Source organism: Sunxiuqinia elliptica, assembly GCF_900113005.1.
In the GTDB taxonomy this organism is placed as follows: domain Bacteria; phylum Bacteroidota; class Bacteroidia; order Bacteroidales; family Prolixibacteraceae; genus Sunxiuqinia; species Sunxiuqinia elliptica.
Genome location: NZ_FONW01000013.1, coordinates 1 through 115,343, shown reverse-complemented (window position 1 = coordinate 115,343; position 115,343 = coordinate 1). Strand labels below are relative to the sequence as shown.

Genomic DNA, 115,343 nt, shown 5'->3' with positions numbered 1-115,343 from the left:
CCTCCTTAAACGGACAAACCTTTAACCGAACCTGGATTAGCCACGAAGAAATCACCAAGGGTGGAGAGTTGATTTTTGAGATGGGACCAAGGCCAAACAAAAAATGGGGAAACGGTCCTCAGTCCGCTCCCCCATCTCTTTCAGATCGCCAATAAAAATTAGCACCTATGATCATCAAGGTCGGGCACAATTTGTCACCCGACCTTGGTGTTTATTTAATGCTTTTTGGATGGCAAAACATGCCCTTTAATATCCACTTCCCAATAATGAAACGGATCGCAAAAGTGATCGAGCAAGGCTGCAAACTGCCTTCTGCTCACCATCGCATCCTCGTTGAAAGCACCGTAAGCCAACTCCGCCCAATACGCCTCAACAGCTTTCTTGTTCAATCGTTTTTTCCCTTGCGTTTTCTGAATCTCCTTCAGCAACGAAATGGTCTCCTTCAAACTAAAACTTTCTCCCGCTGATCTTACCACTGAGTGAATCCCCAAGTCTTCCAAACCATTCGCTATCGCTTCCACTATGAGCACTGAATCCGGGTGAAAAAGGGTCAGGTTTTGCCAGCCAACATTCTTCCCTTCTCCCTTCAAGATTCCGGTAGCTCCAATGCGCTGAATCGCTGCAAACTCCTTTTCATTAGGTTGAACATCGCAATAAGGCATCAGGTAAGCCCCAGCCTTTAGCAGCTCACTCTGAACCTGCCGTACCGAAACCTCTCCCGGCTTGCAAGCTTCACGCACAGCAATAGCCGCAATGGCTCCAGCCGCCTGTCCATTCAAGATACACACCGGTTGCAAGCGTGTTGTTCCGTTTACAATGTTAGTCACCGAAATTGACTTTTCGGCAACAATCAGGTCCTCAACTTCAGCCGGAAGCAACGTCCCCATAGGCAAGGAATAACTTGGTACGGGATAAAAATGAATGTCGGGCAATTCTTCGTTGCCATGATAAGCGGCATGATGATGGTCAATCGGATAATCTCCAACTGCAACTCCTGTGCGATACAGAGGATCATTTTGCTCAAAAGGACGTGCTAAATCATTTACGGTGAACAGGACTTCTCCTTTTATTCTTCGGGATTCACGATGGTATGGAATTAAAGGCAGCCCATCTTCCGTTGGAAATTCATTCTCTGCAATTCCAATGTTTTTGTAGCCCAACTCGGTTTGCAGGTAATAAACGTAACAGCGGGTAAACCACTTGGCTTTTTCCAGCTCTTTCTGACGTTCTTTGGCCGACAATTCAATCAGGTTCAAATAATAGTCGTTACCATAGATTGGCCAGTTAATCATATATTTCTGATTGGGTAACTCCCCATAGTTCATCATGAAATCACATTCCCATAAAGTAGCTTCCACCGTATCGGCATCGCACCGTCCGGCACAAGTGCAAATGAACGGACTTGGATCATAGTTCTCAGGGCGGGCAATTGTTTTGTCAGTTCCAGTTCCAAAATCCTGCAACACCGCAACGTAAGTCAAATCCTGGATAATGTCGTTTCCACTTTCCGAGGCAATTTCCTCTCCCGTTTCTGCACGACGATCCATCCCTATGCGATAAGGTACTCCGGCTTCTTTAGCCACATCGCCAAGTTCAGTACCATCAATTAAGACCTTGGTGTAAAGCTCGACCTCCTGTGTTCCATCCGTGATGAAAACCGACCAGCCTTGCTCTTCTTTTTTGATCCAACTTAACCGACAATTGTGCCATACCTGTAATTCTTTCTCAGCAGAAACCATTCGTCTGAGGATCTGCTGTCCCACCGATGGCTCGAAAAGGACATTACTCACCCAGCCTGTTTTTACCGCTTTCGGGCCTCCATAATGATCGTAGAGATGTTGACGAAACTCATTCCACAAGCCTGAATGCAACTGGTGATTTCCATCGATGGCACTTACCCCAGCCGAGGTCAACATGCCTCCCAACCAAGGGCCTTCATCAATAAGCAATGTTTTTGCCCCCAACCGGGCCGACTGGATTCCGGCCATCGTTCCACTTGCGCCAGCGCCAACAATCAAAACATCAACCTTTTGAACCGAGCTATTTAGCTGTCCGTAACTTGCCCATGTATTTAGTAATATCAAAAGGGCAACTAATCTTTTTATTTGCATATTCAGTTCGTTTATTTCATTTTGGAAAGTAAAACCGGACCAGCAACTATAAGTAGCACCGGCCCGGAATGGTATTGAGCATTAAAATGGGATCTAACGAATCCGCTGTTGTGTCGCTACCAACTAATTCCGGAGGTACTCCATGTAGCGATTGTATAAATGTCCGGCCTGCAAATAAGCACTTTGCGGACTCATAAAATGGGAAAACTCAAACGTGATGGCGTCTTCAATTCCTGCTTTTGCTGCCGCTTCCAGTTTCATCCAAAGCTTTTCCCACTTAATCGGCAAAAACTTTATCGGCATATCACGGTCAAAGGTTTCGGTATTGGTCCAACAAGCCAGTCCATAACGATCAGCCAGCTGCTTATTCAATTTCAGAAAGTCCGTTAGTTCATCAAAACTCACATGTCCGTCCTGGAACGCGACGATGTCAATTGCGTGCTTAATCCCATCGAAAATCTCACTCCACTCCTGCTCGTGTTTGCTGAGCGAAACGCCTCCTTCCTTTTCGGTGGTGGTTACGTACTGACTAATGTTTTTAACCCCATCAATGTAGGGTGAAATTATGGTTGGCAGGTCATTTGAAACAGCCTTGCAATGTTCTCCCAAGCTGGCGTAGAGATCAATAATCTGCCCGGTTTTCCGGCTACATTCCTGCGAAATATACCATCCTTTAAAGGCTTTTTGCTCGCCATATTTTGACCAGACTTCGTCAATCAATCGTTTATTCAATTCGACTTCTTTCCGGTAATCTCCATTCACCCAATACTTCCCCGAGTCATAGGTTCCGAAATAGAAATCCATCTCATATTGTTCGCTCAGTTCCAGGTACATTTGAACCAAATCAACCGGAGGGCGGTGCGCCCCCATTTCACTGCCCAAAACGTTGGAGTCAAAAGTTTGCCACTTTTGGTACCCACTCCGAATAAGAATAACCGTGTCAATGCCGGCATTTCTCATATTCACAAAATCCTTTTCCCATTCCTTGCGCCCCCAGTTTTGGTGCGGTATATCGTGGCTAATTTCGTCAAGAAACGTTCCTTTAATCTTCATGTAAGCTATCGTTGTATTAATAAATCCGTGTTATTTTGTCTTCCTTGTTTTATCTTGATTTCAGTTTTCTAGTTTTTACTTGTTTATCCTGCTTTTTGTTCTGCTTTCTCAATGCCCAATTCAATCTCATCCCACAAATCATACTGAATCACCTGAACGATATCAAAAACCATGAGGCCATCGCCCAGCGTTAAGCACAACTCAACAGCTTCAGTCATATTCCAAGGTTCTTCTTTGTATATATCGGCATACAAACTGCCAATCACCGGAACTTCTTTCTTGGTCAGCACTTTGGCTTTCCAAAGCCCTCCTTCAATGGTGTACCATCCTGCGCCATATACTTGCTTATAATACACACCTGTCATGTAGGTGTCCAGCAGATCGGCGTAACCAAAATTCTTGTAGTTGGGCGTAAACATCCAGTTGGTGTAGTTATCCGTCAGGGGATCGTATTCTTTGCTGGCCCAATTCACCCCAAACTCATAGTAGGAAGGGTACCAAGCCCCCGTGTAGGTTCCGAAGTCTATATTTGGTTTAAGTTGTTTTACCCGTTCGCGGGCAGTTGCAAAAAAGTCGTGGATTAGTTTGGCCCGCCACTCAAGCCATTGGGGATAAAAGGTACCTGCTTCGCGCCCCCAATCACCATTGGCCAGCTTTTTCCAATGAAAAATATCAGCCGGGAAACGCTGTAGTTTTTGTCCAATATAAGCTTCAAAAAGTTCGCGGGAAAGCTCTGAGAAATCACTGTCCAGTCCGTCAAAGCGACACCGGTCCAAGATAATGCCATCCAAGTCGTATCCGTCAACCAATTCTTCAATAATGCTCAGACAATACGCCTGCACTTTAGGATGGGCCGGATTAAAGAAAGCTGCATACTTCGATTTCTGTGTTTTAATATCCACCATTCCCTCCGGCTTGTTCAATAGCGTTGTTAGGGCCGCAAACTCTGGATCGCGATAGACAACACCGGCATCGAAATAATTGTGTCCACCGGAAAATACGTTAACCGAAGCATGAACCCGCAACTTGCGCTGATGACCTTCCTGAATAAACACATCCAGGTAATCCCAATCAATGTCGCGATGAAAACCTTTCCAGTCAATCAAAGGATCAACCAGTTCGCTTTTGTAGAGGACATCGCCACTCACTGGACGTACGTCGACAACCAAATCTGTTATACCAATCTCCACACACTTATCAAGGTAATATTGAATGGAATCCTGATAGCTGAACCGCTCAAAATTAGCAGAAGCATCAAACCACAAATATTTTGGTTTGATGGTGGTTTCCGGCTCTGGATCCGGATCCGGCAACTCCTTGTTTTGCTCATTACATGAAGCAAGCAAACAAACTCCTCCAAACAACAAAACCCACAAAAAACTTCTGATCCCCTCTTTCACTCGTTTCATCTGTTCTAAAATCTCAATTTACAATTGTCGCAGCTTACTTCTTAATGAGTAACTGAACATATCGCTCCAATTAGGTTTGATGAACAGAAGGATAGGAAACGAATCCCTATCCTTTCGTATTCATCATTCTCTTTCAAAAAATCTAAGCATAAGTTATAATGCTATCTACAAACTTCTAAATGGACCATATTTTAATGCTTCAATCTGCTCGTCACTCAAGGCATTGAATGAGAACAGGCACACGCCATCGGCTCCTTTTTCTCTCGAAATTTCAATTTGTTCCAGCAAGGTTTCCGGCTTAAAGCCCATATATGGTCCTAAGCCCACGATCTGACTGACATCGGTTCCGGCAACAATCTCTTTAAGGCTTTCAGCATCATTGCTTACCGTCATATTATCAAAAGCATAAGACATGATATAAACAGCATCCACCTGATCTTTTTTCACCCAAGTTCCCCAATCCTGAAACTTAAGTTCGAGGCTTTTAACCGGGTGTGGAACCACATCAACCGACAGCCCCACATGCTGATGTTTTCCTTGAAGCAGCTCGTTAACCTGCTCCACAAAACGAGTCACATTATTGGCACGATAATTATTCCATTGCTCCCACTCAGCTTTATCATCTGGAGAAATAGCCATAATGTCAAAGTTCAATTTCTTTTTTACATTTTTGCGGCAATAGTCGCAATAGCAGAAGCCTTTATCCCAAGGCTCACTTAGGGAATAGCGAATGTAGTCAAGCTGCACTTCCGGGATCGGATAACGTTGCAGCATGGTATCGATGGTGGTTAACAAGAAGTCGGCCACCTCAGGACGTGATGGACAGAAATAATGAAAGCCTGGTTCCAGTACGGCAAAAATCTCTCCGTGTCGGAATTTACCAACCCATTCTGGTTTTTGCTTAACCAAAGGTGATTGCGCTCCCCCAATGAAAAACATTTCGCACCAAGGGATTACCTGCATCCCATATTTGGCACACTCTTCCACCATAATTTGCATTGGATCCCAACCTTTAAACTGAGGTAATTGAGGCAATAAAGGATGGGCACTTGGATAAATGGCATAACCATTGTAAATGGTTTCAGGCAAAATAGCATTGATTCCGGCATCAGCCATTCGCTTAATTGTTGCTTTAAGCTCCTCTGGCGTTTTATCAGCAAGACGCACCCAGACTCCCCGGAATTCATTCTCACGGGGCTCGAAAGAACTATAATATAGTTTTCGTGAGCGATCCAACAACTGCTTGCCATACATCAAAGCCATGTCGATATGTTGTTGTTCCCGAGCATTTTCCAACGCATCGAAATCAGCTTGCACCAACTCTTCAAAATCTTTGATCGCCTGACCATCAGTCATTTTACCCGTTTCAAAGCGTTGCAACACCTTTTCATAAGTTTGGCGAGCCTGAACTATGAAGGTATTTTCGGTTGTGGCGTACTGCAATGTATTTCCCTCAAGCCTGATTTCCATACCTACATTTAAATTTTGGCTAATCCAAAGACTCGCGCTTTCATTTCCAGAGATAACAAATCCATCGGCAGGGATTGCCGAGTTGTTTCCTCCTACGCTGACGACTATGCCATTTCGAATAATCGCTTCACTTCCCCATTCATTCGTTCCGGTTTGCTCACCAAAAGCGGGTGTATAGGCAACCAAATGGTCAGGTCCACGGCCTCCGGGAAAGCCCACTTTTTCCGGGTCAACAGCAGTCAACTCCTTTGAACCTGCTTCACGGTATATTGCCGTTGACAACTCTTTATTCACCCAGCTTACTTTGGGTTGACATCCCATCGCTATGAAAAGTAAAGCAATTCCTGTTAACAGATTATACTTCATGATTATTTTTTGCTAAGTCAGTAATTCAAAATCACCTGTAAAAAAAATACAAGTGACCATTTTCTTGAAAAAGTAAGTGCCCAAGGATTGGGTATCCTCAAGCACTTCTCTCTCTATGTAAACTTAATCCCAGCCGGGATTTTGAACCAAGTTCGGGTTAAGGGTAATTTCCTGTGACGGAATTGGTAACAAGTAGTCACGTTCCGGATTAAATCCGAAGCCTTGTGGCAGAGACTCTTGATATGGCTCCAGGAATCCATCTTCATCAACAAGAGGATAAAAACCGGTAAATGAATTTTCCAGATCTGAACCGTAGTACTTCATTCCTTTCGGACGTTTTCCGGCAAAACCTTTATGAGCACGCCAGCGCATCAGGTCATCAAACCTCAGGTTTTCCAAAGCCAACTCAACACGACGCTCTCTTCTCACCTCGTAAATCAAGTCAGACACACCATAAATATTGTTTGGATCAGATGGAACATTACCTACATTCAGGTTGCCCACATCAACACGATTGCGAAGCTGGTTGATTGAACGGTCGGCAGCTGCCTGATCCAATTCTCCAAGCTCAGCACAAGCTTCCGCATAGTTCAGCAATACTTCTGCATATCTGAAAATAATAGAAGCTGTTATACCAATACCTTCCTGATTCTTTTGCTGTGCAGGATCCGGATCGATTCCTTTATAAAGCATGAATCCGGTTGTATTGCGGTAAGTACCTGTTTGGTCGATATAAGGAACGGTGAATACACGCTGAACCGTTGCTTCATAGCCCACATTTGTCAAAACATCTCCGGGCAATAAAACAGTCTGCGCTAAACGAGGGTCACGATCAGCAGCCATGGTTGTTAAGCTGGAATAGTCAACGTCAGTTGCCAAGGTTCCATCCTTTTTAAGATAAGATTCCACCAATCCTAAAGAAATTCCAGAACCTTCACCTCTCCATGGAAGCATCCGCTGAATATTATGCGTAATTCCTTGACCAATATTAAACTTCTTCCACAACATTACCTCAGGGTTACTGCTTAAGTCTGTTTGATTAAATAAACGCCAGTAAGAATTACTTGGGTCACCTGAAGTATACAAGCTATACTTGTTGCTGTTTATCACTTCCTCTGCAGCCTCTTTGGCCAAACGAAGAAATTTAGAACCATCTTGTCCTGAAATCCCAAAAGGAGTTCCGGCATGGTATTTTTCCCAAGTACCTTCGTACAAACAAATACGAGATTTAATCAAAAGAGCGATTTCGCGGTTAATGCGGAAATCTTTTGCTTCGCCTTTCGTTTTCAACAAAGCAATTGCTTTATCAATGGTTGAAACGATTGAATCAGCCACCACATTACGAGGCAAACGAGCTTGAAACAAAGCTTCGTCACGAGGACCATGAACCTCATTCAACCAAGGTAAATCGCCGAAATTTTTCAACAAAGTATAGTAGAAGTAAGCTTTAAAGAAATAAGCTTCTCCAACATAATGGTCCACATCAGCCTGAACACCTTCAACAGTATGATAATTGGTTAAAAAGTAGTTCACGTCACGAATTCTCCCCCAATACCAGCTTCCGCCAGTAGTAGGTACGATGCCTGTCCCATTTAAACGCGTATCAGGAATCTCTGGAATTAAGTTGTCGCTATTGTTCTCGCTATAAAATGAAGCCCACCATCCTCCATGAACACTAAAGGATGATGACGAATAATAGTGGTTACAATACAGTTCAAGGTCGGTAACGCTCTTCCAGTACTGATTTTTAGTAAATCTGTCAGTCGGATACAAATCCAGGTAATCACTATCGCAGGAAACAAAGCCAGTGATTACGGCTGCCAATATGATTAATATTTTTAGATTTTTCATCTCTTTTAAAATTGTTTATTTCTATTGTAGAAGATCGATTCCGATAAAACCATCAGGAGATTCGCATGAAAAGCAATCTTTCTTTTTCCTTAAGTTGGAATTCGGTCGATGCTTTCTTTCTCATGCTACTCACGATCTTCTTTTTTATTTCATCTATAAAACTTATGTTACCGATCAACAATTTCGACTCCAAGTCAACTGTTGATCGTATTTGTCATCTTCAATAAAATTAGAAGGTTACATTAACCCCTACAGACAAAGTTCTCTGCATTGGATAAGTTTTACCGGCAGTCTGGTTATTCATACCAGTCAAAGCTTCTGGATCAAAAATGTCATTCAGCTTAGTAATGGTCAGCAAGTTCTCAGCTGATACATAGACATTCACTTTCTTCAACCAGAAGTCTTCCATTAGTTTTTCAGGAAGCGTATAGCCCAACTGTACGTTTTTCAAACGCAAGTATGAAGCGTCTTGCAAGTAACGTGTAGATACCTGTTGGTTTTTATCGACACCAGCTTTCGTCAAATAAGGACGTGGATAATAAGCATCTGGATTGTCTTTTGTCCAGTAGTCCAGGTGTTGTTCCAACACCGTTGTTTGCCAGCGAGAACTTGCCGATCCAAAGAAGAAGTTACCATTTAACCAAACATCTTTTTTACCAACTCCTTGCCAGAACATAGAGAAGTCAAGATTTCTCCAGTTAAAACCAGCATTAAAACCGTACTGGAATTGTGGCACCCAGTTTCCGATAATCGACAAATCACCATGATCATCGACAGTAGAAGCACCTCTGGATATTTTTCCATCCCCATCAATATCCTCGTATTTTACGTCGCCAGGGTACCAACGGTCGTTACTGATTTCAGACAAATCAGGTGCGTTATTAACTTCGTCTTCGGATTGAAACAAGCCGTTTGAAGTAAATCCCCAAATTGTACCAACTTCTTTTCCAACATATTCAGTCCAAAGAGAACCTGTTGGGTTATTGAATTTTTTATAAACACTCTTGTAGTTAGAAAGTGTTCCTTTCACATAGTATGAAAAATCACCAATTGTATTTTTCCATCCTAAAGACAACTCAAATCCTTTTGTTTCAATATCCACATTGTTCAACCGAGGAACATTTCCACCATAAGTTGCAGGAGGAGTTTCTGCAGGTCCTAACAAGTCTTTACGATCACGTTTGTACCAGTCAAAAGTCATTGTTAAGCGGTTGTTCAAGAAAGCACCATCAAGACCAAAGGTTAACATCGATACGGTTTCCCAAGTCAAGTCAGGGCTTGGAACAGCTGGCATATAGACCACATTCGGTTTTGAGTTTCCCCCCATCAACCAAGGGTAATTACTGCCAATCATATAGGTTTCCAGGTATGCATAAGGATATCCTGTTTGGTTACCCAATGATCCGTAAGAAGTTCTGAATTTCAACTGTCCAACATAGTAACGGTGAGCTTCCATAAAATCTTCTTTGGCCAAATTATAACCCAAGGAGAATGAAGGGAATGATCCCCAACGTTTGCCCTCCTGAAAGTAAGAGCTACCATCAGCACGCCAGTTCACCTCTAGCAGGTATTTTTCCTTATAGTTATAGTTGAAACGCCCAAAGAAACTACGCGTAGCATAATGTCCTTTAGATTCTCCTCCAGTGATCTCTCCAATAGCAGTATTAATAGACGGAATTAATGGCGATTGCAAGTGCTTCCGACTTACATTATGCCGGCTGTATTCTTGTTTAGCCTGTTGAAAACCACCCATGATCTTGAAGTTATGATCATTGATCACTTTCGTGTAGGTTGAAAACACTTTCGGGGATTTGTATTCAGTTGTTCCAGTATAGGTATAGTAGCGGCTATTTTCGATGCTACCATATTGGAATTCGCGTTCGCCAACACCGTAGTAAGTAAAAGTTGGGTTGTGTGTAAATTGTTGCTCCCAAGTAGAATTGTTCCAGTCGTAGCCAATCTCTGTCACCCAGTCTTTAATTGGTTCAATTTTGGCGCCCAGCGTCATCATGTAGCCAGTGTTTTTATCCATTGTTCGGCCCCCCTCTTCAATCTCTGTCACGTCAGACACACGCATGTAATGTCCGTTAGGGTCTTTAATCGGGTTAGACGGCCAACGAGCCTGTGCAATGCGGTGAAGCATGTTTCCATTCATCAACAAGAAAGTAGGCATATCCACAACTCTTGAAGAGTAACGCATGTTACTATTCACAGTTAACCAATCGTACAATTTCGATTTTACTTTTGTACTGATTGTTTGTTTTTCGAAACTATCATCACCAAAAGTGATAATCCCTTCCTGATTCAAATTACTTCCAGAAATGTAGTAATCTGTCTTTTCTGAAGCTCCACTTACACTTAGGTTGTGTGTTTCTTGCAAAGCCCAATCTTTAAAGTGAAAATCAAACCAATCGGTATTCGCATTGGCATACTCGGTATTGGCCCATTTTGTTGGATCCTTTGGGTTTGGAATTGTTCCAGGAATGTCGCCTTCGTTGATGTAGCGTTTGATACGCTCAAGTGTTTCCACTGAAACTAAAGGAAGTCCGCCACCATTTACCGACGCAGCATTGAAATATTGTGCATAAGCATAAGAGTTGGCTTGCTCTGGCAATTTGATTGGAGCAGAGAATGAGAAGTTGTTTGAGTAATTAACACGAACACCTTTTTTACCTTCTCTAGTTGTAATCAAAACTACACCATAGGCAGCTTTTGCACCATAAATAGAAGCTGATGCAGCATCTTTTAGAACCGTCATTGACTCCACATCCGCAGGGTTCAAATCAGAAATAGACCCTTCAACTCCGTCAATCAGGATGTAAGGACTACCAGCACCACGGATATTCATTAACAGATCAACTCCAGGTTTACCACCATTGGCACTACGAGTAACAACCAACCCGGGGATTACCCCCTGTAAAGCTTGTGCAACACTCGTTACCGGACGATTTTCGATAACTTCAGCCGAAACGGTTGTAATCGCACCTGTCAGGTTTTCCTTTTTCGTGGTACCATAACCAACGGCAACAATTTCTTCCAATTCAACCATACTGTTTTCTAACACAACATCGATCGTGGTTTGGTTACCAACTTCAATTTCCTGCGTTGTGGTTCCAATAAAAGAGAAAACCAAAACGTCTGATTTTGAAAGCTTGCTGATTGTGTAAACACCATCCTGGTCAGTTACTGTACCTTCGTAGGTTCCTTTAACCGAAACACTAACGCCTGGCAGAGCTTCTTGGCGTGAGTCAGTTACTTTTCCTGTTACTTTAATGTCACCTTCCTGGGCATAGGCACTCAGTACAGTGAGGCACATCAATAAAAATGATGCCGATAATAATCGTATGGGAATTATTTTTTCAACATGCGTTAACCAATAACGCACGGTTTGTATTTTTTTCATAACAATCGTATTTACTGGATATGCTGCAGAGGTGCAGCCTCATAATTAGAATTAGTTATTTGCTTACAACAATAATCGAGTTCGCAGTAGCTCGCTGAGCTCCATCACTTAAAGCATTGATCGTTTCCGAACCGTGCATGAGCGTAGATGAACCTCCTCCATCAAGATTCAAAGCATCCCAAACGTCGAATTTTTTATTCAGGAAATAAGCCATTTCATCCAGACTCATTCCTTTGCTTAACTCTGAACGTCCTTCAATGACGACCATGTAAAATTTGGTTTTGTCTTTGTTGTAAGCGATACAAGATCTTGGATGGCGTTGATTCTCGTGAGCCATAGTACCCTCAATCTGAATCGCCTGGATTGAATTATTCATGCCTTCTTTTACGATGTGCCCCCATCCTCCGGCAACTTCACGGATTTTGATGCTTTCATCCATTCCTGCATAGCTGTTCTCAATTTTAACCACTTCGCCAGCTGTCAAATTCATGATGTACTCCCGAGCAGTTCCATGACCAGAAAGAATTAGCTGTTTTTCAGGATCTGTCATGGTAATACGCACATCATCCATGGTGTTATCAACTTCAAGCACCTTATACTCTGTTGTTGAATTTACATAGTCAGCCTTGCTTCCAACCTGTTCAACCAACACCTCTGCTCCCCATTTGTTGGCCCCTGACTGGTTGTTTCCGTCTTTCATTTTTCCATCATAGACGACTAGGTAGTCAGCCAAACGCGTACCATTGTACGAATTAATCAAACGCTCTTTGTTTCCAATCAGCAGCTTGCTTTGAAGGTTTGCCAAATTAATGTAAGGAACACCTTGGTCATCGACGAATAATGCAGCATGTGGCTGAGTTGTAATTCCAGAGCTATAGATGTCTCCATTGTGCACTGTTGTTACAAACTGTAACCCCAGCTCCATGTGGAAGAAATCGCCATTAATACCGGCAATAACTTTTTCACCATTGGCTTCTTTGCGCTCAACAATGCTTGCTAAAGTTTCTTTGTTTACAATTTCTCCCCACGCTGCCATATCGTTAGCCGGAGCTAATTCAATCTGGTTTTTGGGATTTGTCAAATCAATTTCTATTGCATAGATGTTCCAGGGGGTTTTATCCTCCTGAATATGCAACAATTTCGATCCGTTCTCCAACTCTGTTGTCTCAACGGTCTCAAATGTATATCCGGGTTCATCCGTGATATACAACTTATCCTCTTTACAATTTGTAAAAAGCGATAATACGATCAATACCGATAGGTATACAATGTATCTTCTCATGTTGAATAAAAATTTGGTTAGTTATGTACTCTATTATAGGAGCTTTGTTTACTCTTGTTTAGGTCTGTTTTATCCTACATTTATCTCTGGGTAGCCCTCGTTCTTTTTCTTAATCTGGACTATTCACAAGATTTAGTCTGAAGAAATTTGAAATACCAAACGGATGAATCATGGGTGTGTTGATCATTGCCTATAGTCTCTCTTCCACTCTATCGCTCCTTAATCAACTCAACAAAAAACGAAACTTCGATTAAAGCCTTTAAGCGCACAAAATAAAGGCTATTAAAAGTAAGCAGCGCTATTCTTTCATCAAGCAAACTGGTCATATCCAAAGACCTCAGATAGAAAAATGAGCAGGAAAAATTTACTTTTCAGAGAATTGAAGTAACTTTGCAGTACGATTTAATACAATTATTACTTCAAAAGCCCAATATTGTCAGTGCCGCCAAGCCTGGCAACGGGCTTCTGAAAAAGAATCCCTCTTCATAAAATTTCGTTACATATTTTGTTGTATTTAGGTTTGTTGTCAAATCAAGTCGTAATGGTATAAAACCTGCGCTGCCGCTCCTTTCCCTCCAGACTCGTCTCCTGCTTCAGAAAACAACAAATCACAGGTTCTCAGAGGCTGTGATAAAGCAGTATGAGTCATTCCCGACTTTACTGAATCTGCTAAAATATCGCTCGCCACCACAAATTTTCCACCAAGAATTATCGATCCTGGGTTTAGTAAATTAATGACATTCCCCAAAGCTTTACCTAACTTAAATCCGATATCATGCAACAAAGCAATAGACAAAGCATCTCCCTTTCTAGCAGCCTGTAGAATATTGTCATACCTCACCTTTCTCAACTCACCTTCAGGAAGCAGCAAGGTTTTCTCACCATTTTTGACATATTCCTTAAAATTCTCCTCTAAAGCATAACCAGACACTTCCATTCCCAGACACCCGCGTTTACCACAAATACATAGTTTGCTTGATTCGCCAAACTGCATATGCCCAAATTCGCCAGCAAAGCCCTGATTGCCTAGAACAACCTTTCCGTTGGAAATAACAGTCATCCCCAAGCCACGACTTAAATTCACGATTAAGGCATTTTTCTCTTTCCTGGCTTTTCCGAAAAACCGTTCAGCCATTCCCATTACATGGGTGTCATTATCTAAAAATATTGGAAGTTCAAATTTCGAAGACAAGTGTTCGGTCAAGGTTTCTTCCAAGAAATTGAAGTAGTTATAAGATTCTCCTGTTTTTGAGTTGACCCTTCCAGTAATACCAAGTCCCATTCCCAAAACACGGGTTTTCTTTTCATCCAGCTCTTCAAGACACTGACCGATAAAATCGACAACAAAGCTGAGGCATTCCGGCGTATTTTCCAACACAAACTCATTATCCTTTTTCTGAAAAACCTCAACCATTTCCATATTGAAGACAGAAACTGAAATTCGCTTTAACAAAATCTCGACACCAATCGTATAGGCATATTCCGGATTAATTTTGTACACAACAGGCCGACGCCCGTTATCGGTTTCCATTTTACCAACTTCAACCACAATACCATCCGCAATTAATTCATTCACCAACTTCGTTCCGGTAGGTACACTCAACCGAAGCCGACGACAAATTGCAGGTATCGCCAACGGATCTTCTGACTTATTCAAAAAAGCAACCATTTTGCGCTTTTGTGCAAATTGCTTACTTTCCATATCAGTTCCGTTGTGTTGTGTTCGAAATAGCTCCATCCTCTTTATTGTTCAAATTAAATTGATAATGCAAGTTTATTAAATTTTTTATAAACCACGCACATGTTAATCAACATTTTTAAAATTTATTTTCAAAACTAGTGCTTACCAAAAAGAATAAACTTCGAGTAGCCTATGTGAGTTACGGGTAATAAGCAAAATCTATTGACAAACTATTTAGTAAAAAAAAGCAGTTCCTCTTTTCGAGAGGAACTGCTTTTTAACTAATCACCATGTCTGGAACTACTACGAATAATAAACAGTCATAATCTACAATCCTATATTATTAATTTTTCTGGAAAAAAGTCTTTCGGTGCTCAATAATCAATTTGGCCATTCTGTCGATCAACTGCTTGTCCTCGGAGTTAGTCGATTTATAAAAGTTGTAAATGCCATTGCCCCCCTCATAATAAGCTATTGATGCATTTTTGTAAACGCCATTATTCTCAAAAGCATTAATGTAGTCAACCAGTTTATCCCTCCGGTTATCATCACTACTACTAAGAGCCCTGGCATCAAATTCCATTTCCAGCCCCATTCCTTTGCTATAACCATGATTACAAACGTTGTTAAGATGCTGTTCCTTTAAATCGTGAAAGAAGTAATTGGGCTGTATCCAGGCAAAATCAAATTGGTATTTCTCCCAGTCATTATATCCTTTTGCTCCCCAATAAGGAATCCAGTAAAACTTAAGTCCTTTCGAACGAATATAGTCTCCAAGTGGTACCAAAATATCAGCACAACGCCGAACATCCTCATCAACCCAATAGAAGCCTTTAAGCTCAAGATTGTCATAACCTTCACTTTCATAGCGCTCCAAAAACTGGTCAATATACCAACGTCCGGCTTCCAAGCGATCATCAGCTACAGAGAAATCAAGTGTTTTCCCATTCAATTTGCCCCAGTCTTTTTGCTCTAAAATAGGCGATGGAATACCTGAGATTAATTTATGTTTAAATTCTGGTTCTCCAATAACTTCTTTCTGTTCTTCAATGCATGCATTAAGGGCCGAAATAGCTTTCCCTTTTTCGAACCTTCTGTCCAGCAGCCATTCCCACTCCTGGCGCCGTGCCTTGTTTGGCGAATAACCTGGAGCAAAATCATATCCCTTTCCATCTTTAAATTCCAGGAAAAGAAACCCATCAAAAAGCCACTCTTTATTTCCTTGTTGATCTTCATGGACAACATAAGGAAGAAACTGATCTTTGTCCCATTCCATCGGACGATGAACGCCTCCCTGATAAATAAGAACCAAGTCTGCAACATCCGTTTTACCATAGCTCGACTCAACGACTCGCTCCTCAGCTATTTGGTCCTGATTTTCTTCCAAATCCACTTTCTGCCTTTTAGCAATTATCTTTGCCAAAAGCATATAAAGCTCGTTATCTTCTGCTTTGTCCGAATGATACAATTTGTAGAATGCATCTCCGCCCTGATAATAAGCCACCTCCATTTTGTCCCAAACGCCATGCTGATCGAATATGCGAATGTAATCTCTCATTCGATAGCCCCATCCGTTTTTAGCCAAGGCACGATCGTCAAATTCCATTTCCATGCTCATGCCATACTTCATGGCATTTTCGCAGGCCTTTACAATTTGCGATATCGGTCTCTCTTCATTGAAGAAGTAATTAGGCTGATAAAAAGCCTGATCGAAACCCAGTTCTTCCCACTCGTTGTAACCGTCTGAATTGAAATACGGTATCCAATATAATCTACGTCCGTGCATTTTCGTGTAATCAGCCACATGTTTCACCAGATCCCGGCTATTGGTGGCCTCCTCAGCCACCCAATAAAAACCAGCTAATTCCAGATTTTCAGGGTTTGCTTTCTCAAAACTCTCCAGGGCATAATCAATAAACCATTTACAGGCTTCCAGCCGGTCTTCTTTTTTCGAGAAATCCATGGACTTACCGTCTATTTCGCCCCAATCGGTTTGGTTGGGTATTGGTTCTGGAACTGTGATTACCACTTTGCGTTTCGTGGGCATTTTTGTCCCTGAACTCTCCAACACATCCGAAATCTGACTGTTCAAAGCCATAATGGCATTCCCTTCGCAAAAATAGTTGTCGATCAATTTTTTCCACTCCACTTTGCGTGCAGCTAAGTCTTTGTAATAGGAAGCAAAGCCCCTTGTACCGTCATGAATTTCCAGGAACAGAAATCCATCAAATAGCCAGTCTTTAGTTCCATCTTCATTTTCAAGAGAAACATATGGTGCAAAATGTTCTTTGTCCCATTTAATACTTCGGTGTGCCCCACCATCATAAATCAACACCATATCGCGTATGGTCAGATCTTGTTTCGAGGCGCATGAATTAAACGAAATTCCTGCCGCAACCAATAGTAATGAAAATAAAAGCTTGTAAGCAATTCTAATTTTAAGCATAGTTTATTTAGTCTTTAATATGATTTAATTGTAATCAGGGTGAGTAGCTCTCTATAAGTCCAAAGATTATTCAACAGTATCCTTTGGCAACAGTAAACTTTCAAAAACGGCAATAGTATTCTGAAATCGAATTAAACGATCATAGTGTATTCAAGATATAGGTGAGTGAGCTCACTTCTCATTTACTACATTCCAATTTAATTTGAACGCAGAAAAGTCTGAAAATCCCCACCGTCTCGTTATTTTTCGTTTTGAAAAAAGGCAAAGGCAAAGAATAAACACAAATTTGATAAAACAGAACCACCACTCCACCACTCCTAATTTCAAGATCTTAAATAGTATATTAAAATATTAGTTCGACCGTTCTGACACAAACTTGCAGAATTTATAGTAAAGTTGCCTGTCTTCTTCTGCACTTGATTTTGAAAGCTCATACAGGGTTCTGTTTCCTTGGTAATAGGCCAGTCTTTTTGATTCCCATATTCCATATTCTTTAAAAGCTTTCATATAGTTTTCAAGTCGGTACCCCCAGTTACCACGGTCAATCATCGCTCTGTCGTCAAACTCTATTTCCATATCCATGCCATAGTTTTTAGCATCTTCACACGCTTTGTTTAGAGATGAAAGAGGCGTATTTGCATTGAAAAAGTAATTGGGTTGGTAATAGGCATAATTAAAGGTGAGTCGTTTCCACTCAAACGCCCCATCGGAACCATTATAAGGAATCCAGACAAAACTGTATTTCAAATCGTTCAGATAGGCTGAAAGATCCGCCAGTATCCCCCTTGAATTGGTAGCCTCTTCTGCAATCCAGTAAAAACCAGCCAATTCAATATTTTTATAGTTCATCTCTTTAAATTTCTTTCTCACATAATCGATATACCATTTACAAGCATCAACCCTGTCAGTTACCTTTGAGAAGTCTAACATGACTCCGTTTTTTAGGCTTCCCCAATCTTTTTGCGTTTTTATTGGCTCCGGAATTCCGATCACCACTTTTCGTTTTTCGGCAGGTTCTCCCAAGCGTTCCTTGGCGCTCTCAATAGACCTGTTCAATGCCCCTATGCAATAACGCGACCGAAAATAGTATTCAACCAGCTGTTTCCATTCGTATTGATTGGCCGGAACCGAAGTATATCCTGAAGCAAATGTTTTCCCCTCTCCATTGTGGATTTCTAAAAACAGGAATGAATCAAACATCCAATGTTCTTTGCCCGATTCATCAGTATAGGTCACGTATGGCTCTACATATTCCTCGCTCCATTCATGCCCCCGGTGCGAGCCTCCGGCGTACAGAAGAACCATGTCGTTATTTTCTAAAAGTTCAGTTCTGTTTTTCTCCCATTCATATACTGACTCTTCTTCCTCTTCTTCTGGAGGAAGAGGCGAAATTTCATTGGGTTCATTCTCCGAACAAGCGAAAAGCAAAAAGCATATCGTGAATACGACTAAAGAACGAGTTATTATTTTTTTCATTGAATATTACTTATAGAATAATAAGATATCTATGGAAATAGTATTGTATATATCCATTTGACAAACTCCTATAGTCTCCATATAAAAATACAAAGACTCACTCGCATCCCATTATTCTAACCTAGATCTTAATTAAGATATTTTTATAATTCCCGAATGTTTAATAAACATTCAAATACAAACAATATTAAATTTCCACATACTCCTGTAAAATTTCAAGTAACATGAAATAATATTATTTCATGTTACTTGAAAAATCCAAATGCTATTTATTCCATGCCCATAAAGACAACTCACAAATTGAGATGTTAGTGAGTGGAGGAGAAGTTCTCCAGTTTTTTCTATTAATTATCCGTAAATACCTCACACTCGGACTATCATCCTTTTCAAAGTGAACATTATCTCCTTCAGCAAAATCAGCTAAAGTCGATGAAGAATTATCAATATCAGCTAGCTTGGTCCAATCTGCCCAATCACCACTAGCAGGAGGCTCTCCTGGCAACATATAGCCCCATAGTTCATATTCTTTAGGACACGTATGAGTATAAGCCCAATACAAATGAACTTTGACTTGTTTTAAATCATAATAACTTCCGTCAAAGCGTGTACCAATATCAAAAGTAAAAGAACTTGTAGTCCAATAATTTCGATAACCTATTGAAACGTAGTCTTCTGGTTTAGACATGTAACCTCCATCCCATAACACACTCATCGGGTCTCCTCCCCGAGGCGAATCGTTATCCAGATTATTAGCTTTAAATTGAGATTTATCAACTGTTATGAACTCCGGAATTGTTGCAGTTACAGTATATATAAGATCATCATAAATATTATTAACCGCTATTTCATATGGTTCAGTTAAGTCCAGTGTTAAAATGGTATCCACAGGAGCAAGAAGTTTTGCTCTTTTGGAAACACTTAGATTTACTTTTACTTCCTTTAAGCTTTTTAAGTTGAATAATTCCAGAGTAATTGTTCTATTCTTATCGGAAATCTCAGCGCTCACAATTTGAGGTCCATCTTCTGCAGTTACAGCTTTAAAAGGTGTTAATACTGGGTTGACAGGAATTGATTCATCCAACTTATCATCGTTGCAAGCTGATAAGAGAACAATTCCACTACAAAATATAATACTCCAATAGAGAAATACTTTTTTCATGTTAATTCCTTTATTATTTTGTTACCACCAAGGATTTTGAGCCAAATTATAACTCTTATTAATTTCATTTTCAGGTATTGGGAACAAATAAAATTCTCTTTTAAACACACGAGTTTCAAAAGGAATTCTTTCATAAAAACCTGTAAAAGAAAAATCATTTGAAGCAGCATCACCTGCACTTATAGCCATACCCCACATACGTCCTCCATCACCCCATCGACGATTATCAACTGTACCATCTTCATCTACAGTATGAGCCAACCATCTTCTGCGCGAAGTAAAATAGCGGTCACCTTCCATGCACAGCTCGATTTGCCTTTCTCTTAAAATAAACTCGCGCTGAAGTTCTTTATCTCCCGAAATTTCGGGATTTGATACGAACGCACTTGGCACACCTGCTCTCTCCCGAATCATATCCCAATATTTGCGAATATCAGCATTACTTGGATCATATTCATTCAGAGCTTCAATGTAGTCTAACAAGATTTGAGCATAGCGTATAAAAACATCCATATAGTCCTGTGGATAAGCACGATCATACATATTCGCCATAGGATCAACTCTCTTTTGCGCTAAATACCCTGTTCTTGAAAAGAATGTATAAGAACCTGATTGACGAGAAACTCCCCCATAATACAGCTCAGCACGCGCATAACCATCCTTCTGTCCTTCAGAATTATAAAAATTTCTTTTATTAATGTCATCCGGAATTTGAGGGATTACCCGCCTATTATAAAGTATTGATGCATAAAAACGTGGTTCACGATTGGCATACATATTCCAATCCCCTTCCCAATGTCCCCACGCTTCACATTCGCGAATATCTGCGATCATTTGTTTGCGACCTTCTTCGGTACCAACTGCTCTCTCATTAGGATTCCAGTGAGGATTAGGAGATGTAGCAAAACCACTTTCCACATATCCCGATGTTGGATCATCAATGGTCTTTCCGTTTTCCATTAAGAAAGCATCCACCAAACGTTGTGTTGGGCCAACTCCACCAAGCGTTTTCGGTCCTGGAGTAGTGTGTATCATCCAGGCATTCGTGTTGCCCACACTATATTTTCCCCAAATAACTTCACTATTCCACTTTTTTAAGTGAACATCTACACATGATTTATATGGATTAAACTCCCCATCACCGCTCTCATTATTCTTATATAAACGAAGATTAGCTTCTGGATTGTTTTCCGATATCTTGATTACTTCCCGACTAGCCTCCGCAGCTCTTTCCCATTTTGATTCATCATACGCTATATTTACTAACGGAGTCCCATCTGGATTTTTAAAATTGGCATACTCTAAATTACCATTCCATTGCGGACTAGCAGCAAAGGTAAGCACAGTTGATTTTACCGATTTACAAACAATCTTATTCGGCTTTCCCATCCATGTGGTATTATTTTGCCAATGGAGCGGTAAATCTTTTTCTGCCTCATCCATCATTTCTACTATGTAGTTTACACAGTCATCAAAATGAGCACGCCCCATATTAGCAAAGTCTGCATCATTTGGTTGAAGCTCTTTGATCAATACAAATGGTCCCCACTGACGTAGAAGTAACCAATAATAGTACCCGCGTAAGAATTTTGATTCAGCTTTATATTGAACCTTTAAGTCTTCACTTAATTCTGCGCATTTATCAACGTTATTTTCAAATACGAAAGAAGCCCTAATCGCCCGATAAAGCTTTTCGTAAAAACCATGATAATAATTTAAAGAAGGAGTCCAATTTCCAAAATTAAGCCCATAAGTAGGATAAACGGTCCAACTCAAATCGATTTCATCAGACATCCCCAACCACGGATCGTCCTGATGCAGTCTGTGCCCAGGGATTGTTGCATATACATTAGCAAGATATTTCTCAACTTCTACTCTAGAACTCCACACCATCTCATCTGTTTTCATATCATCTGGCAGTTTATCCAAAAAGTCTGAACAGCCTGAAAAGAAAACCAACTGAATTAAAAATATACCTATTATAATTTTTTTCATCTTTCCTTTTGCTTAAAATGTTGTTCTAATACCGAAATTAATTTTTCTAGGAATTGGGTATCTATTCCCATTTGGAGTTGCCGTTTCTGGGTCCCACATATCCCAATGAGAGAACACTGCAAGGTTAGTAGCTAACACATGTATCCTAACGGATTCAAGTCCAATACGTGAAACAAGCTTCTTATCGAATGTATAACCTAACTCCATGTCTGCCAACCGAAGTAAACTTCCATCATAAATATTCCGAGTAGAAGCCTGCCAGTTATTACTTGATCGTCCATTGGAGTGTCGGGGGTAAAATGCATTGGGATCTGGATTCTCTTCAGTCCACCTATCCAAAGCTTTCTCAAAGACATTTCCTTTACCTACACCTTCACTAAATGGAATAAATGTGTTTCCTCCCAAAGCATAAGTAACTCTTGCCTGACCTCGAAAAAACACACCAAAATCAATACCTCTCCACATAAGCTGCGCACCAAAGCCATAAATAATTTCAGGTACATTCGTATAGCCAATGGCAGTTTCATCGTTAATGTCAATCACACCATCGTTATTGATGTCTTTGTACTTCACATCTCCCGGACGTACAACTCCAAACTTCTGCTCTGGACTGTTATCTATCTCAGCTTGATCTCTAAATAATCCTTCAGCAATTAAACCAAATCGTTGACCCAACGGATGTCCTGTCCTCATTCGGTATTCATATTCCATCAGAGGTTCATCCATTTCTATTACTTTATTCCGCGTGAAAGTAAAGTTTCCGTACAAACGGTAGGAAAACTTATCAATAGAATTATTTAGCTCCAATGTTGTTTCAAATCCTTGATTCTCCATAACTCCCATATTTGCATATGGAGTTTGGTTAAGCCCTGCAACTGCAGGCATAGACCCCCGCTGTATTAAAATATCAGATCTTCTTTCATGGAAAAAGTCGACATCCATCGAAAATGCATTTTCAAACAACCCAAGTTCAAAACCTACGTTCTTCTTTAATCCCTTTTCCCATGTCAAACTCGACACTCCAATTTGATCTTCTCCAATACCACCTATTATAGTTGGATTAAACCCAAAACCATAACTACCTAGACCATTTCCCCAAGTAGACAAGTACCCATAACGATAATTATTAGGGAGAGCATCTGACCCCACTAATCCAACAGAAGCCCTAATTTTAAATAAGTTAACAACCTCTGAATTCCAAAATGATTCGTTTGAAATAAGATAACCAATTGCCCCCGCAGGGAAAAGACCAAAACGATTGTCTTTAGGGAAGTTCTCAGATCCGTTATATCCAAGGTTAAACTCACCAAAGTAGATATCTCGATATGAATAAGTTCCCCTAAAGGCAATACCTTGTTTTCGATAAGGCAATGCCATTATTGAACTACCTGCAGTCCCATCAATATAGTCTCGCTGGTAATACATAAACATTCCTCCTACTCGATGATTTGTATTGAACGACTTATCGTAATTTAACTGAGCTTTTGCTTCAATAGCTCTATTAGCGCCTGAACTACTTGAATACCTCAGAAATTCTTGTCCTGTATTTACCTCTTTTACAATTAAATCACCTGTATCATCATCTACCCCATCAACTGAATAAGTTGATGAAAGCTTATTTCGACGCTGTATCGTATTATTATTTGAATCAAAAGAGAAAAATCCTTTAAAATTCAGTCCATCCACCAACATCGACAGATCTTGATTCAACACCACCTGACTCGTTATTTGTGTATTAAATCGCGTATTATAACCAGAGCCATGTAAACGTTCTGCAGGATTTAACTCGCCCACCTGACTGGGAGCTCCCCATCCCCACTCGATGGAACCATCTGGTTCTCTTCCTATAGGCAGGCGCACGGGACTTGACAAAGGGGTTGATTGATATGCCCAATAAAATAGCTCATCAGAAGGACTTCCAAACCATCTGCCATAGTGAGATCTGTTACCTACTCCTGGCTCATGAATATCTATCAAGTTAGCACCAATTTCCAGGTTTACGATTGTAGATTTTGTAACCGTAATATCAATATTTGAACGAAAATTATATCGTTTTAAATTAATATTTGTGTTGTAATCATTTAATCCATAATCTTTAAAGTTCCCATTATCTTGAATAAAACCTCCACTTATAAAATAACGGGCTCTTTCTCCGCCACCTCGAATTGTTAAGTTCGCGTTAGTATTATTTGACCATTTTTTGAAGATCTGATCAAACCAATTCACATTTGGGTAAAGAAAACGGTTCACATCTCGTTCTAGATAATTGATATATTCTTCCGAATAATTTTCCTGACCAAATGCTTCATTATAAAGTCTAGCATAATCAGCTCCTCCAACAAATTTCGGCATATTCGGTAAGTCAGATATTCCTGATTCCAATTTGAACTCAACAACTGGCTTTTGTGCTACCCCCTTGCGAGTTGTTACCAATACGACTCCATTAGCTGCTCGAACTCCATAAACAGCTGTTGCTGACGCATCTTTCAATATCGATATCGATTCAATCTCTTCAACCGCAATGTTAGTCATATCTCTTTCCACGCCGTCTACCAAGACCAAGGGACTTTTATTTGATCCCAGCGTTGCAATACCACGCACCCAAAAAGAAGCATTATCATAACCTGGTTCTCCCGATCTCTGAACAATAGTTGCGCCTGCAATTCTTCCCGAAAGTGTTGACACAAGAGAACGTTGAGGAACTGCAAGTTCTTGCGTTTTGATAGAAGAGATAGACCCAATAACACTAGCTTTTCGTTGAGAGCCCATCCCAACAACAACAGCTTCTTCTAATAATGTAACCGCTTCTTTTAATGTTACATCTATCGCTAGTTTATCTGATACCTCAACCGTCTGAGCCTCAAATCCAATAAAAGAGAATACAAGAATATCTCCCTTTTTTGCTTGAATAACATAATAGCCTTCATTATCCGTAATTGTCCCTTTTAAGGTTCCTTGAATAGTCACATTTGCACCAGGTATGGGCTGCCCATCTCCATCTGTCACCTTACCTCTTATCTGTAGTGGAACTTCTCCTTGTTGCTTTTTATCGTACAGCCTTTCTTGAGTAGTTCCAACGTCCTGTTTTCGAATCACGACATAGTTATCTACAACTTCATATTTCATACCGGAATTTTGAAGGATACGTTCCAGCACAAGACTAACAGAAGCGTCTTTTATACTTACAGACACTTCCCTTTCTACATCAAATTCTTCTTCATTGTAAAAAAAGTAGTAATCCGTTTGCTCTTCAATTTCATTCAAGGCTGAACGAATAGAAACCTTTTTCAGATCCAGGTTAAGCTTTGAATTTTGTGAGAAGGAGGAAGCATGTACTACCATTAAGCTCCCAAACAAAAAAAATAAAACCAGTTTCATGGTTAGTAAAATTTTTCTCCATCGTCCTGGTCGACAATAGAACGTCAATAATTTTTTCATAAATTTGGAATGTTTTGATTAATACTCATCAAGTTTTTCAAAACACCTTATAAGCGATGGTAATGTTGCCGCATTCCATCGCTTTTTTGTGTTTTGTCATTAGTTAGTTTATTCTTTCTTTAAGTTTGCTACATGGGCAATTATTTTTTTAAGGTTTTAACATCTAATATTATCTCTCTTTTTTTATCGGTGTTAACAGTAAATTTATAGCTATAGCCATAGAGTTTCTCAAACACTTTCAGAATTTGCTCCAATGGTCGATCCCTAAGAATAGTCCCAGTAATCTTATTATCAGCAATTTCCGGAGTCCCAAAATGAATATCAACGTTATACCATCTCTCCAGCTTTCTGACCACATCTGCCAACCTGGCTTTATCCATTTCTAACTTCCCATCTTTCCAACTGGTTAACAAATCAGTCTGAACTTCTTTTACTTCTATTTGGTGTGTTGATACATCTAGCGTCATCTGTTCAGATGGTTTCAGGGTTTGTAAAAGTTTCCCTTGTGTATTTTTAAACTGTACACTCCCTTCTTCTAGTGTAACCGAAATTATAGAATCATCATCATACGATTCGACATTAAATGAAGTTCCTAGTACCTCAATAATCCCCTTCGCGTTCTTTACTCTAAATGGTTTTTCTTGCTGATGAGCCACTACAAAAAAAGCTTCGCCACTAATCCATACCTCCCGTTTTCTGTCATTAAACGACTTACTATATTGAAGTTCTGCCCCTGAATTCAACCATACTTTTGAGCTATCTGGTAAGTTAACTACACTCGTTTGCCCATAAGGAACAGTTACACTACACATTTCTTTTGAAGAATTTAAATACCCCTTCCTCCCCAGCAAAGAACCAATGAAAAGAGCAAGCAGAAAAATCGCGGCATACCCTAGCCAAGGCATGAGTTTTCTAGAAATCTGCGTTGTAACCCAACTCTTTTGAGCGACGTTTTTCCAGGCCTTTTCAGCATCAATCTGGTCAAAAAACTTTGTTTGTTGAATTTGCTGATGAAGCTTTTCTGAGTGCTCATAAACCTGGCGATTTTCTGTTTTGCTCAACCAACTTTCAAAAATATTTTCCTCAATTGCATTCAACTCGCCATTCAACTTGGCGGCAATTAAATCCCACTCTTTTTCCTCTCTCTTATTTTGCATGATCATTGTCGTTTCAATTAAAGGATGCAAAAACAGAGTGAAAGGGTGACAGTATACTATCTTTTTTTTTCGATTACTCAAAATTGCTACCGAACAACAAAAACAAAGTTAACTGATCGTCTTTAAGTTCCTCTTTTAAAAAACGATAAGCTCGCCCCATCTGTGTTTTAACAGTATTTACAGAAATACCTAAAAAAGTAGCAATTTCTTTATAAGACAAATTATTATAGACGGCTAGTTGAAGAATTTTTCTTCGCTGTTCTGGTAGTTTATTGATTGCTTGATGTACACGAACAATTTGCTTTTCTTCTTCTAATTCATTTACATAATCCTCAACATACTCCAACTCCTGAATCACAAATTGACTATTCCCAAGTTTCTCTCCTGATTTACGTAGATGCATTAAAGAAATATTGCGAACCGATAGTAGTAAATAATTTTTAAAAGAGGTTCTTATTTCAATAGAAGTACGTTTTTCCCAGAAATTAATAAAACACTCACTTACTAAATCTTGAGCAAGGTCTATATCATTTAGAATTTTATTCGCATAAAGACAGAGTGGTTGATAATAACTATCAAATACTTTTTTAAAAACCTCTTCATCGCCAGCTTGTATTTCTTTCCAATCGTGGGGCATTCGGTCATCTATTCTCAGGAAATATAACTAACAATATTACGAACTTTTGCCTAAGCCCCAAAACAAACTCAATAAAATAATATTCTATAAAACAAGCCACATGAACTTAAAGAAACTCATAAACGACAACACTCATACCCTTAGGAGTTATTGATAATTAAATCATGGGTAAGAAAAAAGGTCGACATCCCATCCTCATAATCAAGAACTACGCGATACCCCTTGACGGCTAAATAAATCTATTTTCTCAACTTCCCCGGGCTATAGCCCACTTTCTTTTTAAAGAACCGACTGAAATAATGAATGGATTCGAAGCCCAGCTCATAGCTAATTTCCTTGATGCTTTTATTGGTGGTCAGCAGCAGTTCTTTGGCTCGCATTATTTTTAAATCAAGGTAATACTGATGTGGAGATACGCCGGTATATTTCTTAAACATTTTCCGAAAATAAGAATAGCCAATATTGTTCTCCTCGGCAAGTATTCGGACATCAATCATCTCCCCAACATTTTCACGAAGCGTAAACCGAATCTTTTGAATAACCGCTTCAATTTCTTTGCCCTCAAAATTGCGATTCTTCTGCCAAGCCACAATATAGCCCAACAGTTTAACCACCAATCCTGAGGCAATCTGCTGATACCCTGGCTTCTCTGCCAAAACCAAGTCAAAAATCTTATAATAGGTGTCGATAAAGGCTTCGTGAGCACCACAATAAAGCAAGGATTGCTCCATCGAAAAAACCGGTTGAGCCAACAGCTGTCTGGCAATCGTCCCATCAAACCCAATGTAATTTTCGGTCCAGCCGGTTTTGCGATTCGGACGATACCGGTGCCATACTCCGGGACGCGTAATAAGCAAAGTCCCCGGTTTGATCATCGCTTTACCAAACTCATTTTCCAGCTCTCCAAATCCTTCGGTGATGTAATTAATTTGAAACTCATCCAGCATGCGCCCTTGCTCCCACGAAAAATGATAACCGGTCGGATGATCAGCTGAAGGATAATCCACCTCCGCGGCAACCTGCGATTTACCGGCCACATTCAAATACAGGCCCCAATTGCGATCTTCATCTCCGGTTGTTAGGTATTTAAAAAAATCATTCATAAAAGAAGGACAAAAAGTGCAAAAACAAAATCAAATTATGCATTGATAAGCTCTTTTTCAATGAATAACTTTAAAATTCAATTAAGATCAAAATAACTAAACAATCTAAATAAAACCAAAACCTATGAATGCATTGAGCGCAATTGGCATGATCGCACTGGGCAGTATGGGTGCTGCCAGCTTTTATGTTCCGTTTAAAAAAGTTAAAGTTTGGTCGTGGGAATCGTACTGGCTTACACAGGGGATTGCAGCATGGATCCTGGCTCCGTGGATCTCAGCCTTGCTCACGGTTCCCGAGGGAACTTTACTGACCATTCTATCCGAAGCCCCTACTTCATCCAAATGGCTGGCCATCTTATTTGGTGCTTTATGGGGAGTTGGCGGGCTAACTTTTGGGCTTAGCATCCGGCACCTTGGCATTGCCATGGGACAGAGCATCGCCTTGGGTTTTTGCGCGGCATTCGGCACTTTAATTCCCCCCATTGTGGCAGGCGAAAACCTTTTACAGTCCACCTCAGGTTTGCTCATGATTCTTGGCGTTGGAGTTTGTATTGCAGGAATTGCCATTATTGGCTATGCCGGAGCATTAAAAAGCAAAGGGTTAAGCGAAGAAGAGCGCAAAGCAGCCATCAAAGAATTTGCACTAAAAAAGGGATTGATTATCGCATTCTTTGCCGGTGTGATGAGCGCGGCCTTTAGCTATGGCTTTGAAGTTGGAAAACCCATTGATGCCATTGCGATTAAACATGGCACCAATCCGCTTTTTCAGAGTAACCCAACCCTAATTTTTATTCTGACCGGAGGTTTTGCCACCAACTTCATCTACTGCCTTTACCTAAACATCAAAAATAAGAGCTACAAAGAATACTTTTCGGTACCTGCTCAGACACTCCTGAACAACCTATTTTTTACGTTTTTGGCAGGAGTCCTCTGGTTTCTTCAGTTCCATTTTTATGGCATGGGGAAAAGCCAGTTGCCGGCCAGTATTGCCCCCTTTGCCTGGAGCATCCTCATGGCACTCAACATTGCATTTGGAAACATCTGGGGAATTGCCTTAAACGAGTGGAAAGGAGCTGGTCAAAAAACGATGGCTATCCTCATCACCGGAATCATTGTCCTTATTTTATCAACCTTCGTTGTAAACCTTAGCTAACCAACTAAATAACACAACATATGAAACGATTCATCCTAAAGCGAGTTTATTTCTTATTTGTTTTTATTGTAGCCCATTTAGTTACATTGGCAAAAACCGAAATTAAAGATTTGGTTTGCGAATACCAGACCAATCCCATTGGCATTGACGTAACGCATCCTCGGTTAAGCTGGAAGTTAATCTCCACGGACAACAATGTCATGCAAACGGCCTACGAAATCAAAGTAACCGACGCAAAGCCATCGGGAAAGACCATCTGGAGATCGGGCAAAATTAAGTCCGATCAATCGGTAAATGTCGCCTATGAAGGGCCTGAACTAGCATCGATACAACGCGTGTACTGGCAAGTAAAAGTTTGGGATAATGACGGTAAATCATCTTCATGGAGTGATCCCGCCACCTGGGAAATGGGAATCTTAAATCTCGAACAATGGACAGCTTCATGGATTACCGATACCGAATCGCATAAGCAAAATAAATCGATGCCCAGCCCCTATTTCCGAAAGGAATTTGATGCTTCCAAGAAAATTGAGTCTGCCCGAATTTATGTCACTTCCCTTGGCTTGTACCAACTTTTTTTGAATGGAGAAAAAGTCAGCACCGACCTGTTTACACCAGGCTGGACCAGCTACAACAAAAGGCTTCAATACCAAACTTATGACGTAACGTCTTTAATCCAGTCGGAAAATGCTCTTGGAGCCATTCTCGGTGACGGATGGTACCGAGGCTACATTGGATGGAATGATCAACGAAACTATTATGGTGACCGGCTTGCCTTACTTCTTCAACTCCAAATTAATTATACGGATGGGACCAGCGAACAAATCATTTCCGACAACAGTTGGAAAACCTCCAACGGGCCAATTCTTTTCTCCGACATTTACAATGGCGAAACCTACGACGCCCGGAAAGCAATGCAAGGCTGGAACTCGGTGGCGTTTGACGACAGCAATTGGGTACAAGCACAGCTTTACAGTCATACTAAAAAGAACCTGGTTGCCCAGGAAGGAGAACCCGTAAAAGCCATCGAAGAAATAAGGCCCATCAAGCTAATTACAACCCTAAAAGGCGAAACTGTTTTTGATTTGGGACAAAACATGGTTGGCTGGGTCCGACTAAAAGTTAAGGGCGAACGAGGAAGTAAAATCACGCTTCAATTTGCTGAGGTGCTTGATAAAGCCGGTAATTTTTACACCGACAACCTTCGAAAGGCCAAATGCACCGATGTATACATCCTGAATGGTGACGGCGAAGAAGTTTATGAACCACACTTTACATTTCATGGTTTTCGCTATGTTAAGATCGAAGGCTTAAAAACACCACCAACGCTTGACCAAATAACCGGAATCGTCATTCATTCTGATATGCCTCAAACCGGTTCCTTTGCATGCTCCGAACCTTTAATCAATCAATTACAACACAACATTCAATGGGGCCAAAAAGGGAACTTTCTGGATGTCCCTACCGACTGTCCACAACGTGACGAGCGATTAGGCTGGACGGGAGATGCTCAAGTGTTCAGCATGACGGCTGCCTTTAATTTCAATGTTGCTCCCTTTTACACCAAGTGGATGAAAGATTTGGCTGCAGACCAACTCGAAAACGGACGCGTTCCGCATGTCATTCCGGATGTTCTAAAAGGCGACGGAGGCTCAACAGCCTGGGCGGATGCTGCCTTAATTGTTCCCTGGACAACCTACCTCGCTTATGGTGATAAGAAGATATTGGAAGAACAGTACCCAAGCATGAAAGCCTGGATTGGCTACATGCAGGAACGTGCGGGCAAAGACCTGCTTTGGACCAAAGATCCGCATTTTGGCGACTGGCTGGCTTTTGCAACCAACCGATCAGACTATCCGGGAGCTACAACAGACAAGGATTTGATTGCAACCGCCTACTTTGCACACTCGACCGAACTTTTGGGCAAAATAGCAAGCATTCTAGGGAAAGCTGATGAGGCTCAATCCTACGCCAAACTTGCCGAAGATATCAAACAAGCATTCCAAGGTGAGTTTATGACTCCTTCCGGCCGTTTGGTCTCACACACCCAAACTGCCTACTCGCTGGCTTTGATGTTTAAGCTTCTTCCAGAGGACCTTGTTCCTGAAGCCGCAGCCTACCTGGCAGAAGATGTCAAGAAAATGGGACACCTGACAACCGGATTTGTTGGCACTCCCCTACTTTGCATGGCCCTTTCAAACTATGGTTACGAAGATTTGGCCTTTATGCTGTTAAACCGGAAAAAATATCCATCCTGGCTCTATCCGGTAACCCAAGGAGCAACCACCATTTGGGAGCGTTGGGACGGACAAAAGCCTGATGGCAGTTTTCAGGATATTGGGATGAACAGTTTTAACCACTACGCTTATGGGGCAATAGGCGAATGGCTGTATCGCTACGTTGCCGGAATCGATATTGATCCTGCCAACCCTGGCTACAAACACATTCTTTTAGCTCCTCATCCCGGAGGTGGGTTAACGCATGCTGAAGCCGAGTTAGAATCCATGTACGGAAAAATTAAATCAGCTTGGCAAATCAACAAACAGGAAATGCAATATGAAATTATCATTCCGGCCAACACAACAGCCACGGTCAGTTTTCCCCAGCTAACCAATGATTCGCTTCAACTTAATAGTGAGCAACTCCCAGAGAACCTGTCCAAGCAACTAACAACAGGCCATAACCGCTTAACGCTTGGCTCCGGACACTACACGTTCAACTATCAAATGCAAACAAACGAATAACCCCAAAAACAAGAAAAATGAATAAAAATCAGATTGAAAAAGCATACCAACTCGCCAAAACGGCTTATGCTGAGTTAGGTGTTGATACCGATGCAGTGTTGGAACAAATAAACCAGGTTGTTATTTCATTGCACTGCTGGCAAACCGACGATGTGGGGGGCTTTGAAACTCCTGATGCGACACTTTCAGGCGGCGGTATTCAGGCCACGGGCAATTATCCGGGTAAGGCGAGCTCGATTTCTGAAATGCGCCAAGACCTGGAAAAAGTCTTGTCCTTGCTTCCCGGCAGCCAACGCCTAAACCTACACGCCATTTACGGCGATTTCGGTGGAGAGCTTGTTGATCGCGATCAGATAGACCCCAAACACTTTCAGAGTTGGATTGATTGGTGCAAACAACAAGGCATTGGCATGGATTTCAACGCAACCTGCTTTTCTCATCCCAAGGCTGCCGATGGCTTCACCTTATCGAGCAAAAACGAGGTAAATCGCCGCTTTTGGGTGGAACATGTCAAACGATGCCGGGCAATAGCTGCTGAGGTTGGGAAACAACTTGGCACGCCATGCATTCACAATACCTGGATTCCGGACGGATCAAAAGACACGCCCATTGACCGGAATGGACACCGGACGCTGCTAAAACAATCGCTCGATGAAGCGATGAGCATCGACTACCCCAAAGAATACATGAAAGATGCCGTTGAAAGCAAGCTCTTTGGGATTGGTGCTGAATCAATGACGGTTGGCTCGCATGACTTTTACCTGGGCTATGCCATTCAAAACAACAAGCTGATTTGCCTGGACAACGGACACTTCCACCCAACAGAGCAAGTTGGAGACAAACTATCCGCCTGCCTGCAGTTTGTTGATGAAGTCCTCCTCCACCTGACCCGTCCTGTTCGCTGGGATTCGGATCATGTGGTGACCCTAAATGAAGAAGTGCAGTTAATCGCTTCTGAAGTGATTCGCAACAACTTCCTCGACCGGGTTAACATTGGGCTCGATTTCTTCGATGCATCCATCAACCGGATTGGTGCTTATGTGGTTGGAACGCGCGCTGCCCAAAAAGCATTTCTAATTGCCTTGCTTGAACCAACCGACCAACTAAAGTCGCTGGAAGAAAAAGGACAACTCTTTGAGCGCTTAGCCTTGTTGGAGGAACTTAAAACCAAGCCTTTTGGAGCCATTTGGGACTACTATTGCCTCAAAGAAGGCGTTCCCGTAGGCGAAGACTTTATCAAAACCATTCAGCACTATGAAACTGAACAATTGAGTAAGCGCCAGGCTTAATGCTCATAAAAAAGGTCGTATTTGAAATTTCGATCTACCCCAAAATACTAAAACAAAGGCTGCCAATCGGTGGCCTTTGTTGCTGTAAATGATCTCCCCACAGACGCTTCTCCTTTCAGAAAAAACCTTCTTACGGGTAACCTTTCAAAATTTAACTACGTCTAATTAAAATAATAGATCGTTAGATTTTTAGATTTCAGACTGTCAGACATTTGCGATGTGTTGATTTCAAGCAAATTACAAAACGCCCTACAAGACCATAAAGCATTAAATATGAGGCTACTATAAAAACTCAACGAACTATTGCTTAACCAATGAAGACGAAAACTTCCAGGCCCCATTTCCTTCAACCAAAAATCAAGGCTTCCACTAAGCCCAAATCACTCCCCTGGTTTCGATTAAATCAACTCAGGTATAACCACTAAAACGAACACGTATGAAAATCAGCAAAAACGAAGTTATTCAAGCAAACGAAACAATTATCCGAAACTTTGTACCGGCCTTGATGGAAGGCGATGACATCAATACCTATTTGAAACGAATTGGAGATAGACTAAGCGTGTCTCCCGACAACTCGGAGAATGACACCGTTCAGGTCAACATCAAACCCAACATGGTTATTGTTGTAAGCAAAGAAGGAACCCTCGATAGTATCAACGACCTACTGGACAACGTACTGGAGGAAGCTTCGTCCATTGGAGCGATTGGCCTTGATCCAACAGGCTTAATGCAACCCGTAAAAGGCTTGGGCGGCGCCACAATTGATTTAATCAGAGAGATTGCCAAAACGCCGGCCAAGCAAGGAAACCTCAACTTTTCGATCCCCATTCATTTTGAAAAATCCCCCAACGATGAATTGGTGATGACCTGCGAAGTTCATGGCTGGACTGTTACCACCGATGTTGACGCGCCCGAGGAAGCCAACTTCTTTTTCAATGCCGACATTGAAGGCGCTGATGGAAACCGCATTGAAACTAAAAATGAAAATTTAAACGACCAGGTGGAAATCACCAAGCAAAACTCAGAAGTAAAATACGCCAATCCGGAAGGCCTGGTCAATTCAAGCTTTGAAAGTTCCTGGAATATCATTACCGATGGCGATGTTAACAGCGTTGCCGTAAGCCTTATTCAAATTGCCGAAATCAAACTAAACTACAGACACAACAGAAGAGGATAAGTTCGGAAAGTAAGCCAGTAACAGCAAACAAAGAAGCGCTTAAATCATCAACTCAAGCGCTTTTTTGTTTCACAAAACTCAATCAAAACCAGCTATCAACTCAAACAACAGCATATAATTACATCCCAAATCAATATAAGCAGTTTTCTTTAACCCATATTGGGAAAGTCTTACTTCCAACTCCTCAGGAGAAATGCGCATACTTAGAGGAGGTCCAAAAGGCATTTCCTCTTTTTTGCACTCAATGACTGCTAACTGAGCTCCAGGTTTTAGTATTCTGCTTATTTCAGGAAAAAGACGCTTGCATTTAGCTGTCAACTTTTGGGCATGCATTACTGTCGCTAGAAGGCAATGATCGGCACAGTTATCATCGAGGGGGATTGTCTGGCAAATATCGTTTTCAATTGTTATTACATTGTCAAGTTCCAAGCGACTGGCTTCGTTTTCGATTTCAGTAAGCATCCCGCTCCAAATATCCATCGCATACACTTTACCCAAAGGGCTCACTAGCTGGGCAGCCAATAACGAATAATCCCCGGAGCCACAGCCCAAGTCTACAAAAACATCTGCTTTTTTAATGTTTAATTTTTCAAAGACTAAGGCTGAATCATGCATATTAAAACTACTAGGGCCTCGTTTTCGGTGTGTCCGGTGTTTGTGTATAACAGCCTGATTTTCTTGTTTATATTTTTTCATATTTCTATTGATTATTTTCCGAGATATAGCATTCTGAAGGAATATTTACATTTACCATATTGGTCTGTATGGCTTTTTCTTTAAGTTTCCGTTTCAATATTTCCATAAATGTCCCCTGCTTATAGTTTGAGTTCTCTTCTATACCCTTTATTTCACATGCAGGAGAATTTTTTACTCCCACTATTCCGCATATCTCAAAACCTTGTTTCTTATATTCTTCAACTTCCTTTACAAAAGGAGACAAGGCTCTTGAATATAAATTGTCTAAACTCTGGCTTGAAAGCTTCCCCAATAAGGAATTGAAACCGGTTTTTCGTTCCTTACCCTCACATAACATGATCAAATGGGGGCATGGAATCTGAATGATTCCTGCCCCACAATCAAGCAATTCGTACAAAACCTCTTTCATGTCATTTCGATATTGAGGCGAAAATCCCTTTGTCAACAGGCAATGAGTAACCAAAACTATTTTATTACAATTTTCCATGGTATTCGAAGTTTAATTTTAGTCTTCTCCATGTCCCGAAAGTTCCGATATCTCTCGAATCGTCTTCCTTAGTTCATCATCCATTCCTTCGATGTCGACATCCAAAAATCCACGGACAATTAAAGCAATGGCCTGCATTTCGTCCAGTCCTTTCGACTGCAGGTAGTTTACTTCCCCCATATCAATTCTTCCAATAGCGGCTTCATGCGACATTCTGGCTTCAGGATGAGCTGCTCTTAAGCCCGGAATTGCTTCTATAATCCCCTTATCGCTCAACATTAGTCCAGAACAGTCGACATGCGCCCTCGCGTTTTTTGCGGCTCCGATCAACAAGCCAGTCTGAATGACTGTTCCGCCATGATTCACAGCTCTCGCGACCAGTTCAGCTCCGGTATTTTCACCTTCCATCAAAACCGTTCCCCCAATATCGCAGTATGTACCAGGAAATGATGCCAAAACGGTCAAATATTTGGCATTAGCACCTTTTCCTCTCAAATAAGTAGATGGATTATTTTCAATGTATTTCGGAGGTTTTACTGAATAGTAATTACTAACAAATCGACCATTTTCGTCAACGATAGTAGCTGTTCGAGGATGCACAACAAAGTCAGCCCCCCAGTTGTGAATCATCGTGTTGGTTAATTTTGCCCCTTTGCCAATAAAGTGTTCGCTTACGGCAATATGCAATCCACCTTTAAGCGAGCATCCCGAAGTACAGCCTGTAATTAAATTCAGTTGCGCCCCATCTTCCAATACCACAATATTATGGATACACATGGTACTCATTTCCCGATGCATAAACATGGCCGTTTGCATCGGTTCATCCACAATCACATTTTCTTTTACGCGAATAAAATAGCCGTTTGCCGCCTCGTTAAAAGCGGTTTGAGTAAATTCATCCTGCTCTTTATCAACTGCCCTGAAATAATACTTCTCTTTTATTTCAGGGTAAATTTTGAATGCTTCTTTTAAAGGAATTATCTCAACTCCGGGGATTTGAGGAATTGACCTGTAAACATCAGCACCATACATTAAAAACTTTCCAGGAGAAGCATTATCAAACAAATGAATACCTACTGCTTTTAACGAGCCTAGATCTTCATTATTTAATGATAAATTCTCAAAAGAACTAAAAGAATTCCCAGCTTCTTCAATATTGTCAAACCGGGAATAGTCCACGCCTGCCTCATTCTTTTGCATTTTTGCATCTTGCATTATTCCTGCGAATTGTTCCATTAGTGTTCCTCCTGATTAGCATGTTGACATTCGATACAATAACTGTAGCCCAGTGCCCTTATTTGCTCCATCATAACAGCCGGATTTCCACTGCAACAAATTTTCCCATCAAGCATAATATGAGCCTTATCGGTATGGATATAGTTTAGAATTTCAGCCGAATGGGTAGCAATTAGGCCTGAGCTCCGAGCTTGCGGATTGCACCTTTCTCCCTCCTGTTTTTTCTTTTGCAATATTTCAGTTATCATTGCCCCAATCATTTTTAGATGCTCAGGATCAACCCCTGAGTCTGGTTCATCCAATACTAAAAAATCCGGTCTGGTCAATAACAACAGAAACAACTCTGATTTTTTTATTTCTCCGCCCGAAAAGCCATCATTTATATTGCGATTAAGAAATTTATCCATTCCGAAATGCTCCAGCATTTTTATCCTGAATGTCTCATCGTTCATCTTTTCGGGAGCAAGCAAATTTACGAGGTACTCTAATTTTACCCCTTTTATTGTCGGAGGACGTTGCTCTGAAATACCCAGCCCCAACTTTACTCTTTCATCGATGTTTAGCTCCGTAATATTTTGTCCGCGAAACAGAATTTCACCACGAGTAACTTTGTATTCGGGATACCCCATAATTGTAGAGATTAAAACACTCTTCCCAGAGCCATTTGCTCCAAAAAGCGCGTGGACTTCATTTTCCGGAATACTCAGATTAACTCCTCCTAGCACTTCCTTTTGTTTCACACTTACATGTAAATTATTGATTGTTAGCATCACATTTTATTATTTAGGAATCCTGACTGATTTCAGCAACTTGTCAGAATTAGTATGTAACCACATTGTTAGTTTGTAATCTTCCAGCCGACGGTGCTTTCCTGGGTTTGCCACATTTTATGGTACAAGCCTTGCTTCTTCAATAAGCTACGGTGGGTACCTTCTTCGCAAATCTCCCCGTTGCTGAGTACAATAATTTTATCGGCATTTTTAATGGTTTTCAGCCGGTGAGCAATGACGACCACTGTCCGATTTCCTAATAGATTGGAAATTGCTTCCTGAATAAAGAATTCGTTTTCCGGGTCCAATGAAGATGTTGCCTCATCAAGCAGAACAATGGGAGCATCCTTCAGCATGGCCCGGGCAATGGAAAGCCGCAGCTGTTCTCCACCCGACAAGTTACCTCCGTTTTCATCAACCATTGTGTCGTAGCCATCAGGCAATTTGGTAATAAACTCGTGACAATTTGCCCTTTTAGCAGCATCAATCACTTCTTCTCTGCTGGCATGCTGTTTTCCAATCCTAAGATTGTTGTAAATGGTATCTTTAAACAAGACAACCTTTTGAAACACCATACTTATTTCCTGTAAAATTTTCTCAGGGTCAACATCTTCCAATTTATTATTTCCAATACAAATACTTCCGTTGTTTACATCGTAAAATCGGGCAATAAGGTTTGCCATAGTCGATTTTCCGGAACCGGAAGGCCCCACCAATGCCGTCATTGAACCATGAGGAATGGTAACATTAATGCTCTTCAGTACTCTTGTTTTATTGTATCCAAACGAAACATCATCAAATACAATGTCTTGTTTGCTTAAATCGACATTGGTTTTATTGCCGGTAAGCTGTTTTTCGTTGAACAAACTTTGAATGGTTTGACCGGCAATTAGCAGGTAACGTATTTTCACATAATTGATTGAAAGAGATTTCAGATTCTCAAAAAAACGGGAGCTGATAATAACAAAAACGATAAACGTTTTTCCACTCAGGCTTCCACCAGCCATAAAGCTCGCCCCCATTAATATCAACATAACGAGTCCAAAATCGATGGATATACCAGACAAGGTCATCACGGGGCTTAAGATCCCCTCAACTTTCAGGCTTCTTTTTTTAAAATCGTCCATTTTACCGACCAGATCGTCCATTTTTTGGTGGGAATTGTTGAACGATTTAATAAACTTGATGCCATTAACAAATTCAATAATACTGTTGGCCAAAGCCGATGAAGATTCATACAAAGCTTTGCCCCTTACATGCATTATTTTTTTAGCCCAAACCAACAAGCCTAAAGCCAAAGGCATGGTAATTACTGTTGCCAACGCCATGCGATAATCGATGAAAAACAGCCCCGTAGCGACCAGTATGCTCAGTACCAATGTGGAGATGAATTCGGGCAAAAGCATGGTTATAATTTGCTCTACCTTATTTACATGATCGAGTGTTTTATTGGACAATTCGCCCGTATCATGACTGCTAAAGAAGCCCAATGGAAGTTTTCGGATATGTTCCCCCAGTCTTAATCTTAAATCTTTAACCATTAAAGTCCCATCTGCACGGGAAACAGTTACACTTAAATAAGAAAACAACATTCTAAAGACAGCGCTTCCAGCAATAAAACCAATGTACACTTGAAGCTTTTGCAAGGTAAATGTATGGTCAATAATATTGCATAAAAGGAAATACAAAACGACAAACGGAACAGCCCCTAAAATGGCCTCAAAAATTGATATCAAGGTTACCCGAACCATGCGGTTATGGTATTTCCCTGCAATTAAGTTCATCACTTCTAACATGCGATTCCCTCCTTTCTTCTATTTTTTGATTCTGTGGCTTGTTTTATTCCCCAATGAACAGCATCCATATGTAAATCCCACATTCGTTTGTACCTGCCACCTTCGTTTATTAACTGCTGATGACTGCCTTGTTCCATAATCTTTCCTTTTTCGATATAAAGGATTTGATTGACATTCTGAATGGTAGATAACCTGTGGGCAATCACAATTACGGTTTTGTCCTTTAACAGCTCATTCAGTGCCTTTTGAATTTTGTCTTCATTCTCGGTATCGGCATAGCTGGTTGCTTCATCAAGTACAATTACCGGTGAGTTTTTTGCCAATGCCCGAGCAATAGCGATGCGCTGTTGTTCGCCACCACTTAGATGAACTCCTGTTGTTCCAATAACCGTGTGGTACCCGTTTCCCAGCTTCTGAATAAATTCATCAGCTTGCGCCTGTTGGGCAATCTCTATTACTTTTTCTTCAGAAATGGAAGTATCCCCCATTCGGATATTCTCAATCACCGTATCGTTGAACATGAAAATATCCTGAAAAACAAAACTGACATGCTTCATTAATACATCTCCCTGAATGTCTTTCAGCTTGTGGCCCCCCAGGATAATTTCACCTCGAGTAACATCCCAGAAACGAGGGATTAACCTGGCAACAGTGGTTTTTCCGGCCCCCGATGGCCCCACCAATGCTGTAATGGTTCCTTGTTTCAATCGGAACGACACATCATCAAGAACCAAGTTTCGGCCATAGCCAAACGAAACATGCTTGAAATCAAGATCGTAATTCTTCAGTATAGTAATTGACCCGTTGTTGTCGATTTCGGCTGCCTCCAACACCGTCCTTAGTTCATCAACACCTTTAAAAATTTGAGTCAAATTTGAGCCGAAACTTGTTAACTGCTTCATAAAGCGAGTAAGCCCGATGCCAATAAACAGGAACATAAGAAAAGTAGACAATGCAATTCTTCCCGTAGCATACATATATCCGCCAGCAGGAAGAAGCACTAACACACCGCAATCCATCAGTAAAGCATAAGTAGCAAAAAAAGCAGCAGCTTTTTTATTCATATCAATCCAGTACTGGCTGTACCTGTCGGCTTCTTCGCGGTATTTTTTAAACGAAAAAACCGAAAGATTAAAAGCTTTTATCACCGGCATCCCCCGAATAAAATCAATGATGGTCGTATTCATGTCCGATTTTATTTTGAAGAACTTTTGAATATTCCCCGCTTCCAGCTTCATTCGGAACCGCTGTAAGCCAACTCCTACAAGAACCGGAAGGATGCTTAATATTGCCAAGGAAAGGCTAAAAGAAGCTAACCACAAAAAAATGATTATCGGGAGGAAAACGACCGAAATTAGATCGACCAGATTGTGTGCTACAAACTCTTCAATATCCTCAATATTTCCCATCATAATTTTCTTGATGGTCCCAGAGCTGGTACTGGAATAATACCCCAGTGGAAGCCGGCTTAATTTTTGAGTAAGAGCAACACGCAAATCGAATAAAATATCGTATGCCGCAATATGAGACTGGGTCATTGCGATGCCGGAAAAAATCATTTGCCCGATAATGAACAAAGCTGCAATTCCGCCGAGCGATAGCAATTCCGCCATTATAAAAGGCGGGTTGATAATGTTATCGATGATGAGATAAGTAATATAATATGGTCCCAGCGAACAGATCGAACTAAAAAAGATAAGCAAAGCCGCAGTCCCCAGGCGGTATTTCCCTCTTTGGGAAATTGTAATCAGGAATTTTAATGATTTATTCTTGAACATGATTTTAGTTTTTTTTTAAAAATTGACCCATGAAAACAACAACTTTGCAATCAGCCCACCGATGAACGGCAGTATCAAAATGCAGCACCATTTTACCAGCACATATTTCCATCCCATAAAACCGATTTCGAATGGAGTACGGGTTAAATCCCATGTCGAAAAAGCAACCATATAGGCCACAACAGGACTTATTCCTGCCCCTGATTTTATGAGTGTTCCGCCAACCGATAGTGCTACGAAAGTTCCACCAGGAGTTAACATGCCCGCCAAAGAGGCAATTGCAATTCCTGAAATCCCTGAGTCATTTCCTAAAGTTTTCTGAATGCCGCTACTTAAATCAATACTGCTGACCATCCCGATAATAATGAAAGTGAAAAACATGATTGGGAAAATACGCAACCCCATTTTCAAGGCACTCTTAAAACCGGCAATGTGAACGCCTTTGGTATATGCCCAAATCGAAAGGGACAAAGCCAGCACACCTATTATCATTATTGTTATTACCATTGTTTTCTTCGCTTGCATACTCGTTACAAATAATAAATAAATGACTCGACCTTAGTCCTGTCATTTTCATTGCTGTTTCCGTCAAAAGTTAAATTCAGTATTGGTTTTGAATCTCCGTTTGAAAATCCTTTGTGTAGAATATTGAGGGAAATACCGGTATTCTCATACATCGATGTTGCGGTAATAATACCGTCAATTTTAATGGAATTGCACAGTACTTTGGCTTGTCTGTAACGGGCAAAAGCTCCGGCATAAAGGCCAATTGTTTCATCTGCCTTAGTTACAAGAGTTTCAATTTCAGGCGTAAAAGGGCTCTCATCGTTTAGTTGTCGGGCGATGTTTTGCATATCATTTTTCAATGCCTTTAACTTACTGGCGAAGACAGCATCTCCCGATCTGTTTTGCTTAACAAAATCATCCCAAAACATCCAGACAGCTTCAGAAAGCGGGCTATAAACAACTTTATGCTTTTGCTCTTCCAGAGCGTTAAAAGTGTAGCTATTCAGGAAGTCGTTAAAAATAATTTGTGGTTCGCCAATAGCCAGTACCCTTTTGGAATATGTTCGTTTTTTCAATACGGCATAAACTTCTTCAGCTGCTGTTTTCAGGCTTGAAATGTTTAGCTGTTTATCGCGTATCAGCTTTTTAAACTTCTGAAGAGAAGTTTCTTTGTAATCTGGTGCAGCAACATTTACAATATCTCCGGCCAGGATGCAATAAAAGACAGCCTTCAGCTCATCGTATTCCAATGAAACAGCATCTTCCAGAAAGGGCGATGCAATTTCGATCTCATGATAGTTTTGTTCATCGAGTTTAGTCCTCAACATCCGATTGAACTGGCCTTCTACTTCGGCCCCCTCGGTTTGCGGAATTAGAAAAGTAATTCCCTGTTTGTCGGGTGTATTTTCGACAACACTAAAGCAGTCGCCCAACAACGAGCTTAATGAATAATACTCGTTGGTTAAGGTATGTTTTCGTCCTTCCCCAATCGTTTGAGCATTGGTTTTCAGAATATCGACGTTATAGCCTTTCTGTATGAGCAGCTCTTTAAAAAGTTCAGAATAAGGATAAATATTGGGAAGGTATATTTTTGCAACAGGACTTAGCTCGGCCAAATGATGCTTAATATTCAAGTTTTTATAATTTACTTTTCCCAAATAATGAGCTGTGGATTTTGATTCCTTTGTTTGACTGACTTTCAAGCTGTTCACAAAGGCTTCAATTCGTGTAGTTACCCCAATGGTTGATGCATGTTCGTCGATTTCAATATTCAGGAAAGGTTTATCACCCATAATTTCTTTGAAATAATGAATCAACACCGAATCGGGGCCGCAGCCATGATGACTCAACAAAATGGGAAACATGTTGGGATGCTCCCTCACCATGTAAGCCGGTTCAAGGATGTGTTGCCCAAACGGCCAGTACATATTGGGGTGTTCTTTAGAAACATCAGCACCTTCGGGTAGGTCGAAAAAGGGAACAACCTGGTAGCCCATATCCATCAATTTGTCTGGAATTCCCAAGTTTAAAACCGGATCAGACACGCCATACATTTTGGACACAATAACAAAGGTGATTTTGCCTGGATCCAGCTTTTCCATGGCCTTTTTTCCATTTGCGGCAATCCTTTCTTCAAAACGATGAAATGCCTCCATCCCTTTTTGAAGGGCAGCATTGGTTTCCGCCTCGTTTTTCCCAAGGAGTTCGCCCAAATTAGAAAACGATTTCCGCATAAAGTCTTTTCCCAGATTAAAGGCAATGGTTGGTGCTAACAGTTTTATCCCTTTCTTTTCGAGTTCCATCGTATGACTGACAATCTTAAAAGCCAGCTGCATATAGGCACAGCCATAGTTTTGGCGCGACTGCGAACCGGGATGATCAATCGTGTACAAATCAGGAAAAAATAGATAATCAACACCTTTGGAAACCAGTTCAGCGACATGTCCGGTAATTAATTTTACAGGAAAGCAAGTCTCTTCCATGGCAAATTCCTGTCCCAGCCTGATGGTATCTTCATTGCTCCAATCAGACAGCAGCACGTTAAATCCCAGTTTTTTGAAAATGGCATTGAACATGGGAAACATTCCATAGGTAAACAAAGCCCTTGGTATGCCTACCGTTTTTTTCGCTGGGTCTATTGTATTGTCGTAATCATCAAATATGGTTTCTCCTATTTTCTTGTTGAAATTGCCGGAATTCGTCTCTTCAATTGCTGTTTTTTGTATTTCATTTTCCTGAGATAAAAGCCCCAATTTTTCAATCCCAATGAAACTTGTTTCCCTTCCCCTCATTTCATCGCGGGCAATAAGGGCAGCGCCATAAGCGCCGGTCACACTAAAAAAAGGAGTGGTGCTTATTGGCTTTTGAGTTAGAATCCGAAATGCATTTGCTACGCCCTGGTTAAAAGCAATTCCGCCCTGTAGCATAATTTTGTTGCCAATCTTTTTTTGCCCAACAACCCTGTACAGGTAGTTTTTTGCAATGGAATAGCACAAGCCAGCAACAATATCTTCTGTTTTTTCTCCTTTCGACAGGCTGGAGGCAATGCTTGTTTTAATAAAAACGGTGCAACGCTCTCCCAAAGCAACCGGATGCGCTCCTTTGAAGGCCAAGGTTCCAAGTTCATCAACAGGGATATTGAACTCCTGCGCCTGCTCATCCAGAAAGGAGCCTGTTCCTGCAGCACAAACCTTATTCATTTGGAAATCGGTAACCCTCCCGTTAGTAATGCTTATGTACTTTGAATCCTGGCCTCCGATTTCGAAAATGGTATCTACTTCCGGATCTATTTTTACCGCTGCTTTTGCTTGCGCCGTAATTTCGTCCTTAATAACATCGGCCCCGATCTGTTGACCAATGAAATTACGCCCTGATCCCGTTATCCCGACTCCGGAAATTTTGAACTCCCCTGTTAACGTACTTCTAATTTTTTTTAAACCCTCCTGAACCGCTTTCAGTGGATTTCCCTTGGTTCTGATGTATTCGAAAGTTACCACTTCTCTATCAGGATTGATTAAAACCAAGTTGGTACTTGTGGAGCCTATATCTACTCCCAAAAAGAAAGCTTGTTCCGAAGAGTTTATTTTTCGAGGGGAAATGACATGCTTTGTTGTAATATCTTCCTGAGCAAGCCGGGATAGTGGAACCAAATCTTCGCCATTGGGCTTTTTAGCTGCCTCTTCAAAAGTTAAGCAATCCCAAAAAACCTTTCGAAAATTCAACCTGAAGTTTTCCTTTTTTGCAATCAATGCAGCCCCAATCGAATTGGCAATATCGAAATGTTTGGGAACGATTAGTTCCGACTCCGTTTTATGCAACACATCTCTCAGCGCATCAACAATTGCCTGATTTTTTGCAACTCCACCGATAAATAACATGGGCGATTCAACAGGTAGACGGCGAATTACTGCTCCTTTGTAGTTTTTAACAATGGCATAGGCAACCCCTTTTAAAATATCTTCTGAAGGAAGCCCTTCCTGCTGATGGTGAATAATGTCAGTCTTGGCAAAAACACTGCATCGACCCGCTATTCGAGGAACCGTTTTTGCCCTTTGAACAAACTCGGAATAATGATTGATGTCGATGTTTAGTCGCGACGCCTGCTCTTCCAAAAACGAACCTGTACCTGCAGCACAGTCCGAGTTCGATGCCATCTGCAACCTATTTCTTTTCGAAATTCTTAAGATATTTCCTTGCTGCCCACTAAGGCCGGTATAGTATCTGGCACTTTGCCCTCCAATTTCAATAATAGACTTTACTTCCGGATTCAAGAAAACGCTTCCTTCGATAGCCGCAGCAACCTCGTTTACACGATGGATTAGTCTTCCTTGTATCCTATTCCGCCCCAAACTACCGGTCATTGCTCCATGCTTTATTTCCGAGATACTGATTTTCTCATCAATCCGGAGAAAAAGCAATTCGAGCGTATCTTTCACTTGTCCTTTATGCGTCTGGTATTCAGTAAAGACAACATTATTTTGACTATCTATGATTGCTATCTTTATAGCAGAATATCCGATATCAATTCCGATACTATAGGTACTCATTTTTATATTTTTTGTGATGTTTTTTTAGCTTTCAAAATACGGCTACAAGAAGCCGATACTTACCTGATGATAGGGGAAGTACAGTCTTGCAGTCCTTCTCGCTTATGTCAAAATCCCTACTATTGGTGATTTGAGATCTCTTAAGTCTTTCCTATTTTTATATTCTTATTTAGACTTAGTTAAAATTGACAAGGCAAATGTAGCACCCGCCAAAGTGGGTGTTATTACGCCAACAGACACCTTTCTTTAATCAAAGGCCGTTTTTTATACTCAAGAATAAGCACATGAAGTATTGTATTGACTCAGCAGACATTCAGAACGTTTTTCAAACGAACGATCTGAATTCAATAAAAGAGGTTCCTTTTTGTAGCATTCAAGATACCATTGAGACTCCTCCTATCAAAATGGCTATAACGGGATGGACAACGCAAAAATTTAAAGCGCAGTTTGTTCAACTAAAATCAGAAAACGAATTGCAAATAGATCGGAAAACAGAAAGTGACATGCTTTTGCTTCATTTTGTTTCTAATGGAAATACCTCTTTAACGTACGGGGCAAACAAGTCGTACACCATGGAGAAAAACACGAATACTATTTTTGTTTTACAAAATGCAGAAGTTAACCATTTCTTTAACAGCAATAAGCACTACGAATATTTCAAGGTTTTTATTCCATTTGAGTATGTTTTTAATCTAAAAGAGCAATACCCGGAGCTATTAAAGCCGATCATGAAATTATTAAAAGGAGAATGTCCGCTGCTGTTACACGAACAGCATTATGTTACAACACCCGAAATGCAACAAGTAATTGAGCAAATAAAAAACTGTCAGCTCATGGGGAAAACTGCTCCTTTATATTTTGACACAAAAGTTCAAGAGCTTTTCTTACTCCAGCTACAGCAGAAGGACAATCAACAATGCTGTAACTGTGTTCGATACCAACACTATAATGATCAGATTAACCAAGCAAAAGATATTATTGAAAAACAGTTCAAAAATCCCCCGTCAATTCATGAGCTCGCATTAGCCGTTGGCATGAGTGCAACCCTGTTAAAAGCAAGTTTCAAACTTCTTTTTGGGATGACAATATATGGTTACATCTATGAATATCGCATGAATATTGCCCGAAACTTATTAAAACAAACACCATACACAATAGCCGAAATAGCCGAACAATCAGGCTATGAGCATGCCTCTCATTTTACCACCGCTTTCAAACGCAAGTTCCAGATCAGCCCTGCTGCTTACCGAAAAAGAAGCGCTTAAATCATCAATATAAGTGCTTCGTTGTTGGCTATAGATAGTGAAGGCTTCACTTCAAGTGAAACCCTCACTTGAACTCACTCGATTCGAATAAAACCCTAACGGTCATGGATCCTAGTGATCAGGTGACTTGGAGTCACCTGATCACTAAGAAGTGAGACGCAAATTTGAAACCCATATGATGCGACTGAGGGCCTCACTCGAAGTGAGACCCTCAGTAGTCAGTCATGAAGCTTAGTTACCAGGTGACTTGGAGTCACCTGGTAACTAGAATACGTAAACTTACTGTTCGGTTTCGCTCAGGACTTCCTGGTTGTCTTTATCTTTGGGTTTGCCGGTTGGGGTGTCGTAAATAATGTAGTCGTTGTATTTGGCTTGGTTGGTATCTTCCCAAATTTGCTTGCCGGTATTGCAGTATTTCACCAGCAGGGCATAAATTTCGTTGGCTTTTTCCACGCGGTTTTCGGTGGCAATGTCGCGATCGGCAATCGCATCTTCCTGCTTGCTTAGTGCTTGTTCATAGGTGGTCAGCCGGGAGTTCAGTTCGGTCAGTAGTTCTGGTGTCAGCCCTTCGCTTTCCAGCTGGGGCGCCATGGTTTCGGCTACCCGGTGCACCCGCCGGGCCACATAGCTCAGCTTGCCACCGTCCAGATCGCTGACGCCCGAAACGCCAAACTTCCGGTAGTTGCCCGATTGTGCACCAAACTTGTTTTCTACGCGCTGCATAATTTCGGCAATGGCATCGCGCAGCAGGATGGCTGCCTCGTCTTTTTCCTGGGTGGCACTTACCTGCACCCCTACCAGCTCATCATCGGTCGGAATGTTGGCAAAGTCAGTCAGCATGGCTTTCAGGGCATTGAGTTTTTCTTCGGTAACCCCATACTTAATAAACTCGACCAAATCGCGTAACATAAAACCGATCTTGGCCATGGCCATCGTGTAAAGCACACTTAGTGCAATTGAAAACTTGAGTCTAGGAGAATTTTTCTTCATCTTTTTGAATTTTTAGATTAATATATTGCTAGCATATTTGCTCTAAGTCAGGAGAGTAGCCATTTGTTGGCAGGTCAGGCAAGGCCGTATAGGCTGCGGTCAGTTTGTATAAGAATCGGAGTAGTCTGCATACAATTCCGAGTAGTCTGCATAAGAATCGGGGCAGTCTGTATACAATTCCGAGCGGTCTGCATAATTTCTGAGTAGTTTGTCTAGAAAACCGAGCAGTCTGCATACAATCCGGAGTGGTCTGCATACATTTCCGAGCACTTAAAACACTCCTTTTTTGCTCGGCTGAGCGTCCGGAGCACTTTTTTTAGTATCCGGACCGCTTTTTTCAGTGTACCAAGCACTAGGCCGGGCAGTTTAAGCCCCCGGGAAACCAATTGAAGCAGTCGGTTGGCTTGTCAAAGAACTTTTTTGGGTGAATCCAATGCTTTGGAGAGTCATTTCAAGCCCGAAGCGAGTCTCCAAGCTTCAGGGGGATGTCTTTTCAGGCGTGTTTTCTGGTTTTACGGCTAACTGAATAAATAAGCAGCTGATTTGAAACGACTTATTAAAAATAATCATTATGAACAAGAAAGGGAAGCGGTAAAGCCTACTGTCTCTCAATAATTTTATGTTTTTCAACATAATGCCAACAATTGCCTGCTTTAGAAAAGTCTGAAAAAGAAGATAATAGCAAAGGTTTAAATCTGGTCCCGAGTCCTGCCCTGCCCGACAAACAGCCCCAGTGCCCTAAAACTGAGCATTCCCGTACTGTTTAGTTTATGAAAAGGCGTATCTTGGGGAGTTGGTGAGAATAAGCCTTAGCAGCGAGGAAGCTTGGTGAGTGGCGAAGGGGCTTGGATCATGATCTTGTTATAAACGGCTACCAGGCGATGCAATCGCGCGGTAGCTTGGGGACTTTGAACTGTAAAACCATAAAATATGAACATATCCAGCAATATATGGTGGGTAGAGTTGAAAAATATGAACAGATAAGTAAGTTAGGCTTCATTATGAAAAAAACAGAACAGTGAGAATTCCTTCATTCAAATTATCGTTTCTAATCATTTTTATTCTCTTGCTCTCATGCATGACTGAGAATAAAGAATCTGAATTAAAAATGGGGAACATTGTTGACTTGAATGGAAAATTTCAGGTGAAACTCCCCGATAATTGGAAAAAGGAATTTAATACAACCGAATTTTCTTCAGGGATTATCTCGTCTGACACAACGGGAGAATTGAAAAACACAATCATTGTTAATATTAATTGGAACCAAGATACTGTTTATATTAATCCTAACCTGGAGCAAACACTTGACTCTCTTAATGCAACAGTTGGACTAAAAACACAAATGCAAAAAAGTGGGAAAATAGGTGATTATCGAACAAGTTTTAATTTTAGCTCTGGTTACGACTCGACAGAAGAAATGCAACGGAATCAGTATTTGTATATCCTAAAAGGAGATTCAATTAAAGGACATATATTAATGACTGCAACAATTTTTGGAGATTCAATTTCAACCGAGCAATCGGAATTAGTTGCGGAGATTGTAAAGACAATAAAAATGAATAAATAACGAAAGCCTAACAAATTGTATATGCCAGGCGGGGGTTTTAGCGGTCTGACAAGTCAGACCTTACGCCCACTTTCCTGCTGGTCTGACACTCCCGATTGCATCGGGACCGCCCGACCACATACAAGTGACCGTTGGCAACAATGCAAAATGATAGTCTGCTAAATTGAGAAATTAATTTAAATAATATGAAAGTAATATCATTCATTAACATGAAAGGTGGAGTTGGTAAAACAACTTCAACAGTAGAAATAGGAGCATTACTGGCGAAAGAACATGATAAGAAAGTGCTTATTATTGATATTGACCCTCAAACTAATTCAACTCTATCTTTAATTTCACTGGAAAAGTGGGAAGAATTGAAGGATAGCTCAACAATTGCAGATGTCTTAGGTATGAATAAAGGTATGTCCTCTAGAGAGGAAGAATACGATATAAATAATGCAATAGTTAGAAATGTTGGAGGGGTTAATAATTTAGACTTAATACCATCACACTTAGAGTTAACATTTTTAGATTTGGATTTAGTTTCAGTACCCGCTAGAGAAAGTGTTTTGAAAAACAAGCTTGAAGGTTTAGCTACTGAATACGATTATATATTAATAGACTGTCCTCCGAATTTGACCTTAGCTCCTCAAAATGCCTTAATAATTAGCGATTACATAATTGTGCCTGTTGTTCCGGAAATATTTCCTTCAATTGGATTACCTTTACTGGTTAATCGTGTACATAAATGGAAAAGAAGCTTTAGAGAGTGTAATGTTGAGTTTCTCGGAGTTGTATTTACGAAAGTTGATGGTCGTTATTCAATGCATTCGCAACAAATGGATGCATTACGTAGAAAGGATGTTATTGATTGTTTCTCTACAGTTATTCCACAAAATGCGGATTTAGGAAAAGCTGCAGCAAGTAACCAACCAGCTACAATGACTCATCCATACTGTAATGGTGTTGAATCGTACAGAACATTAGTTAAAGAAATTCTACGAAAAATAAACTCATAATGGAAAATCGAATATTAAACGAATTAGAGAAAATACAGAAAGAAATTTCTATTTATGAGCGTAAAGGGCTAGATTCTTCATCGCTAAAAATATTTATTAAGAATTTCAAAGAGTTTATAAAGCTCAATGAAGATATTTTTAATGAACTAAAACCTATTCCATTTGAGGAAAAACTTTTGATAATTGAGAAATTTCTTGAAGATAAAAAGGCATTTCCAACTATTGGTTCTGTAATTGAATTTGCAAATAATAAATTAGATTTAGGTTTTAAGGACCAAAAAGAATCACGTAAAGTAACAATATCAAGAATAATAGGGCGAATAAAATCAAAACCGGAATTAAAAGACAAGCTAAAAAAGGCAGTTCTAGAAATTCGTAATGAAAAGGTGCATACTATTAAATCCTCAAAAACTAAGAAAGAAGTAATTAGTGCGGAGACTTTTAGTAAATGGGCAGATATCATTAAAAATATTTAATTATGGATTCGCAGATTCTTTTAAATGCTAAACGTGATATCCCAGAATATTTTAATGATTTTAAAAAGTTTTGGGACTCAACAACTGAATTTTATACAGATGAAGATTTAATAGATTGTTATTTGTCTACTCTATTATTTAAAAACTTGAAAATTTCATTAAACCATATTGGGTTAAATGGAAATGATGAAATTTTAAATGAATTGCATGAGGATATTAACGCCTCATTTTTTCATTCATATTTTGGCAACTATCGTTCTGCATACATGCACTTAAGAAGTGTAATTGAACTATCATTGCAATTCATATATTTTCTTCAGCATGAAGTTGAATATAATCAATGGAAGGATGCTGATTTTGTTATTAAACATGATGTTTTGACAAAATATCTAAAGAAACATCCAGTTCTAAAAAATCAAAAATGTGAAAATGTAATTAGTGAAATTACGAGTTATTGGATAACTTTTTCCAAGCACATCCACGCTGAAGCACCGGTGTTTTTTCAAACCCAAAGAGAATCATCAGCTTCAAAGGAAATAACGAGAGAAGATTTTGGGAAATGGAAATCGAATCATCTAAAAACGACTTATCTGTTAAATAAATTGTTCATATACTTTTTCAGAGAAAAGGTAAATAGTTTTCCTACTCAAAATAGAGATTTACTAATGAAAAGGATGAGAGAATCAGATATTGAAGCAATGGATGAAATGTAATAAAGCACATGTTGCACACACAAGCCATCATAAAGTAGCCCTGGCCTTGGTGGGATATGGAAGTTTGACTCCCGCGCCAGCTTAGGCACAAACAAGAAAGCGAATATACCACACGCAACCCGGGCCACTTCATATGGCCGAACCCTTGGTTATGCACAAGTTTGAAAAAAGATGAGAGATACTATAAAAGCTGATAGACTTAGTTTTAAGTTTGGTTCTTTAGAATGGATGAATTTCTATGGACTGCCTGTATTTTTATTAATTCTCGGTTTTATCGGACTGTTCTTTTTTATTAAAGATTTTAATCAAACAAATAAAATATCCGACTTGGCATTCTATATAATAATCTGCCTACTAAGTGGACTCTTTTTAATTCTCCGACAGAGAAAGCGATTAAAATTTAAAAGGTTTGATTTAGGAGGAGAACTTGAAGATTTTAAAATAAAAGTCAGAGAGTTATTGAAAGAGAACAAATGGGAAATTGACTACGACAACAAAACCTTTTTACAAGCAACTTATAGAGGAAGTGTTTTTAGTTTGGACATGTTGACTCTAAGATTCAAAGACAAAGAAATTCTGTGGAATATTATTCACCACCCAAGTAGTCATAATTCGATTGCTTCGACATTTTCAATAAACAGACAAGGAAAACAAATAATGAAAAAAATAAAAACCAGGGCATAACACAGTACATATTGCAGAGCGGGGTTCGGTGGTACGCCAACTGCGGATTCTCGTTTCGCAGTTCCATGTCCTCCGGACAGGAACGCTCTCCGAAATCCGCCCCGACAACTTACAAGTGACCGGTAAAGCATTCTCTACATCCCTAAGTCAACTACATTTAATAGTTTGACTTTTAATAAAATAAAACCGTTGCCAAGGTTTGTAATATTCAAAATAAGACAAAAGAAATGAATATAGAAGTTTGGAATACTTGGATAAGTAAAATCGAATGGATACTTAAAATAGCTAAGAAAAGAAATTGGGATTATACAGAATTGACAATTAAGAAACCAGTTTCAGAAAAAGCATTTGAAATACTGGAAAAGGAATTGAATATAGAGTATCCTTCTGATTTCAAAGAAGTATTGACCAAATATTCATCTGCTGTTTTAATGGATTGGCAAATAGAGGGAGAAGAACCAGAGGGTGAATTTCAAGAAATTTTTTGTGGTGCAGGTCGTGGATATTTATGGGATTTTGACAGTTTAAGAGATGATTACAAAAACATTCAAGGGTGGATTAATGAATGTTTTTCAAATCCAGAAGATGAATATGATAAAGTTTGGTATAATAAAATTCCATTCTTAGATGTACCAAATGGAGATGTGATTGCTTTCGGAGAAAAGACAGACAAGGGTAATCAAGTAGTATATTTAAGTCATGAAGGAGATGATTTTCATGGTCAAATTCTCGGAGAAAGCTTTATTGACTTCATTGACAAATGGACTCGGCTTGGATGTGTTGGAACGGAAGATTGGCAATTTGAACCATTTTATAATTATGAAACAAAGACATTATTGTCCGACAAAAGTATACTTGACAAATGGGTTAAATGGCTAGAAAAATAACGCTTTACAATCGAGTAGCCTGCCCCACTAGCAAACGCTAGCAGGGAGAGGCTCTCACACCACCGTACGTACGTGAGCTATGCTTCCCCGTTCGATCTGAATGTTCACCGGACATTCAAATCACAGGCACGTATACGGGCGGTTCGTTAAGCTCAACTCCCCTTCGTTTTAGCGAAGCGGCAACAAGAGACACAACATAACCAACTACAGAAGAGAAACTTAACACATGGAAGAGCTTAATGGAATACCAGAACAGGATTTTCAAGAACTCTCAAGATATTTGGGAAAAGAAAAAGCTATGGAATACATAAAAAAAGAGAAATACAATTATGGAGCAGTAGTCAATAAGTTAATCTTTTTAAGACTAAAAGACTATTCGAAAAGAAAGCCAATTGTATTTTGGACATTATTAATCTTTTTGATGCTTTTACTGGGCTATTACATTTTTGACACAATACATTATTAGTTGCTTACAAAATTTCAATACCATTGGGAATAATCAGAGACAACTGAGTAATGGGAATCGGAGCTGAAATATTTAATTTTATTGGAGCGGTTGTAAGGTGGATTTATGGCACAATTTGGAGAACAATTGCGAGGAAAAAGAAATTTACGTTTAAAGAATATTTAAGAGGGCCAAATGATTCAGATGACTGGTTTGATTTTGCCGGACATGAATTTGTAAATAGAATTATTGGAGCAGGATTTTTAATGATAATAATTTACTTAACAATGAAATATTAAAAAAGCCCTACAAAAATCGTCATATGCCAGGCAGGTTTTTAGCGGTCTGACAGGATTTCTGTTGGAAATCCCGCCCGACAACATACAAGTGACCGTTGGTAACCATAAAAAAATCCAGACTTATAATGAATAACCTAAAAATTCTTTTAGCACTTTTGGTACTTGGTATTTATTCATGTTCGCCCAAACAGACTATTACAATAGAATTTGAAGAATTAAACGGACTCTTAGTTGACGCTGATGTTTTGTATAAAGGAGTTGAAATTGGTAATGTTGACAAAGTAGAAATTGCACCAAATGGTAAATTACTGGTTGACATTGGTATCTCAAAAGAAATAACTCTACCGGAGAAGATAGAATTCGTTTTGTTTTCGCAGAATATTTTTGGACTTAAAGCAATTGGAATTAATGAAAACCCAGACATCGAACCAATTGTACTGACAGAAATCCAACAAGGAATAATTCAAGATTCAAGCATTGTAAATACATTTATGACAATCGGTAAAGACTTGCTCGAAATAACAGAAGGTGACCTTATTAAGAAGGACTCTTTATTAAAGGAATTGAAGAAGATTGAAGAACGAATTGAGAAACTTGAAAAAAACAAATAACGGTTACCAACAATAACCAATAAGGCATAAGTAAACCGACTCGTTTTGGTTTGAATTGCAGCTTCAACAACAAATCGCAAACTTGGCTTTAAAATTGAAAAGTCAAAAACAAAAACACCGCTTTCACTCTTATCTATTTAGGAAGTTAGTAAGGAAAAATCGCCCTACGCTTCATACAGACCTTTTTTAACAGAAAAATAGTCATAACCCAATTCGAACTTATATAGATGAAAACAAAGAAAGAACTTAAGGACCAATACAAACAAATGGAATTTCCGATGGGCGTTTTTCAAGTAAAATGCACCGTTAATGAGAAAGTTTTGGTCGACAACAGTGTTGACATAGAGTCGAAGTGGAACCGCCATCGCATGGAACTTAAATTTGGAAACCACAAAAACAAAGACTTGCAAAGCGATTGGAACAACTATGGAGAGGACAAATTCGTCGTTGAAACTTTATCCGTACTTAAAAAAAGTGAAGAAGAAAATGTGAATTACAATAAGGAATTAAAGGCGCTTCAAAATTTGATCATCGAAGAAAGGAAAATTGAAAATACGTATTAGAAAGCTGGCACGAACCAGGCGTATACAAGCGAACAGCAAGTCATGAATAAACTAATCGCACATTTAGAGAAGTATTATCAAATCAGGATAGCCAAAGACTTTGTTGTTGAAGATTATTTCTTTATTGAGCAGTATAAAAAGAAAGACTTTTTGGTAAAAGAAAATACCAACTCCAAGTTCTTTTACCTGGTTTTGGATGGCTACATCCGTAGCTATCATTTATCGGAACATGGAGAAGAAATAACGACCGAACTATACCGGGAAGGAGATTTAGCGGCATCAATGTATAGCCTTCTCAAAAGTGAGAAAGCCTATGAAAACATCCAATGCATTACGGATACAATAGTTTGTAAAATATCAGAGGAATCTTTTGAGCGGCTGTGTTTGCAAAACATACAATGGTTTCAATTGGGGATGAAATTCTTAAAAAAGGACATCTTAAGCAAAGAAGAACGTTTGCTGGGCTTTGCAAAGCTAAGTGCTAAAGAAAGGTACCAGAAGTTGCTTAACGAGAAACCCGATATTGTTCAAAATGTGCCCGTTATCTATCTCGCATCGTATTTAGGCATAAAGCCTGAATCATTGAGTCGATTAAGAAATCAGCTAGGCATTTCCTAACAATTGTTATTCAAATTTCTTTCGTTTCACCTCACTTTTACGTCTCAAACTAATTTAAGTGAGTATGAAAGAAACAGTATTAATTACCGGAGTAAATGGGCATTTAGGAAATAACCTATTACGAAATCTGCTTAAAAAAGGAGCAAACGTTAAGGGAACTGTCCGAAATACAAAAGACAAAGAACCATTTAACGACTTAGATTTCCAACCAACTTATGCTGATTTGCTTGATAAAAACTCGTTGTTATCAGCCTTAGATGGTGTAGATATCTTATTTCAAGTTGCTGCTGTGTTTAAACTATGGACTCCAAATTCGCAAAAAGATATTTATGAAGCAAATATGACAGCTACACGCAATATAATGGAGGCTGCGGCTGAAAAGGGTATAAAGAAAATTGTATATGTAAGTTCTATTGCTGCAATTGCACGCAAAAAACTTCCCATGAATCCTGACATTTTCAACGATGAAAAAGAGAACATCTATTATCGGTCAAAAATAGACAGTGAAAAACTAGCTTGGGAAATCGCTAAGAAAAATAAGCTGAATATGGTAAGTGTTTGCCCATCTGCAATGATTGGCTCCCACGCGGTACGCCTAACTCCTTCTCACAAAATGCTTCGGATGGCCTTAAATAAAGAGCTGTTTGCTGACAGTCAGTTTTACATCAATTGGGTCGATGTTAAGGACGTTGCAGAAGGCTGTTACTTAGCAGCGATACATGGAAAAAAAGGGGAACGATATGGACTAGGGACCTCTAAAGCGGTGGGGCTTACAGAGGTTATACACATCGCACAAGAACTTTTTCCAGAACTACAATTAAAAACACCCTTTAAAATGTCAAAAAGGATGCTTCATCTAAGTGCCTCCGTTTTTGAGTTAATGTCAAAGTTTAACAAAAAAGAACCGATGATGCTCAAATCTCAAGTTAGAATGTACTACAAACTAAAACAAGACATGGATATTCGTAAATCGGAAAGAGAATTGGGATACAATCCGAAAAAGGGTCCCGAAGCAATTCGAGAAGCGCTTATTTACTTAAATGAAAACAAGAATATAATATAATCACGCTAGTAACTATCATTTTATACAAGTCATGAAGTGCGGTAAATAGGGAGGATTCCTTTCACCCAATCCACGATTCAAACAACTGACTGCTAGCAATCATCAAAAAAAAAAATGAATATTGAATTTAAACGACTAAGCGAGGTTGAAAAATCTGAGATTATTGAATTGATGAATAATCAGTTGGTGAGACGACAAATGCCTTTATTGAAAGATGACTTCACGGAAAGCGTTTGTGATAAGTTTATTGAAGCCAAGGAATTACTATGGCTTGAACATGGCTACGGTCCGTGGGCATTTATCGTTAACGGCCTGTTTGCTGGCTGGGGTGGATTGCAACCTGAGAATGGAGAAGCTGACCTGGCATTGGTATTGCATCCAACTTACTGGGGCTTAGGAAAAATCTTATACAAAAAGATAATAGGCAAAGCCTTTGGCGAGATGGGACTAATGTCAGTAACCGTGTTATTTCCACCTACGAGAACACGTATCAAGGGCTTATTCCGGCTGGGATTCAAGGAGGATGGCGAATTAGAAGTTGAAGGGGAACAATTCATCCGGTATCGATTGGAGAAACCCGAATAAAATGTACTTCAACCGCCGTGTTTCGATTTTCAATTAAGAAATTAGACTAAAGAATAGGTGCTTCTCCCCTTTATTGGCAGCACGCATAATTTGACAAATTCCCTAAAAATAAAAAAGCGCTCAAATCATCGATTTAAGCGCTTTTACTTGGTGACTCAGCTGGGGTTCGAACCCAGGACCCCATCCTTAAAAGGGATGTGCTCTACCAGCTGAGCTACTGAGTCATCCTGTATGACTGCCCTTATTGTTTAAAGGCGTTGCAAAAGTATGCTTTTCAACCTAAATCGCAAAACAAATTTTATTAAAATCGACATAAATTTTTCTTGAGTAAAAACAAAAACAAGAAAATGAGTAATTTACAACTGAAAAAAAAATTCAAATATTTTTCTGTTGGGCAAATACGTATTTCACTCCATAGGAGATTTAGTAAATACACTTACATTTGTTTGAAAAATCACCGTCAATGACTCTTGAAGGCTATTTTGTGCTTGGTGTTATCGTCTTAATGATAATAGCCCTGATTTATGACTGGATGCGTCCAGGCCTCTTACTCTTCTCCGCGCTCACCGTATTAATGGCAGCTGGAGTTGTTACCACTGAAGAAAGTTTAGCAGGATTCTCCAATAAAGGCATGCTCACCGTAGCTGTTCTTTTTCTGGTTAGTGAAGGCGTCAGGCAAACCGGAGCGTTGAATATTGTTGCCCGCACTTTTCTTCCGAAGCGCAGAGGCAAAATGCCCATCATTCTAACTAAAATACTCCTTCCTGTTTCATTCATTTCAGCTTTTTTGAACAATACCCCTGTGGTGATCATTTTTGCTCCAATGGTAAAAAACTGGGCAGAGAAAATGAACCTCTCACCTCAAAAGTTTCTGATCCCTCTTTCTTACGCAACAATTTTAGGCGGCATTTGTACGCTGATTGGAACGTCAACCAACTTGGTTGTTCATGGTTTGATGCTGGAAAATGGGTTTTCAGGGCTCCACATGTTTGAGCTCGGGAAAGTTGGCATTTGGATTGCCTTAGCCGGATTTATATACCTTGCTTTTATTGGGCACCGCTTACTTCCGGGAGAAAAGGACAACAACAAACGCGACCGGCTAGACTATAAAGAATATTTTCTGGATGCCACGCTTCCTGCCAATAGCTCATTAGCTGGCGAAGAAATTAGCAATGGACGCTCGCACCAATTAAAGAATATTATCATTCATTCGATTGAGCGAGATCATGAAATTATTGATACCCGTAGAGGAAAGTTCATTCTTGAACAGGATGACAAATTGGTTATCGCGGTAAAATCGGAACACCTGGTTAATCTTCTCCCCTTGCGAAAGCTTGAATTTAAAGCATTGAAAGGTTTTGGCAAATTCTATAAAAGCACGGATATCAAACAAATTGAGGCTGTTATTGCCCCTCGATTTCCCGGGATTAATAAGACTGTCGATGAATTTGACTTTTTAAACCACTACCAAGCAGAGGTGTTGGCGGTTTATCGCAATGGTGAAGCCATTACAACCAACGTTGGCGCTTTTCGGATGAAAGCGGGAGACAGCTTGGTGCTGCTGACCAATGAAAACTTCATTAAGAACTGGGGGGAATCTACTGGTTTTTACCTCACCTCCTTCATTGGAGAAATTCCTCCCCCGCGATACAAAGGACAGCGATTGTTTGCCATTCTGTTGGTTTTACTGATGATTCTGGGAGCAACCGTTGGCCGATACCTTCCTGAGGTTGGAGGCAACCAAATGGATATGTTCTACTTTGCCTCTATTGTTGCCGTGCTCATGGCCTGGATCAATGTTCTACCCAACCGAAAATACACCAAAGCCATTTCATGGGATGTCCTGATCACCATTGCCTGTGCTTTTGGCGTAAGTAAAGCCCTTCAAAACTCAGGAGCTGCAGACAGCATTGCGACAACAGCAATTAATTTTTCAAAATCATTTGGCCCCTTGGGCGTGCTAATCACCATTTACCTGATTACAACCATTTTTACGGAGATTATTACCAACAACGCAGCAGCAGCGCTGGTCTTTCCTATTGCCTACTCTGCTGCCACTCAAATGGGTGTCGATCCGAAACCCTTTTTCATTGCCATTTGTATCGCTGCTTCAGCCAGTTTTTCATCTCCAATTGGCTACCAAACCAATTTGCTCGTCCAGGGCTTGGGAAACTATCGATTTGGCGACTACACCAAGGTCGGATTACCCATGAACATCGTTGCTTTTATCATCTCAATTATTCTAATTCCAATGATTTGGCCGTTCTAAATTGGTAGAATAAGAGTTAATACGCATTAAACTTCGAATAGAATGGTTATTTTTGCAGGCTGATTAGTTATCGCAACTCACCTGTTGCAAATGTATTTTGAAAAATCCTTATCATGAATAAATACAATCTGACTCACCTGCGTGAATTAGAAGCCGAAGCCATTCATATTATCCGTGAGGTGGCCGCTGAATTTGAAAACCCCGTGATGCTTTACTCCATCGGGAAAGACTCCTCTGTAATGGTGCGACTGGCAGAAAAAGCATTCTACCCGGGAAAAGTTCCATTTCCGTTAATGCACATTGACTCCAAGTGGAAATTTCGTGAGATGGTTGAGTTCCGTGACAATTATGCCAAAGAAAAAGGCTGGGACCTAATTACCCACTACAACAAAGAAGGGTTTGAAAGTGGTGTTGGTCCATTCACCCACGGAAGTAAAGTACACACCGATGTGATGAAAACACAGGCGCTGCTTGAAGGTCTTTCAAAATATAAGTTTGATGCAGCCTTTGGAGGCGCCCGAAGAGATGAGGAAAAATCTCGTGCCAAAGAACGGATTTTCTCATTCCGAGATAAATTTCACCAATGGGATCCCAAAAATCAGCGTCCTGAGCTTTGGGATATCTACAATGCCAAAGTTCATAAAGGAGAATCAATTCGTGTTTTCCCAATTTCGAACTGGACAGAACTTGATGTTTGGCAGTACATTCGTCTGGAAAACATCCCAATTGTTCCGTTATATTATGCCAAAGAAAGACCTGTGGTTGAAGTTGATGGCAACTTAATTATGGTTGACGATGACCGGATGCCCAAAGAGTTGGCCGAAAAGGCAGAAATGAAAAAAGTACGTTTCCGAACACTCGGATGTTATCCGCTTACCGGAGCCATTGAGTCAGAGGCTGACACCATCGAAAAGATTGTGGAAGAAATGATGACCGTAACGGTTTCTGAGCGTACCACCCGGGTTATTGACTTTGACCAGGAAGGCAGTATGGAGCAGAAAAAACGGGAAGGATATTTCTAAAATTGAAATCACCACTCCTGAAAAATCACATTTATTAATTGAAGATTAGATTACCCATGGATATAAAGGCATTTCTTGACCAGGACGAAAAAAAAGACCTGTTGCGATTACTAACAGCTGGTTCGGTTGACGATGGAAAATCGACATTAATCGGACGCTTATTGTTTGATAGTAAACGACTTTACGAAGACCAACTGGCTGCTTTAGAGCGAGACAGCAAGCGGGTGGGACACGCTGGAGAAGATATTGACTACGCCCTGTTGCTCGATGGCCTAAAAGCCGAAAGAGAACAAGGAATCACCATCGACGTAGCTTACCGCTACTTCTCAACCAACAAACGGAAGTTTATTATTGCTGACACCCCCGGACACGAACAATATACCCGGAACATGGTTACCGGAGCATCGACAGCCAACCTGGCGATTATTCTGATTGATGCAACCAAAGGTGTAATTACGCAAACGCGTCGCCATACCTTCTTGGTTTCTTTGTTGGGAATTAAGCATGTCGTATTGGCCGTAAACAAAATGGACTTGGTCGATTTTGACCAACAAGTTTTTGATGACATTTGCGAAGATTACAAGAACTTTGTGACCCAACTGGACATTCCAGATGTTAACTTCATTCCACTATCTGCTTTGAAAGGCGATAATGTTGTTGAACGCTCTGACCGCATGAGCTGGTACAAAGGCAAGTCCATGCTGGAATTCCTGGAATCTGTACACATCAGTTCTGACCGTAATTTCGACGACTTCCGTTATCCGGTTCAATACGTATTGCGTCCTGATCGTGATTTCCGAGGATTCTCATCGAGAATTGCTTCCGGGGTCGTTCGCAAGGGAGAGGAAATCATGGTATTGCCCTCTAAGAAAAAATCAACCATTAAAAGCATTACAACCTATGATGGGGAACTTGATGAAGCATTCCCCCCACAGGCAGTAACAATTACCTTGGATGACGAGATTGACATTTCACGTGGCGACATGATCGTTTACCCGGATAACTTACCACGAGTTGAACGACACTTTGAAGCCATGTTGGTTTGGATGGATGAAAAACCGATGGATCCAAGCACACAATTTTTCATTAAACATGCCAACAACACCACAAAAACCCGAATTGACAAAATCAAATACAAGGTTGATGTCAATACCTTGCAAAAATCGGAGATTGACTTTTTTGAATTGAATGAAATTGGCCGTGTGGTATTTACCACCAACAAACCAATTTATTTCGATCCTTATAAGAAAAATAAAAACACCGGAGCATTTGTGCTGATTCACCCAGTAACCAACAATACTGTTGCCGTAGGAATGATTATTGACAAGCTAAGCGCCGATGATCTTCCTTCAAAGATTAGCGATAAGCACCGTGAACAAATCAAGCGAGGTGAAGGGCTAATTTCAACGGACGAATACCAAAAACGCTACAACCAAAAAGGGGCAACAATTTGGGTGACTGGCCTGCATGGTTCAGGAAAAAATGAATTTGCTTTCAGTTTAGAAAAACAATTGTTTGACATGGGAGCCACTGTTGTGCTGCTTGATGGTAGCTCGATCCGCTCTGGTTTGTCTAAAGAGCTGGACTATTCTCCAACCGATCGTGCAGAGCACCTTCGTCGTGTTGCCGAAGTGTCTCGCTTGCTAAACGATCAGGGAATTATCACGATCTGCTCGTTCATTTCTCCGGATGCAGCTATTCGCCAACAAGTAACAGAAATCATTGGTGAAGAACGCTTCCACCTGTGCTTTATGGATGCCTCGTTGGATTATTGCAAAAACAATAAACCAGATCTTTACAAGGATGAAAAGGTGAAGTACGTGCCTGGAGTTGATCTGCCTTTTGAAACACCAGCGAATGCAGCACTGACTTTAGACCCGGCTCTAAACGGGAAAAATCCCGAAACGGTTATTCAATACCTTCGGGAACAGAAGATTTTCCCACTACTCTAAAAGATTATCTCAACGAAATATACAAACAGGAATTCTCGAAAAGGGTTCCTGTTTTTTTTGCTCCTCTTTTATTTCCGATAGGCTACAATACTTTCTTCTTTATTTCGTTAATAATTCAAAATGTTAAACAATTACCTTGTAACACCTGTTTCATCAGAAGTAGAAAACCAAATCTTCGAGCCAAAACAGCAATCATCATGGCCTATGAAATAATGGGAAGCCTAGTTTTCCGTTATTGGTTCTTTCTATTTTGGTCAGTGTATCCTATGCATTGATAACCAAAAGTATGCTTTCAATAAGTCCTAGCTATAACCCATTGACAATTAATTAGAAATGTCTGAAATTAGTTCTACAATTAAGAGTGATATGACCCCAGCAGAACGGTTTTACAAGTATTTTGGGCAGGCATATGGGCAGCAACCAAAAGATGATTCTTCAAAAACTCAGAACGAATTTGTGGAAGAATTTATCGCGACTGTCCCTGATATTATTGATGAACTGGAAACCAACCTGATCAAGCACGAAATCCGCGAATTCTACATCAAAATAAAGAACTTAAAATACTTATGTGAATTCAGTGAAGAATTCAATCGTTTTTGGCTTCTGATGAGAGCCATATCCGGAGGGCTTCAGCGCTTGTTGGAAGAACCGACCAAAGATCATGCAGTCGATGTCTATGTCTATTACTACAAGCAATATGGAGGCCGTAGAAAACTGCGCTACGAAAGCTGGTTTGAAAATCACCGCTGGGAGTTCCTCGATCGCTTGACGAAACTGACCAGTGACGAAGATTTAAATGACTTTATTCTTGAAAAAATTGATGCACTAACCAGCTATTTTCAGTTATTCAAGAAAGAATTAGACTACTTTATCAAAGAATTGAAAAAAATACGGGACACTCAATCTGAAAAATAAACGGGGCTTGAAGCATCACTTCAAACCCCATTCTCTATAAAAACCGAACTCTTTTTAACTTGGTTTAGTTTCCTCCCCGGTATCTTTTTTGTTGTCCACCAACTCCATTTTGAGGATCGCCTTCGCAATCACCTGAATTGTATTGAGCCCGGTTGTTATTGCCATTTCGATTGGCGTAACCATAGCCCAAAGCACAATTTCTATTTTGCGAACCTCTTTCCATCTCTCCTTCTACAATCTCATTGAAATAATCATCAGACAAAATCAAGGGTTGATAATAAACATTGTTTTGAGCCAACACACGAGTAAAAGCACGCAAGTGATTGCGAGACCCCCGCAATAAATTTTCATAAACCAGTTGAATATCGGCATTGTTTGTTTCTTCCAAGCGTTCTTCCAAGTCCAGAATATCCAACTCTTCGACATAAGCCCCTACTTTCAAAGCTTCAACCAACGACACTTCTCCTGAAGCCTTCAGTTCATCAAACAACTTTTGAATGTCGGCATTGGCAAAAACACCAACCTCCTCAGGCGAATTGTCTTCAATTCCAAACAAGTCAAACAGTGTCAGCACGGCGGTAACATGCGTGGATTCACTACGAGAAATATTTCCAAAAATTCGCCAATCGTACAAATCATTGAACGTTTGATACAAATCTCCTGCTAGTTTTTCTTCCTCCCGCATCCAAAGCAATCCAGCCATTTCCTCATCCGACAATTCCGTTTCCTCTCCGACCAAAGCTGCTTTCAATTCATTTAGCTCAACCGACGTGCTTCCATCAGTATCGACTGCTAACAGTGATGCACTCTTCAACTCCGCTCCTGTCATTTCATTGTCGCTACATGCTCCTAGAGCAACAACCATCAATGCGACGATATAAACGATTCTTTTCATTGTACTTATTTTAATGTTGATTACCAATTTCTATTTCGGCCACTTCGTCCCTGACCACCTCCAATGCCTTGGCAATTGCCTCCACGCTTGCCCTTGAAATTTCCTTGGCCTCTGCCCTGTCCATTTCCTCGAACTCCGTAACAAGCTCTATTTCCGGCATTGCGTTTGCCTTGAAACTGGCGTTTTCCATTTCCCTGCAAAGCCAGGTATTCTTGTTTCTGACCTTCATCTAATAAGTTCAATACCTGAGTACGATGCGTTCCTTTGGCCGCTTGCATTTGATCATACACTTGCTGCTTTTCATCTAAGTTTGAAGTATTTCTCCGTTCTTTTCTGAAAGCGTCCATCTTAGCCTGATGGCTCTGTTCCAATTCCTCAATCTGCTTTTGCTGATCCTCTGTCAGATTGCTAATTCCGTTGATACAAGGAAGGTTTTTACGAGATTGAGTTTGTCCGATCACACTGGTTGAAATGGCCATAGCCAAAACCAATCCTAATAAATAATGCACTCTTTTCATCTTTTTAAATTTTAATTGTTCTGGTCAAAAAAATGGCTGAACGGGACTCTGTCTTGCTACATGTCTAAAGTCTTCTGTCCAACTGTTCTGCTCATTTTTTATCCGACTTTGAATTTTGTTGTTTTTAATTGCTAAAACCGAGATTTATCTGGCGCCTAAGAATCCCTCCCCATTATTAGCAAGTGTTCATTTACTGTTTTTACTAATAAGACACAGCCGACTTGAAAAACTTGCGCTTGGAAGATGATTTTTTCAAGAAAATTTAGAAAGCCTTGTTTTACTGGGTTTTCCGACAACAATGATTTACACACTTCAGCTTACAACAACCAATCAATGGTCTGCAATCAGATTGAAGAAATTTGTTGAGAAGCAAAAAAAGAATTCAAGAAGTTAGGTCAGATGCCACCGCCAATTTGAAAGAGCCAATTTTAGCGATATTTCTTATCGCCTTTGTAGCTCACCATGTTTCAGGCGAAATCATAAAAAAGTTGAAGAGATCACAGATTAGCTTACCTCCGCCCATTACGATGTTTTCTCCCTTTTGGAAGTTGAATATCCTGATCGGCAGAAATCAGCGATTGGAAAATTCGAGCCAGTTTTTCATTCTGCTCGGGAGAGCAGATGGCTTTCAGCTCCAGAAAAAAGGCATAGGTGATTGTCTTTAATTGTTTATGCTGCGCTCCAATTAAGGTCGAAATTTGCTCCAAACGAGCAGTATCCGATTCAGCCCGTACCATCTCGGCTACCAACTCCGCGCGCAGTTGTTCCATCTCTCCGGTAACAGCTCTTGCCTCCCGGTTGAAATTGCGATTAGCTTCGCGAAACAACACCAACTGATCAGCTGTCAAGTCAAGTTGTTCCTTAAAAAAACGCGTACGCTGTTCACCAGGAACCGCTATTGATTCTGTTTTAGCAGGAAGCTTATGCTCTTCCTGAGAATGATAAATAAATGAAATAATCGTGGAAATATTGGTAACCAATAGAATAATTACCAACCACATCAATATTTTCGTTTTTGTAAACATCACTCAAAAGTTAGTAAAAATTGTTCAATCGGCTCTTCCTGCAAGCCATCAAAAGGAACTAATTCTGATGTCAGGCCATCATCGGAACCTTGCTCTACCGAAAACTGCTTTCCAACAACTGTCCCCAGGCTAATTGCCAACAGAAGCAATGCGCCAAACAAAGCTGGTTGCCACAAACGACGGGACGCTGGTTGCGCGGGCACTTCCATTCGAGCCTTTAGCCGTGTGTAAAAATAAGGATCATTCTCGGTGTATTTTTCGAAGTTCAATAAAGCTAAATCCTTCCTCAAGCTCTCTAATAGCTGCTGACACTCATCACAATGGCTCAGATGCTCAGCAATCTCCTGCTTCTCCTTGGCTAACAATGAGTCTTCCATGTAAAACATTAATTTTTCTTTTATGGCTCGATGTTTCATAACAACCTCCTTACTTATACTTTTGACACCAAATAAATCAAAAACTTGCTGTCTTAAATCCCTTTTTTATAACACTGGTACAATTTTTTCTGCAAATTGAGCTTCGCCCGATGAATCAACGACTCAACAGAGGAAAGCGAAAGCTGCATAATTTCTGCGATCTCCTGATAGGATAAATCGTCCAGTTTACTTAAACGAAATGCAATTTTTTGTCGCTCCGGCAATTCTTCTATTGCACGGTAAATCTGCTCTTTACGCTCTTTGTTTTCCAAATCTTGCTCTGGCTGTCCTTCCGCTGAAACAGTAGAAACTCCTAGCATCTTTTCTGAGCCAAACAAAGCATCGCCAATCGATTGAAAAAAACTGCGTCGCTTATTATCTCTTTGAAAATTCAGTGATTTATTGACCGTAATCCGATAAATCCACGTCGATAACTTCGACTCCCCTCTGAATTTAGAAGCTGATCGAAAAACTTCAATAAACACTTCCTGAGCAAGATCTTCCGCATCATGCTTGTCATGCACAAAGTTCAGGCAAGTATTTCGAACAAGCAACTGGTATCGATCAACCAGCTGTTTAAAAGCTTGTTCGTCTCCGTTTTGTATGGCTCTAATTAACGCTAGTTCATTCATTGGGAAAAGTCCGTTACCTAACAGACACAAGTTAGCAAAAAAACTTGCGGCGTAAAGTCAAAACTTTTTTTGCCGCCTGCAAAGTTGATGTTTTATCGGATTCTTCCCGATATTTTCTATCTTGCTAATCGGAAAAATCATTCTTTTAAAGAATTAACCTCAACAAACTAAAATCGAATAGTAACAAATACGCTTTAACATGAAAAAACAATACAATTGGGCCATCTTAGGCTGCGGCAAAATTGCCCGAAAGTTTTCTGAAGACCTGAAGCTTTTACCGCAAGCAAATCTTTATGCAGCAGCTTCCCGCAACATCGAACGTGCCCAGGAATTTGCCAATGAACTTGGCTACCAAAAAGCTTATGGAAGCTATACCGAGCTGGTTCAAGATCCGCAGGTTGACGTTATTTACATAGCTACGCCCCACTCCCACCATCACGAGCACGCTTTACTATGCCTTCGCCATAAAAAAGCGGTGCTATGTGAAAAAGCATTTGCCATCAACCTTCGCGAAGCACAAGAGATGGTTGCCTGCGCCAAGGAAAATAATACCTTCCTGATGGAAGCCTTTTGGACCCGTTTTCAACCCAGTTTCCTAAAAGCCCGGGAAATCCTTCAAGCCGAAAAACTGGGCAAACTAAAAATGGTGCGTTCAGACTTTGCTTTCAATGCTGAAAAGAATGCCGATAAAAGACTATACAATACTGATCTTGGCGGTGGTTCCTTGCTAGACATTGGAATTTACCCGGTCTTTGCCTCCTTAATGGCTTTAGGAAAACCAAGTGAGCTAAAAACCATGGTCAACTTTGGATTTACAGGTGCCGAAGAAAGTATTTTGATGAGCTTTAAATATCCAAACGGAGCAATGGCCTCACTGGCTTCCAGCTTTGCATCGCATTCTTCTATTCAAACCGAGTACTGGTGCGAAAAAGGTTATCTGCGCCTAAACAAACGCTGGTTTGCGCCTACTCAAATAAGTATTTGGGAAGCAGGAATGGATCATGAAGAAGCTGTTCCTGTTGAAGAAATTGAAGGAAAAGGGTACCAGTTTGAGGCCGAACATGTCATGCAATGCCTCGACAATGGACAGATAGAAAGTCCTAAAATGTCATTTCAAACAAGCCTTGACCTCATCGAGACACTTGACAAAGTGAGAGCCGATGCAGGAATTGTTTTCGCCGGACACGATTAGTTCAACTTAAGAATTGACACAAAAAATCATCAAATAGTGTAATAAAATGAACCGTTGAATGACTTATCCTTTGAAATGAATAGGTCGTTCAACGGACTATTAACATTTTTTAAAGAAAAAAGCCAGTCGTTCATCGATAAATTTCGAAAACATTAAGTAAAAAGCATTAATTTTGGTTGCATCAAGAATTAAGCCATGAAATTAATTATTCTAACATCTTCGATCTTCTATTTGCTAGGGCTAAAACTGACTCATCAAGTTGAAATTGAGAAGCCATTTAATACGGATAGTGTAACAGTTACAGCTCCGGTAGAAAAACCCAAATTGCCAGAGGTTAATGCAGATGAAAAAGACCTGCCGCTTCTTGATGATGGCAAAGCTGACAGCATTCAACAAATACCGACAGGTTCAAATGAACAAACAGCTCCTTGGGTTCCTTTAACCGAAGAAGTTTGCACTAAAAACTAAATCTCATTTAAACTTCTGCGCTTTTATTCTCCGTAAAAAGCATTCACTCCCGGATAGTAAAATTTTTCACGAGCAACTTTCTCGGGAAAAACAAAGTATTTCACATCAGCTTCAGCACACAATTCACCCTCGGAGTCAAACAATTGACTCTTAATTAGTGCTAACCGCCTATTCTGTTCTATAAGTGTTCCTTTGATCCTCAGTTTTCCTTTATTCGTATAAACAGGCTTTTTGTACTTTACCTGCAACTCAGCAGTTACTCCTGCCGTTGCACACTTGGTATAAACGACCCAAGCTGCAATTTCATCGAGCAAAGTAGCCTGAATGCCTCCATGAAGAACATCTACCCATCCCATAAAATTTGGGTTTGGTTCCCACTCCGACACAATGCTTTCACCATCATCCCAGAACTCTAGTTTAATACCAATTGGATTGTGAGGCGAACAACCGATGCACCGGTATTTTTCGGGATCGTCATTCACATGTACATTAATTAATTTTCTCATTGAATATCGTCGAGAATTTGCAATTAAAATAAGATCAAAAAAAGCCGGCGAAACACAAATGCTTGCCGGCTTTCTATTTCTTTTATCGGGTTAGTTATTTCCCAAAATCAGAGGTAAACCATCTTTACCACTTCCAACAACTACAACCTTTGAGTTTGGTGACGTAGCCAACTCGATCGTTGCTTCAATACCTCGTTGTTTCAAGATACTATTAGTCAACGAAGCATCAATAATCCGGTTATAACGAGCAATACCCTCGGCGTCAATTCGTCTTTTCTCAGCTTCTTGTTTCGCAGTTTCCAGTGTATATTGATAAGTCAGGTAAGCCTGTTCTTCCTCCAATTTCTTTTCAATAGCCTGTTTAATTTTCTCAGGTAAATTGATTGAACGAATCAATAGTGCCTTCATATCAATATTGTTATTGCTCAGCACTTCCTTAGTTTCACTAATTATCGAAGCTTCTACCTCGCTACGTTTCGTTGAGTAGATCTCCTCGGCAGTGTAACGACCTGCCACCTGGCGAACCGAAGAACGAACTTCCGGAATAATTAACTGATCGATATACCGCGTTCCAAAAACTTCGTGCAAATAACCAATTTTATTATACGTTGGATTGAAACGAACTGAGATTTCGACACTTACAGATAAACCATTCTTATCCAACACATCCATGGTCTCCTCTCGCTGTTGCTCTTTTACATCATAAATAATTAATGTGTTCCATGGGGCAACAACATGAAACCCCGGAATATAGATGTTCTCCTTGTCCAAGCCTTTGCTGAAAGGGCGGAAAATCACACCTCGCTCACCTGGCTGAACAGTGATAAACATACTGCTTCCAAAAAATAACACAACAACCAGCGCTACCGCTGCAAGAATCAAATACGACTTTTTAAAGTTAAAATCCATTAGTCTGAAATTTATTAAATTGATATGAAGGTAAATGTACTGTTTTTAAGCAAATCCTCAAAAAACCTCCAATGAATATCAAACCGTTGTTAAAATGCTTGATTCAGAAGACAGAACACTTAGCATTATTAGTTTTTTTTAGTTAGATTTGAAATCGAACAAAACCCCTTTTTACATGATTAAGTCATCAGAACTCATCATTAATAAAGATGGTAGCATCTTTCACCTTCATCTTAAACCAGAACAAATTGCAGACTTTGTATTATTAGTTGGCGATCCTTCAAGGGTCAAGATGATTGCTGCCCATTTTTCAGACATTGAATACAGTATCCAAAACCGGGAGTTTTATTCAACAACCGGAACCTATAAAGACACTCGAATAACTGTTATTTCAACAGGAATTGGAACAGACAATATCGACATCGTTGTAAATGAACTTGATGCACTGGTTAATATTGATCTTGAAACCCGTGAAGTAAAGGAGACCAAACGCTCGTTAAATATCATTCGCATTGGAACCTCTGGAGGCATGCAAAAAGACCTTCCGGTGAACTCTTATGTATTGAGTAGAAAAGCAATTGGTTTTGACGGCTTGCTTAATTTTTACGCCAATCGTGAAGCCATTTCGGATCTTGACTTTGAGCAAAACTTCATGAATCACACCGACTGGCATCCTTGGCTCACAAAGCCTTATGTCGTTAATTCTTCGGATTACCTATACGAGCTACTTCAGGATCCGCAAGTAAAAGATGGTGTTACCATTTCGGCTCCGGGCTTTTATGGCCCTCAAGGACGGGAGTTAAGACTTCCCATTGTCGATCCGGATTTGAATGAAAAAATTGAGAGTTTCCATTACAATGATTTCCAAATTACCAATTACGAAATGGAGTGCTCTGCAATTTACGGATTGTCGGCTCTTTTAGGACACGAAGCATTAACAATTTGCCTGTTGATTGCTAACAGAAGAAGTAAAGAAGCAAATGAAAATTACCACCCCCACATGGAGAAATTAGTCAAATTTGTATTAGATAAGATTGCATCTTAATTGTAGGGGAATATGAAGACAGACCGGTTACAAGCACTTATTGCTTTGTTGGACGATCCGGATGAAGCAGTTTACGAAGAGGTAGAGCAGCAGTTGCTTTGTGAAGACAGTCAGATCATTGATCAGTTAGAACAAATTTGGGAAACCAGCCTGGATGAGTTAATTCAAACACGAATTGAAAACCTCATCCAGCAAATTCAGTTTAGCGATACACGAACCCGAATTTGGAACTGGGGGAATCAAAAGCAAGTTGACCTGTTTGAAGGTTTCTTTCTTTTGTCTCAATACCAGTATCCCGATCTTAAATTGAAAAATGTCAGGTCGAAAATTCAAAAAATATCGAATGATGTTTGGTTGGAGATCAACAACAAGTTGACTTCCTTGGAGAAGATTACGGTTTTAAACCACATCTTTTACGATGTGAACAAGTTTTCGATCAACCTCAATAACCTAAACTCGCCACAAAATTGCTACCTCAATCAATTACTGGAAACCAAAAGAGGAAATGCGATCTCTGTGGCAATTCTGTATGCCTTGGTAGCTCGAGAGCTCAAGTTTCCACTTCAGGTTATCAACTTTCCCAAAACACCCCTACTCGCCTATGTTGATACTGATTTAGCTCAGGAAGCACATGGAAAAGATTACCAGTCGTCAATCCTATTCTACATTAACCCATCCAATAAAGGAGCGATTATTGGTCGTAAGGAGGTGGAATTCTTTTTGAATAAAAATGATCAGTACGGATCAACTGACTTTTACGAGCCTTGCGAAGATAAAGTCATGATCAAAAAGCTTCTGGAGTTATTGATTGAAAGCTACGACTCCTTAGGCTATCAAGACAAGGTGGATGACTTAAGTCAAATCATCAGTTTTCTTTAATTTGTTTCGTTTGAAAGAGAACCTGCAGGGCTAACGATAAATAATCAGAAAGCCGAAAGAAACTTTATATTGTTTTTTCGGCTTTCTGTTTGCTTACTCATGACAAACACTAGTTGCCATTAATTTTTTCCATCACCTGTTTCAAAATTGCTTGTTCTTTGCTTTCAGCTTGAAACAAAAGCTCTGTCGCTTCATGTTTTAATTCAGCAGCTTTTTCTTGGTCTTTAAACCCATCCAGGTTGATTAACACATTCAGATACGCTCCGTGAACAGCTGTCTTGGCACACAAGGCAGCCACGCCTGCGTCAGACACTGAATTTGGATTGCCAATAGCAGCCATGGCCTCGATTGCTTCCATAGACTGGAAAGCAGTCCGCATCACTTCCAGAGGCGTTTGAATTGCATTAAGCGTTGCATCCTGAATGGCTTGACTACGTGTCGCTTTTTCTTCCGGGCTTGATTTAGGCAATCCAAAAGCAGCCATAATCTGGTTAAAAGCATTGGTGTCCTCATCAACCAATTTCAGTAGTTTATTTTGAGATACTTTGGCTTTCTCTGCCCAGCCGGAGAACTCTTCCCAGCGGTGATCCCACCCTCGTTTATGAGCTGACAAGTTTGCAACCATACCTCCAAGAGCAGCCCCTAACGATCCAAGATAAGCCGAAATAGAACCACCTCCGGGAGCAGGAGATTCCGAAGCTGTTTCATTCGCAAATTCCTTTAAACTCATTGCATTTAATGGAGCTGAACTTTCATCTTCAAGCATATACTCGATAATTCGCTCACGAGGATTAAAAGCTCCAAGCTCATCAAGCCCCATTGACTTAATGGCAATTTTAATAATCTCTTCATCGGCAATTCCTGTTGAACGTTCCTGCTTCCGCAAGAAATACCTTCCTGCTTCCAACATCGCTTCCAGCGGAATTAGTCCTACCAACTCGGAGCCAGTCACTCGCAATCCTCGACTTGCAGCACTTTTAGCTACCTCATCAAATGCAATATGAACTGGTGTTATCGTAATATCGGTCAAATTCATCGAAATCTGGGCAACCCCATATTCCTCAATATACCAGCCAATCGCCCGAACTTTTTTCAAAGTCCCTGGAATCCGAACCGGTTCTCCCTTTTCATCTGTTACAATCTTCCCTGTCACAGGATTGCCCTCGCGCTTTACACGCCCAGCTTCACGCACATCAAAGGCAACAGCATTTGCCCGGCGCGTTGACGTTGTGTTCAGATTAACATTATAAGCGATCAGAAAATTTCGCGCACTAACGGCCGTAGCTCCTGCCCGTACATTCATCTTAGCAGGGCCGAAATCAGGCTTCCATTCCGGATCTTTCAATTTGTCAGGTAATCCTTCGTACTCTCCCGAACGGCAATATGCTAAACTTTGCCGCTCCTTTTTCTGTGCAGCAAACTCATAACAATAAACCGGAATTTCCAATTCCTCGCCAATACGCTGAGCCAGTTGATGGGCATACTTTACGGTTTCTTCCATCGAGATTCCAGCAATAGGTACTAAAGGACAAACATCGGTTGCTCCAAAGCGGGGATGCTCACCATGATGCTTACTCATATCAATCAATTCAGACGCCTTTTTGACACCTCTAAAAGCCGCTTCAATAACATCTGCAGGTTCTCCAACAAAGGTTACAACTGTTCGGTTAGTTGCATGTCCTGGATCAACATTCAAAAGTTTTACTTTTTCAACACTCTCGATAGCATCTGTTATTTGCTTGATGATAGCTGGATTGCGACCTTCACTAAAGTTAGGCACACATTCAATTAACTGACTCATAACTTCTACTTTTTTATTCAACTAACTGTTAGTTCAGTCGTTGATTGATTTTATTGATATCAATTAGTAAATTTCTCCGTTGATGATCACGGTTTCAACCGGATTGGCTCCAAAATAATATGAAATTGCCGAGTAGGAAGGTAATTCGCGGGTTATAAACAGGTTTGCTTGTTTTCCTGAGCAAATCGTCCCGGCAATTTTTTCAACGCCCATGGCATAGGCTGAATTTATGGTACAGGCATTAATGGCCTCCTCGGGAGTCATTTTGTACTTAATACAAGCCAACGACTGAATAAAATTCATATTCCCAGATGGAGATGAGCCGGGATTATAATCAGAAGCCAAAGCAATCGGCAGGCCAGCTTCAATCATTTCCCGGATCGGAGAAAGTGGCATTCCCAAAAAGAAAGCTGCTCCCGGAAGTACTGTAGGCATTGTCTTTGACGCCAACAAAGCTTTAATTTCATCGTCTCCAATATGTTCCAAATGGTCAACCGATAAGGCTTGATGTTTTACTCCAACTTGCACCCCGCCAGTCAGGCCCAGCTCGTTTGCATGAATTTTGGGCTGAAGGTCGTACTTCCATCCAGCCTCGAGTAGTTGTGCTGTTTCCTCAACCGTAAAGAATCCCTGATCACAAAACACATCCATATAATCAGCCAAACCTTCTCGGTCAATCTCCGGCAACATCTCTTCAATTAATAGCTTAATGTATTTTTGGCGATCGGCTTTGTACTCCACAGGTAAAGCGTGAGCTCCTAAAAATGTAGACTTAATGATCATTGGGCTATTGGCTTTCAAACGTTTGATCACCCGGAGCATTTTCAATTCAGATTCCATGCTCAGTCCATAGCCACTCTTTATCTCGATCGCAGTGGTTCCCATTCGTTTAACTTCATCGAGCCGAACCATGGCATCCGCAAACAGCTCATCCTCTGATCGCTGCTCCATACGCTTGGCTGAATTTAGAATTCCTCCTCCGCGACGGGCAATTTCTTCGTAAGTGAGCCCATTAATCCGATCCACAAACTCCTGCTCACGGCTGGCAGGAAAGACAACATGCGTATGGGAATCGCAGTAACCAGGCATAACAATTTTACCGGCACAGTCAATTTCCATCACCATATCAGCCCCCTCAACCAAGTTCTCATTGAAATCTTTCATTGGCCCAAAAGTCTCAATCTGGTCATCGTCAATCACCAAAAAAGCATCCTCAAGGACCCGAAGCGAGCCCATTTCTTTTCCAGAAACCCAAGTACGCGCCTTATCTTCAACCTGAACCAATTGTCTTATATTTTCTAACAGTATCTTCATAGTCAATGATCATACAATTTACTACAATTAAAGAAAAGATGTTGGAAAAATTTGCTGTCAAATATCATGCAGCCTTTATTAAACTTACGATTTTATTCGTGCTTTACCATACTTTCAAAGCTAATTTTAAAGCAGCTATACTTGTAATAAAAGACAGACCTATTTGAATACAGGATATGACAATCCTAGTGGAAATAATCTCAACTCCCACTAAATAGAAATCTCCAACAAAAAAAATGATGCGTCCTGCCTAAAGCTTTCGGATTCGCTCTACAACAACTTCACGACCTGCTTGTGCTTTCAACAAGTAAATACCTGCAGAAAATTCTTCCAAGTTAAAACTCAACTTCTGAAGTCCGGGAGCAACCTCCACCTTCTTCCATTGCTTTACTTTGTTTCCCAAAATATCAATGAGTTCAAATTGTACGAGTAAATATTCCTCAGAGAAGAGATCAACCACCAGCCGATTCTTGGCCGGATTGGGATAAATTTTCTCAATTCGATAAGACATTTTATCTAATTGAGAAACCTCCTGAACAGCAGACTTGCCATTTAGGCTGAAAATGAATAGAAATATGGTAATAAGTAAAAATTGCTTCATGCTTCTTCTTGTTTCCTATTTAATAGACAAGAATTATTCCAAAAAGTTGCTTCAAGCTTTGCCTTACAAAAACAAAAAGACCTCTGCTTTCAGCTAGAGGTCCTTACAATCAATAATTCCCAAATAATCAACTTCCCAACGTCACATATTTTAAAAATTCTTCTTTTCGTTCTTTGTCCTTGAATATACCTCCATATTCTGCAGTAACCGTTGAACTGCTTTCATCTTCAATCCCTCGGGATGACACACACATGTGTTTTGCATCGATAACAACAGCAACATCCTCTGTTTTCAGAATTTTTTTCAACTCATTAGCTACCTGAACTGTCAACCGTTCTTGAACCTGCGGGCGGCGAGCGTAATAGTCAACAATACGATTAATCTTAGACAAACCAATCACCTGACCACTTGACACGTAGGCAACGTGAGCCTTTCCAACAATTGGTAAAAAGTGATGCTCACAAGTTGAGTTCAGGTTAATGTTCTTCTCCACTAACATTTCGCCATACTTAAACTTATTCTCAAAGACCGAAATCTTGGGTTTATTTGCTGGATTTAAGCCATTGAAAATCTCCTGAACAAACATTTTTGCCACACGATGCGGAGTTCCACTCAAACTATCATCATTCAAATCAAGCCCGAGGGTATCCATAATTTCACGGAACTTATCTTCAATGATTTCCATTTTCTCATTATCGGTCAATTTAAATGCGTCCGAACGCATGGGAGTATCAATTGAAGTGGCAATATGATTATCTCCAATCAAATCGTTATCCACTCTATTCTGAACCAGATGGCCATTTACACGGCTGTTCTTCGCAGTTGTTGGTCGATTTGTTTTTACAAAGCCGTTTACTTTCATTGTCTTTTCCTTTCAATTGTTTTCAAACTAAACCAACAAGTAAAAAATAAGTTTGTTTAATATTTTAGTATTTTTTTTAAACAAATAATTTTCTGATCCCAAAAAAACCACAAAATACCCCATTCTTAAGCTTACTTTCCAGCACACTCTTCTCCCCATTTACCGATCATCATAATCCACTTACAGGGCGAATTCGCCATTTAATCTTTTTTAAGAATAATATGATGTAAAAAGCCTACAAAGCTTCTTAAGATTTAATAACTTTAGTGACAATTCTTTTAGCCATTTTTACGCTAGCGAAGCCATGAAACATTATGTCGCCATTATTCTATTAATTGGGATTTCGGGAGCATGCATGCTTAATCCGCTCTCCGCTTATTCTGCTACCAATAAAAACGTTAAAAAACCCAATATTCTGGTCATTATGGCTGACGATTTGGGTTATGGAGATATCTCCATAACCGGAGGTCGCGATGTTCAAACTCCACATATCGATGATCTCTTTGCCAAAGGAGTCATGATGACTGAGTTTTATACCAGCTCTAGCGTTGGTTCTCCAATTCAGGCTTCTTTTCTTACTGGAAAGTATCCCGGGCTGGTAGGAGTACCGGGGGTTATCCGAAAAGATCTCTCCAATAATTGGGGCTACTTCAGAGCTGACACCACCCTTTCGGGTTACCTGCAACAATCGGGCTACACAACCGCTTTAATCGGAAAGTGGAACTTGGGTTTTGAATCTCCAAACCTACCCAACGAGCAAGGCTTTGATCTTTTCATGGGTTTTTTAGGCGATCAATTCGATGCAGATAGACCTCTAAGCCAGAACAACGGCAGCATGCGTTTTAATGAGAACTCGATAAACCCTTCGGGACACACAACTGACCTTTTTTCTAATTGGTCGATTGACTTCATTAATCGTGAAGCCGAGGCAGAAAAACCATTTTTTCTATTTCTGGCCTATAATGCTCCCGGAGAATTTCCTTCCCCAAAAGAAGAATGGGTTGAATCAGTACAAAAAGATCATCCGCATTTAAGCAGAAATCGAACCAAAAACATTGCCGCCATTGAGCACATGGACGATGGCATTGGACGTATTTTAGAGACTTTGAACAACACCAATCAACTGAAAAACACCATTATTATTTTTAGTTCTGAAAACAGTGGACTTTTGGCAACCGGAAGTTCAAATGGAAAACTCAGAGGTGGAAAGCAAGATTTATACGAAGGAGGAATCCGGGTGCCAACCTGCATTTTCTGGAGAGATAAAATAAAACGACAAAGCATTTGTCACCAAGTTGGCATAACAATGGACCTCTTTCCAACGATTTGCGAAATGTGTGAATTGAAGCCAACCAACAATTTAGACGGAAGTAGCTTGACCTCCTGCATTCTAAAAGGACTCCCTTTACAAAAAGAAAGAACACTATTTTGGGTCTGTCGACAAGGTGGGGTATTTGAAGGAAAAGCAAGCTACGCGGTAAGACAAGGTGCCTACAAACTCATGCAAAACAACCCACATGAAGATTTGCGTTTATACAATCTTACCACCGACTCCTACGAACAGATCCCTTTGAGAAAAAGTTCAGAGCACTACCAACGTCTCTACCAATTACTTCAGGCACATATTCGTAAAAATGAATCGGTACCATGGACTAAGTCCGAAGAAGCAAGACTAATCATTCAATCGAACTAATATCACAAAGGCGGAAATCTAAAATTCCGCCTTTGTTGCTGTTTATCCTTTTGGTTTATGAAAGTCTATTCCAGACTGATTCCCATAAAATTACCTTTTATATCTCTCCCCAAAAGCCCTTTGCCAACAAAAAGATATTTTATAACATTCACTAAGGCTTTATCAATTCTTTCTTATAAATTTATCAGCACAACACAGCACAGTAAATCTAAACTTACTAAAAATGAAAAAAATAAGCATTTTACTCTTGTTTGCATTTTTAACAATGATTGGACATTCGCAAGAAAGTTACACCCCTTCCGATGAAAACCTGAAAAACAGGGAATGGTTTCAAGATGCCAAGTTCGGCCTCTTCATACATTGGGGGGTCTACTCTGTGATGGCCGGAGGAGGCGATCAAGGAATTGCCGAATGGATTATGAACCAAAAACGGATTCCGATTGAGCAATACGAAAAACTCCCGTCATTTTTCAATCCAACCAAATTCGATCCGAACAAGTGGGTTGCCACGGTCAAAAAAGCCGGGATGAAATACATTACAATCACCAGCAAGCATCATGATGGATTTGCCATGTATGACTCAAAAGTAAGCGATTACAACATTGTAGATCGTACACCATATGGCAAGGATATACTCCAACAACTCAAAGAGGCCTGCGATAAAGAAGGTATCAAACTATTCTTCTACTATTCGCAGCTTGACTGGCATCATCCGGATTATTATCCTCGAGGAAGAACAGGACAGGGCTATACAGGTCGTCCTCAGCATGGAGATTGGGACAAATACATTGACTACATGAACGCACAACTTACTGAACTTTTAACCAACTACGGTGAAGTTGGAGGTATTTGGTTCGATGGCATGTGGGATCAAATTGATGCCAACTGGCGTTTGGACGAAACCTATTCTTTAATTCACAAACTTCAACCAGGAGCTCTAGTTGGTAGTAATCACCACAAAGCACCATTCCCTGGCGAAGATTTCCAGATGTTTGAGCGTGATCTTCCTGGTGAAAATACCATGGGCTTTAATCAAACCGGAACAATCTCTGAACTTCCATTGGAAATGTGCGAAACCATGAATGGTAGCTGGGGCTTTAATCTTAAAGATCATAACTACAAGTCTACCAAACGCCTGCTCCAAACCATGGTTAAAGCCGCTGGTTATGGCGCAAACTTCCTTTTAAACACCGGCCCAATGCCTAATGGCGAAATTCAGCCGGAGAATGTAGATACCTTAATGGTTATGGGAAGATGGTTGGACAAATACGGAGAATCAATTTATGGTACCCGTAAAGGGCCGATCAAACCGTTGCATTGGGGGGCTACAACTCAGAAAGGCAAAACGGTTTATGTACACGTTCTTCAGTTAGCTGAAGACAATCTTTTACTTCCAAAGCTTGAGCAGAAAATTAAATCAATTACGTTTTTTGATGATGGCACAAAAGCAAAATACAAGAACACTGAATTTGGAACTTTGATTCATCTGCCTTACGACAAACGACAGGAGGTGGACACCATTCTAAAGGTTGAATTATAACAACACAAACATACTCTAGAAAGCTGGCTTCGGTCAGCTTTTTTTGTTCCAAATAGAAAGCCTCCTCCTTATTTTGATCAGCTTAGAAAGAGAAAATACAGAAAGAAAACAATAGATTTGAAGGCAGCTCCACTCATTCTGCATACTCATTTTTGCCAGAATCAATCCTCCAAGGCTAGCATTAAAGCAACCTTTCCCCCTCCACCTTAGAGCATAAAAAAAGAGATGCATCTTGCAGATACATCTCTTTTAAAAATTATGTCGTTTAAACGTGCGTAAACAAACTTACTTAGCGTAATTCACTGCACGTAACTCACGAATTACCGTAATCTTAATCTGTCCCGGATAAGTCATCTCATCCTGAATATGTTTTGCAATATCGTATGACAGTTGTTCTGACTCCTTGTCTGAAATCTTATCACTACCAACAATCACACGCAACTCGCGTCCGGCCTGAATAGCATAAGTTTTCAATACACCTGGGTAAGAAAGGGCTAAATCTTCCAATGCTTTCAAACGCTTGATGTAAGATTCAACGACCTCGCGACGGGCTCCAGGGCGAGCTCCTGAGATCGCATCACAAACCTGAACAATAGGTGCTAACAACGACTGCATTTCAACTTCATCGTGGTGAGCTCCAATCGCATTGCAAATATCTGGCTTTTCTTTGTATTTCTCGGCCAATTTCATTCCCAATACTGCGTGTGGCAATTCTGGTTCATCATCAGGCACTTTACCAATATCGTGCAACAATCCGGCCCGTTTTGCCCATTTAGGGTTCAAACCCAACTCAGATGCCATAATCGCACACAAGTTAGCAACCTCACGTGAGTGCTGTAGCAAGTTTTGTCCGTAAGACGAACGGTATTTCATTTTACCAATCATCCGAATCAACTCAGGATGCAACCCATGTACTCCGAGGTCAATGGCAGTCCGCTTACCGGTTTCAATAATTTCTTCTTCAACCTGCTTTTTCACTTTCGAAACAACTTCTTCGATACGAGCAGGGTGGATCCGGCCATCAGTTACCAGCTGGTGCAACGCCAAGCGCGCAATTTCGCGTCGAACAGGGTCAAATCCGGAAAGCACGATTGCTTCAGGAGTATCATCAACGATGATTTCAACACCGGTTGCTGCTTCCAGTGCGCGAATATTACGTCCTTCACGACCAATAATCCGTCCTTTTATCTCATCACTTTCGATGTGGAAAATGGTTACTGCATTTTCAATTGCGGTTTCTGTAGCCACCCGCTGAATGGTTTTCACCACTACTTTTTTAGCTTCTTTATTCGCCGTCAGCTTAGCCTCTTCCATAATCTCGTTGATGTAAGACATGGCTTCGGTTTGGGCTTCTCCTTTCAACGATTCTACCAACTGGTTTTTTGCATCCTCAGCCGACAAGCCAGAAATAGCTTCTAGCTGTTCAACCTGTTGTCTGTGCATTTTTTCCAGCTCATCTTCTTTTTGTTCAACCATGTTCAACTGGTTGGTTAAATTTTCGCGGATCGCTTCAACGTCCTTTTTAGTCAGTTCAAATTCTTTGACTTTACGTTGCAGTTCGTCACGGCGCTGCAAAAAGGCACTTTCTTTTTGTTTGAGCTTATTCTCAATCGAACCTATTTTATTGTTTTTGTCGTTTATGAACTTTTCGTGCTCGGTTTTTAACTGTAAGAACTTCTCTTTAGCTTGAAGTATCTTATCTTTCTTTATCACATCACCTTCAGCATCTGCCTCCTTTATGATTTTCCGCTTTTTACCTTTCAGGGCCTTATCCCACAAGAAATAAGAAAGCGTCCCCCCAAGCAAAAAGCCAGAAATAGCGTATATAATTTCCATATTCAAATAAGTATTACTTTAACATTTATATTAAAAAAAAGCCTGCTTATTAACTCATCCCCAAGATAATTGTTTTGGGAATGAATAAAAAGCGGGCTTTTCTTGCTCTTATTCTTATTTATTCTAATCAATCGACAAATAGTCACCTAACTCCTCGTTAAGTTTTTTAATTTCTTCAATAAAGGGAGAATCATCTGCCTTTTCTTCCATCTCCAAATTCTTCAATACAAACTGAAAAGCTGTCATTGATAGAAAATCCTTCGAATCGTGATTGGCATATTTTTTTCTGTACTGAAGAATAATATCATTTAAAATTTTCGCAGCTTTCCTGTACTTCTCCTCCTCCTCCCGAACAATTGTCAATGGGTATATTCGCCCATCTATATTGATATTTATTGAAAGCTTATCTGTCATCTCGAATTGTATTGACTACACATTTAGTTGAGCAATACATTTATCAATTTCCCGCACTATTTTATTTATTGTCTGCTTGGCTTCCTGCTTCTCATCATCAGAAGCAGAAAACACTTTTGCCATCTTCAGATCCGAATACTTTTTGACCAGCTCCTCATTTTCATCCCGAACCGTATTTAACTTGCCTTGTAATTCGCTGATTTGTTGCACAAGCCTCTGGTTTTCTTGCTTTAAGCCATCTTGCTTTGCGATCAGCAGCTTGATTCGCTTCTTAAATTCGTTAATCAGATCGTGATCTTGCTCGGTCATTCTAGCAAACTTTCTTCGACAAAATTAATATTTTTGCCCAATTGTTAATACGAAGATAGTTTTATTTTGCTTAATGTAACCTGCCATACAACAATTCATCAAATGGCGGGTTTAATCACAAAACCCTTAATTGTTTTTTCACTCATGAAATTTCGTTTGCTTAGCTATATTTTACTATTCAGCTTATTGGCCAATGCCCAAAGTCCTGATCGCGAATACTTTCGTTCACCAGTTGACATTCCAATTCTATTATCTGGCAACTTTGGTGAACTAAGATCCAATCACTTTCACTCTGGAATTGATATAAAAACACAAGGCAAAACGGGCTTACCTGTTTATGCTGCTGCCGAAGGAGATATTAGCCGGCTTAGGGTTTCGCCTTATGGCTTTGGCTTAGCCATTTACATCGATCATCCGAATGGGCAATCAACGGTTTACGGGCACCTTTTAAGCTTTCGCGAGGACATTGAAAAATATATCAAAGAAAAGCAATATGCAAAAGAATCTTTCAGTATTGATTTGCAAATCCCAGAAGGAACCTTCCCGGTAAAAAAGGGAGAACTCATTGCTCTCAGCGGAAACAGTGGAAGCTCTGGAGGACCACACCTGCATTTTGAAATACGGGATACGCACAAACAGGAACCACTCAACCCCTTGCAATTTGGGTTCCCGGTAAAGGATGATATGAAACCCAAAATATTATCGGCCTTTATTGCTCCTCTAGGCAATGAATCACACGTAAACGGTCAACGCAAAGGGAAACTCATTGAAACCGTGTTTTATAACGGTGCTTATCATCTGAAAGGAAACCCGGTAATTCCAGTTTATGGGCAAATTGGTTTTGGCATTCAAGCTCTTGATTACCTTGATGGAAGCTGGAATAAATGCGGCGTTTTTGAAATAAAGCTAAAGGTTGATGATCAACTTGTTTATACCTTTTTGATGGATCGCCTCAATTTCAGCGAAACACGCTATTTGAACAGCCACATCGACTATTCAGAATATCGCAAAAACTATCGCCGGGTGCATAAAAGTTGGGTTGATCCGGGCAACAAGCTCAGCAACTACCACCAGCTAGTCAATCGTGGAATTGTTGATTTATCGGATGGCAAACAACACCAAATCCGCTACGAGATACAAGATGTTTATGGCAACACCAGTGTGCTAAGCTTCCGCGTTCAATCAAAACTGATGCAGCTTTCGGAACCAACTTTGGCTGGCAAACTGATCAGGTACAATCAAGAAGAGCGTATTGAGACCGATCAACTCAATGCCGATTTCCCATCTGGAACCTTCTATTCCGATTTTCACTTGGACTATGACGCTAAGCCTGCCAATAATCTCTACTATTCTCCACTTTTCAAACTCCACGACGATCGCACGCCTGTACACCAATCTTATCAGTTAAAACTTAAAGCCGATCTGGTTCCTGATTCACTTGAGGATAAAGCATTAATTGCTGCAATTAGCGATAAGAGTGGAAAAAAATGGTCTTTGGGAGGAAAGTACAAGAATGGCTGGGTAACAGCTTCGGTTCGGCAATTAGGCACCTTTGCCATCAGTGTTGATACCATTGCACCAACGATTCGCCCACTTAGCATCGCAGCCCACAGTCGTTTAACTGAGAAAAACCGAATTCGCTTCAAGATCAGAGATGAGTTTTCTGGAATTGCTGATTACAGGGGAGAAATTGATGGCCAATGGGTTTTATTTGAGTATGATGCAAAGAATGCGCTCATCACCTACCACATTGACTCAAAACGACTTCAACTCAATAAAAAACATCAACTAAAACTGGAGGTTACTGACAATAAGGGTAATGTGGCCACCTATGAAGCAAACTTCTTTCGCTAGTAAGAAAACTATTGAACATTCAATTTCAATAGTCGACAGAAAGTGTTAAAAAACGAAAGAAAAACATGGGATAGGTTTCATTTTCTGTTTCATGGCACAAAAATCATTTTAACTTTGCCGCGATTTTAACCATAAAGTTATAAGTATGAAGGCATATGTATTTCCAGGGCAAGGTGCTCAGTTTCCAGGAATGGGAAAAGACCTTTACGAAAACTCTCCACTTGCCAAAGAACTATTTGATAAAGCCAACGAGATTCTTGGATTCAGCATTACTGATATCATGTTTGAAGGAACTGCTGATGATTTAAAACAAACCAAAGTTACCCAACCTGCAATTTTCTTGCACTCGGTTATTTTGGCCAAGACTTTGGATGATTTCAAACCAGACATGGTGGCAGGTCATTCTTTGGGCGAATTTTCGGCTCTGGTTGCCAATGGAACTCTCAATTTTGAGGATGGTTTAAAACTGGTTTCTCAGCGAGCTATGGCAATGCAAAAAGCTTGCGAAGTGGAACCTTCGACCATGGCTGCTATTGTTGGCTTGGAAGATGCAATTGTGGAAGAAGTATGTAACGCAATCGACGAAGTAGTTGTTGCTGCCAACTACAACTGCCCGGGACAGCTGGTAATTTCAGGCTCTATTGCCGGAATTGACAAAGCTTGCGAGTTGCTGACCGAAAAAGGAGCTAAACGTGCATTGAAACTTCCTGTTGGCGGAGCTTTCCACTCCCCTCTGATGGAACCAGCCCGAGAAGAACTTGCTGCTGCAATTAAGGCAACCAACTTCAATCAGCCTGCATGTCCGGTTTATCAAAACGTAAATGCACAGCCAGTGAGCGATCCGGAAACCATTCAGGAAAACTTGATTGCCCAATTGACTGCTCCGGTAAAATGGACACAAACCGTGCAAAACATGCTGGCCGGTGGAGCTACTTCATTTACTGAAATTGGTCCAGGTAAAGTCCTTCAAGGATTAATTAAAAAAGTAGACCGCCAAGCTGAAACAGCTGGGGTAAATAGTTTTGAAGGCTAATAAATAAGCTACAATACAACGAAAAAGCTGCATGGAACCATGCAGCTTTTTCGTTTCAATTTGTTATAACTGACTTCCGGTAAACCTAGGCTTCCATCGGTCTATCGAGAAGCTGTTTAAGGTAATTTTCCAAGCTTTGTGTTTTGTCCAGATTCAGTTTTTTACGCAGACGTTTACGTGCTACATAAACCGAATTCAGACAGATGTTTTGAATGGAGGCAATTGCTTTCGTTTCAAAATTGAAAGAAATCAGACTGGCTAACTCCATATCTTTATGGTTCAAGTTCGGATACAATTCCCTAAGAATTTGACAGAGTTCTTGATTGATACGCTGCTGACTAGCTCCCAACAACACCCCAAAGTTTCTATTTCGCTCTCGAACTAGTTCACATTTAAGCACGTCCATATTTTGCTCCAACATCAAGTGCTTAATATCCTGGCTAACAAATCGTTCTTTAACTGTCGTTCGCACATAGCTTTCGTTTCCGATAATAATTGGCCAGGTTTTCACAAAACTAGAAAAAACGCTACCATTCTTTCGTTTATTCACGCGCGGCAAAAACTCGCCTTTTGTCAGGTGTTCAATACTTATCTCACCTGGGAGAAGCCCTGCAAAATCATCAGGGACGAGATCTTTCAGGTGTAGCTTTTCCATGTCAGCCTTACAGGAATAGCCAAAAAGATCAACCGCTCGCTGATTGAATGCGATTAACTCTCCCGTTTTTTTTACAATAAACTCAGCTTCCGTCTGGCTCTTCTCCAGACTTTCAATATTAGCCTCCAACTCTAAGTCGAACATAAGATTGTATTTGTATACAAATTGCACCTACAGAATAGTTCCTGTTTATGTACAGTGTTGCAAAAATATACAAAATAAAGATCCCGGGTACTTTTGAGGCCTCCAATTTCCGTTACTCAACGCCTATAGTCGCTCCGGTTTTTTATTCAAAAAGCAGAAATTTTCAAGTTTTTATCAGGCTGATTGAGGATAACTGAATACAGTTTAGAAAGTCAATCAATGGAAATCTGGGGATTTAAAACAACCGAGACTCAATCGTCCTGTTCGATCTGTCACATCTTTATATGCATAATAAAAACCAGTTTCTTTCAAAACTTCCAGCTTGAAAAATCACTGAATTCAGTGATTGTACTCTCCCAATAAAAATGTTACCATTATGCTCAGTAATACAGATCCCCTAAAAAAGGATAAGTAAATCGTAACGACTCATAATGAGTTACAAATGATGAGAATAAAAAATACCTTCCAAGACTCACTAAGAAAAACCAAAAGAACAACAAATTAATGAAACGTTTTATCACAACACTGCTAATAGCACTAACTTTCAGCGTCACAGCAAGGGCCCAATACACCCTTACATTCAACGATGTAGAAATGGATGGAAACACCATTACTGCTTACACTGGGAATGCCACAAATATTAACATCCCCGAATCCATTGGAGGCACAGTGGTAAAGACTATCGGGCATGATGCATTTTCGGAAAAGTCATTGACTGCCGTATCAATCCCTGCTTCGGTCACAACAATAGAGATGATGGCATTCAAGAATAACTCCCTTACTTCAGTCACCTTTGAAACGGAAGGTTCACAACTCTTCTATATTGGGATTCATGCCTTTTTTGGCAACGATGACCTTAGTAATATTTCTCTTCCAGAAATAAATGAACTCGGAAAATACTGGCGAAATAGTGCAACAAATCAACCAGTAACCGAAATAACAAATAAAGAATTGCCATATGCAATTGTTTACTCTGACGCTCCTGACTATCCTTTTAATCCGAATACAAAAACGATTATTGATTATTTTGGGAGTGAAACTGACATTGCTATTCCCGCTAGCATCAATAATATTTCAGTAGAAATCATTGGAGTAGGAGCTTTCTTTTACAAATCCCTTACTTCAGTTACTATTCCGGCTTCGGTCACAAACATCGAATGGAATGCATTCCGATGGAATCACTCCATCGCCTCGGTAATTTTCGAACCGGGCTCACGACTCAAAAACATTGGAGCAATGGCGTTCTGGAGCAACTCACTTAAATCAGTGACCATCCCCGCTTCAGTTACAACTATTGGAGAGTTCGCATTCAAACGCAATCAACTTACGTCTGTCAATTTTGAAACGGAGAATTCACAACTTCACTATATCGGAGATGAAGCCTTTTCCGAAAACGATGGGCTCGAGGCAATTCCTCTGCCTATCAACCAAGACAAATACTGGGTAATGAATGATGGTAGCTATAACAATCCATTAAATCAAATAGAGAATAAATCGCCTGCATACATGGCTATTTACACTGGGAACGAGGGCTATGTTTTTGACTCAGAAACAAAAACAATTACTGACTACAACGGAAGTGCTACGCAAATTGCGATTCCCATAATCCTTGAAGGCGATACCGTAAAAAACATCGGGGAAGGAGCATTCCAAAACAAGTCACTTCGCTATACCGTCATTCCTGCTTCAATCCGGAGTATTGCAGGCTATGCTTTTGCCGACAATAGTAACCTTCAAACAATTCCCCTTCCAATAATAAGAAATCGATATTGGAAGAGAGATAGTGACGATACACCAGTCAGCCAAATAACAAACGACAAAGCATCTTCATATACAGTTCAAGCCGTCAAAGCAACCGACTATGTCTTTAATCCCGAAACACAAACCATAACCGATTATATCGGAGATGCCACCGCTATCGACATCCCCAGCACCATTGACGGAGTTTTGGTAAAGACTATCGGAGAAGATGCATTTCGGAGAAAATCGCTAATCTCGGTTACAATTCCTAATTCTGTTACAAGCATTGAATCTGGCGCTTTCGCTTTCAATTCCCTTACTTCAATTAAGATTCCTGCTTCAGTCACAAGCATTGAAAATGCAGCACTTTCAAATAACGCAATTACGCAAGTCAATTTTGAACCAGGATCAGGACTTAAAGAAATTGGAATAAATACATTCTATAACAACGCGATTACCTCGCTAGAAATACCTGCTTCTGTAACAGCAATTGGGCCTTATGCACTTGCTTCCAACTTGCTAAAATCAATAAGCATCCCCGCTTCGATAACCGACATTTCAGAGGCAGCATTTCGTTTTAATTTGCTGGAGTCTGTCGAGTTTGAACCAAACTCCCAACTTCTAAGTATTTATAACGATGCATTTAAAGACAACCCCCTTGATAATATCCCATTACCTCCTATAAACAATAAATACTGGAGAAAAAATAGTGAGACCACTCCAATAGACGAGATAGATGATAAAACAGCCCTTTATACTGCTGTCTCCTCCAATGCACCTGACTATGCTTTTGATTCCAAAACAAAAACCATCATCGACTACGTAGGAACCTCTAAAACGATTACAATTCCTTCAAGCATTGACGGGGTCGCGGTGGAGGTTATCGGAGAATCCGCATTCTACGAAAACCATCTTACTTCCGTTACGATACCCGCCTCTGTAACAACCATTGCCAAGGAAGCTTTCTTCTGGAATGAACTTGGTAATGTAATGTTTGAGACAGGCTCTCAACTTCAAACAATTGGCTCTGACGCATTCTATGGCAATGAGCTTACTTCAATCACAATTCCAGGTTCTGTCGCAAGTATCGGGGAGTGGGCATTCTCTGACAATTTACTGGAATCCATCACCATTCCATCTTCTGTTAAAAATATTAGCAGAAAAGCATTTGCCGACAACAACCTTAGTTCGGTTACATTTAGCCCAGGGGCTCAACTTACAACAATTGAAGTAGGTGTATTTACTTCCAACTCCCTTAGTTCAATCACGATCCCCTCTTCTATTACATGTATCAAAGAAGAGGCATTTGCAGATAATAGCCTTAGTTCGGTTAGCTTTGAACTGGGATCTCAGCTCAAAACCATTGAAAAAAGAACATTTACATCAAACTTACTTACATCGATTATTATACCTGCCTCAGTTGCTGAGATTGGTGAAGCAGCATTTGCAGACAATAGCCTTAGTTCGGTTAGCTTTGAACCAGGATCTCAGCTCAAAACCATTGAAAAAAGAACATTTACATCAAACTTACTTACATCGATTACTATACCTGCCTCAGTTGCTGAGATTGGTGAAGCAGCATTTGCAAACAATAGCCTTAGTTCGGTTAGCTTTGAAACAGAGAACTCTCAGCTTTACAGTATTGGTAATCATGCATTTTTAGACAATAACTCTATCTCTTCAATCCTTCTACCTGAGATAAACAATAAATACTGGCGAAAAAACAAAGAGCCAGAGGCAGTAACAGAAATAATCGATAAAACCGCCTTCTACACCGCTGTGAACACCGATGCTCCCGACTATAGTTTTGACACCAAAACGAAAACCATTATCAAATACTTAGGAACCAACAATACTATTACGATTCCCTCAAGCATTAATGAGGTAGCTGTAAAATCCATTGGAGAATTTGCATTCTACAGAAGCTCTCTTGCTTCGGTAACAATCCCCTCTTCAGTCCAAAGTATTGGGAAAGGAGCATTCTCATACAATGACTTTAGCTCTGTAACCATCGAAAAACAAAACTCTCAACTTAATTATATTGGGGCTTATGCCTTTTTCTCATATACCACCCCAATTCCTTTACCTGAGCTAACCGGAAAAGAATGGAGAATAAATGGAGGGACAAGACAGGTAAGTCAAATAGAAGATAAAGCTGCAGCTTATGTAGCTCTTAGGTATACCTACCCAATCACTTTTTCAACAACCATCGACGACCAAGGCAAAAGTAATGGTTCACTAAAAGCTTTTATCAACGACGAAGAAATCATCTCGGGCGACAAAGCAGAATACGGCAGCACAATTGCATTTACAGCCACTGCTAACACAGGTTACAAAGTCAAACAATGGCTGATTAACGGCAGTCCGATTGATAACATAACAAACTTATATACTCACGGAGACTTGTCGGCAGACCTAAGTGTCGCGGTAGAATTTCAACTGAAAAGCTACCCTGTAAACTTTGAAGTCACAAGCGGCAATGGTTCACTAACTGCTGAAGTCGACAACAACTCCATTACCACAGCGGACCAAATACAACACGGGAAACAACTTGTGTTTACAGCAACTCCTGAAACAGGTTACAAAATCAAACAATGGCTAATTAACGGCAGTCCGATTGATAATACAACAAATTCATATATCCACGGAGACTTATCGGCAGACCTAAATGTCGCGGTAAAATTTGAATTAGAAAGTTACAAAGTAGCTTTTACTGTAAGCGGAGGAAGAGGCTCGTTGTCTGCTGTTGTTGAAGGCACTGATATTACACCTGGAGACCATGTGCAGCATGGAAAAGAAGTTGTGTTCACAGCAACTCCAAGAAGAGGATATAAAGTGAAGCGATGGCTAGTCAATGGGAACTCGGTCAATAAAACGACTAACACCTACACACACCAAGAGCTTTCAGCCGATTTAACCCTAGGTGTCGTGTTTGAGCTTAAAACGGCTCCCGTTACGTTCTCAACAAGTGGAGAGAATGGCTCATTAACAGCTACTGTTGATGGGAATAATATTACCTCAGGAAACCAAGTAAAATACCAAAAAGATATTGTTTTTACAGCCACTCCTGATGAAGGATATAAAATCAAACGGTGGATCGTTAACGGAAATGCCTTAGCCGGTCACATTTCCAATACATACACCTACGAAAACTTGTCAGGATCAGTAAGAGTCAATGTTGAATTTGAACTTGCAAGCTACCTTCTAACCTTTTCTCCAAACACTGACGATGGCTCACTAGCTGCAACAGTAGATGGTAATAATATTACCTCAGGCGAACAAGTATCGCATGGAAAAGAAGTTGTGTTTTCTGCAACTCCCAATGAAAATTACAAGGTCAAACGATGGATTATAGACGATGAGCCTTTAGCAGAAAATACATCAAACACCTATACTCATAACGGAGTATCAAGTCATTTAGATGTAAAAGTAGAATTTGAACTCTTAAGTTATACAGTAACCTTCGATATCGAAAATGCAAATGGCGGATCATTAACTGCAAGCGTTGATGACACTGACATTACCACAGGTGAACAGGTGCAATATGGAAAAGAAGTTGTGTTTTCTGCAACTCCAGATGACAACTATAAAGTCAAGCAGTGGTTTCTGAATGGGAATAGTCTTACAGATGAAAATACTTCAAATACTTACATTCATGAACAAGTATCAGATCATTTAAATATCAAAGTAGAGTTTGAACTTACAACCGACATCGATGATATTGCGTCTAAGAAAGATCGTCTTCGGATCTATCCTAATCCAACAAATAGCTATGTTTATGTTGTTAGTCCTGATGTTGCCAATCGCATCGTTATTTATTCTCTAACTGGAGAAGTTGTAAAACAACTCACGTCAAACACACAATTAAGTAAAGTAGATCTTACGGGAGTAACCCCAGGGATGTACCTTGTCAGAGTAAACAATCACACCCATAAACTATGCATAAAATGAGCGATAAAAGCCGTTCTTTTGGCATAATTATGGTTATCCTTTACGTGCTTAAGTTGGAACTTAAAACTTCCTTCCCATAACTGAGAAAAGTAAAATCCTCCCCCAAAAACAAAAAAGCTGCATGTTCTCCCATGCAGCTTTTTTAGTCATTCGATATCGGTTAAAACTCTATCTTTTACTAATTAGTGCTTGTCGGCTTCTTCCGTCCATTAAAATCTTCAAATCTTCGTCGAACCGAACATGCTTCACATAGGTCATTTCTTCGATAACCGGTTGTTCTTCCAGCATATCAATGTTTATTTTCTCTTCTTTGGAATGATGTTTAACGGCAAAATAGCCCACATTCATTGAGGTTACATTGTGAAAAAAGTGCGATCCCAGCGAACCGTCCAAAGGAAAATCAGGCAAGCCCATTTCAACAATGATTCGAGCTCTGGAAATTTGGGCCCAAACGACCGGTACTCCAGTAAACTGATCTTTAGTTCCCCAACGCCCAGGACCAATCAGGATGTATTCCTTTCCTTCGGCATCCATCTTCTTGTTCATGTTATGAATCTCCCGGGCAATATCTCGCGTCTTCAGCTTATCGAACTTAGCTGGATCAACAAAAACGACATCACGAATGCCATCCACTTCTCCATTCCCCATCCCTTGCTTGGCAAACAAAACGACTTTATCAATATCCATTTCACCAAGGTCAATACTCAACTCTTCCTCATGCCGAATCAAAGGTTTAATCTGCAAGAGGTAAAATGTAGGCAGCCCATACTCCCCTTTCTCCAAATCAACAGCATACTCCATCTCTACCGGAGACCCCATTGCCTCGCGGAATAGTCTCAACAAGAAACGCAAAGTCTCAGCCAGCGGAATGTAGTTATACTTCAAAATATTGGCAAAATCAACCACTCGAGGGCCCTTCATATCAACGCCTGAGACCAAATCATCGTTTTCAAAGTCGAAAACCGACGCGCAATGCTGTAACAAGCCATCAGCTTCTGCATCTTTAATTCGAAACTTCTTAATTGCTGCATTCTCTCCATGCGCTACCACATTGGCATCTGGCTGCGCCATATCAATCGCATAAAACTCCCGTTGCGAATCCCGCACCAGATCATGTACTGTGGTCGGATTAATTGTTGGATATTTGGGGCAGAATCGGAACGCCTGCTCTCCCCCAACCACGTACATTCCCAAGCCAATGGCAGCAACGGCAAAACCATCTTCCGGTTTCATGTAGGACACCGGATAATAATTATATGATTGAGCAACACCACTAATTGACGGATAAAAGCGTTTGTCATGTTCCCGGCCAACCACTTGCTGAATGATCACCGCCATTTTCTCCTCTTCAATCTTATAGTTTACAGCATCGAAATAAGCAATGGCTGATTCGGTAAAAATACTGGCATATACCAACTTAATCGCATTTACCAATTGCTGATAGCGCACAAATTTATCGGGATGATTATTGGGCAGTAAATAAGTGGCATAAACGCCCGAAAATGGCTGTAGCAACGAATCTTCAAACAATCCAGAAGAACGGACAGCTAAGGGGCCTTTAATCACCTCGATATAACGAAACAATTTTGCTTTTAGCCCTTCGCTCAGGTGCGACTCTAGAAAGATCGTCTTGATATGCTCGTAGTCGTTATTGCAGTATATTTCTTCATAGAGATTATTCAATTCCAAGAACTTGTCAAACTCAATGGCACCAATAATGGCAGTCGAAGGAATTCTAATATTGATATCAGGAATAATTTTCTTGAAATCGATATTCTCAATGAAGTTACTCATGAAAGCCATTCCACGACCCTTTCCTCCCAGCGAACCTTTTCCCATGCGTACAATGTATCGATCACTATCCACAACTGCCGGATCGAAGTTGATGATTCGACCGCGCATCTGCTTTACCCGAACCTTCTCAAACACATCAAGGCAGAAATCACGAAGTTCTTCGGTATTTTTAAAATCCTCAAATCGGTACGGCAACAACTGCTCGGCAATATTAATCTCTCCACGAGCCATCAGCCAGGTTGAAAATGAATTACGTTTACCATGATACAGTAAGGCCTCGTCCGGTATCAAGCGAAACATTTCCTGGAATTCTTGCAAATTACGAGCAACCATAATTGGGTTCCCCGACATATCCTTGAACACAAAGTTTCCAAAACCTAAGCGTTTGTAAATAAAATTATGGATGTCCATTGACAGGCTTTCCGAATTTTTATTAATAAACTCGGCTCCAATTTCCCGGGCACGTGCAGCATTATTCACATCATGGCTTTGTAACAACAGCGGAACCGGGAATCGCAGGATTTGCTTCACATACTTCAACAGCTCAACACCCGCTTCACTATCGTCAACCCCATTCCTTGAGAATTTTACATCAGAAATAACACTCAGCAAATAATCGCGGTACTTGTAGAGCATTTCAATCGCCTCTTCGTAGGTACTCACTAAAATTACTTTTGGCCTTGCCCGCATCTTCAGAATCATGTGCAAATCATCTGTTGACTCATCCTGCACCAAGTTCTGCGTCTGCGTCATAATGTTGGTGTACAACATCGGCAAGTAGCGCGAATAGTATTGAATGGAGTCCTCCACCAACAAAAGCATGCGAACACTTCCATTCTTAATGTCTGTTTCAATATTTTTTTTATCCTCAATGTACTTAACCATTGCCAGGAAAACATTGGAGTTTCCATTCCAAACAAATACCCGGTCAATCGAATCAAACTGATGAGCAGCCTCCTGAAAATAACGCAAATCTCCATTGTTATTCACCAACAATAAAATGGGCACCTGCCCATTCTCTTCATGAAGCACATCTGCCATTTTCACCGGTATATCCTTGTCCATTCCAACCATGATGATCACCAGGTCAAAATCCCGATCTTTCATCATTTGCAGGGCATCCGTTTCCGAGTTCACACTGGTAAACCTCGGATAAGTGTACAAATTAAGCTGTAAAAACTCACCAAATATCTTATCGGTAAATTGCCCTTCCCTAACAATGGAATAACTGTCGTACAAAGTGGCTACCAACAAAACCTCTTTAACTTTAGTTGGCATCAGTTCTTCAAAAATATCGCGGTCGCTTTTCTTTCTTTTATATATCGATGATAGAGAAATATCTTCTAAATTTTCCATGATCAAATTTTTTGCTGAAATTATGAAAATTCCGGCTGCTCTAAAAATAAAGTCTGCGAAAGACTTCGTTTATAAAACATGTTACTCAAAGGCCAATAAAAACGTTATTGTGCTCTTCTCAAATCAATTCCAACTACTTGCTTTAAAGCAGCAAACCTCAATTTGTTTGACAAGGTGCAGAAATCACCCATTGCGTAAGCTTCTCACATTTTGTACTTTATATTGTTTTACCAAAATTTTTACCACCATGAGAAATGCCTTCGTTTACTTTGGAATGCTATTCCTTTTGCTGGGAATGGCAACAGCATCGATCCAGGCCCAAGAAGCCGCTCCACAAAAGTTTATTGTGTTCGAAGAAATTGTTTCCCCTGCTGATCTTCCTGCTTTCATAGAAACTCAAACCAAGGTGAAAGCACTCTGGGATAAGCACAACTTGAATATCCCTATTTTTTCATACAGGAATGACGACAATGCTTTCTACTGGGTCGTCCCGATCCATAGTTTTGCTTCGATTGATACGCTTTACGCAAGTATGATGGACATGCATCAAAAAATGAAAGACGAAGATGGCTTTGATGCCGACCTTGCTTTCAAAGACTTATACTATGGGGAACAAAGCATTATTCAATGGTCAAAAGAACTATCTTATCACCCTTCGGGACAGATGGGACAGTCAATGGATCAGCCTTACGCTGAATGGACATTCTGCTATTTAAAAACAGGACATGAAAAAGAGGCAGCAGAAGCCGTTAAAAAATACATTGACTTTTACGATCGTATTGAAGAAACTTATGAATGGGATATTTACATCACGCTGTTGGGAAAAGGAACTCCCCTATGGATATTAATGACTCGATCAGAAAATCCAGTAAGCCTAAAACAACTCGAGAGTGGGTTATATATGAAGTATAGGAAAGAATTTACGGAGATGTGGAGCAACTTTAGCAAACATGTCCGCAAGGTTGAAAATAAAACCGGATGGTTTCAACCCAAATTTTCAATGAACTTACCCGAATAACCTTACTTGCAAAAAATAAAAGAGGAGGCTAAAAAGCCTCCTCTTGCTGTCTATCGATAGCTAATTCTATTTTTCAATCGGACATTTCTTTTTGAAGAAAGGTACAGGTTCACTGCTGTTAGGGTCATCAACCACCCAAGTATTCCCTGAACGCAATAACTCGTCCATGTTGTTCACCTTTCTCTTTGCAGAAATTGTTTCTACTTGCTTCCGTAACTCCTGATCGTAAACAGGAGCTTCAACCGAACGGATAACGCCCATTGCAATTGGGAAATCAGGCAAAGTCATGTTGATCAACTGCATGTGAATATATGGATCATATATCTTGGCGTCATGCACTAAAATATCAGCTTCCGTTATGCCATTCTCGCCAATCTTAACAACTTTCAAGCGTCCATTCTCCAAGATCAAGCCTTTATCATTCTCGTAGCCAAAAATCATTGGTTTGCCATGCTCCAAGAACAATTGACGTTCAGCACGGTGTTTTGGATCGGCAATCTCCGCATGAATTCCATCATTGAAAATAACACAGTTTTGCAACACCTCAACAATTGATGTTCCTTTGTGCTTTGCAGCTTCAGCAAAAACCTCTTGATTATGCTTCACATTCGAGTCAACGGCACGGGCAAAGAATGTTCCTTTGGCTCCTAGCACCAATTGTCCGGGCACAAATGGCTCTTCAATTGTTCCGAAAGGAGACGTTTTGGTCACAAAACCACGATCTGTTGTTGGCGAGTATTGCCCCTTAGTCAGACCGTAAATCTTATTATTGAAAAGAATAACATTCAAATCAATATTTCGGCGCACCAGGTGAATGAAGTGATTTCCGCCAATAGCCATGGCATCACCATCACCGGTAATCACCCAAACATTCAAATCAGGATTGGCACATTTCACTCCCGAGGCAATTGCAGTGGCCCGTCCGTGAATGGAGTGAAATCCATAGGTACTCATGTAATAAGGAAAACGAGAAGAACAACCAATACCAGAAATCACGGCAAATTGCTCATGGGGTACATTCATGTCGGCCATGGTTTTCTGAACAGCATTCATGATTGCGTAGTCACCACATCCCGGACACCAACGAACTTCGTTTTCGCTTTTAAAGTCTTTAAGTGTATAATTTAATTCTGTCATGTCTTAGTCCTCCAGTAGTTTATCAAAGTTTTCTTTCAGCTCGGCTACCGAGAATGGCAGGCCTTTCAACTTATTCACCTGATGGTATTCAAATCCAGGTAATTTGTCGCGCAAGTAAGCTACAAATTGTCCCATGTTCAATTCGCAAACAACAATTTTCTTAAACTTACTGAATACTTCTTCGGTATTTGCTGGCAGCGGTTTAATAAAGTTGAAGTGAGCCAAACTCACACTTTTACCTTCCTTGCGCATTTCACGAACTGAGCTAATCATATGACCGTAGGTTCCACCCCAGCCAACAACCAACAAGTCGCCACCATCTTTATCGCCACACACTTCCAGTTCAGGAAGCATTTCAACTACTTTTTGAACTTTTTCTTCGCGGATTTCACTATTCTTTTGGTGATTCTCAGGATCATGACTTACTGAACCTTCAATATTCTTTTCAAGACCACCAATCAAGTGCTGATATCCCTTCATTCCAGGGAAAGCCCACTCGCGTGCCAAAGTATCTTCGTCACGACGATACGCTTTAAATGAACTACTATCTTTGGCTATTCGAGGAGTGATTTCCGGCAGTTCATCCATGCTCGGAACGCGCCAAGGCTCGCTTCCGTTCCCAAGGAAACCATCTGTCAACAACACAACTGGAACCATTCTTTCCATCGCAATTTTACATGCCAAAAAAGCATAGTAGAAACAGTCTGAAGGTGTACTGGCAGCCAACACCACCATTGGGCTTTCACCATTTCTGCCATACAAAGTCTGCATTAAATCAGACTGTTCCGTTTTGGTAGGCAAACCAGTTGAAGGACCTCCACGCTGAACATTAACAACAACCAACGGCAACTCTGCCATTACCGCTAAGCCCAAAGCCTCTGATTTCAGTGCTAAACCTGGACCTGAAGTACTGGTCACAGCCAAATCTCCGGCAAATGCAGCACCAATAGTTGTACATATACCAGCAATTTCATCTTCAGCCTGGAAGGTTTTCACGCCCAAATCACGACGTTCGGCCAATGCCACCAAAACATCAGTAGCCGGAGTAATTGGATAAGATCCTAAGAACAGTTCGCGCCCAGCTTTTTCAGCTGCCGCCAAAAATCCCCAAGCTGTTGCCTGGTTTCCGTTAACATTCCGATAAACTCCTTTTTCAATTTCTGCCGCATTCACCAAATATTGAGGTGTCATGTGCTGCATGTTCAACCCATAGTTGTATCCGTCCTTCAATACTTTCAGGTTCGAATCAACAACCTTCGGCTTCTTTGCAAATTTTGTTTTAATGAAGTTCTCGATATAATCCATCGGACGACCAAACATCCAGCAGATTAAACCAAGAGCGAACATATTTTTACTACGCAAAACCGATTTGTTATCCAACTCAAATTCCTTCAAACTTTCTCTGGTTAAACTTGTAATCGGAACTGCGATTTTTGTAAAGTCTTCCAAATTTAGCTCGCCAAACGGATCGTCTGTCGAGAATTTAGCCTTATCTAAATTTTTCTGAGTAAAAGAATCAACATCATAAATGATGGTACCACCAGGTTTCATAAAGCGAGCATTCGCCTTAACCGCTGCTGGGTTCATTGCAACCAACACATGAGCCTCATCTCCAGGGGTATTAATTTCCTTGTGTCCAAACTGAACCTGGAATCCGGAAACTCCTCCAACAGTTCCCTGCGGAGCCCTTATTTCCGACGGATAATCGGGGAAGGTTGAAATATCATTCCCAAAAAGTGCTGTGGCATCCGAGAACAAAGTCCCCGTAAGTTGCATTCCGTCCCCCGAATCTCCGGAAAACCGAATGGCCACCTCTTCTAACTCAATTACTTTCGTGTCTCTCATCTGACAATTATTTTTAATAGCTAGTTTTCTCCTTATAGTCTCTAAAAAAAACGACTTCAAAAATAATAAATTATAATTTTGGAACCATTTTGAATTAGGCCTATGCCCTACGTTACTGAGCAAAAATAACCAATAATTAATAAGAGAAATAAGATGTATTTAATAATTTAAAGCTTTTAATATCTTTGCTATCAATTTAAAATGAATATAGATAATGGCTTTAATACGACCGTTAAGAGGAAAGACCCCAACGATAGGAAACGACTGCTTTTTAGCTGAAAATGCGACAATTATAGGCGATGTTATACTTGGAGATAAATGCAGTGTTTGGTACAGTGCCGTAATCCGCGGAGATGTTCATTCAATTCGCATTGGGAAAAACACCAATGTTCAGGATTGCGCTGTCATTCATGCTACTTATCAAAAATCACCAACCAATATCGGCGACAATGTAATTATTGCGCATGGAGCAATTGTTCACGGATGTACCATCAATGACAATGTGATGATTGGAATGAATGCCGTAGTGCTTGACTATGCAGTTATTGAAAGCAACACGATCATAGCTGCTGGCTCAGTTGTCACCAAAGGCACCGTTGTTGAATCAGGAAGTGTTTATGCAGGTATTCCGGCTAAAAAGGTAAAAGCAATTGGCCCCGAATTGCTCGAAGGTGAAATTCACCGAATTGCCAATGCCTACGGGATGTATGCAAGCTGGTACCAGGAAGAATAGGACTTCATCCGAACCTTCAAACAAAAAGGCTTTTTGCTCAGAAATTATTCTGGAACAAGCCCGGTTAAAGAACAAGGGTTTGGGCTTGAAATTCGCCACGATAAAGTTTCTAATTACAAAAATGTAACCAAAAAAATCAACAAATCGTTTGGTTCAAACTCTGTTTAATTGTTAGTTTGTAGGCTCAAACCAGATTCCTGGCGAAGAATAGTCAATAACCAAGACCAGCACAACAACCTTCTCCCCCATTGGGGATGTAATCGTTTTGTGCTTTTTGGTAAGGCTTTTTAGCCAGTTTTAAAGAAAATATAAATCATTAAAACCGATCAATAATGAGTCAAAAACCAACACTTTTAATTTTGGCAGCAGGTATGGGAAGCCGCTACGGCGGGCTAAAACAAATTGAACCTGTTGGTCCGAGTGGAGAAACAATTTTAGAATATTCTATTTTTGATGCGATTCGTGCAGGCTTTGGAAAAGTTGTCTTTGTAATCAGAGAAAGTTTTGCAGAAGAATTTAAGAGTCGCTTTGCCGGAGACCTTGCCGATAAAATACAAATCGAATACGTTTATCAAGAGCTGGATAACCTTCCCGAAGGTTACACCTTGCCAGAAGGACGAGAAAAGCCTTGGGGAACTGGACACGCCATTCTGATGGGTAAAGATGTCATCAATGAGCCTTTTGCCGCCATCAATGCAGACGATTTTTATGGAAGAGAATCGTTTGAAGTTGCTGCAAAATTTCTCACCAACGAGGTTTCTGCCAACAAATACAGCATGGTTGGTTATGAACTTAAAAACACTTTGTCTGAATTTGGAACAGTTTCTCGCGGTATTTGCCAAACAGATGACCAAAACAACCTGGTTGAAATTACAGAGCGTCATCAAATTGCTCGCAATGGCGAGAACATTACGTTTGACGATGAGGCTGGCAACAAAGTAGCTGTAGCTGATGGTACTGCTGTTTCCATGAACTTCTGGGGATTTCATCCAAGCTTGTTCCAGCACCTGGAAGCACAATTCAAGACATTTTTAGATGCCAGCATGCACTTGCCTAAATCTGAATTTTATATTCCGAGCGTGGTTTTCGAACTGATCCAGCAAGGCGAGGTTAAAGCCGAAGTATTGCATGCCAGCTCCCCATGGTTTGGGGTTACTTATCCTGAGGATAAGCCATATGTGGTACAGCAAATCAGCCAATTGACAGCTAAAGGCGAATATCCAGAAAAGCTTTGGTAGAAACGAAAAACAGCTCGTTGGATTTTCAGACTGTCAGATAGCTGTATCTGAATAGAAAATCTAGCGAACTGTTGCGCTATAAAAACATAAAAAAGGTTGTATTGAAACATTTTCAGTACAACCTTTTTCATTTACTGCCCTACTACTCCTCCAAGCAGCTATAAGCTAGCTAAAAATCTTGTTCCCGGTGTGTCAAAACAACATTCACAGGATAGTTTTCGCGTAAGTAATTGGCCATTTTCTCAGCGGCATAAACCGATCGGTGTTGTCCTCCGGTGCATCCAAAACTTACACTGAGGTGCGTAAAACCACGCGACAGATACATGCTTACTGACTGATCAACCAAGGCACGAACGTGACTCAGAAACGGGCCTATTTCGGAATTGGTTTGTAGAAAATCAATCACCGGCTGATCTCGCCCGGTCAGCTGCTTGTATTCTTCGTAGCGCCCCGGATTATGAATTGCCCGGCAGTCAAACACAAAGCCACCACCATTACCTGATGGATCCTGTGGTAAGCCCTTTTTATACGAAAAGCTGCACACCCGAACAGTCAGCTTGCCTTTCTGCTTGCCGATTTTCTTCAGGAACTCAGACTGACTCACTTCTTTCAGCACCTGAAACAACTCTGGCAATTTGATTGGAATGTTGTTGTTTTCCAGCAAATAACTCAGATTTTCCAGTGCAAAAGGAATACTCTTTAAGAAATGCTCTTTCTTTTCGTAAAAGCCTCGGAATCCGTAAGCTCCCATCGCCTGCATAATCCGAATCAGCACATAACCAGTGAAATATGCCTTAAACTCAGCTCGGTCAATTTCAATATATTTCTCCAGTTCATCCAGATAAAACTCAAGCAGTTCGTTTCTCACAGCCTGCGGGATATCAGCCTTGGCATCGTACAACAAGGAGGCTAAATCATATTGCAAAGCTCCCTTTCGTCCGCCCTGATAGTCGATAAAAGCAACCTTTCCATCATGTAGCATGATGTTGCGCGACTGGAAATCCCTGAACAAGAAAAAGTCACTTTCAGCAGCCAGCAAATAATCACTGAAATTCTGAAAATCATCCTCCAAAGCCTGTTCATCAAAAGGTATTTTTGCCAGCTTCAGAAAATAGTACTTGAAATAGTTCAAGTCCCACATCATCGACTGCTTATCGAAGGCAGCCCTCGGATAGCAATAAGAATAATCAATTCCTTTTCCAGCCGTTATCTGCAGCCTTGGCAACTCCAACAATACCTTTTTGTATACATTGATTATTTTCTCTGAAAAACCTTCCAACTCACGCGTACGACTCAAATAATCAAACAAAGTCAGATTGCCTAAATCTTCCTGTAAATAACAAGTCTTAGCTTCATTTACTTGATATATTTCCGGTACAGAAACTCCTTCTTTTCTGAAATGCTTCGAGAATTCGATAAAAGCCATATTCTCTTTCACATCGTGATTCCAGGCTCCAATGGCTTGATGTTTCTTGCTTTTCATCCGGCAATATTCCCGATACGAACCGGATGGTGGAAGTACCTCGAAAGCAGTCATTTCTTCCTGGAAATATTGCTCAAACAACTGAATAATTTCTTCTTTTATTTTTAAGTCCAAAATGTTCTTTTTTTTATTGATGGTAAACAAAGATAACAGAAAATCCTTCGCTTAGAATTGACAATCATCTCATTGCAACGATTCTTTTTCAAACCAGAAAAATCAAGCGACTAAAAATATTGAAAGCAACATTCGCTTTTGAATTCGCTATCTGTTTTTGTACTTTTCAGATCTCAATTATTTCCAGCAAATTGACTTCTCATGAGCAAAGGCATTCGAACTTTGGTAAAACGACTGATTTTTATTCTTGGTATCCTGTTTCTATTATTCATTGGACTCAGTTTTACACCACTTCCATTTTACGCTTACCACTGGTTGGGAACCAGCCAAACCGAAAAGCCCAATCGCCCCGACTTTATTGTCATGATGGGTGGCGGTGGAATGCCTAGCCAATCGAACCTCATGCGAAGTTGGTATGTTGCTCATGCAGCCCAAGAGTTTCCACATTGTCAACTCGTTATTTCAATCCCCGGGAACCTGCATGATTCCTTATCTACACCACGCCGTGTAGCTACTGAGTTGATCAACCGAGGAGTCCATGAGAACCGAATTTTATTTGAACAACATGGTACCAATACACGCAGTCAAGCTTTAAACCTTCGGTTGTTCCATGGACGTTTGTTGGTTCGTTCCTCTCTGCTAATAGTGAGCTCGCCAGAACACATGCGACGTTCAATATTGAGTTTTCGAAAAGCCGGTTTTAAAGATATAGCAGGCTTAGCTGCTTTCGAGGATGCCCTGGAGGCAGATCTTAGTTTTGAGGACCGAAAATTAGGAGGGAATCAACTTCCGATGCCAAATATTGGACAAAATAAAACACTTCGTTACCAGTTTTGGACACAGTTGAAATATGAAATAATAGTAGCCCGGGAACTGGCTGCCCTGAGCTACTATTATCTTCGTGGGTGGATTTAACTCAACAGATCGTTCGACTTTCAGAACTCAGACTGTCAGACACTTGCAGCACTTTACAGAATTATAGAATACTAAAAATCAAACAACTAAAAAATTCAACGAACTATTGCTGTTGGTTTGTTTCAAAAACAGCAATCACCGGGTAGTGGTCAGATAGCAACCAATTGGCTTCGCCATTACCAACCCAGGCATTTACACATTGCTGCTCCAATTCCGGAGACACCAAGATGTAATCAATTCGCTCTTTACGCTCATCCAATTCCTCTGGTTGCTCTTTGTTAACGGCAGCCAATGCCCTTCCCGGAAAACTTCCCCGCTGAGCCATTCCCTGCGTATGTTTGCGAACCACATCACCTAAAGGCAAGGACAGGAAAGAAGAAATAACGGCATAGTCAAAATCACCATCAACTAAGTTGCCTTCCAACCCTTTTCCCTTGTCTCCTTTTTTCATGCGAGTCAACAAAGGTCCATTCGGATTGTACAAATCAGCATCGTAAGGCGAATGAGCATTGAAATCGCCCATAATCATGTAGCGGGAATTTTGCTCGCGAATTTCATCTATTTTGTTAGCTAAAAGCTTGGCTTCATCCCTTCTCCGTTGGATGCTGCCGGGATGCAGGTGAACCACCAAAAAGTCAATACCATTTGTTTGACAATGCAAAGCTCCGTGATGCAATCCCTCTAAAATCTTTTCCTTTAATTCAATTGGAAATCGCGAAGTGAGACCAACCGAATAACCCGTTGTTTTGAGCAATACGGAATAAGGATGTCCCCACGATTTAGCATCTTCCTTTAACTTTTCAGGCGTGTATTTACAAAGTTCCTGCAAAGCCACCACATCGGGCTGTTGCCCGGCCACCCACTGCTGTAGTTCTGCACGGCGGGCATCGTCTTTCCCCCAATCAAAACCATTCCAAATGTTGTAGCTAATCACCTTTAGCTGCTTTTGCGATTGCGAAAAACCTGGGTTTATTGCCAATAATGCAATCGAAAGAAGTAGTAGTAAACGTTTCATGAATCGTATTTATAATTTTTAGTTTTAGAATAGCACTTTGCCAGAAGCTTATTCTTTAATGTAGTTAATTCCAGACTTAGTCCATCGGTTATAAAAGGGAACCAAGCTAGTTTTAAATCGATCAAAATCTTTCTGGGAAGTTTGTGTCCATCCAACTTCGGCATAAGCTGCAATACGTGGATATACCAACTCTTCCATTGATTTCACTGTTGGAATCCATTCTCCCCACATCTGGCAGCCCAAACCTAGAATTTTATCATTCAAGTTGGCTGGAAGTCCTTCCGGAATGGGATCGAAACCATAGGCTTTTTCCAAAGGAATTTTCCTGTAATTATAATCAAGGTAAGTGTATTCATGGTAAGAGTTCACAATATCGTGCCCACTGACAACAGCTTGTTTTACCAAGTCCAAGTCACCTTTCCAGAAATGAATCACCGCATTTTTCGCTAATTTTTCCTTCACTTCCTGATCTTTGGTGTTGTACTCATGAAGCTGAACTCCCATAATTTCGTTCCAGCCCATCATCCTGCGTCCTTTTGACTCAATGTAGTTTGACATTCTATTGGTAAACCAAACTTGCAGGTCGGCATAAGAGCCAAGGTTATTGTCTTTCATGAAGGTATTCACAGCTTCCGAGGCTTCCCAATGATCGTGCTTTACCTCATCGCCTCCAATGTGAATCACCTGGGAAGGGAACAGTTGAAAAACTTCATCTAAAACATCCTTCAAGAAATCTTCGACACGAGGCTCGGTAAAATCAAAAACATCATAGTGAACCCCAAATTTTGCAGGAACACCAATCTTTTCTTTCGAAACGCCCAACCATGGATAAGCAGCAATGGCCGCACTAGCATGTCCCGGCATTTCGATTTCAGGAATAACAGTAATGTGTCGTTCCTGGGCATAGGCCAAAATATCCCTGATTTGCTCCTGCGTATAAAAGCCTTCGTGAGGAGTTGTGTCATACACATCGCTATTCCATCCACCTGGCCATACGCCGGTTTGCGTAGAATCACGACGAGCGCCAACTTCTGTAAGTAAAGGATATTTCTTGATTTCGATGCGCCATCCCTGATCATCTGTTAAGTGCCAATGAAAAGTATTCAATTTCAGCATGGCCATTTCATCAAGCAGGTCTTTAACAACCGCTACGCCCTTAAAATTGCGGCTTTCATCGAGCATAAAAGCCCGCCAGCTAAAGCGAGGCTGATCCTCAATTTTAACCGCCCCCACAGAATACTTCGCTCCTCCTTCACGCTGGATTAGCTGCCGCAAGGTTTGAATGCCATAAAATGCCCCTTGATTCGTTGCCGCTGTAATGATAATCCCATCTTCATCGGCGTTCAACAAGTAGCCTTCCTGCCCCAATTGACTGGTAAGATTCGCTTCCTTTTTAAGGGAGATAACAGGCGATTCAGTTCCCTTTTGGGCCTTGATTCCAAACTCATCCGCCAATATTCCTGAGAGAAAACTTCCTTCGCTGGCCAACTCATCCGGATAGCTTAAAGTCAGTTGATTTTGCAACAATACTTTCCCTTCCTTTTCCGACACTTTAGACGGAAAAGGTATAATGTTTATTGCTGATCCTGTATAGGCAAGCAAAACAAAAAAGCATAAAAAAAGCGTCGTTTTCATTTGTTTAATTTTTTTTGATTTCTGAATATTCAATCCCGATAGTTATCCGGACAAGACATTCAGGAACTCACATCAATTTTGCTCATTCTCGTTTCCTGATTTAGAATGATGAAAATTCATGTTCGTTTGATTCGTAGTTAATTTAATTGATAATAATAGTAAAATCATCCCAAGGCCCTATTTACTTGTCATGGAATGGGATTTAATTTGTGTTTCAAAATTTGGACTCCAAACTACCCAAAATTTGGCAATTATCACACTTTTGTGGCCTTTTCCGATTCAAAATTTAAGTTCTTAAAAAAACAAAACTCCGCGGTCTTGGTATCTATTTTAAGATACTTACCACGGAGTTCTAGTTTAATATTTATCGTTAATAGCCCTGAAAATTGGTCTATTTAGACACTCCTTTTCAATAGGATAATTTTACGACATAACCTTCTAGTCAATTTTCACCTTAGCCACAACTGGCTGATGATCTGACGGGTATTTTTGATCATAACTGTCCGTTAATACACCGTATGATGCAACCTCAACGTCATCACTCACGAAAATGTAGTCAATACGGTTGTCCATAGGGGCCAGAAAGTTAAAACTGTTAAATGTTCCAACAGGTCCATAGGGTTCCATTTCTGACTTTTCTCGAGTGTCTTCCAAAAAACCATTGATTGTACGAATCTGTTCGGTCTCCGGAGTTGAGTTAAGATCTCCCATGAAAATAACCGTTTCTCCTCCTGCAATAGCCTTCATCTTCTCAACGACCAAGATTCCAGACTGACGCTGAGCTTCCTTCGCCTGATGATCAAAGTGTGCATTAAACACAAAGAAGGTTTTTCCTGATTCCTTGTCCTTGAACTCTGCCCAAGAACAAATCCGTCTGTGCTTAGCGCCCCAGCCATATGAAGGTTCTGCAGGAGTTTCGCTCAACCAAAAGTCACCGTGATCAATTAATTCAAACTTGGCCTTTCGATAAAAAATGGCCGAGTGTTCTCCTTGCTGATTTCCATCATCTCTACCTACACCCACATAGGCATATTCAGTCATCGAAGACAGATCTTCCAACTGTTCGATCAATCCTTCCTGCGTACCAAAAATATCAAACTCGTGATAGCGGATCAATGCTTTCACTTGCTCCTTCCGCTTTGGCCAGGCATTCTCTCCATCATTCGGATTATTGTATCGAAGATTATAGCTTGCTACGATAAGGTTGGATTGCGCTTGAGCTGTTTCTTCCGAGGAAGACTTCGCTTCGCAGGCTGCTAAAACAAATACTAAAAAGACCGAAAAAAATAATTTTACGTTCATAATTTTTGTAATTTATTCCCATCCAGGATTTTGATTCAAATTTGGATTCATCAACACATCCTCTTCTGGTATTGGATAATAGTAATTTCGATCCGTCCAAACTCGAGGAATATTATCCAACCAAGTTAGCTCGCCACTCGTACCATTTGTCAGTCGTTGTGGATTCGGCTCGCCATTAATGGTTTCGCTGACCTGTACAAATTCATACGAAACATCAGGAAGAGGATTCGGCACCTGATTGACAAAGATAACATCATCAATGCCATCTTCGTTCAAATCCATTGGAATATCCAATGCAGGCACGTAAAAACCTCTCCAGTTTATTTTCATCAGCTCTCCCCGCTTCCAGCGAATCAGATCAGCAAACCGAAAGCCTTCCATAACAAGTTCAACTCCTCTTTCCCGACGTATTTCAAGAATTACCGGATCATTAATATCTGGATAATAATTTGTTTGAAAGTAAGAATCAACCTGATCTGGCAACTGATCAAGTCCTCCTGTTATTCCGGCTCTTGCTCTCAAAGCGCCAATCGTTGCAGCCCAATCTTCATTGGTTAATGCTCCTAGCTCAGCTTTTGCTTCGGCATAGTTCAACAGGACTTCTGCAAAACGGAATATAGCCACAGAATTATCATTATAATCCCTTAGGTCATAATAAGTATCATCTAAAACCCACTTTATTGGTTGGTATCCTGTTAAAACATAACCGAAAGTTGGAGGTGCTGGTATTTCCTGTCCGCCATGGATGCGCTTATAGTCTCCTAATCGAATGGTTTGCTTCAGGCGTAAATCCCGCTCTTTAACTTCTTCTGCAAAAGGCATCGTTTCGTACCCATCCTCCGAGGTAAACGGAGTTCCATCCAAGTTCAAATAAGTATTCACAAAAGTTCGGGTTAAGCTTGACTTTACTCCATAAGTTGGGCTAGTATACTTCCAGTTTGCTGCATGCAAAATACCAAGTTCCTGGCTCATAACAACGGCAAGCATCACCTCTTCGGTTATCGGCTTGTTGCTGATAAACAAATTCCGGTAGCTCATGTCGGCATCTCCCGAAGTATTTAAGGAGTAGCTTGAATTATCCATAATTTCTTTTGCAGAAGCAACTGCCTCTTGCAACCAGAACTCAGAAGTTGCTTGCAATCCCAATTCATCATGATACTTGCGAAAAGTGCCCTCGAACAAGCAAATACGAGACTTCAAAGCATAAGCAACCCATTTGGTCACGGTGCTTCCCGAAGCATCACTGTCTGTCGTGATGTGTTCGCATGCATAGTCAATATCTGCCAAGACAGAATCCATCACCAATGTTCTGGAATCTCTTTCAGCATAAAGCAAATCTGTATCATCGATGCTAGGCACCCGACCAATCCAAGGCACATCGCCAAAGCGCTTTACCTTTTCAAAATAAAAGAAAGCTCTAAAGAAACGGGCTAAGCCCAGATAGTGCTCACGAACAGCTAAATCAACAGCTTCATCATTACAATTCGCAATAAAAAAATTGATGTTACGTAATTCAGACCAGCTCCAACCTGACGCCTGATTAGGTCCATAACTGCTGGTTAAAAACTGATCGATTGAATTACTGGCAATATAGTCAGACATGTCGTCTCCCAGGTAAATATCCTGGGCAGAGGGCAAAACATTGTAAAAGGAGTTCGAATACAATTCAAGTCCTGCTTCAGTATTAAATACCGGGTCTTTTGAAACTTCTGATTTGGGAAGCTCCTCCATTTCACAGGAGACCATCAGCAGCACCAACAAAACTATCAGTAATTGAAAATATCTCATCGTATTATTGTTTTTCATGATTATTAAAATGTTGCTGAAACACCGAATGATACCGTTTTAAGCATTGGATAATTCAAGACGTTTCCGCTACGTCTTCCACTTCCTGAAGTCAGCTCTGGATCAGATCCTCCAATATTCTCCACATCAAAGTCTTTAGTGGTTCGATACAATGGAGACCACGACCATAGATTCTCGCCTGAAAGATAAACTTTGACATTTGACAAGAATGAAATCTGATTCATCAAATTCTGCGGTAAGTTATAGCCTAGCTGCACATTTTTAAGTCGTACATAGGCCACATTCATGATGTAGCGACTTTGCTTCTGATTAAGCTCTCTTGACCATCCGGCAACATAACCACGGTATCGTGGAAGGAAAGCATTAGGACGATCTTCGGACCAAATGTTATCCAAATGCCATTCGGGCATATTGTTGTAAGGGCGGTTGTATTGTCCCCAGAAGTGACTGGCTTCTGCATCTGGCCACCAATCTTGCTTTCCAACTCCCTGAAAAAAACAGGAGAAAAACAGGTTATTCCAATCCCCTCCCATGTTTAATCCAAAGGTATATCGGGGAGTTGAGTTACCAATAACCTTAAGGTCCCCCGGATCGCTAATTCGATTTTGACCGATATTTATTTTTCCATCGTTATTTAAATCCTGAAACTTAATATCCCCTGGTAAAAGAACATTGTTGGACGATACTCTGATGTATGACTGATCAGCATGAGCCAGGATTTCTTCTTCACTTTGAAATAATCCATCGGTAACAAATCCCCAGATTTCACCTAATTCCATTCCTTCATAGTAATCTGACAACAGTTTCTCCGGGTTATTAAACTTGGTGATCACCGACTTATTATCAGCCAGGGTAAATCGGACATCGTAATTGAAGGGCTTTGAAGCTAAGTTAAACTTGTCTCTCCAGCTGATAGAGAGCTCCCAGCCATTTGTTTTCATGTCGGCATAGTTGCCCTTTGGTACACTTGCGCCAAATACGGCAGGTACTGGCAAACCACTGGTATACATATCGGTGGTTTTACGCTCATAGATATCAGCAGTAATATTCAACTGATTAGAAAAAAGCCCCAGATCCAGCCCAAAATTTGTCGTTGTCGCCGTTTCCCAAGTTAATCCTTCAGGAATGACATTCGGTTGAGAAGTTGAAGCTGGTCTCGTTCCATTCAGGACTCTCCCGAGCTGAGAAATATTAAACAGCTCAATGTAAGAATATGGTGAAACATTACCATTTCCTAAAGCCCCATAAGATGCTCGTAACTTGAGATTGGAAACAAGGTCTTCATTGACATTCCAAAATGATTCGTTGGAAAGTCGATACCCTACTGAAACCGAAGGGAAGAAAGCCGTTTGTTGATCAGAAGGGAATTTTGATGACCCATCAAGACGTCCGTTCAACTCAATGAGGTACTTATCTTTGAAACTGTAGTTTAAACGATAGAACTGCCCTGCAATTCGCCATTTGTTATAACTGCCGTCCGTTGAAATGTTTTCGCCAATTGTCAACGCAATATTTTCGGCATCCTCGAATAAAATGCCATTTCGCTGAGCACGAAATGATTCATACGTACTTTCTTCATAGTTAAACCCAGTCATTACTTTTAGGTAATGCTCTTGATTGAAGGTCTTTTCATACTCGGCATAAATATTCGATGCCAAATATTTCGTTTCCGAGCTAATTTGACGGATATCATTCGTCGTTGTTCCTACATAGTTAACAACACCTTCTTGCCGGCTATACGGAACTTGAATTCGTCGTCTGTGATTCAATTGGTTGTTTGTCGAGAAAGTAAAATCACCACGAACACGTAGGTTGCGTTTAAACAGATAAGCTGTTAAACCAGTGGTATTCTTTACGTACGTTCTCTTGGTGTCTTCACCATTTTTTCCATAATACATATCACCGACAGTGTAAGCCCCGGAATGTGTTAACGTTCCGTCCGGATTTAACATCGGAGAAGTTGGGTGTCCTTCATCTGCAATGTTACGCCAAATACCACCGCCCTCTCCAACGTTCAGTGGTTGATGGTACTTTTGCTGCGAATACTCCGTATTGTTATCAAGGGTAAGCCAATCAGCAATTTTGATATCTCCTTTTCCTCTGAAGTTATAGATTGAATAGTCATCCGAGTTATATCTGAAAAGCCCCTCCTGATCATTATACCTTCCAGATATATAGTAGCTCACTTTTTCGTTACTACCCGAAATCGAAATATTTTGATCCACGGACGTCAAGTTATCTTTATACAATAGCCCATACCAGTCAGTACTTCCATAATACACGTAGTTCCCATTGCTGTCGATCTCGTAGTCTGGCAAATCTGGGTTTTCCGATCGTCTTTTCAGCTCTTCCAGGTAGGCTAAGGAAAAGGCTTGTGTTTTATTCATTGAAGAAGGAATCCGGCTATAATCATTATATGCGTTATAAGCTTCACTAAACCACTTGGCGTAAGTATAGCCATCAGTAACAAAATCGGGCACTGCAGTCGGCGATTTAATCCCATAGTTCATCGTATAGTTCACCGATATTTTCCCTTTTTCCGGCGCTTTCGTTGAAATAAGAATAACACCGAAAGTTCCACGAGCTCCATAAATTGATGCCGAGGCAGCATCTTTCAAAACCGATATATTCTCAATATCATTGGGATTTAGCAGACTTGGATCTCCTTCAACCCCATCAATCAGAATTAAGGCATTTCCTCCCTGTCCAATCGAAGAAGCCCCTCTAACCTGATAATTGGCACTTCGCATTGGTTTCCCGTCTGCCAATGAGATATTCAAGTTAGGAACAACTCCCTGTAACGCCTGGGTTAAATTATTAACTGGCCGGTTGGTTAAGACTTCAGAACTTACTTGTTCAACCGCTCCTGTAAGGTTTACCTTCTTTTGTGTTCCATATCCAATGGCAACAACCTCCTGCAAGCCAATGGCATCCTCAATCATCGAAACATCAATAACAAACTGATTTCCGACGGGAATCTCCTGGGTTCTCATTCCCACAAAAGAGAAAACCAAAACAGTCCCCACAGAAACATCTGAAATTGAATAATTTCCTTCGAAGTCACTCACCACCCCGTTGGTTGTTCCTTTAATCAGGATGGTTACTCCTGGCAGCGGTCTCCCTTCTGCATCAGTAACTGTTCCTTTTATTTCCTTTTGCTGCTGATTTAAGTTATCCCGACTCCCATCTGGATTTACCTCAATCAAAATATTCCTGTCAACAATCCGATAGCTAGCCCCTTGCTCTGCTAATATCTGACCCAGTATATCCTTAATATTTTGACCTTCTGCATCCACATTAATCAACTGAGAATCATCGAAAAAATCACGGTTATAGAAAAAGTAGTAGCCGGTTTGTTCTTCAATTGAATTGAAGACATCTGAAATCTTAGAGTTCTTCATTCGCAATGTTAGTTTTGTATTTTGCGAATACACACTTGCTGTTACCGAGACAGTGGCAAACAATACAAGTAACAAACATAACCTTGCCATAAGCCATAGTTTTTTAATCCAGGAGAGATAAAACTCCCGTAATTCAATTTTTTTTTTCATAGATTTGAATGTTAATTATTAAAATTAATTTGCGCTTGCGCAATTTGATTTTTGAAGAGGGAATAGGTCCAAGTATTCCCTCTTTTTCAATCGCACAGCAACTGTTCAATTATTCTTTTTTCGTTTCATTTTTTAACCATACTTTTTTATTTTTTATGTAATAGTCGATTCGGGCAGTACTCTTAATTTTTTCCAGTGCATCAATCAAATTACTATTGTAGCTAAACATTCCGCGGAAACGGTAATTAGCCATTTCCGGATCTTCGAAAATCACCTGAATGCCATAGATCTGCTCTAATTTCAGCATCAAATCTTTCAAAGTCGCATCTCTAAAAATGATTTCACCATTTCTCCAGGAACTGTACATTTCTGCATCGACATTCTGAATTTCAAATTGTTTTCTATCGATGCGATAGACTGCGCGTTCTCCCGGGTTCAACTTGATCTCTTTCATCCCTCTATTGTTGGAACGAAGTAGTACGATTCCATCATTCAGCACGGTCTCAAAAATCTTAGATTCGGTATCCGTCTTTACATTGAATGAAGTTCCTGTCACTTTCACATTGGCTATTTCCGTTCGAACAAAAAAGGGAACCTTCTGATTCTTTGGAACCTGGAAATAGGCTTCTCCTTCTAGCTGTACGCTCCTTTCATGCGATTTAAAATCAGAAACATCATAGCTAATTGTCGATCTGGAATTAATCCATACCATCGTTCCATCTGGCAGCTGGCAAGATGCAATATGCCCCATCGGTGCATAAATCTTAGTTTTTCCCGCTGAACGTTCATTTTTAGATTGAAAATTTAACTTGAACAACACACTAACAGCAATAGCTATCGGAATTGCAATAGCTGCTACAATTCGATAGAAAGCCATTTTTTGTTTATGTTTTTGAATTTGGCTTAGAAGCGCGCGATTTAATTTCCCCTGCACCTTCGCCTTATCTCGAGCGATATCCTCATTGGAGATTCGTTCAACGGCCCCACCCCACAATTTTTGACTTTGCTTGTAGGCCTTAGCATATTCGGGCAACTCTTGACTGAGCTTCTGGTGTTTACCCTGCTCCTCATCCGTGGCATTTCCAGAAAGAATTTTGCCTAGAAGAATTTCTATATCGTATTTTTCCATCATTTATCGGTGACAACTCACACTTAAGACGAAAAACGATTTAAATACCCTGTAAGAGGAATTGATTTTTTTCTTTTGAAAATGCTAATCAAGACATTAAAAAATTGATTTTCTGACAATTGATGGCGAAGTTTTTTTAATGCAATCCCCATTTGCATTTCTACAGTTTTGACAGATATATTCAATCGTTCAGCAATCTGACTATACTTCAACTCTTCAAAACGACAAAGCACAAAAACTTCCCGGCATTTTTCAGGCAACGCATTAATCGATCGGTTGATGCGATCATTTAACTCAGCTTCTTCAATTCGGTCACGAAATGGAGAATGAACACTATTTTCAACCGTCTCAGACATCTCCGTATTTCGATGTGATGTGCGTAAATGATCTAAGGCTGCATTTCTTGCTGAATTATAGAGATAAGACTTTATGGATGAAGTTGGACTTATTTTCGATCGCTTAATCCAAATCTTCACATAAACATCTTGAACAATGGATCGAGATAAATCCATATCGCCCAAGTATTTATTTACAAAGAAACACAGTTCCGAATAGTACTTATCAAACAAGTAACTAAAATTCTCTTCAGTCCACTCAAACGGATTACTCAAGCCAAGCTTATTGTCAATATTAATAGCCAAAAGAATAAGGGTCTAGTTGATGATATGACTTTATTTAACTACCCTAAAATAAGACAATAAATGTTTAAAATGTATTAACCGGCGATTAATCTTTGATGTATTTTTCGAGCCACTCTTCCCTAATTTGAAAAAGAAAACCGTGTCTTCACTTTAAAATCCACTTGGATACCATTCAATTCCCAAAAGATTTTTCACACGAACCTTTCGTGGGGCAAGGATAAGGAGAGAGATAGTAGACCAGAAGAGGAAGCAATAAAAAAACTCCAAAGCAGAAACCCAAAAACGAATTGTTTAAGTTGCTGCGATGGAGTTATTCAAATTATTGCTCGCCCACTAAATCTGACGACAGAGCGAACCAGTCCTGCGAGGGGAAAGAAGAGCCGGTATTATCAGTCCATGACAATTAAGTCGTTTTCAACCTTTAAACGGGTGTTGGTCGAGTAGACCGGGGGAATTTCACCCCCAGCCTCTCACAGAACCGTACTTGACAGTCTCCCGTCATACGGCTCTTCTAATATAGCTTGTTCTATAAAGCTCATCCCCTTTCAGGTTGGCAAAAGATTTAACTATATCAGCTAACCCCTTCGCTCCATCCCCATTACAGGGACTTCATCACTACTACGGGTCAGTCCGCCCCAGTACGCTGCATTGCTATTCGGCCTCCAGGGTGTGCCTGTTGTGCCTTCCGCTTAGCATCAGCGTGACTGGTTCCCGAGTTCCGTAACTGAGCCCAAATATAGTTCCTGCCCTCTGTAAGA

Annotated in this window: 87 protein-coding genes and 1 tRNA gene (1 of these 88 running past the window's edge); 36 read left to right on the top strand and 52 right to left on the bottom strand. The window is 40.4% G+C overall.

What is annotated here, in order from left to right:
- On the top strand, positions 1-155 hold the 3' portion of the coding sequence (locus BM156_RS18250) for a GH92 family glycosyl hydrolase (RefSeq protein WP_093921346.1). The gene continues 2,227 nt to the left of window position 1, outside the view; 155 of the gene's 2,382 nt are visible here — the last part of the coding sequence; its start codon lies beyond the left edge, outside the window; the stop codon is at positions 153-155.
- Positions 156-215: 60 nt separating this feature from the next.
- On the opposite strand, the gene BM156_RS18245 is transcribed toward BM156_RS18250, so the two are convergent.
- The 16 genes from BM156_RS18245 to BM156_RS18170 form a co-directional block, all read right to left on the bottom strand.
- Positions 216-2,111 (bottom strand): FAD-dependent oxidoreductase, encoded by a 1,896-nt coding sequence (locus BM156_RS18245; RefSeq protein WP_093921345.1) that lies wholly within the window; start codon positions 2,109-2,111, stop codon positions 216-218.
- Between the two features lie 123 nt (positions 2,112-2,234).
- Positions 2,235-3,164 (bottom strand): DUF4434 domain-containing protein, encoded by a 930-nt coding sequence (locus tag BM156_RS18240; protein ID WP_093921344.1) that lies wholly within the window; start codon positions 3,162-3,164, stop codon positions 2,235-2,237.
- A gap of 83 nt (positions 3,165-3,247) precedes the next feature.
- Entirely contained in the window at positions 3,248-4,573 is a 1,326-nt protein-coding gene (locus BM156_RS18235; RefSeq protein WP_093921343.1) for an alpha amylase family protein, read from the bottom strand.
- A gap of 165 nt (positions 4,574-4,738) precedes the next feature.
- The gene (locus tag BM156_RS18230) at positions 4,739-6,409 is read right to left on the bottom strand and encodes a glycoside hydrolase family 10-like protein (protein ID WP_093921342.1); all 1,671 of its coding nucleotides are present in this window, start codon (positions 6,407-6,409) and stop codon (positions 4,739-4,741) included.
- Positions 6,410-6,532: 123 nt separating this feature from the next.
- Positions 6,533-8,260: a RagB/SusD family nutrient uptake outer membrane protein gene (locus tag BM156_RS18225; protein ID WP_093921341.1), complete on the bottom strand. Its 1,728-nt coding sequence runs from the start codon at positions 8,258-8,260 to the stop codon at positions 6,533-6,535.
- Positions 8,261-8,489: 229 nt separating this feature from the next.
- On the bottom strand, positions 8,490-11,663 hold the full coding sequence (locus BM156_RS18220) for a SusC/RagA family TonB-linked outer membrane protein (protein WP_093921340.1): 3,174 nt from the start codon (positions 11,661-11,663) through the stop codon (positions 8,490-8,492).
- Between the two features lie 55 nt (positions 11,664-11,718).
- The gene (locus BM156_RS18215) at positions 11,719-12,945 is read right to left on the bottom strand and encodes a phosphodiester glycosidase family protein (RefSeq protein WP_093921339.1); all 1,227 of its coding nucleotides are present in this window, start codon (positions 12,943-12,945) and stop codon (positions 11,719-11,721) included.
- 526 nt (positions 12,946-13,471) lie between these two features.
- Complete coding sequence (locus BM156_RS18210) at positions 13,472-14,683, bottom strand: ROK family protein (RefSeq protein ID WP_093921338.1); 1,212 nt, start codon at positions 14,681-14,683, stop codon at positions 13,472-13,474.
- Positions 14,684-14,969: 286 nt separating this feature from the next.
- The gene (locus BM156_RS20730) at positions 14,970-17,072 is read right to left on the bottom strand and encodes a DUF4855 domain-containing protein (RefSeq protein ID WP_170847010.1); all 2,103 of its coding nucleotides are present in this window, start codon (positions 17,070-17,072) and stop codon (positions 14,970-14,972) included.
- Positions 17,073-17,423: 351 nt separating this feature from the next.
- Complete coding sequence (locus BM156_RS18200) at positions 17,424-18,548, bottom strand: DUF4855 domain-containing protein (RefSeq protein WP_093921337.1); 1,125 nt, start codon at positions 18,546-18,548, stop codon at positions 17,424-17,426.
- A gap of 265 nt (positions 18,549-18,813) precedes the next feature.
- Positions 18,814-19,707 carry a DUF5000 domain-containing lipoprotein gene (locus BM156_RS18195; RefSeq protein WP_093921336.1) on the bottom strand — a complete coding sequence of 298 codons (894 nt, stop codon included), beginning with the start codon at positions 19,705-19,707 and terminating at the stop codon, positions 18,814-18,816.
- A gap of 21 nt (positions 19,708-19,728) precedes the next feature.
- Positions 19,729-21,702, bottom strand: coding sequence for a RagB/SusD family nutrient uptake outer membrane protein (locus tag BM156_RS18190; RefSeq protein ID WP_093921335.1), 1,974 nt, complete (start codon positions 21,700-21,702; stop codon positions 19,729-19,731).
- Between the two features lie 12 nt (positions 21,703-21,714).
- Positions 21,715-25,140, bottom strand: a complete 3,426-nt coding sequence (locus BM156_RS18185) for a TonB-dependent receptor (protein ID WP_093921334.1) — start codon at positions 25,138-25,140, stop codon at positions 21,715-21,717.
- Positions 25,141-25,280: 140 nt separating this feature from the next.
- Complete coding sequence (locus BM156_RS18180; RefSeq protein WP_093921333.1) at positions 25,281-26,303, bottom strand: FecR family protein; 1,023 nt, start codon at positions 26,301-26,303, stop codon at positions 25,281-25,283.
- Between the two features lie 67 nt (positions 26,304-26,370).
- Positions 26,371-26,934 carry an RNA polymerase sigma-70 factor gene (locus tag BM156_RS18175; RefSeq protein WP_093921332.1) on the bottom strand — a complete coding sequence of 188 codons (564 nt, stop codon included), beginning with the start codon at positions 26,932-26,934 and terminating at the stop codon, positions 26,371-26,373.
- A gap of 239 nt (positions 26,935-27,173) precedes the next feature.
- Positions 27,174-28,037 carry a helix-turn-helix transcriptional regulator gene (locus BM156_RS18170; protein WP_093921331.1) on the bottom strand — a complete coding sequence of 288 codons (864 nt, stop codon included), beginning with the start codon at positions 28,035-28,037 and terminating at the stop codon, positions 27,174-27,176.
- Positions 28,038-28,161: 124 nt separating this feature from the next.
- Here BM156_RS18170 and BM156_RS18165 point away from each other — a divergent pair, with 124 nt between their 5' ends.
- From BM156_RS18165 to BM156_RS18150, 4 genes are all read left to right on the top strand, one after another.
- The gene (locus BM156_RS18165; RefSeq protein WP_093921330.1) at positions 28,162-29,190 is read left to right on the top strand and encodes an L-rhamnose/proton symporter RhaT; all 1,029 of its coding nucleotides are present in this window, start codon (positions 28,162-28,164) and stop codon (positions 29,188-29,190) included.
- 20 nt (positions 29,191-29,210) lie between these two features.
- Positions 29,211-31,934, top strand: a complete 2,724-nt coding sequence (locus tag BM156_RS18160) for a glycoside hydrolase family 78 protein (protein ID WP_093921329.1) — start codon at positions 29,211-29,213, stop codon at positions 31,932-31,934.
- A 17-nt stretch (positions 31,935-31,951) separates the two neighbouring features.
- Positions 31,952-33,223 carry an L-rhamnose isomerase gene (locus BM156_RS18155; RefSeq protein ID WP_093921328.1) on the top strand — a complete coding sequence of 424 codons (1,272 nt, stop codon included), beginning with the start codon at positions 31,952-31,954 and terminating at the stop codon, positions 33,221-33,223.
- Positions 33,224-33,659: 436 nt separating this feature from the next.
- Positions 33,660-34,400, top strand: coding sequence for a hypothetical protein (locus BM156_RS18150; protein ID WP_093921327.1), 741 nt, complete (start codon positions 33,660-33,662; stop codon positions 34,398-34,400).
- A gap of 78 nt (positions 34,401-34,478) precedes the next feature.
- Here BM156_RS18150 and BM156_RS18145 read toward each other — a convergent pair whose 3' ends face one another.
- From BM156_RS18145 to BM156_RS18110, 8 genes are all read right to left on the bottom strand, one after another.
- Positions 34,479-35,096, bottom strand: a complete 618-nt coding sequence (locus BM156_RS18145; RefSeq protein ID WP_093921326.1) for a class I SAM-dependent methyltransferase — start codon at positions 35,094-35,096, stop codon at positions 34,479-34,481.
- 4 nt (positions 35,097-35,100) lie between these two features.
- Positions 35,101-35,583: a hypothetical protein gene (locus BM156_RS18140; protein WP_093921325.1), complete on the bottom strand. Its 483-nt coding sequence runs from the start codon at positions 35,581-35,583 to the stop codon at positions 35,101-35,103.
- Between the two features lie 18 nt (positions 35,584-35,601).
- Positions 35,602-36,819, bottom strand: coding sequence for a SufD family Fe-S cluster assembly protein (locus tag BM156_RS18135; protein WP_093921324.1), 1,218 nt, complete (start codon positions 36,817-36,819; stop codon positions 35,602-35,604).
- Positions 36,819-37,589, bottom strand: coding sequence for an ABC transporter ATP-binding protein (locus BM156_RS18130; RefSeq protein WP_093921323.1), 771 nt, complete (start codon positions 37,587-37,589; stop codon positions 36,819-36,821). The genes BM156_RS18135 and BM156_RS18130 overlap by 1 nt, the downstream gene beginning before the upstream one ends.
- A gap of 68 nt (positions 37,590-37,657) precedes the next feature.
- Entirely contained in the window at positions 37,658-39,373 is a 1,716-nt protein-coding gene (locus tag BM156_RS18125) for an ABC transporter ATP-binding protein (protein WP_170847009.1), read from the bottom strand.
- 5 nt (positions 39,374-39,378) lie between these two features.
- On the bottom strand, positions 39,379-41,163 hold the full coding sequence (locus tag BM156_RS18120; protein WP_093921321.1) for an ABC transporter ATP-binding protein: 1,785 nt from the start codon (positions 41,161-41,163) through the stop codon (positions 39,379-39,381).
- A gap of 15 nt (positions 41,164-41,178) precedes the next feature.
- Entirely contained in the window at positions 41,179-41,688 is a 510-nt protein-coding gene (locus BM156_RS18115; protein WP_139218332.1) for a permease, read from the bottom strand.
- Positions 41,689-41,693: 5 nt separating this feature from the next.
- Positions 41,694-45,716 carry an acyl-CoA dehydratase activase gene (locus tag BM156_RS18110; RefSeq protein WP_093921319.1) on the bottom strand — a complete coding sequence of 1,341 codons (4,023 nt, stop codon included), beginning with the start codon at positions 45,714-45,716 and terminating at the stop codon, positions 41,694-41,696.
- 284 nt (positions 45,717-46,000) lie between these two features.
- Here BM156_RS18110 and BM156_RS18105 point away from each other — a divergent pair, with 284 nt between their 5' ends.
- A complete protein-coding gene (locus tag BM156_RS18105) occupies positions 46,001-46,981 on the top strand; it encodes a helix-turn-helix domain-containing protein (protein WP_093921318.1) in 981 nt (326 codons plus the stop codon).
- Positions 46,982-47,260: 279 nt separating this feature from the next.
- On the opposite strand, the gene BM156_RS18100 is transcribed toward BM156_RS18105, so the two are convergent.
- On the bottom strand, positions 47,261-47,971 hold the full coding sequence (locus tag BM156_RS18100) for a hypothetical protein (protein WP_093921317.1): 711 nt from the start codon (positions 47,969-47,971) through the stop codon (positions 47,261-47,263).
- 1,078 nt (positions 47,972-49,049) lie between these two features.
- Between BM156_RS18100 and BM156_RS18095 the strand changes: the two genes are divergently transcribed.
- The 13 genes from BM156_RS18095 (at position 49,050) to BM156_RS18035 (ending at position 57,483) form a co-directional block, all read left to right on the top strand.
- Positions 49,050-49,538 carry a hypothetical protein gene (locus BM156_RS18095; protein ID WP_139218331.1) on the top strand — a complete coding sequence of 163 codons (489 nt, stop codon included), beginning with the start codon at positions 49,050-49,052 and terminating at the stop codon, positions 49,536-49,538.
- A gap of 185 nt (positions 49,539-49,723) precedes the next feature.
- Positions 49,724-50,539 carry a ParA family protein gene (locus BM156_RS18090; protein WP_093921315.1) on the top strand — a complete coding sequence of 272 codons (816 nt, stop codon included), beginning with the start codon at positions 49,724-49,726 and terminating at the stop codon, positions 50,537-50,539.
- On the top strand, positions 50,539-51,015 hold the full coding sequence (locus tag BM156_RS18085) for a hypothetical protein (protein ID WP_093921314.1): 477 nt from the start codon (positions 50,539-50,541) through the stop codon (positions 51,013-51,015). The genes BM156_RS18090 and BM156_RS18085 overlap by 1 nt, the downstream gene beginning before the upstream one ends.
- Before the next feature lie 2 nt (positions 51,016-51,017).
- On the top strand, positions 51,018-51,728 hold the full coding sequence (locus BM156_RS18080; RefSeq protein ID WP_093921313.1) for a hypothetical protein: 711 nt from the start codon (positions 51,018-51,020) through the stop codon (positions 51,726-51,728).
- Positions 51,729-51,899: 171 nt separating this feature from the next.
- Positions 51,900-52,412, top strand: a complete 513-nt coding sequence (locus tag BM156_RS18075) for a hypothetical protein (protein WP_093921312.1) — start codon at positions 51,900-51,902, stop codon at positions 52,410-52,412.
- Positions 52,413-52,639: 227 nt separating this feature from the next.
- Positions 52,640-53,299 (top strand): SMI1/KNR4 family protein, encoded by a 660-nt coding sequence (locus BM156_RS18070; protein ID WP_093921311.1) that lies wholly within the window; start codon positions 52,640-52,642, stop codon positions 53,297-53,299.
- A 226-nt stretch (positions 53,300-53,525) separates the two neighbouring features.
- Positions 53,526-53,765: a hypothetical protein gene (locus BM156_RS18065; RefSeq protein ID WP_093921310.1), complete on the top strand. Its 240-nt coding sequence runs from the start codon at positions 53,526-53,528 to the stop codon at positions 53,763-53,765.
- Positions 53,766-53,815: 50 nt separating this feature from the next.
- On the top strand, positions 53,816-54,043 hold the full coding sequence (locus tag BM156_RS18060; RefSeq protein ID WP_093921309.1) for a hypothetical protein: 228 nt from the start codon (positions 53,816-53,818) through the stop codon (positions 54,041-54,043).
- A 125-nt stretch (positions 54,044-54,168) separates the two neighbouring features.
- Positions 54,169-54,654, top strand: a complete 486-nt coding sequence (locus tag BM156_RS18055; RefSeq protein ID WP_093921308.1) for an MlaD family protein — start codon at positions 54,169-54,171, stop codon at positions 54,652-54,654.
- Between the two features lie 227 nt (positions 54,655-54,881).
- The gene (locus BM156_RS18050) at positions 54,882-55,217 is read left to right on the top strand and encodes a GIY-YIG nuclease family protein (RefSeq protein WP_093921307.1); all 336 of its coding nucleotides are present in this window, start codon (positions 54,882-54,884) and stop codon (positions 55,215-55,217) included.
- 42 nt (positions 55,218-55,259) lie between these two features.
- The gene (locus BM156_RS18045) at positions 55,260-55,835 is read left to right on the top strand and encodes a Crp/Fnr family transcriptional regulator (RefSeq protein WP_093921306.1); all 576 of its coding nucleotides are present in this window, start codon (positions 55,260-55,262) and stop codon (positions 55,833-55,835) included.
- A gap of 64 nt (positions 55,836-55,899) precedes the next feature.
- Positions 55,900-56,898, top strand: a complete 999-nt coding sequence (locus BM156_RS18040) for an NAD-dependent epimerase/dehydratase family protein (RefSeq protein ID WP_093921305.1) — start codon at positions 55,900-55,902, stop codon at positions 56,896-56,898.
- 114 nt (positions 56,899-57,012) lie between these two features.
- Positions 57,013-57,483 carry a GNAT family N-acetyltransferase gene (locus tag BM156_RS18035; RefSeq protein ID WP_093921304.1) on the top strand — a complete coding sequence of 157 codons (471 nt, stop codon included), beginning with the start codon at positions 57,013-57,015 and terminating at the stop codon, positions 57,481-57,483.
- 148 nt (positions 57,484-57,631) lie between these two features.
- On the opposite strand, the gene BM156_RS18030 is transcribed toward BM156_RS18035, so the two are convergent.
- Positions 57,632-57,707: transfer RNA gene (locus tag BM156_RS18030), tRNA-Lys, on the bottom strand.
- A 239-nt stretch (positions 57,708-57,946) separates the two neighbouring features.
- Between BM156_RS18030 and BM156_RS18025 the strand changes: the two genes are divergently transcribed.
- The 4 genes from BM156_RS18025 to BM156_RS18010 all read left to right on the top strand — a co-directional run bounded on the left by BM156_RS18025 (position 57,947) and on the right by BM156_RS18010 (position 63,641).
- Complete coding sequence (locus BM156_RS18025) at positions 57,947-59,752, top strand: SLC13 family permease (RefSeq protein WP_093921303.1); 1,806 nt, start codon at positions 57,947-57,949, stop codon at positions 59,750-59,752.
- Between the two features lie 113 nt (positions 59,753-59,865).
- Positions 59,866-60,774, top strand: coding sequence for a sulfate adenylyltransferase subunit CysD (gene cysD, locus BM156_RS18020; protein WP_093921302.1), 909 nt, complete (start codon positions 59,866-59,868; stop codon positions 60,772-60,774).
- Positions 60,775-60,830: 56 nt separating this feature from the next.
- Positions 60,831-62,726: a sulfate adenylyltransferase subunit CysN gene (cysN, locus tag BM156_RS18015; protein WP_212733557.1), complete on the top strand. Its 1,896-nt coding sequence runs from the start codon at positions 60,831-60,833 to the stop codon at positions 62,724-62,726.
- Positions 62,727-63,059: 333 nt separating this feature from the next.
- The gene (locus BM156_RS18010) at positions 63,060-63,641 is read left to right on the top strand and encodes a hypothetical protein (RefSeq protein WP_139218330.1); all 582 of its coding nucleotides are present in this window, start codon (positions 63,060-63,062) and stop codon (positions 63,639-63,641) included.
- Between the two features lie 64 nt (positions 63,642-63,705).
- Here the strand turns inward: BM156_RS18010 and BM156_RS18005 are convergent, their stop codons facing one another.
- The 5 genes from BM156_RS18005 to BM156_RS17985 form a co-directional block, all read right to left on the bottom strand.
- The gene (locus tag BM156_RS18005) at positions 63,706-64,536 is read right to left on the bottom strand and encodes a DUF2202 domain-containing protein (protein WP_093921300.1); all 831 of its coding nucleotides are present in this window, start codon (positions 64,534-64,536) and stop codon (positions 63,706-63,708) included.
- 20 nt (positions 64,537-64,556) lie between these two features.
- Positions 64,557-65,054 carry a hypothetical protein gene (locus BM156_RS18000; protein ID WP_093921299.1) on the bottom strand — a complete coding sequence of 166 codons (498 nt, stop codon included), beginning with the start codon at positions 65,052-65,054 and terminating at the stop codon, positions 64,557-64,559.
- A gap of 509 nt (positions 65,055-65,563) precedes the next feature.
- On the bottom strand, positions 65,564-66,079 hold the full coding sequence (locus BM156_RS17995; protein ID WP_093921298.1) for a Spy/CpxP family protein refolding chaperone: 516 nt from the start codon (positions 66,077-66,079) through the stop codon (positions 65,564-65,566).
- Positions 66,079-66,495: an anti-sigma factor family protein gene (locus BM156_RS17990; RefSeq protein WP_093921297.1), complete on the bottom strand. Its 417-nt coding sequence runs from the start codon at positions 66,493-66,495 to the stop codon at positions 66,079-66,081. Before BM156_RS17990 ends, BM156_RS17995 begins: the two co-directional genes overlap by 1 nt.
- A gap of 53 nt (positions 66,496-66,548) precedes the next feature.
- Positions 66,549-67,127 (bottom strand): RNA polymerase sigma factor, encoded by a 579-nt coding sequence (locus BM156_RS17985; protein ID WP_093921296.1) that lies wholly within the window; start codon positions 67,125-67,127, stop codon positions 66,549-66,551.
- Between the two features lie 199 nt (positions 67,128-67,326).
- On the opposite strand from BM156_RS17985, the gene BM156_RS17980 reads away from it, so the two are divergent.
- Together BM156_RS17980 and BM156_RS17975 are read left to right on the top strand one after the other, a co-directional pair.
- Positions 67,327-68,319, top strand: coding sequence for a Gfo/Idh/MocA family protein (locus BM156_RS17980; protein WP_093921295.1), 993 nt, complete (start codon positions 67,327-67,329; stop codon positions 68,317-68,319).
- A 195-nt stretch (positions 68,320-68,514) separates the two neighbouring features.
- On the top strand, positions 68,515-68,787 hold the full coding sequence (locus BM156_RS17975; RefSeq protein ID WP_093921294.1) for a hypothetical protein: 273 nt from the start codon (positions 68,515-68,517) through the stop codon (positions 68,785-68,787).
- 23 nt (positions 68,788-68,810) lie between these two features.
- On the opposite strand, the gene BM156_RS17970 is transcribed toward BM156_RS17975, so the two are convergent.
- Together BM156_RS17970 and BM156_RS17965 are read right to left on the bottom strand one after the other, a co-directional pair.
- The gene (locus tag BM156_RS17970) at positions 68,811-69,293 is read right to left on the bottom strand and encodes a PaaI family thioesterase (RefSeq protein WP_093921293.1); all 483 of its coding nucleotides are present in this window, start codon (positions 69,291-69,293) and stop codon (positions 68,811-68,813) included.
- A gap of 90 nt (positions 69,294-69,383) precedes the next feature.
- Positions 69,384-70,202 (bottom strand): prohibitin family protein, encoded by an 819-nt coding sequence (locus BM156_RS17965; protein ID WP_093921292.1) that lies wholly within the window; start codon positions 70,200-70,202, stop codon positions 69,384-69,386.
- Between the two features lie 175 nt (positions 70,203-70,377).
- Here BM156_RS17965 and BM156_RS17960 point away from each other — a divergent pair, with 175 nt between their 5' ends.
- The gene (locus BM156_RS17960; RefSeq protein WP_093921291.1) at positions 70,378-71,247 is read left to right on the top strand and encodes a nucleoside phosphorylase; all 870 of its coding nucleotides are present in this window, start codon (positions 70,378-70,380) and stop codon (positions 71,245-71,247) included.
- Between the two features lie 12 nt (positions 71,248-71,259).
- On the top strand, positions 71,260-72,126 hold the full coding sequence (locus BM156_RS17955) for a transglutaminase-like domain-containing protein (protein ID WP_093921290.1): 867 nt from the start codon (positions 71,260-71,262) through the stop codon (positions 72,124-72,126).
- Between the two features lie 109 nt (positions 72,127-72,235).
- On the opposite strand, the gene ftcD is transcribed toward BM156_RS17955, so the two are convergent.
- The 4 genes from ftcD to folE all read right to left on the bottom strand — a co-directional run bounded on the left by ftcD (position 72,236) and on the right by folE (position 76,704).
- On the bottom strand, positions 72,236-73,927 hold the full coding sequence (gene ftcD / locus BM156_RS17950) for a glutamate formimidoyltransferase (protein WP_093921289.1): 1,692 nt from the start codon (positions 73,925-73,927) through the stop codon (positions 72,236-72,238).
- A gap of 63 nt (positions 73,928-73,990) precedes the next feature.
- Positions 73,991-75,241 (bottom strand): imidazolonepropionase, encoded by a 1,251-nt coding sequence (hutI, locus tag BM156_RS17945; RefSeq protein ID WP_093921288.1) that lies wholly within the window; start codon positions 75,239-75,241, stop codon positions 73,991-73,993.
- Between the two features lie 250 nt (positions 75,242-75,491).
- Positions 75,492-75,842, bottom strand: a complete 351-nt coding sequence (locus BM156_RS17940) for a T9SS type A sorting domain-containing protein (protein WP_093921287.1) — start codon at positions 75,840-75,842, stop codon at positions 75,492-75,494.
- Between the two features lie 127 nt (positions 75,843-75,969).
- Entirely contained in the window at positions 75,970-76,704 is a 735-nt protein-coding gene (gene folE, locus BM156_RS17935) for a GTP cyclohydrolase I FolE (RefSeq protein WP_093921286.1), read from the bottom strand.
- 304 nt (positions 76,705-77,008) lie between these two features.
- Here folE and BM156_RS17930 point away from each other — a divergent pair, with 304 nt between their 5' ends.
- Positions 77,009-78,397, top strand: a complete 1,389-nt coding sequence (locus BM156_RS17930; RefSeq protein ID WP_093921285.1) for a sulfatase family protein — start codon at positions 77,009-77,011, stop codon at positions 78,395-78,397.
- A gap of 223 nt (positions 78,398-78,620) precedes the next feature.
- Complete coding sequence (locus tag BM156_RS17925; RefSeq protein ID WP_093921284.1) at positions 78,621-79,937, top strand: alpha-L-fucosidase; 1,317 nt, start codon at positions 78,621-78,623, stop codon at positions 79,935-79,937.
- 285 nt (positions 79,938-80,222) lie between these two features.
- On the opposite strand, the gene rny is transcribed toward BM156_RS17925, so the two are convergent.
- The 3 genes from rny to BM156_RS17905 form a co-directional block, all read right to left on the bottom strand.
- On the bottom strand, positions 80,223-81,773 hold the full coding sequence (gene rny, locus BM156_RS17915) for a ribonuclease Y (RefSeq protein ID WP_170847007.1): 1,551 nt from the start codon (positions 81,771-81,773) through the stop codon (positions 80,223-80,225).
- A 123-nt stretch (positions 81,774-81,896) separates the two neighbouring features.
- Positions 81,897-82,187 carry a cell division protein ZapA gene (locus BM156_RS17910; RefSeq protein ID WP_093921281.1) on the bottom strand — a complete coding sequence of 97 codons (291 nt, stop codon included), beginning with the start codon at positions 82,185-82,187 and terminating at the stop codon, positions 81,897-81,899.
- A 15-nt stretch (positions 82,188-82,202) separates the two neighbouring features.
- On the bottom strand, positions 82,203-82,496 hold the full coding sequence (locus tag BM156_RS17905; protein ID WP_093921280.1) for a hypothetical protein: 294 nt from the start codon (positions 82,494-82,496) through the stop codon (positions 82,203-82,205).
- Positions 82,497-82,640: 144 nt separating this feature from the next.
- On the opposite strand from BM156_RS17905, the gene BM156_RS17900 reads away from it, so the two are divergent.
- Both BM156_RS17900 and fabD read left to right on the top strand, forming a co-directional pair.
- Positions 82,641-84,350 (top strand): M23 family metallopeptidase, encoded by a 1,710-nt coding sequence (locus BM156_RS17900; RefSeq protein ID WP_170847006.1) that lies wholly within the window; start codon positions 82,641-82,643, stop codon positions 84,348-84,350.
- 145 nt (positions 84,351-84,495) lie between these two features.
- On the top strand, positions 84,496-85,383 hold the full coding sequence (gene fabD, locus BM156_RS17895) for an ACP S-malonyltransferase (RefSeq protein ID WP_093921278.1): 888 nt from the start codon (positions 84,496-84,498) through the stop codon (positions 85,381-85,383).
- An 85-nt stretch (positions 85,384-85,468) separates the two neighbouring features.
- Here the strand turns inward: fabD and BM156_RS17890 are convergent, their stop codons facing one another.
- Complete coding sequence (locus BM156_RS17890; protein ID WP_093921277.1) at positions 85,469-86,182, bottom strand: helix-turn-helix transcriptional regulator; 714 nt, start codon at positions 86,180-86,182, stop codon at positions 85,469-85,471.
- 504 nt (positions 86,183-86,686) lie between these two features.
- Here BM156_RS17890 and BM156_RS17885 point away from each other — a divergent pair.
- The gene (locus tag BM156_RS17885) at positions 86,687-91,873 is read left to right on the top strand and encodes a leucine-rich repeat protein (protein WP_093921276.1); all 5,187 of its coding nucleotides are present in this window, start codon (positions 86,687-86,689) and stop codon (positions 91,871-91,873) included.
- Between the two features lie 168 nt (positions 91,874-92,041).
- Here the strand turns inward: BM156_RS17885 and BM156_RS17880 are convergent, their stop codons facing one another.
- The gene (locus tag BM156_RS17880; RefSeq protein WP_093921275.1) at positions 92,042-95,023 is read right to left on the bottom strand and encodes a PEP/pyruvate-binding domain-containing protein; all 2,982 of its coding nucleotides are present in this window, start codon (positions 95,021-95,023) and stop codon (positions 92,042-92,044) included.
- Between the two features lie 247 nt (positions 95,024-95,270).
- Between BM156_RS17880 and BM156_RS17875 the strand changes: the two genes are divergently transcribed.
- The gene (locus tag BM156_RS17875; protein ID WP_139218329.1) at positions 95,271-96,041 is read left to right on the top strand and encodes a hypothetical protein; all 771 of its coding nucleotides are present in this window, start codon (positions 95,271-95,273) and stop codon (positions 96,039-96,041) included.
- 66 nt (positions 96,042-96,107) lie between these two features.
- On the opposite strand, the gene BM156_RS17870 is transcribed toward BM156_RS17875, so the two are convergent.
- On the bottom strand, positions 96,108-97,178 hold the full coding sequence (locus tag BM156_RS17870) for a 2-oxoacid:ferredoxin oxidoreductase subunit beta (protein ID WP_093921273.1): 1,071 nt from the start codon (positions 97,176-97,178) through the stop codon (positions 96,108-96,110).
- A gap of 3 nt (positions 97,179-97,181) precedes the next feature.
- Positions 97,182-99,023, bottom strand: a complete 1,842-nt coding sequence (locus tag BM156_RS17865; RefSeq protein ID WP_093921272.1) for a 2-oxoacid:acceptor oxidoreductase subunit alpha — start codon at positions 99,021-99,023, stop codon at positions 97,182-97,184.
- A gap of 214 nt (positions 99,024-99,237) precedes the next feature.
- On the opposite strand from BM156_RS17865, the gene BM156_RS17860 reads away from it, so the two are divergent.
- Positions 99,238-99,756 (top strand): gamma carbonic anhydrase family protein, encoded by a 519-nt coding sequence (locus tag BM156_RS17860; RefSeq protein ID WP_093921271.1) that lies wholly within the window; start codon positions 99,238-99,240, stop codon positions 99,754-99,756.
- Positions 99,757-100,088: 332 nt separating this feature from the next.
- Positions 100,089-100,994: a nucleotidyltransferase family protein gene (locus BM156_RS17855; RefSeq protein ID WP_093921270.1), complete on the top strand. Its 906-nt coding sequence runs from the start codon at positions 100,089-100,091 to the stop codon at positions 100,992-100,994.
- A gap of 169 nt (positions 100,995-101,163) precedes the next feature.
- On the opposite strand, the gene BM156_RS17850 is transcribed toward BM156_RS17855, so the two are convergent.
- A complete protein-coding gene (locus tag BM156_RS17850) occupies positions 101,164-102,591 on the bottom strand; it encodes a RapZ C-terminal domain-containing protein (RefSeq protein ID WP_244525759.1) in 1,428 nt (475 codons plus the stop codon).
- A 201-nt stretch (positions 102,592-102,792) separates the two neighbouring features.
- Here BM156_RS17850 and BM156_RS17845 point away from each other — a divergent pair, with 201 nt between their 5' ends.
- Positions 102,793-103,506, top strand: a complete 714-nt coding sequence (locus BM156_RS17845) for a YdcF family protein (protein ID WP_093921269.1) — start codon at positions 102,793-102,795, stop codon at positions 103,504-103,506.
- 103 nt (positions 103,507-103,609) lie between these two features.
- On the opposite strand, the gene BM156_RS17840 is transcribed toward BM156_RS17845, so the two are convergent.
- The 7 genes from BM156_RS17840 to BM156_RS17810 all read right to left on the bottom strand — a co-directional run bounded on the left by BM156_RS17840 (position 103,610) and on the right by BM156_RS17810 (position 114,585).
- Complete coding sequence (locus BM156_RS17840) at positions 103,610-104,521, bottom strand: endonuclease/exonuclease/phosphatase family protein (RefSeq protein ID WP_093921268.1); 912 nt, start codon at positions 104,519-104,521, stop codon at positions 103,610-103,612.
- A 48-nt stretch (positions 104,522-104,569) separates the two neighbouring features.
- Positions 104,570-106,156 (bottom strand): beta-N-acetylhexosaminidase, encoded by a 1,587-nt coding sequence (locus BM156_RS17835; RefSeq protein WP_093921267.1) that lies wholly within the window; start codon positions 106,154-106,156, stop codon positions 104,570-104,572.
- 438 nt (positions 106,157-106,594) lie between these two features.
- The gene (locus BM156_RS17830) at positions 106,595-107,458 is read right to left on the bottom strand and encodes an endonuclease/exonuclease/phosphatase family protein (RefSeq protein ID WP_093921266.1); all 864 of its coding nucleotides are present in this window, start codon (positions 107,456-107,458) and stop codon (positions 106,595-106,597) included.
- 12 nt (positions 107,459-107,470) lie between these two features.
- Positions 107,471-109,246 (bottom strand): RagB/SusD family nutrient uptake outer membrane protein, encoded by a 1,776-nt coding sequence (locus BM156_RS17825; protein WP_093921265.1) that lies wholly within the window; start codon positions 109,244-109,246, stop codon positions 107,471-107,473.
- A 23-nt stretch (positions 109,247-109,269) separates the two neighbouring features.
- Complete coding sequence (locus BM156_RS17820; protein WP_212733556.1) at positions 109,270-112,665, bottom strand: TonB-dependent receptor; 3,396 nt, start codon at positions 112,663-112,665, stop codon at positions 109,270-109,272.
- Between the two features lie 259 nt (positions 112,666-112,924).
- Positions 112,925-113,944: a FecR family protein gene (locus tag BM156_RS17815; RefSeq protein WP_170847005.1), complete on the bottom strand. Its 1,020-nt coding sequence runs from the start codon at positions 113,942-113,944 to the stop codon at positions 112,925-112,927.
- A 23-nt stretch (positions 113,945-113,967) separates the two neighbouring features.
- Complete coding sequence (locus BM156_RS17810; RefSeq protein WP_170847004.1) at positions 113,968-114,585, bottom strand: RNA polymerase sigma-70 factor; 618 nt, start codon at positions 114,583-114,585, stop codon at positions 113,968-113,970.
- Positions 114,586-115,343: the final 758 nt, after the last annotated feature.

Excerpts from the sequence above, each read along its gene's own strand:
- BM156_RS18245 (WP_093921345.1), bottom strand. The coding sequence starts at position 2,111 with ATGCAAATAAAAAGATTAGTTGCCCTTTTGATATTACTAAATACATGG.
- BM156_RS18240 (WP_093921344.1), bottom strand. The coding sequence starts at position 3,164 with ATGAAGATTAAAGGAACGTTTCTTGACGAAATTAGCCACGATATACCG.
- BM156_RS18235 (WP_093921343.1), bottom strand. The coding sequence starts at position 4,573 with ATGAAACGAGTGAAAGAGGGGATCAGAAGTTTTTTGTGGGTTTTGTTG.
- BM156_RS18230 (WP_093921342.1), bottom strand. The coding sequence starts at position 6,409 with ATGAAGTATAATCTGTTAACAGGAATTGCTTTACTTTTCATAGCGATG.
- BM156_RS18225 (WP_093921341.1), bottom strand. The coding sequence starts at position 8,260 with ATGAAAAATCTAAAAATATTAATCATATTGGCAGCCGTAATCACTGGC.
- BM156_RS18220 (WP_093921340.1), bottom strand. The coding sequence starts at position 11,663 with ATGAAAAAAATACAAACCGTGCGTTATTGGTTAACGCATGTTGAAAAA.
- BM156_RS18215 (WP_093921339.1), bottom strand. The coding sequence starts at position 12,945 with ATGAGAAGATACATTGTATACCTATCGGTATTGATCGTATTATCGCTT.
- BM156_RS18210 (WP_093921338.1), bottom strand. The coding sequence starts at position 14,683 with ATGGAGCTATTTCGAACACAACACAACGGAACTGATATGGAAAGTAAG.
- BM156_RS20730 (WP_170847010.1), bottom strand. The coding sequence starts at position 17,072 with ATGCTTAAAATTAGAATTGCTTACAAGCTTTTATTTTCATTACTATTG.
- BM156_RS18200 (WP_093921337.1), bottom strand. The coding sequence starts at position 18,548 with ATGAAAAAAATAATAACTCGTTCTTTAGTCGTATTCACGATATGCTTT.
- BM156_RS18195 (WP_093921336.1), bottom strand. The coding sequence starts at position 19,707 with ATGAAAAAAGTATTTCTCTATTGGAGTATTATATTTTGTAGTGGAATT.
- BM156_RS18190 (WP_093921335.1), bottom strand. The coding sequence starts at position 21,702 with ATGAAAAAAATTATAATAGGTATATTTTTAATTCAGTTGGTTTTCTTT.
- BM156_RS18185 (WP_093921334.1), bottom strand. The coding sequence starts at position 25,140 with ATGAAAAAATTATTGACGTTCTATTGTCGACCAGGACGATGGAGAAAA.
- BM156_RS18180 (WP_093921333.1), bottom strand. The coding sequence starts at position 26,303 with ATGATCATGCAAAATAAGAGAGAGGAAAAAGAGTGGGATTTAATTGCC.
- BM156_RS18175 (WP_093921332.1), bottom strand. The coding sequence starts at position 26,934 with ATGCCCCACGATTGGAAAGAAATACAAGCTGGCGATGAAGAGGTTTTT.
- BM156_RS18170 (WP_093921331.1), bottom strand. The coding sequence starts at position 28,037 with ATGAATGATTTTTTTAAATACCTAACAACCGGAGATGAAGATCGCAAT.
- BM156_RS18165 (WP_093921330.1), top strand. The coding sequence starts at position 28,162 with ATGAATGCATTGAGCGCAATTGGCATGATCGCACTGGGCAGTATGGGT.
- BM156_RS18160 (WP_093921329.1), top strand. The coding sequence starts at position 29,211 with ATGAAACGATTCATCCTAAAGCGAGTTTATTTCTTATTTGTTTTTATT.
- BM156_RS18155 (WP_093921328.1), top strand. The coding sequence starts at position 31,952 with ATGAATAAAAATCAGATTGAAAAAGCATACCAACTCGCCAAAACGGCT.
- BM156_RS18150 (WP_093921327.1), top strand. The coding sequence starts at position 33,660 with ATGAAAATCAGCAAAAACGAAGTTATTCAAGCAAACGAAACAATTATC.
- BM156_RS18145 (WP_093921326.1), bottom strand. The coding sequence starts at position 35,096 with ATGAAAAAATATAAACAAGAAAATCAGGCTGTTATACACAAACACCGG.
- BM156_RS18140 (WP_093921325.1), bottom strand. The coding sequence starts at position 35,583 with ATGGAAAATTGTAATAAAATAGTTTTGGTTACTCATTGCCTGTTGACA.
- BM156_RS18135 (WP_093921324.1), bottom strand. The coding sequence starts at position 36,819 with ATGGAACAATTCGCAGGAATAATGCAAGATGCAAAAATGCAAAAGAAT.
- BM156_RS18130 (WP_093921323.1), bottom strand. The coding sequence starts at position 37,589 with ATGCTAACAATCAATAATTTACATGTAAGTGTGAAACAAAAGGAAGTG.
- BM156_RS18125 (WP_170847009.1), bottom strand. The coding sequence starts at position 39,373 with ATGAACTTAATTGCAGGGAAATACCATAACCGCATGGTTCGGGTAACC.
- BM156_RS18120 (WP_093921321.1), bottom strand. The coding sequence starts at position 41,163 with ATGTTCAAGAATAAATCATTAAAATTCCTGATTACAATTTCCCAAAGA.
- BM156_RS18115 (WP_139218332.1), bottom strand. The coding sequence starts at position 41,688 with ATGCAAGCGAAGAAAACAATGGTAATAACAATAATGATAATAGGTGTG.
- BM156_RS18110 (WP_093921319.1), bottom strand. The coding sequence starts at position 45,716 with ATGAGTACCTATAGTATCGGAATTGATATCGGATATTCTGCTATAAAG.
- BM156_RS18105 (WP_093921318.1), top strand. The coding sequence starts at position 46,001 with ATGAAGTATTGTATTGACTCAGCAGACATTCAGAACGTTTTTCAAACG.
- BM156_RS18100 (WP_093921317.1), bottom strand. The coding sequence starts at position 47,971 with ATGAAGAAAAATTCTCCTAGACTCAAGTTTTCAATTGCACTAAGTGTG.
- BM156_RS18095 (WP_139218331.1), top strand. The coding sequence starts at position 49,050 with ATGACTGAGAATAAAGAATCTGAATTAAAAATGGGGAACATTGTTGAC.
- BM156_RS18090 (WP_093921315.1), top strand. The coding sequence starts at position 49,724 with ATGAAAGTAATATCATTCATTAACATGAAAGGTGGAGTTGGTAAAACA.
- BM156_RS18085 (WP_093921314.1), top strand. The coding sequence starts at position 50,539 with ATGGAAAATCGAATATTAAACGAATTAGAGAAAATACAGAAAGAAATT.
- BM156_RS18080 (WP_093921313.1), top strand. The coding sequence starts at position 51,018 with ATGGATTCGCAGATTCTTTTAAATGCTAAACGTGATATCCCAGAATAT.
- BM156_RS18075 (WP_093921312.1), top strand. The coding sequence starts at position 51,900 with ATGAGAGATACTATAAAAGCTGATAGACTTAGTTTTAAGTTTGGTTCT.
- BM156_RS18070 (WP_093921311.1), top strand. The coding sequence starts at position 52,640 with ATGAATATAGAAGTTTGGAATACTTGGATAAGTAAAATCGAATGGATA.
- BM156_RS18065 (WP_093921310.1), top strand. The coding sequence starts at position 53,526 with ATGGAAGAGCTTAATGGAATACCAGAACAGGATTTTCAAGAACTCTCA.
- BM156_RS18060 (WP_093921309.1), top strand. The coding sequence starts at position 53,816 with ATGGGAATCGGAGCTGAAATATTTAATTTTATTGGAGCGGTTGTAAGG.
- BM156_RS18055 (WP_093921308.1), top strand. The coding sequence starts at position 54,169 with ATGAATAACCTAAAAATTCTTTTAGCACTTTTGGTACTTGGTATTTAT.
- BM156_RS18050 (WP_093921307.1), top strand. The coding sequence starts at position 54,882 with ATGAAAACAAAGAAAGAACTTAAGGACCAATACAAACAAATGGAATTT.
- BM156_RS18045 (WP_093921306.1), top strand. The coding sequence starts at position 55,260 with ATGAATAAACTAATCGCACATTTAGAGAAGTATTATCAAATCAGGATA.
- BM156_RS18040 (WP_093921305.1), top strand. The coding sequence starts at position 55,900 with ATGAAAGAAACAGTATTAATTACCGGAGTAAATGGGCATTTAGGAAAT.
- BM156_RS18035 (WP_093921304.1), top strand. The coding sequence starts at position 57,013 with ATGAATATTGAATTTAAACGACTAAGCGAGGTTGAAAAATCTGAGATT.
- BM156_RS18025 (WP_093921303.1), top strand. The coding sequence starts at position 57,947 with ATGACTCTTGAAGGCTATTTTGTGCTTGGTGTTATCGTCTTAATGATA.
- cysD (WP_093921302.1), top strand. The coding sequence starts at position 59,866 with ATGAATAAATACAATCTGACTCACCTGCGTGAATTAGAAGCCGAAGCC.
- cysN (WP_212733557.1), top strand. The coding sequence starts at position 60,831 with ATGGATATAAAGGCATTTCTTGACCAGGACGAAAAAAAAGACCTGTTG.
- BM156_RS18010 (WP_139218330.1), top strand. The coding sequence starts at position 63,060 with ATGTCTGAAATTAGTTCTACAATTAAGAGTGATATGACCCCAGCAGAA.
- BM156_RS18005 (WP_093921300.1), bottom strand. The coding sequence starts at position 64,536 with ATGAAAAGAATCGTTTATATCGTCGCATTGATGGTTGTTGCTCTAGGA.
- BM156_RS18000 (WP_093921299.1), bottom strand. The coding sequence starts at position 65,054 with ATGAAAAGAGTGCATTATTTATTAGGATTGGTTTTGGCTATGGCCATT.
- BM156_RS17995 (WP_093921298.1), bottom strand. The coding sequence starts at position 66,079 with ATGTTTACAAAAACGAAAATATTGATGTGGTTGGTAATTATTCTATTG.
- BM156_RS17990 (WP_093921297.1), bottom strand. The coding sequence starts at position 66,495 with ATGAAACATCGAGCCATAAAAGAAAAATTAATGTTTTACATGGAAGAC.
- BM156_RS17985 (WP_093921296.1), bottom strand. The coding sequence starts at position 67,127 with ATGAATGAACTAGCGTTAATTAGAGCCATACAAAACGGAGACGAACAA.
- BM156_RS17980 (WP_093921295.1), top strand. The coding sequence starts at position 67,327 with ATGAAAAAACAATACAATTGGGCCATCTTAGGCTGCGGCAAAATTGCC.
- BM156_RS17975 (WP_093921294.1), top strand. The coding sequence starts at position 68,515 with ATGAAATTAATTATTCTAACATCTTCGATCTTCTATTTGCTAGGGCTA.
- BM156_RS17970 (WP_093921293.1), bottom strand. The coding sequence starts at position 69,293 with ATGAGAAAATTAATTAATGTACATGTGAATGACGATCCCGAAAAATAC.
- BM156_RS17965 (WP_093921292.1), bottom strand. The coding sequence starts at position 70,202 with ATGGATTTTAACTTTAAAAAGTCGTATTTGATTCTTGCAGCGGTAGCG.
- BM156_RS17960 (WP_093921291.1), top strand. The coding sequence starts at position 70,378 with ATGATTAAGTCATCAGAACTCATCATTAATAAAGATGGTAGCATCTTT.
- BM156_RS17955 (WP_093921290.1), top strand. The coding sequence starts at position 71,260 with ATGAAGACAGACCGGTTACAAGCACTTATTGCTTTGTTGGACGATCCG.
- ftcD (WP_093921289.1), bottom strand. The coding sequence starts at position 73,927 with ATGAGTCAGTTAATTGAATGTGTGCCTAACTTTAGTGAAGGTCGCAAT.
- hutI (WP_093921288.1), bottom strand. The coding sequence starts at position 75,241 with ATGAAGATACTGTTAGAAAATATAAGACAATTGGTTCAGGTTGAAGAT.
- BM156_RS17940 (WP_093921287.1), bottom strand. The coding sequence starts at position 75,842 with ATGAAGCAATTTTTACTTATTACCATATTTCTATTCATTTTCAGCCTA.
- folE (WP_093921286.1), bottom strand. The coding sequence starts at position 76,704 with ATGAAAGTAAACGGCTTTGTAAAAACAAATCGACCAACAACTGCGAAG.
- BM156_RS17930 (WP_093921285.1), top strand. The coding sequence starts at position 77,009 with ATGAAACATTATGTCGCCATTATTCTATTAATTGGGATTTCGGGAGCA.
- BM156_RS17925 (WP_093921284.1), top strand. The coding sequence starts at position 78,621 with ATGAAAAAAATAAGCATTTTACTCTTGTTTGCATTTTTAACAATGATT.
- rny (WP_170847007.1), bottom strand. The coding sequence starts at position 81,773 with ATGGAAATTATATACGCTATTTCTGGCTTTTTGCTTGGGGGGACGCTT.
- BM156_RS17910 (WP_093921281.1), bottom strand. The coding sequence starts at position 82,187 with ATGACAGATAAGCTTTCAATAAATATCAATATAGATGGGCGAATATAC.
- BM156_RS17905 (WP_093921280.1), bottom strand. The coding sequence starts at position 82,496 with ATGACCGAGCAAGATCACGATCTGATTAACGAATTTAAGAAGCGAATC.
- BM156_RS17900 (WP_170847006.1), top strand. The coding sequence starts at position 82,641 with ATGAAATTTCGTTTGCTTAGCTATATTTTACTATTCAGCTTATTGGCC.
- fabD (WP_093921278.1), top strand. The coding sequence starts at position 84,496 with ATGAAGGCATATGTATTTCCAGGGCAAGGTGCTCAGTTTCCAGGAATG.
- BM156_RS17890 (WP_093921277.1), bottom strand. The coding sequence starts at position 86,182 with ATGTTCGACTTAGAGTTGGAGGCTAATATTGAAAGTCTGGAGAAGAGC.
- BM156_RS17885 (WP_093921276.1), top strand. The coding sequence starts at position 86,687 with ATGAAACGTTTTATCACAACACTGCTAATAGCACTAACTTTCAGCGTC.
- BM156_RS17880 (WP_093921275.1), bottom strand. The coding sequence starts at position 95,023 with ATGGAAAATTTAGAAGATATTTCTCTATCATCGATATATAAAAGAAAG.
- BM156_RS17875 (WP_139218329.1), top strand. The coding sequence starts at position 95,271 with ATGAGAAATGCCTTCGTTTACTTTGGAATGCTATTCCTTTTGCTGGGA.
- BM156_RS17870 (WP_093921273.1), bottom strand. The coding sequence starts at position 97,178 with ATGACAGAATTAAATTATACACTTAAAGACTTTAAAAGCGAAAACGAA.
- BM156_RS17865 (WP_093921272.1), bottom strand. The coding sequence starts at position 99,023 with ATGAGAGACACGAAAGTAATTGAGTTAGAAGAGGTGGCCATTCGGTTT.
- BM156_RS17860 (WP_093921271.1), top strand. The coding sequence starts at position 99,238 with ATGGCTTTAATACGACCGTTAAGAGGAAAGACCCCAACGATAGGAAAC.
- BM156_RS17855 (WP_093921270.1), top strand. The coding sequence starts at position 100,089 with ATGAGTCAAAAACCAACACTTTTAATTTTGGCAGCAGGTATGGGAAGC.
- BM156_RS17845 (WP_093921269.1), top strand. The coding sequence starts at position 102,793 with ATGAGCAAAGGCATTCGAACTTTGGTAAAACGACTGATTTTTATTCTT.
- BM156_RS17840 (WP_093921268.1), bottom strand. The coding sequence starts at position 104,521 with ATGAAACGTTTACTACTACTTCTTTCGATTGCATTATTGGCAATAAAC.
- BM156_RS17835 (WP_093921267.1), bottom strand. The coding sequence starts at position 106,156 with ATGAAAACGACGCTTTTTTTATGCTTTTTTGTTTTGCTTGCCTATACA.
- BM156_RS17830 (WP_093921266.1), bottom strand. The coding sequence starts at position 107,458 with ATGAACGTAAAATTATTTTTTTCGGTCTTTTTAGTATTTGTTTTAGCA.
- BM156_RS17825 (WP_093921265.1), bottom strand. The coding sequence starts at position 109,246 with ATGAGATATTTTCAATTACTGATAGTTTTGTTGGTGCTGCTGATGGTC.
- BM156_RS17820 (WP_212733556.1), bottom strand. The coding sequence starts at position 112,665 with ATGAAGAACTCTAAGATTTCAGATGTCTTCAATTCAATTGAAGAACAA.
- BM156_RS17815 (WP_170847005.1), bottom strand. The coding sequence starts at position 113,944 with ATGGAAAAATACGATATAGAAATTCTTCTAGGCAAAATTCTTTCTGGA.